Source organism: Bartonella sp. B35(2025) (assembly GCF_053794465.1).
This window is the reverse complement of sequence record NZ_CP200035.1, coordinates 1152501-1267843: the sequence shown is the minus strand read 5'-3', so window position 1 is coordinate 1267843 and position 115343 is coordinate 1152501. Positions and strand designations below refer to the sequence as shown.

General features: G+C 36.6%; 100 protein-coding genes, 2 tRNA genes, 1 other RNA gene and 1 pseudogene (1 of these 104 only partly in view). 65 read left to right on the top strand and 39 right to left on the bottom strand.

Annotated elements, in window-relative coordinates; translation table 11 throughout:
- The 8 genes from V4P56_RS05270 to ispG all read left to right on the top strand — a co-directional run.
- Positions 1-451, top strand: the 3' portion of a protein-coding gene (locus V4P56_RS05270; protein WP_455481863.1) for a F0F1 ATP synthase subunit delta. Its footprint begins 134 nt before the window's first position; the window shows 451 of its 585 coding nt (coding positions 135-585); its start codon lies beyond the left edge, outside the window; it ends in the stop codon at positions 449-451.
- Positions 451-1986, top strand: coding sequence for a F0F1 ATP synthase subunit alpha (gene atpA, locus V4P56_RS05265; RefSeq protein ID WP_455481862.1), 1536 nt, complete (start codon positions 451-453; stop codon positions 1984-1986). The genes V4P56_RS05270 and atpA overlap by 1 nt, the downstream gene beginning before the upstream one ends.
- A gap of 20 nt (positions 1987-2006) precedes the next feature.
- The gene (locus V4P56_RS05260) at positions 2007-2918 is read left to right on the top strand and encodes a F0F1 ATP synthase subunit gamma (protein WP_455481861.1); all 912 of its coding nucleotides are present in this window, start codon (positions 2007-2009) and stop codon (positions 2916-2918) included.
- Between the two features lie 19 nt (positions 2919-2937).
- Positions 2938-4530: a F0F1 ATP synthase subunit beta gene (atpD, locus tag V4P56_RS05255; protein ID WP_455481860.1), complete on the top strand. Its 1593-nt coding sequence runs from the start codon at positions 2938-2940 to the stop codon at positions 4528-4530.
- Between the two features lie 72 nt (positions 4531-4602).
- Positions 4603-5022, top strand: coding sequence for an ATP synthase F1 subunit epsilon (atpC, locus tag V4P56_RS05250; RefSeq protein ID WP_455481859.1), 420 nt, complete (start codon positions 4603-4605; stop codon positions 5020-5022).
- 20 nt (positions 5023-5042) lie between these two features.
- The gene (locus tag V4P56_RS05245) at positions 5043-6692 is read left to right on the top strand and encodes an MFS transporter (RefSeq protein WP_455481858.1); all 1650 of its coding nucleotides are present in this window, start codon (positions 5043-5045) and stop codon (positions 6690-6692) included.
- A 5-nt stretch (positions 6693-6697) separates the two neighbouring features.
- Positions 6698-7711, top strand: coding sequence for an HlyD family secretion protein (locus V4P56_RS05240; RefSeq protein WP_455481857.1), 1014 nt, complete (start codon positions 6698-6700; stop codon positions 7709-7711).
- 737 nt (positions 7712-8448) lie between these two features.
- Positions 8449-9690 carry a flavodoxin-dependent (E)-4-hydroxy-3-methylbut-2-enyl-diphosphate synthase gene (ispG, locus tag V4P56_RS05235; RefSeq protein WP_455481856.1) on the top strand — a complete coding sequence of 414 codons (1242 nt, stop codon included), beginning with the start codon at positions 8449-8451 and terminating at the stop codon, positions 9688-9690.
- A gap of 66 nt (positions 9691-9756) precedes the next feature.
- On the opposite strand, the gene V4P56_RS05230 is transcribed toward ispG, so the two are convergent.
- Positions 9757-10659 carry a polyprenyl synthetase family protein gene (locus V4P56_RS05230; protein WP_455481855.1) on the bottom strand — a complete coding sequence of 301 codons (903 nt, stop codon included), beginning with the start codon at positions 10657-10659 and terminating at the stop codon, positions 9757-9759.
- 302 nt (positions 10660-10961) lie between these two features.
- Between V4P56_RS05230 and rpmF the strand changes: the two genes are divergently transcribed.
- Complete coding sequence (gene rpmF, locus V4P56_RS05225; protein WP_011181291.1) at positions 10962-11141, top strand: 50S ribosomal protein L32; 180 nt, start codon at positions 10962-10964, stop codon at positions 11139-11141.
- Between the two features lie 509 nt (positions 11142-11650).
- Here the strand turns inward: rpmF and V4P56_RS05220 are convergent.
- The 3 genes from V4P56_RS05220 to V4P56_RS05210 form a co-directional block, all read right to left on the bottom strand.
- A complete protein-coding gene (locus V4P56_RS05220) occupies positions 11651-12235 on the bottom strand; it encodes a CarD family transcriptional regulator (protein ID WP_455481854.1) in 585 nt (194 codons plus the stop codon).
- A 313-nt stretch (positions 12236-12548) separates the two neighbouring features.
- Positions 12549-12890 carry a ferredoxin FdxA gene (gene fdxA / locus V4P56_RS05215; protein ID WP_455481853.1) on the bottom strand — a complete coding sequence of 114 codons (342 nt, stop codon included), beginning with the start codon at positions 12888-12890 and terminating at the stop codon, positions 12549-12551.
- 26 nt (positions 12891-12916) lie between these two features.
- Entirely contained in the window at positions 12917-14470 is a 1554-nt protein-coding gene (locus V4P56_RS05210) for a hypothetical protein (RefSeq protein WP_455481852.1), read from the bottom strand.
- A gap of 543 nt (positions 14471-15013) precedes the next feature.
- On the opposite strand from V4P56_RS05210, the gene V4P56_RS05205 reads away from it, so the two are divergent.
- The 4 genes from V4P56_RS05205 (at position 15014) to V4P56_RS05190 (ending at position 20931) form a co-directional block, all read left to right on the top strand.
- The gene (locus V4P56_RS05205; protein WP_455481851.1) at positions 15014-15925 is read left to right on the top strand and encodes an RNA polymerase factor sigma-32; all 912 of its coding nucleotides are present in this window, start codon (positions 15014-15016) and stop codon (positions 15923-15925) included.
- 2047 nt (positions 15926-17972) lie between these two features.
- The gene (locus V4P56_RS05200) at positions 17973-18608 is read left to right on the top strand and encodes a thiamine diphosphokinase (RefSeq protein ID WP_455481850.1); all 636 of its coding nucleotides are present in this window, start codon (positions 17973-17975) and stop codon (positions 18606-18608) included.
- 104 nt (positions 18609-18712) lie between these two features.
- Positions 18713-19099 (top strand): hypothetical protein, encoded by a 387-nt coding sequence (locus V4P56_RS05195; RefSeq protein WP_455481849.1) that lies wholly within the window; start codon positions 18713-18715, stop codon positions 19097-19099.
- 8 nt (positions 19100-19107) lie between these two features.
- On the top strand, positions 19108-20931 hold the full coding sequence (locus V4P56_RS05190; protein WP_455481848.1) for an ABC-F family ATP-binding cassette domain-containing protein: 1824 nt from the start codon (positions 19108-19110) through the stop codon (positions 20929-20931).
- Here the strand turns inward: V4P56_RS05190 and V4P56_RS05185 are convergent.
- Entirely contained in the window at positions 20928-21185 is a 258-nt protein-coding gene (locus V4P56_RS05185) for a DUF2312 domain-containing protein (protein WP_455481847.1), read from the bottom strand. The genes V4P56_RS05190 and V4P56_RS05185 overlap by 4 nt on opposite strands.
- A gap of 245 nt (positions 21186-21430) precedes the next feature.
- Between V4P56_RS05185 and V4P56_RS05180 the strand changes: the two genes are divergently transcribed.
- Positions 21431-21925, top strand: coding sequence for a DUF1036 domain-containing protein (locus tag V4P56_RS05180; protein WP_455481846.1), 495 nt, complete (start codon positions 21431-21433; stop codon positions 21923-21925).
- A pseudogene (gene pyk / locus V4P56_RS05175) lies at positions 21922-23357 on the top strand (pyruvate kinase). The gene V4P56_RS05180 and the pseudogene pyk overlap by 4 nt, the downstream one beginning before the upstream one ends.
- 133 nt (positions 23358-23490) lie before the next feature.
- On the opposite strand, the gene V4P56_RS05170 reads toward pyk, so the two are convergent.
- Positions 23491-23868, bottom strand: coding sequence for a cell division protein ZapA (locus tag V4P56_RS05170; protein ID WP_455481845.1), 378 nt, complete (start codon positions 23866-23868; stop codon positions 23491-23493).
- 12 nt (positions 23869-23880) lie between these two features.
- Positions 23881-24156 carry a DUF4164 domain-containing protein gene (locus tag V4P56_RS05165; protein ID WP_455481844.1) on the bottom strand — a complete coding sequence of 92 codons (276 nt, stop codon included), beginning with the start codon at positions 24154-24156 and terminating at the stop codon, positions 23881-23883.
- Between the two features lie 325 nt (positions 24157-24481).
- On the opposite strand from V4P56_RS05165, the gene tkt reads away from it, so the two are divergent.
- The 4 genes from tkt (at position 24482) to V4P56_RS05145 (ending at position 30057) form a co-directional block, all read left to right on the top strand.
- On the top strand, positions 24482-26488 hold the full coding sequence (gene tkt / locus V4P56_RS05160; protein WP_455481843.1) for a transketolase: 2007 nt from the start codon (positions 24482-24484) through the stop codon (positions 26486-26488).
- The gene (gene gap, locus V4P56_RS05155) at positions 26485-27492 is read left to right on the top strand and encodes a type I glyceraldehyde-3-phosphate dehydrogenase (RefSeq protein WP_455481842.1); all 1008 of its coding nucleotides are present in this window, start codon (positions 26485-26487) and stop codon (positions 27490-27492) included. The genes tkt and gap overlap by 4 nt, the downstream gene beginning before the upstream one ends.
- 253 nt (positions 27493-27745) lie before the next feature.
- Entirely contained in the window at positions 27746-28939 is a 1194-nt protein-coding gene (locus V4P56_RS05150) for a phosphoglycerate kinase (RefSeq protein WP_455481841.1), read from the top strand.
- A gap of 86 nt (positions 28940-29025) precedes the next feature.
- Entirely contained in the window at positions 29026-30057 is a 1032-nt protein-coding gene (locus V4P56_RS05145; protein WP_455481840.1) for a class I fructose-bisphosphate aldolase, read from the top strand.
- Positions 30058-30980: 923 nt separating this feature from the next.
- Here V4P56_RS05145 and rpmE read toward each other — a convergent pair.
- Positions 30981-31202 (bottom strand): 50S ribosomal protein L31, encoded by a 222-nt coding sequence (gene rpmE / locus V4P56_RS05140; protein WP_455481839.1) that lies wholly within the window; start codon positions 31200-31202, stop codon positions 30981-30983.
- 187 nt (positions 31203-31389) lie between these two features.
- On the opposite strand from rpmE, the gene V4P56_RS05135 reads away from it, so the two are divergent.
- Positions 31390-33165 carry an ABC transporter transmembrane domain-containing protein gene (locus V4P56_RS05135; RefSeq protein WP_455481838.1) on the top strand — a complete coding sequence of 592 codons (1776 nt, stop codon included), beginning with the start codon at positions 31390-31392 and terminating at the stop codon, positions 33163-33165.
- A gap of 88 nt (positions 33166-33253) precedes the next feature.
- On the opposite strand, the gene V4P56_RS05130 is transcribed toward V4P56_RS05135, so the two are convergent.
- From V4P56_RS05130 to V4P56_RS05115, 4 genes are all read right to left on the bottom strand, one after another.
- Positions 33254-34045, bottom strand: a complete 792-nt coding sequence (locus tag V4P56_RS05130; RefSeq protein WP_455481837.1) for an inositol monophosphatase family protein — start codon at positions 34043-34045, stop codon at positions 33254-33256.
- A 15-nt stretch (positions 34046-34060) separates the two neighbouring features.
- Positions 34061-34633, bottom strand: a complete 573-nt coding sequence (gene efp, locus V4P56_RS05125) for an elongation factor P (RefSeq protein WP_455481836.1) — start codon at positions 34631-34633, stop codon at positions 34061-34063.
- A 226-nt stretch (positions 34634-34859) separates the two neighbouring features.
- Positions 34860-35903: a tetratricopeptide repeat protein gene (locus V4P56_RS05120; RefSeq protein WP_455481835.1), complete on the bottom strand. Its 1044-nt coding sequence runs from the start codon at positions 35901-35903 to the stop codon at positions 34860-34862.
- Positions 35900-36583, bottom strand: a complete 684-nt coding sequence (locus V4P56_RS05115) for a thiamine phosphate synthase (RefSeq protein WP_455481834.1) — start codon at positions 36581-36583, stop codon at positions 35900-35902. The genes V4P56_RS05120 and V4P56_RS05115 overlap by 4 nt, the downstream gene beginning before the upstream one ends.
- 1003 nt (positions 36584-37586) lie before the next feature.
- Between V4P56_RS05115 and V4P56_RS05110 the strand changes: the two genes are divergently transcribed.
- From V4P56_RS05110 to tolB, 9 genes are all read left to right on the top strand, one after another.
- A complete protein-coding gene (locus tag V4P56_RS05110; RefSeq protein ID WP_455481833.1) occupies positions 37587-38105 on the top strand; it encodes a DUF1465 family protein in 519 nt (172 codons plus the stop codon).
- A gap of 194 nt (positions 38106-38299) precedes the next feature.
- Entirely contained in the window at positions 38300-38809 is a 510-nt protein-coding gene (ruvC, locus tag V4P56_RS05105; protein WP_455481832.1) for a crossover junction endodeoxyribonuclease RuvC, read from the top strand.
- The gene (ruvA, locus tag V4P56_RS05100; protein WP_455481831.1) at positions 38806-39432 is read left to right on the top strand and encodes a Holliday junction branch migration protein RuvA; all 627 of its coding nucleotides are present in this window, start codon (positions 38806-38808) and stop codon (positions 39430-39432) included. Before ruvC ends, ruvA begins: the two co-directional genes overlap by 4 nt.
- 2 nt (positions 39433-39434) lie before the next feature.
- Entirely contained in the window at positions 39435-40529 is a 1095-nt protein-coding gene (gene ruvB / locus V4P56_RS05095; protein WP_455481830.1) for a Holliday junction branch migration DNA helicase RuvB, read from the top strand.
- Positions 40522-40962 (top strand): YbgC/FadM family acyl-CoA thioesterase, encoded by a 441-nt coding sequence (locus V4P56_RS05090; protein ID WP_455481829.1) that lies wholly within the window; start codon positions 40522-40524, stop codon positions 40960-40962. Before ruvB ends, V4P56_RS05090 begins: the two co-directional genes overlap by 8 nt.
- Before the next feature lie 142 nt (positions 40963-41104).
- Positions 41105-41824 (top strand): protein TolQ, encoded by a 720-nt coding sequence (tolQ, locus tag V4P56_RS05085; protein ID WP_455481828.1) that lies wholly within the window; start codon positions 41105-41107, stop codon positions 41822-41824.
- 13 nt (positions 41825-41837) lie between these two features.
- Positions 41838-42290, top strand: coding sequence for a protein TolR (tolR, locus tag V4P56_RS05080; RefSeq protein WP_455481827.1), 453 nt, complete (start codon positions 41838-41840; stop codon positions 42288-42290).
- Positions 42291-42368: 78 nt separating this feature from the next.
- Positions 42369-44042, top strand: a complete 1674-nt coding sequence (locus V4P56_RS05075; RefSeq protein ID WP_455482668.1) for a cell envelope biogenesis protein TolA — start codon at positions 42369-42371, stop codon at positions 44040-44042.
- Positions 44043-44083: 41 nt separating this feature from the next.
- Positions 44084-45400, top strand: a complete 1317-nt coding sequence (tolB, locus tag V4P56_RS05070) for a Tol-Pal system beta propeller repeat protein TolB (protein ID WP_455481826.1) — start codon at positions 44084-44086, stop codon at positions 45398-45400.
- Between the two features lie 431 nt (positions 45401-45831).
- On the opposite strand, the gene V4P56_RS05065 is transcribed toward tolB, so the two are convergent.
- On the bottom strand, positions 45832-46578 hold the full coding sequence (locus V4P56_RS05065) for a YebC/PmpR family DNA-binding transcriptional regulator (RefSeq protein WP_455481825.1): 747 nt from the start codon (positions 46576-46578) through the stop codon (positions 45832-45834).
- Between the two features lie 390 nt (positions 46579-46968).
- Between V4P56_RS05065 and V4P56_RS05060 the strand changes: the two genes are divergently transcribed.
- The 5 genes from V4P56_RS05060 (at position 46969) to glmM (ending at position 54867) form a co-directional block, all read left to right on the top strand.
- The gene (locus tag V4P56_RS05060) at positions 46969-47667 is read left to right on the top strand and encodes a DUF1013 domain-containing protein (protein WP_455481824.1); all 699 of its coding nucleotides are present in this window, start codon (positions 46969-46971) and stop codon (positions 47665-47667) included.
- A gap of 206 nt (positions 47668-47873) precedes the next feature.
- Positions 47874-48395, top strand: a complete 522-nt coding sequence (gene pal, locus V4P56_RS05055; RefSeq protein ID WP_455481823.1) for a peptidoglycan-associated lipoprotein Pal — start codon at positions 47874-47876, stop codon at positions 48393-48395.
- 990 nt (positions 48396-49385) lie between these two features.
- Positions 49386-50816, top strand: a complete 1431-nt coding sequence (gene tilS / locus V4P56_RS05050; RefSeq protein WP_455481822.1) for a tRNA lysidine(34) synthetase TilS — start codon at positions 49386-49388, stop codon at positions 50814-50816.
- A 104-nt stretch (positions 50817-50920) separates the two neighbouring features.
- Positions 50921-53014, top strand: a complete 2094-nt coding sequence (gene ftsH / locus V4P56_RS05045) for an ATP-dependent zinc metalloprotease FtsH (protein ID WP_455481821.1) — start codon at positions 50921-50923, stop codon at positions 53012-53014.
- Between the two features lie 497 nt (positions 53015-53511).
- A complete protein-coding gene (glmM, locus tag V4P56_RS05040; protein ID WP_455481820.1) occupies positions 53512-54867 on the top strand; it encodes a phosphoglucosamine mutase in 1356 nt (451 codons plus the stop codon).
- A gap of 432 nt (positions 54868-55299) precedes the next feature.
- Here the strand turns inward: glmM and V4P56_RS05035 are convergent, their stop codons facing one another.
- The gene (locus tag V4P56_RS05035; protein ID WP_455481819.1) at positions 55300-55737 is read right to left on the bottom strand and encodes a phage holin family protein; all 438 of its coding nucleotides are present in this window, start codon (positions 55735-55737) and stop codon (positions 55300-55302) included.
- 3 nt (positions 55738-55740) lie between these two features.
- On the bottom strand, positions 55741-56067 hold the full coding sequence (locus V4P56_RS05030; RefSeq protein ID WP_455481818.1) for a DUF883 family protein: 327 nt from the start codon (positions 56065-56067) through the stop codon (positions 55741-55743).
- A 433-nt stretch (positions 56068-56500) separates the two neighbouring features.
- Here V4P56_RS05030 and V4P56_RS05025 point away from each other — a divergent pair, with 433 nt between their 5' ends.
- Together V4P56_RS05025 and V4P56_RS05020 are read left to right on the top strand one after the other, a co-directional pair.
- The gene (locus V4P56_RS05025; RefSeq protein ID WP_455481817.1) at positions 56501-57343 is read left to right on the top strand and encodes a MotA/TolQ/ExbB proton channel family protein; all 843 of its coding nucleotides are present in this window, start codon (positions 56501-56503) and stop codon (positions 57341-57343) included.
- Positions 57340-57915, top strand: coding sequence for an ExbD/TolR family protein (locus V4P56_RS05020; RefSeq protein WP_455481816.1), 576 nt, complete (start codon positions 57340-57342; stop codon positions 57913-57915). Before V4P56_RS05025 ends, V4P56_RS05020 begins: the two co-directional genes overlap by 4 nt.
- A 28-nt stretch (positions 57916-57943) precedes the next feature.
- Here the strand turns inward: V4P56_RS05020 and dut are convergent, their stop codons facing one another.
- The 4 genes from dut to V4P56_RS05000 all read right to left on the bottom strand — a co-directional run bounded on the left by dut (position 57944) and on the right by V4P56_RS05000 (position 62057).
- A complete protein-coding gene (gene dut / locus V4P56_RS05015) occupies positions 57944-58504 on the bottom strand; it encodes a dUTP diphosphatase (protein WP_455481815.1) in 561 nt (186 codons plus the stop codon).
- A gap of 124 nt (positions 58505-58628) precedes the next feature.
- The gene (locus V4P56_RS05010) at positions 58629-59450 is read right to left on the bottom strand and encodes a hypothetical protein (protein WP_455481814.1); all 822 of its coding nucleotides are present in this window, start codon (positions 59448-59450) and stop codon (positions 58629-58631) included.
- 1413 nt (positions 59451-60863) lie between these two features.
- Positions 60864-61436 (bottom strand): disulfide bond formation protein B, encoded by a 573-nt coding sequence (locus V4P56_RS05005; protein ID WP_455481813.1) that lies wholly within the window; start codon positions 61434-61436, stop codon positions 60864-60866.
- A 12-nt stretch (positions 61437-61448) separates the two neighbouring features.
- Positions 61449-62057 (bottom strand): YqaA family protein, encoded by a 609-nt coding sequence (locus V4P56_RS05000; protein WP_455481812.1) that lies wholly within the window; start codon positions 62055-62057, stop codon positions 61449-61451.
- A gap of 177 nt (positions 62058-62234) precedes the next feature.
- On the opposite strand from V4P56_RS05000, the gene V4P56_RS04995 reads away from it, so the two are divergent.
- Positions 62235-62319: transfer RNA gene (locus V4P56_RS04995), tRNA-Leu, on the top strand.
- Positions 62320-63406: 1087 nt separating this feature from the next.
- Here the strand turns inward: V4P56_RS04995 and V4P56_RS04990 are convergent.
- The 4 genes from V4P56_RS04990 to V4P56_RS04975 all read right to left on the bottom strand — a co-directional run bounded on the left by V4P56_RS04990 (position 63407) and on the right by V4P56_RS04975 (position 69096).
- A complete protein-coding gene (locus V4P56_RS04990; protein ID WP_455481811.1) occupies positions 63407-63637 on the bottom strand; it encodes a hypothetical protein in 231 nt (76 codons plus the stop codon).
- Positions 63638-64978: 1341 nt separating this feature from the next.
- Positions 64979-65530, bottom strand: coding sequence for a hypothetical protein (locus tag V4P56_RS04985; protein ID WP_455481810.1), 552 nt, complete (start codon positions 65528-65530; stop codon positions 64979-64981).
- A gap of 157 nt (positions 65531-65687) precedes the next feature.
- Positions 65688-67580, bottom strand: a complete 1893-nt coding sequence (locus V4P56_RS04980) for a toprim domain-containing protein (RefSeq protein WP_455481809.1) — start codon at positions 67578-67580, stop codon at positions 65688-65690.
- A gap of 1 nt (position 67581) precedes the next feature.
- Positions 67582-69096, bottom strand: a complete 1515-nt coding sequence (locus tag V4P56_RS04975; protein ID WP_455481808.1) for a DUF1376 domain-containing protein — start codon at positions 69094-69096, stop codon at positions 67582-67584.
- Between the two features lie 459 nt (positions 69097-69555).
- Between V4P56_RS04975 and V4P56_RS04970 the strand changes: the two genes are divergently transcribed.
- From V4P56_RS04970 to V4P56_RS04955, 4 genes are all read left to right on the top strand, one after another.
- Positions 69556-69873 (top strand): XRE family transcriptional regulator, encoded by a 318-nt coding sequence (locus tag V4P56_RS04970; RefSeq protein ID WP_455481807.1) that lies wholly within the window; start codon positions 69556-69558, stop codon positions 69871-69873.
- Between the two features lie 313 nt (positions 69874-70186).
- A complete protein-coding gene (locus V4P56_RS04965) occupies positions 70187-70576 on the top strand; it encodes a hypothetical protein (protein WP_455481806.1) in 390 nt (129 codons plus the stop codon).
- Between the two features lie 6 nt (positions 70577-70582).
- Entirely contained in the window at positions 70583-70780 is a 198-nt protein-coding gene (locus tag V4P56_RS04960) for a hypothetical protein (protein ID WP_455481805.1), read from the top strand.
- A gap of 532 nt (positions 70781-71312) precedes the next feature.
- Positions 71313-72086 carry a YqaJ viral recombinase family protein gene (locus V4P56_RS04955; RefSeq protein WP_455481804.1) on the top strand — a complete coding sequence of 258 codons (774 nt, stop codon included), beginning with the start codon at positions 71313-71315 and terminating at the stop codon, positions 72084-72086.
- Between the two features lie 22 nt (positions 72087-72108).
- Here the strand turns inward: V4P56_RS04955 and V4P56_RS04950 are convergent.
- Positions 72109-72183, bottom strand: a tRNA-Thr gene (locus V4P56_RS04950).
- 163 nt (positions 72184-72346) lie between these two features.
- On the opposite strand from V4P56_RS04950, the gene V4P56_RS04945 reads away from it, so the two are divergent.
- Positions 72347-72499, top strand: a complete 153-nt coding sequence (locus V4P56_RS04945) for a hypothetical protein (protein WP_455481803.1) — start codon at positions 72347-72349, stop codon at positions 72497-72499.
- Positions 72500-72643: 144 nt separating this feature from the next.
- Positions 72644-73939: a UDP-N-acetylglucosamine 1-carboxyvinyltransferase gene (gene murA, locus V4P56_RS04940; protein ID WP_455481802.1), complete on the top strand. Its 1296-nt coding sequence runs from the start codon at positions 72644-72646 to the stop codon at positions 73937-73939.
- Positions 73940-74865: 926 nt separating this feature from the next.
- Here the strand turns inward: murA and V4P56_RS04935 are convergent.
- The 10 genes from V4P56_RS04935 to V4P56_RS04890 all read right to left on the bottom strand — a co-directional run bounded on the left by V4P56_RS04935 (position 74866) and on the right by V4P56_RS04890 (position 83487).
- The gene (locus tag V4P56_RS04935) at positions 74866-75903 is read right to left on the bottom strand and encodes a hypothetical protein (RefSeq protein WP_455481801.1); all 1038 of its coding nucleotides are present in this window, start codon (positions 75901-75903) and stop codon (positions 74866-74868) included.
- Positions 75904-76527: 624 nt separating this feature from the next.
- The gene (locus V4P56_RS04930; RefSeq protein WP_455482667.1) at positions 76528-77349 is read right to left on the bottom strand and encodes a TIGR00282 family metallophosphoesterase; all 822 of its coding nucleotides are present in this window, start codon (positions 77347-77349) and stop codon (positions 76528-76530) included.
- A gap of 216 nt (positions 77350-77565) precedes the next feature.
- Entirely contained in the window at positions 77566-78174 is a 609-nt protein-coding gene (locus tag V4P56_RS04925; protein ID WP_455481800.1) for a 5-formyltetrahydrofolate cyclo-ligase, read from the bottom strand.
- A gap of 141 nt (positions 78175-78315) precedes the next feature.
- Positions 78316-78475: non-coding RNA, 6S RNA (gene ssrS / locus V4P56_RS04920), on the bottom strand.
- A gap of 97 nt (positions 78476-78572) precedes the next feature.
- Positions 78573-79340: a tetratricopeptide repeat protein gene (locus V4P56_RS04915; protein ID WP_455481799.1), complete on the bottom strand. Its 768-nt coding sequence runs from the start codon at positions 79338-79340 to the stop codon at positions 78573-78575.
- Positions 79341-79450: 110 nt separating this feature from the next.
- Positions 79451-79576, bottom strand: coding sequence for a type B 50S ribosomal protein L36 (ykgO, locus tag V4P56_RS04910; protein ID WP_004863016.1), 126 nt, complete (start codon positions 79574-79576; stop codon positions 79451-79453).
- Between the two features lie 512 nt (positions 79577-80088).
- A complete protein-coding gene (locus V4P56_RS04905) occupies positions 80089-81285 on the bottom strand; it encodes a 5-(carboxyamino)imidazole ribonucleotide synthase (RefSeq protein ID WP_455481798.1) in 1197 nt (398 codons plus the stop codon).
- A gap of 1 nt (position 81286) precedes the next feature.
- Positions 81287-81784 (bottom strand): 5-(carboxyamino)imidazole ribonucleotide mutase, encoded by a 498-nt coding sequence (gene purE / locus V4P56_RS04900; protein ID WP_455481797.1) that lies wholly within the window; start codon positions 81782-81784, stop codon positions 81287-81289.
- Between the two features lie 895 nt (positions 81785-82679).
- Positions 82680-82985: a hypothetical protein gene (locus V4P56_RS04895; RefSeq protein ID WP_455481796.1), complete on the bottom strand. Its 306-nt coding sequence runs from the start codon at positions 82983-82985 to the stop codon at positions 82680-82682.
- Positions 82986-82995: 10 nt separating this feature from the next.
- Positions 82996-83487 carry a phage capsid family protein gene (locus tag V4P56_RS04890; RefSeq protein WP_455481795.1) on the bottom strand — a complete coding sequence of 164 codons (492 nt, stop codon included), beginning with the start codon at positions 83485-83487 and terminating at the stop codon, positions 82996-82998.
- 2092 nt (positions 83488-85579) lie between these two features.
- Here V4P56_RS04890 and infA point away from each other — a divergent pair.
- From infA to V4P56_RS04795, 19 genes are all read left to right on the top strand, one after another.
- Positions 85580-85798, top strand: a complete 219-nt coding sequence (gene infA, locus V4P56_RS04885; RefSeq protein WP_010702900.1) for a translation initiation factor IF-1 — start codon at positions 85580-85582, stop codon at positions 85796-85798.
- A gap of 243 nt (positions 85799-86041) precedes the next feature.
- Positions 86042-86725, top strand: coding sequence for a Maf family nucleotide pyrophosphatase (locus V4P56_RS04880; RefSeq protein ID WP_455481794.1), 684 nt, complete (start codon positions 86042-86044; stop codon positions 86723-86725).
- Between the two features lie 25 nt (positions 86726-86750).
- Entirely contained in the window at positions 86751-86990 is a 240-nt protein-coding gene (gene yacG / locus V4P56_RS04875; protein ID WP_455481793.1) for a DNA gyrase inhibitor YacG, read from the top strand.
- A gap of 368 nt (positions 86991-87358) precedes the next feature.
- Positions 87359-89944 carry an ATP-dependent chaperone ClpB gene (gene clpB, locus V4P56_RS04870; RefSeq protein WP_455481792.1) on the top strand — a complete coding sequence of 862 codons (2586 nt, stop codon included), beginning with the start codon at positions 87359-87361 and terminating at the stop codon, positions 89942-89944.
- Between the two features lie 394 nt (positions 89945-90338).
- Complete coding sequence (locus tag V4P56_RS04865) at positions 90339-90656, top strand: hypothetical protein (protein ID WP_455482666.1); 318 nt, start codon at positions 90339-90341, stop codon at positions 90654-90656.
- 321 nt (positions 90657-90977) lie between these two features.
- A complete protein-coding gene (locus tag V4P56_RS04860; RefSeq protein WP_455481791.1) occupies positions 90978-92303 on the top strand; it encodes a phage terminase large subunit in 1326 nt (441 codons plus the stop codon).
- Positions 92303-94084 carry a portal protein gene (locus tag V4P56_RS04855; protein WP_455481790.1) on the top strand — a complete coding sequence of 594 codons (1782 nt, stop codon included), beginning with the start codon at positions 92303-92305 and terminating at the stop codon, positions 94082-94084. Before V4P56_RS04860 ends, V4P56_RS04855 begins: the two co-directional genes overlap by 1 nt.
- A gap of 125 nt (positions 94085-94209) precedes the next feature.
- Complete coding sequence (locus V4P56_RS04850) at positions 94210-95010, top strand: hypothetical protein (protein ID WP_455481789.1); 801 nt, start codon at positions 94210-94212, stop codon at positions 95008-95010.
- A 226-nt stretch (positions 95011-95236) separates the two neighbouring features.
- Positions 95237-96355, top strand: coding sequence for a N4-gp56 family major capsid protein (locus V4P56_RS04845; RefSeq protein ID WP_455481788.1), 1119 nt, complete (start codon positions 95237-95239; stop codon positions 96353-96355).
- A gap of 114 nt (positions 96356-96469) precedes the next feature.
- The gene (locus V4P56_RS04840) at positions 96470-97165 is read left to right on the top strand and encodes a hypothetical protein (protein ID WP_455481787.1); all 696 of its coding nucleotides are present in this window, start codon (positions 96470-96472) and stop codon (positions 97163-97165) included.
- A complete protein-coding gene (locus V4P56_RS04835; RefSeq protein ID WP_455481786.1) occupies positions 97166-98629 on the top strand; it encodes a hypothetical protein in 1464 nt (487 codons plus the stop codon).
- An 83-nt stretch (positions 98630-98712) separates the two neighbouring features.
- Positions 98713-99171, top strand: a complete 459-nt coding sequence (locus tag V4P56_RS04830; RefSeq protein WP_455481785.1) for a hypothetical protein — start codon at positions 98713-98715, stop codon at positions 99169-99171.
- Positions 99168-100292 (top strand): tail fiber domain-containing protein, encoded by a 1125-nt coding sequence (locus tag V4P56_RS04825; RefSeq protein ID WP_455481784.1) that lies wholly within the window; start codon positions 99168-99170, stop codon positions 100290-100292. The genes V4P56_RS04830 and V4P56_RS04825 overlap by 4 nt, the downstream gene beginning before the upstream one ends.
- Positions 100289-101263: a phage tail protein gene (locus tag V4P56_RS04820; protein ID WP_455481783.1), complete on the top strand. Its 975-nt coding sequence runs from the start codon at positions 100289-100291 to the stop codon at positions 101261-101263. Before V4P56_RS04825 ends, V4P56_RS04820 begins: the two co-directional genes overlap by 4 nt.
- Positions 101264-101855: 592 nt before the next feature.
- Positions 101856-102068: a hypothetical protein gene (locus V4P56_RS04815; RefSeq protein ID WP_455481782.1), complete on the top strand. Its 213-nt coding sequence runs from the start codon at positions 101856-101858 to the stop codon at positions 102066-102068.
- Between the two features lie 146 nt (positions 102069-102214).
- Complete coding sequence (locus tag V4P56_RS04810) at positions 102215-102877, top strand: lysozyme (protein ID WP_455481781.1); 663 nt, start codon at positions 102215-102217, stop codon at positions 102875-102877.
- Positions 102874-103125 (top strand): hypothetical protein, encoded by a 252-nt coding sequence (locus tag V4P56_RS04805; protein ID WP_455481780.1) that lies wholly within the window; start codon positions 102874-102876, stop codon positions 103123-103125. Before V4P56_RS04810 ends, V4P56_RS04805 begins: the two co-directional genes overlap by 4 nt.
- Positions 103126-104519: 1394 nt before the next feature.
- Positions 104520-104963: a hypothetical protein gene (locus tag V4P56_RS04800; RefSeq protein WP_455481779.1), complete on the top strand. Its 444-nt coding sequence runs from the start codon at positions 104520-104522 to the stop codon at positions 104961-104963.
- A 1786-nt stretch (positions 104964-106749) separates the two neighbouring features.
- Positions 106750-107502, top strand: coding sequence for a DUF4167 domain-containing protein (locus V4P56_RS04795; protein ID WP_455481778.1), 753 nt, complete (start codon positions 106750-106752; stop codon positions 107500-107502).
- Positions 107503-107540: 38 nt separating this feature from the next.
- On the opposite strand, the gene V4P56_RS04790 is transcribed toward V4P56_RS04795, so the two are convergent.
- From V4P56_RS04790 to V4P56_RS04775, 4 genes are all read right to left on the bottom strand, one after another.
- The gene (locus tag V4P56_RS04790) at positions 107541-108014 is read right to left on the bottom strand and encodes a hypothetical protein (protein ID WP_455481777.1); all 474 of its coding nucleotides are present in this window, start codon (positions 108012-108014) and stop codon (positions 107541-107543) included.
- Positions 108015-108059: 45 nt separating this feature from the next.
- Positions 108060-108425, bottom strand: a complete 366-nt coding sequence (locus V4P56_RS04785) for a hypothetical protein (RefSeq protein ID WP_455481776.1) — start codon at positions 108423-108425, stop codon at positions 108060-108062.
- 184 nt (positions 108426-108609) lie between these two features.
- Positions 108610-109626 carry an HWE histidine kinase domain-containing protein gene (locus tag V4P56_RS04780; protein ID WP_455481775.1) on the bottom strand — a complete coding sequence of 339 codons (1017 nt, stop codon included), beginning with the start codon at positions 109624-109626 and terminating at the stop codon, positions 108610-108612.
- A 19-nt stretch (positions 109627-109645) separates the two neighbouring features.
- The gene (locus V4P56_RS04775) at positions 109646-110440 is read right to left on the bottom strand and encodes a response regulator (RefSeq protein ID WP_455481774.1); all 795 of its coding nucleotides are present in this window, start codon (positions 110438-110440) and stop codon (positions 109646-109648) included.
- 168 nt (positions 110441-110608) lie between these two features.
- Here V4P56_RS04775 and V4P56_RS04770 point away from each other — a divergent pair, with 168 nt between their 5' ends.
- From V4P56_RS04770 to V4P56_RS04760, 3 genes are all read left to right on the top strand, one after another.
- Complete coding sequence (locus V4P56_RS04770; protein WP_455481773.1) at positions 110609-110809, top strand: NepR family anti-sigma factor; 201 nt, start codon at positions 110609-110611, stop codon at positions 110807-110809.
- 6 nt (positions 110810-110815) lie between these two features.
- A complete protein-coding gene (locus V4P56_RS04765) occupies positions 110816-111370 on the top strand; it encodes an RNA polymerase sigma factor (RefSeq protein ID WP_455481772.1) in 555 nt (184 codons plus the stop codon).
- Between the two features lie 237 nt (positions 111371-111607).
- Positions 111608-113038, top strand: coding sequence for a sensor histidine kinase (locus V4P56_RS04760; protein ID WP_455481771.1), 1431 nt, complete (start codon positions 111608-111610; stop codon positions 113036-113038).
- 205 nt (positions 113039-113243) lie between these two features.
- On the opposite strand, the gene V4P56_RS04755 is transcribed toward V4P56_RS04760, so the two are convergent.
- A complete protein-coding gene (locus tag V4P56_RS04755) occupies positions 113244-115250 on the bottom strand; it encodes a M23 family metallopeptidase (protein WP_455481770.1) in 2007 nt (668 codons plus the stop codon).
- Positions 115251-115343 lie beyond the last annotated feature (93 nt).

Below are 115343 nucleotides of genomic sequence, written 5' to 3'. Positions count from 1 at the left end.
GGATCAAAATGAAGATCTAAAGCGCTTTGTGCAGAGCCCATTCTTTTCAGTAAAAGAGCAGGTTAAAGTTATATGTTCTGTTTGTGAGAATATTGGGTTTGTTAATGAAGGTGCTGGTCGGATTATCTATAATTTTTTACGCGTTATTATAGTAAATCGTCGGCTTCGTGCTTTATCTGGTATTTTATATGCTTTTCAGCGTCGTGTTGCTTTATTTCGTGGGGAGGTATCAGCACAGATTGTTTCTGCGCATCCTTTAAATGCTCACCAAGAGCAAGAATTGCGTGTGGCTTTGGAAAGTGTCGTTGGGGGAAAAGTTTTGCTACACATCTCTGTTGATCCAACAATTCTTGGTGGACTAATCGTTCGCTTAGGATCGTCTCAGATTGATACGTCCCTTGTGGCGAAATTATCTTCGCTTAAGCTTGCATTGAAAAAAGAGGTCAGCTGATGGATATTAGACCATCTGAAATTTCAAAAATTCTAAAAGAGCAAATCAGAAACTTTGACCAAAAGGCTGAAGTTTCAGAGATTGGTTGGGTTTTATCTGTGGGTGATGGTATTGCCCGCGTTTATGGCTTGGATCATGTCCAAGCAGGTGAAATGGTTTCTTTTTCAAATGGTGTGTACGGTATGGCACTAAATTTGGAAATCGATAATGTTGGGATCGTGATTTTTGGATCAGATCGTAATATTCGTGAAGGTGATTGGGTTAAACGATTAGGTACTATCGTTGATGTTCCTGTGGGTCCAGCTTTGCTTGGGCGTGTTGTCGATGCACTTGGAAATCCTATAGATGGTAAAGGGCCTATTAATGCAAAGGAACGTCGTCGTATTGATGTTAAAGCTCCAGGGATTATTCCGCGTCAGTCAGTACATGAGCCAATGTCGACAGGATTGAAAGCCATTGATGCCCTTATTCCTATTGGACGTGGGCAGCGTGAATTGGTGATCGGTGATCGTCAAACAGGAAAAACAGCGATTTTACTCGATACATTTTTAAATCAGAAGTCCTTTCATGAAGAAGGTGCTGGGCAAGATCAGGATAAAATATACTGTATTTATGTTGCTATTGGTCAAAAGCGTTCAACGGTTGCGCAATTTGTTAAAATCTTGGAGGAGCGTGGAGCTCTTGATTATTCGATTATTGTAGCGGCTACAGCTTCTGATCCTGCTCCATTGCAATTTATTGCACCTCTTGCTGGTTGTGCGATGGGAGAATATTTTCGAGATAATGGTCAACATGCTTTGATTGGTTATGATGATCTTTCAAAACAGGCTGTTGCTTATCGTCAAATGTCTCTTTTGTTGCGTCGTCCGCCTGGTCGTGAAGCTTATCCTGGGGATGTTTTTTATCTGCATTCACGTCTCTTAGAACGGGCTGCAAAGCTGAATGCTGAGAATGGCTCTGGGTCTTTGACAGCTCTGCCGGTTATTGAAACACAGGCAAATGATGTTTCTGCTTATATTCCGACTAATGTGATTTCGATTACTGATGGGCAAATTTTCCTAGAAACTAATTTATTTTATCAGGGAATTCGACCGGCTGTGAATGTTGGTCTTTCTGTGTCACGTGTTGGTTCTTCTGCACAAATTAAGGCGATGAAACAGGTTGCAGGTTCGATCAAAGGTGAATTAGCTCAATATCGGGAAATGGCAGCTTTTGCGCAATTTGGTTCAGATTTGGATGCATCAACTCAGCATCTTTTGAATCGTGGTGCGCGTTTAACAGAGCTTTTAAAGCAGCCGCAATTTTCTCCACTTAAAACAGAAGAACAGGTTATTGTGATTTTTGCTGGTGTGAATGGCTATCTTGATGTTCTGGCTGTTTCTGATGTTGGTCGGTTTGAGCAGGGTCTTTTGACACTTTTACGCAGTGAGCATCAAGATCTTTTGAAGGCTATTGCTAATCAAAAGCAGATAACGGATGACATTAAGGGTAAGTTGATTGCTATCCTTGATACCTATGCGAAGAATTTTTCGTAATGAATTAATGGAATGCTTATATGGCGTCACTGAAAGATCTTAGAGACCGTATTACCTCGGTTAAGGCAACACAGAAGATTACAAAAGCCATGCAAATGGTTGCAGCAGCAAGGCTGAATCGAGCACAAGAGGCAGCTAAGTCGGCACGTCCTTATGCGCATCGGATGGCTGCTATTTTAACTAATGTTGCTGCTGATGTTGATACAGTTGATGCTCCTCCTTTAATGCGTGGTACTGGTCGAGATGATATTCATCTTTTGGTTGTTTGTACTGCTGAGCGTGGTTTGTGTGGTGCTTTTAATATCCAGATTGTGCGTCGTGTTCGCAAGCAGATTGAGGTACTGCTTTCTGCTGGTAAAATAGTTAAAATTTTAACTGTGGGTAAAAAAGGGGCAGATATTTTGCTGCGTGATTACAAAACGCTGATGATTGATCATATTGATTTGCGTTCTGTAAAGCATATTGGTTTTTCGGAAGCAGCGATGATTAGCCAGCGTATCATTGATCTATTCAATGATGGTGCGTTCGATGTGTGTACATTATTTTATTCCGAATTTATCTCAGTGATCAATCAGCGTCCGACAGCTTTTGGTTTAATTCCTACAATTTCTCCAAAAACGGCTGTTGAAGAAGTGGATGTCACTAAAAAAACAGACAAAAACAGAATCCTACAATCAACTGTTTATGATTATGAGCCTGACGCAATTTCTCTTTTAGATGAGCTGGTACCACGTAATATTACTGTGCAAATATTTTTGGCTTTGCTTGAAAATGTTGCTGGTGAAATGGGTGCAAAAATGAGCGCCATGGACAATGCATCACGGAATGCAGGTGAAATGATTAATAAATTAACAGTGACTTATAATCGTCAGCGTCAAGCACAGATTACTACAGAGTTGATCGAAATTATTGCGGGCGCTGAAGCGCTTTAAATTGAAGAGGTAAGGATTAATGGTAAAAGCAGTAACAGCAAGCAAAGAGGAATCAAAAATTGAGGGAAAGAAATCCGCTGTTCGTTCAGGCGTAAAGAAAAATACCTCGAAATTTCAAGCTAGCGTAAAAGGTTCTTCTGATTCTGTGTGCACTTCTTCTAAAGATATGAGTACAAAAGGTTCGGTTGGTGAGATTAAGCAGGTTATTGGTGCTGTTGTTGATGTGCAATTTGAAGGTGCGTTGCCAAATATTCTGAATGCGTTAGAAACAAAAAATTTAGGTAATCGACTGGTTTTAGAAGTTGCGCAGCATTTGGGTGAAAATACTGTACGTACTATTGCTATGGATACAACAGATGGTCTGATGCGTGGTCAAAAGGTTTTTGATACCGGAACACAAATCAGTGTACCTGTTGGAGAAGCAACACTTGGTCGTATTATGAATGTGATTGGAGAACCAGTTGATAATGTTGGGCCAATCGCTGCGGCTAAGATGCGTTCAATTCACCAAGAAGCTCCTGAATATATTGAGCAATCAACAGTATCAGAGATTCTTGTCACTGGTATTAAAGTTGTTGATTTGTTAGCGCCTTATTCTAAAGGTGGTAAAATTGGTTTGTTTGGGGGAGCTGGTGTTGGCAAAACTGTTTTGATTATGGAGCTTATTAACAATATTGCAAAGGCTCATGGTGGGTATTCAGTATTTGCTGGTGTGGGAGAACGTACACGTGAAGGTAACGATCTTTATTATGAAATGATCGAGAGCCGTGTGAATGTAAATCCGAAAGATAATAATGGTTCAACGAAAGGGTCAAAGTGTGCACTTGTTTATGGACAAATGAATGAGCCACCAGGAGCACGTGCGCGTGTTGCTCTTTCAGGATTGACTATTGCAGAAAGTTTCCGTGATGAAGGACAAGATGTTCTTTTTTTCGTGGATAATATTTTCCGTTTTACACAAGCAGGGGCTGAGGTTTCAGCTCTTTTAGGGCGTATCCCTTCTGCTGTGGGATATCAGCCAACTTTAGCGACAGATATGGGTGCTTTGCAGGAGCGTATTACTAGTACTAAAACGGGATCTATCACTTCTGTTCAGGCTATTTATGTTCCAGCTGATGACTTAACTGATCCAGCGCCTGCGACATCTTTTGCACATTTGGATGCAACAACAGTTCTTTCGCGTTCAATTGCTGAAAAGGGCATCTATCCAGCAGTTGATCCGCTTGATTCTTTTTCACGTATGTTAGATCCATTAATTGTAGGCGAAGAGCATTATACTGTTGCTTGTCAAGTTCAAACTATTTTGCAACGTTATAGGTCATTACAAGATATTATTGCTATTCTTGGAATGGATGAACTTTCTGAAGATGATAAATTACTGGTAGGGCGAGCACGGAAAATTGAACGTTTCCTTTCACAGCCTTTCCATGTAGCTGAAACTTTTACTGGTTCACCTGGAAAATTTGTATCTTTGGAAGACACAATTAAAGGGTTTAAAGGTCTTTGCGCTGGTGATTATGATAATTTACCGGAAGCAGCTTTTTATATGGTCGGTTCAATCAATGAGGCTATTGAGAAAGGCAAGCGTCTCATTGCAGAAGCTTCTTCATAAGCAAAAATCTGTAGCGAGTGTTTGTCGCGGAGATGATAAGAGGTTGCTGTATCGGGTTTTTTGGAGATTGCTGTGGAAAATAGTAAAGTAGAGCATTTTTTGTTTGAACTTATATCGCCTGAAAAACTTGTTTTTTCAGAACAGGTTGTATCGGTTATTCTTCCTTCAGCTTCAGGTACTCTAACAGTTATGGCTAATCATGCTCCTTTATTGGCAAGCATTGTGTTGGGGAGTGTTCGCGTTTTATCTTCTTCAGGTGAAAAGCTGTTTGCTGTTTGTGGAGGTGTTGCTGATATTACTTCTGCAGGGTGCTCTCTTTTAGCAGAGAAAGTTGTTGCTGTTAATCACCTTTCTTTTGACGCACTGGAGAAGCGGATTTTGCAGATTCAGGCAACGTTAGCAGGAGAAGAAAGTGATGAAACAAGTCATAAAATAGAAGATTTTTTTCATCAATTGATAACTCTTAGCGATGCATCAATAGAGGTATCATAAGTTATGCAGGAAAGAGCGACATGAGCAGTAAAAATGATACAGCTATGTCTGCTGAAGAAGTTGGGCCATTTCCCAATCCTGGTGCTATTTTTGCAGGGCCTTTGCCAAAATGTTTTATTTATATTTTTGCCTCTTTTATTTTGCAGTGGGCTTATGGTTTAGGAGCAAATGTTGTTCAGTCTAACATTATTCAGCTTACTGGTGATTTTCATGCGACTCTAACTGAAACTACGTGGTTAATTGCTGCTTATATGGCACCAAATGTAAGTGTTGCGATTATGTTGATTAAGATTCGCTACCAGTTTGGGCTTCGTGCTTTTGCCGAATTATCAATCCTTGGGTTCGTTTTGGTCTGTGTTTTGCAGTTATTTGTTACCGATCTGCATTCCGCACTGATTATCCGTTTTTTTGCTGGTATTGCTGCAGCGCCGTTAGCTTCTTTAGCGCTTCTTTATATGATGGAAGCTTTTGCACCAGCAAAGAAATTTACTATTGGTCTTAGCTTGAATTATATGAATGCAACTTTAGCTGTTCCCTTGTCGCGTTTGATTTCGCCTGGTTTGCTAGAAAACGATGGATTTTCTAGTCTTTCAGCAATGGAGATGGGGTTGGTTCTTATTAGTTTGGGATGTATCTTTTCTCTTCCACTTACTCCTGTAGCGCGTAACAAGGTAATTAGGAAATTAGATTGGGTGAGCTACAGTTTGATTGCACTTGGTCTTGGATTAAATGCAGTGATTATTTCTGTTGGTAGGTTGTATTGGTGGTTTGAGGCGCCATGGATTGGTTGGGGACTTGCACTTACTGTTGTGTTTTTGGTTACTGCAACTATTGTTGAGCTTAATAGAGAAGAACCATTGATTGATTTACGCTGGCTTTTCAGTAAAGAAATGGTACAATCTGTTCTTATTTTATTGTTTTTTCGTGTTCTTTTATTGGAGCAATCAACTCTGGCAGCAGGCTTTTTTAATCTTTTTGGTTTGTTAAACCGCGAGATGATGCCTATGTATCTTGCAGTGACAATTGGTACTTTTTTAGGGGGAGGGGTTTGTATCTTTTTTTTACGGGCTGGTCGTGAAGATTATTTTTATCTTTTATCTTTGAGTTGTTTGGCGTTTGGATCTTATTTAGATAGTCATGTGAGCCAGTTAACGCGCCCAGAGGATATGATGTTAAGTCAAGGATTGATTAGCTTTGGTTATGCACTTTTTCTGCCTCCTGCTCTCTTCAAGGGGTTTGTTATAGCCAATAAACGAGGACCAAGTTATATTTTAAGTTTTATTGCTATTTTTCTACTCACACAAGTAACAGGAGGATTGGTAAGTTCAGCTTTTTTTGGTAGTTTGCAGTTTTTTTTCGCTCATAAACATTTTGAGCGTTTGACACAAAATATTGTTGTCACTGATCCACTTGTTTCAAGTGAAATGAGTGCCTTATTATCGCCTTTTTACGATGTTTCTGTTCCTCATGTCTTTGAGGATGGACAAGGTTTTGCTAAGCTGATTGATAAATTTAAGTTAACAGCAAATATTTTTGCTTATGATGATGTTTTTCGGCTTTATTTTTATATTGCGATAGTTGTATTTGCTATTTTTCTTGCCAAAATATTTTTAAAATCACGCTCTTTAATCGCGTTTGAAAAGCAGAATAATGTCAATAAAGAGGAGTGAAGGAGATGATAACAGCATTGCGATCAAAAGCGACGATTATTGCATTCTTATCGGGGGTTATTGGTGTTTTATTGATTTTATGGGCTTGGAATCTTCCTCCCTTTGTTAGTTCAATTCAAAAAACGGATAATGCTTCAATTAAAGGTGATGTTACTCTTGTGAGTCCGCAGATCTCTGGTGTGGTTGCACGAATTTATGTGCAAGATTATCAAAAAGTTGAACAAGGGATGCTTTTATTTGAGCTTGATGATTCTCTCTTTCAGCAGCAGCTTGCGCAGGCACAAGCGGTTCTTGATTCAAAAAATGCAAAACTTGCGGGTATTTTATTGCAAGCTCAACTTTTGCAGGGAGAAATTAGTATGGCAGAAGCCGAATTAGCACGATCTCAAACATTTGCTCTTTCTGGTAACAAAAAGTCAAGCTTTAGTGAGAGTGCGGGTTCAGTTTCTCGCCCTCTTTCGCAATTATTAGCTGTACTTAAAATAAAACGTCAATTGCAAAAACAACTAGATCTTGAACGACAAAGTTTACAATCAGAAGTTGCAGGAGCAAAGGTCGGTGTTGAATTAGCTAAGCTCAATTTAAAATATACCAAGATTTTAGCTCCTAGAACAGGGTATGTTGGGTTAGTTGGTGCACGGGTAGGACAGTATGTTTTGCCTGGTACAAAATTAGTATCAGTCATTTCTGATGATATTTGGATTATTGCCAATTATAAAGAAACACAGCTTTCTCAAATGCGTGTTGGGCAACCTGTTATTTTTTCGGTTGATGCGTTGAATAACAAGAAATTAACAGGGCGTGTAGTTCGTTTCGCACCTGCAACAGGTTCAGAGTTTTCATTGTTAAAAACAGATACAGCTATTGGTAATTTTATCAAAATTGCGCAACGTATTTCGGTTCGTATTGCTTTAGATCCTGGACAAGCAGGTGCTGAAAAACTTATTCCTGGTATGTCTGTGGTAACATATGTGGATACTTCGCAGCACGTTTCTGAACAATATGCTTCTGGAGGTTAAAATTGTGGGTCTTCTTAGTTTAATTTTTATACCTTTTGCTTACAGTAAGTGGGCGTTTACTTTGGAAGATTTCGTTTGGTTTTCTTTGATGTATATCGTCAATTACTATTTTTGATTTCGAAATCAGCTGTAGCATTTTGTAATGCTTTATAACAGTATAAAATTAATTTTTAAATCAACATGGAAAAAGTTGGTTATGAGGGAGAATTTATCTTCTAGCATGTTTTTTGCATATCAGTAAAAAACTGGCTAAAGCCATTCCTGCTGCGGCCAATGTAAGGGTTGCTTTAGGGTTGTCTTTTACTTTTTTTTTCAATTTTGCAGTATGCTTGTTGAGGTAGGAAAGGGTATGATAGCTTTTTTGTTTCCATGTAGAAAGCATATTAAAAATGTTGTCAAAGATGCTATTATTAGAATATGAGTGATTCACTGGGATGAGTTCATTTTTAAATTGTGCAATATGTTTTTTAATTTTAGCATTCTTAGAATTGTTCGAAAATAGACACATTTTGAGCTCCTTTATATTGTATTACCACCTTATGGTAGCTAGAATTGTGCTTAGGGGTTTGGTATAACGGTTTAAGGATTGGTAAAGTTGCATTATTTTTGCCGTTTATCGAGGAGTGGAGGCATTTTGGATAAAGGGTAATTTTTGTAATATTTTTTTCAAATTGTACTCTTTTAGGTGTTGCCATAATGATGATTGAGAGTACAGATTTCGAAAATTTGAGGGCTTGATGAGTGCAGCATATTATTTATCTAAACCTTTTGAGCGTCGCCACTCTGTCGCTGTGACGGTGGGTGATGTAGTTGTTGGTGGTCATAACCCAATTGTCGTGCAGTCAATGACAAATACAGATACTGCCGATGTTGATGCAACAGTTGAGCAAGTTGCTGCCCTTTGGAGGGCAGGATCGCAGTTAGTTAGGATAACCGTTGATCGCGATGAATCTGCTGATGCTGTACCTAAAATACGGCAAAAATTGGAACAATTGGGGGTTTTTGTACCATTAGTAGGGGATTTCCATTATATCGGCCACAAGCTTTTATCAGAGCATCCCGCATGTGCTGAGGCATTGGCAAAATATCGTATCAATCCTGGAAATGTTGGTTTTGGTATAAAAAAGGATCGTCAATTTGCAGAAATTATCGAGATTGCCTGTCGGTATCGTAAACCTGTTCGAATTGGTGTAAATTGGGGATCCCTTGATAATGCATTGTTAACGCGGCTTATGGATGAAAATGCTAAGCAAGAAAATCCTGCTTCTGTTGAGGTAGTGATGCAAGAGGCTGTTGTTCAGTCAGCTCTTCAGTCAGCTGCTTTTGCTGAAGAATTAGGATTGGGGCGTGATAAAATTATCATTTCTGCTAAAGTGAGTGATGTACAGAATCTTGTTGCTGTTTCTACTTCCTTGGCAGGGCGTTGTGATTATGCGCTTCATTTAGGATTGACAGAAGCAGGCATGGGAACGAAGGGTATTGTTGCCTCTTCTACAGCTTTAGGAATTTTATTACAGCAAGGAATTGGAGATACGATCCGTATTTCATTAACACCTAGACCTGGTGGAGATCGGACACGGGAAGTGAAAGTAGCTCAAGAGCTTTTGCAGGTGATGGGATTTAGGCAATTTTTACCTGTTGTTACTGCTTGTCCTGGGTGTGGTCGTACAACTTCGACAGTTTTCCAACAATTAGCACAAAAAATTGAAGAAAATTTATATAGTAATATGCCAATATGGCGTGAAAAATACCCTGGTGTTGAAGGGCTAAAAGTTGCTGTAATGGGTTGTATTGTTAATGGACCAGGGGAATCAAAGCATGCTGATATTGGGATTTCATTACCTGGGATAGGTGAAAATCCAGCGGCACCTGTTTTTATTGAAGGTAAGAAAGTAAAAATTTTGCGAGGCAATCATATTGCTGAGGAATTTGAAGAGATACTGGGGGACTATATTCACACACGCTTTGGATCTAACTAAAGTAAGGAAAGAATTTTATTTTTTACTCTAGTGTTTGTGTTTTTATATTGGCTAAGAGACAGGCTATTAGTTTTTGCGTGTGGCTATAAAGCGGGCTGCTTGTTGGAGGGGTTTCGCTTTTATACCAAATGGGTGTAGAAGTGCTTCTGCTTTAGAGATAAACTCGTCTCGTTTTTTTTGCGTTTCTTGAATACCACAAAGACGCACAAAAGTGGCTTTGTGTGCTGTTTCATCTTTACCAGCCGTTTTTCCTAGAATTTCAGTACTCATAGTTACATCAAGCAGATCATCGGATAATTGAAAAGCAAGACCGATATATGTACCAAAATCAGCAAGTTTGTGAATTAGTGTTTTGGAGGCATTACCAATAATTGCACCTGCTTGACAAGCAAAGCTTATAAGAGCAGCTGTTTTCATGCGTTGTAGGGTGATAATGTTGTCGATATTTTGTGGCTTTTTTTCAGCTTCAAGGTCGAGTATTTGCCCACCTACCATACCACCAAGCCCTGCTGATTGCGCAAGGGCTGTAATCAAGTTTATTCTGGTCTCAAAGGAGAGTGTACAGGCTTTATGTGCGATGATTTCAAAGGCAAAAGTTAGTAGAGCATCACCTGCAAGGATTGCTGTAGCTTCATCAAATGCTTTGTGAACGGTGGGTTGTCCACGTCGGAGTATATCATTATCCATGGCAGGAAGGTCATCATGAATGAGTGAATAACAATGAACACATTCTAATGCAATACCAACGTCAATAGAATGTTCAGTAGGGATATCAAAAAGTGCAGCACTTTGAATAACAAGGAAGGGGCGCAGACGTTTACCCCCATTTAGCACACCGTGGCGCATGGCTTTTATTAAGATTTCAGGACGAGCAATTTCACCATTTTGGACTTTATCATTTAAAAGCGTGTCGAGTCGCTTTTCAATTATACTGCTATGTTCTGCAAGAAGAGTAGTAAATTTATGCATTCTTGCTTCCTTTATTTTTTACAAATAGAAATTTGGGAATTAAAGGCTAGAAGCTTATGGCTCTTTTTTATTTTAATTAATCTACAAAGGCTCTAATCTTTGTTTATTAAAAAAAATTCTATTTTTGTACTTACACACATTGTATGTGGGAGTTGTGTGAAAGCCAAATAAAAAATTAAATGAACGTCTAGTCAAAAGGCTTTAATCAGTGTATAAGTAGGCAAAATTTTCTAGTATTATTATAAGGGCTGTGTTATTTCGATGCTGCCTGTTCTTTTTTAGTGGATTTGGAGTATCTTTTTATGGCTGTACCTAAACGGAAAACCTCTCCATCAAAGCGGGGTATGCGCCGTTCGGCTGACGCCCTTAAGGCGCCGACTTATATCGAAGATAAAAATTCTGGTGAGTTACGTCGTCCTCATCATATCGACTTAAAAACTGGAATGTATCGCGGGCGTTCAGTTTTACCTGCTAAGGATTAAAATTTTCGTCTGTTTACCAGTGGTAAGTAAGGTAATAGCTTAATTATACAGATAAGTAAGTGTACAGAAAAAAACTTTCGAGGTTATTTTTCTTAAAGGGGGACTGTAGGGGCTTATGGTTGTTGTATAAGATTTGCTTATTGCCTTGCTTGTTTTTGACAGATAACTTGAGTAGTTACGCATATAGTTTGTTTAGAATATTTTATAATTTTGGTATTCTTGATAGGCAATGTTTACCGGTTTCAGTGAAATAAATGTCACAATTAAATTATCTTCCTCAATAGTATTTTAGAGTATATTTAGTATAGGAAATTATAAGGAAGATCGAAGTATCAATAACATGTACAGAATATAAAACTGCGTACCTAATTTTATCAAAGTATATTATTGCGCTGGGAATTTAGTTAATATTATGAAATATTCTTCTGGATATTAAAGTTCATTGATAACAAAAATGAAACTAGCATAAATCTAGTTTCATTTTTGTTATTAAAAAGTTTTGCTTTTTGTTATGCAGCATAAACAGTACTGCTATTTGTATCCGTTTTATCTATCTCAGTTTTAAATTCGTGCTTTGGTTTTCTAGAAAGATGCATTTCTATAAGGTTGACAGCTTCTGTTTCGGAAAGACTGTTGATAACAGCAATTTCACGAGCCATCCGGTCAAGTGCAGCGGCATAGAGTTGGCGTTCCGAATAAGATTGTTCGGGTTGTAAGTTTGATCGAAAAAGATCACGCACTACTTCAGCAATACAAATAAGATCTCCTGAATTAATTTTTGTATCATATTCTTGCGCACGCCGTGACCACATGGTTCTCTTAATTTTTGCTTTTCCTTGTAAGATTTTTAATGCACGTTCAACAGAGTCAATAGCAGATAATTTACGCATTCCGATAGAGATAGCTTTTGCAATTGGTACTTTGATATCCATTCTATCTTTAGCAAAATGAATGACAAAAAGTTTTAATTTATGTCCTGCAACTTCCTGATCTTCAATTGCTATAATCTGTCCTACTCCATGGGTAGGATAGACAATATATTCAGAAGTTGAAAATCCTTTAGCACTAGAAGAGGTGCTGTGTTGGGATGCCATATTTTAGTTCACTCCCTTTTTGTAATAAATAAATACGTTAAAAAGCAGGCTAAAAACCTAAATAGTGGGTATTCTTTAACCAAGTATATTACACTAATTTAATGAGCATAAAAGCTGAGTACTTTTAAATTCAATAAAAAACACTTTGCTTTATAATAAAAAAGAAAAGAAAGAATACTTAGAAAGACATTTGTATTAAAATAACATTAACATCAGAAATCAAAAAAATCAATCATTTCGCTTGGAAAATTTTGCTTTTACATGGAATGATCTAAATTTTTAAAGAATGGTAAGGTATGCTATACAGTTATTATTAACCGCTTCCTGGATTTTCTGAAAAATACTTCTCTAATTTATTAGGAACACCATCCATTTCTTTTGCTTGAGGAAGAGGATCTTTTTTGCTGGTCAAATTAGGCCATTCTGTTGCATAACGTAGATTAAGTTCTAACCATTTTTCTAAATCTTGCACTGGTTCTGTGTCAGGCTTAATAGCTTCTGCTGGGCATTCTGGCACGCAGACACCACAATCGATACACTCATCGGGATGAATAACAAGCATATTTTCACCTTCGTAAAAACAATCAACAGGGCAAACTTCAACACAATCAGTATATTTGCAGTGAATGCAATTATCAGTTACTACATGAGCCAAGATCGGACTCCATTTTCATTGCTGAGTTAATAACCTTTGACAGGGAACATATTTGTATCCTTGTCATTTGTAAGTTGATCGCGTAGTGCAGCTAATTTTGCGAAAGGCGAATCAGGATTAGGATGTTTTTCTATCCGAGACAATTTGTTATTTGAGTGCTTAGTGTGAGAATTCTTAGATTTATTAAAATGCTTTGTGCGTGACGGTGACTTTGGTGATTTTTGAAAGATGTTTTGATTTGTGTTATCCCCCTTTTTAAAAAACTCTCTCTGTTTGCTTCGCCATTTTTGTCCAGATCTATCACGATTTTTGTGAAAATGATGATTGTAGCGCCAGAGTAAGACAACTTTATCCCCTGCTGTAATACGCTTTTGTTTAGCAAAATCACCAACTGGCTCAGCTGAGGGTAAATGATTCATAGCACAAATTTGTTCCTCAGCACAAGAAGAGGATAAAATTCTTTTATCCTCTTCTTGTGCTGTTTTCGATGTGTTCATTATTTGCCACTGATCTCCAACGCATTCTGCTGCAGGAACATTTTGTTTTGTTGGATTCGTATGAGTAGAGATTTTGTTTTGAGGAAGAGTCTGTTCAAGAACATCGCTGCTACAGGGATGCGATTGGTAGCCGAGTCCTTTAAGAATTTCTTCCATATCAGTTCCATTGGCACCAAGAATAGACATCATTGCTGGAGTGACAAAAAAACTTTTTCCATCATATGCCCCATCAGGTTTTGGTTCTACTCCTTGTTTCCAATGCAGTGTAGGGCGAATCAGATTGGCAAGACGTTCTAAAATATCAATACGTACAGCACGCTGACCCAAAACTCGATAACCAGCTAATTGATAAAATTTACGATTATGAGTAGGGTCAACAACTAGAGAAGTTCGTCCAGCAGCCAGAGCTGAAAAAATCTCATTTAAACCAGTTTGATCATGACTCTCATTTTGAAGATTCCATAATAGTGTAATTGCTTGAACTGGAGCTGGTTTAAGCATTGCTGCAATATAAATATGGAAAGCACCAAAGCGTATACCTAGCCGCCTTAGCACTGCTCGCGATTCTTGATCAAGATTTTTAACGATTTCAGCTACTTCTCTACGGGGCAGAATTCCTAAAGAGTTGACAAGCTGTAAAGCAAGATTTCTTGTTGAATCTGTTAAGGTATCGGCATTCCGCAAATCAAATAATGGCTTTAAAGTTGTTTCGAAATGAAAGGTTATAAAACGCTCCAGTCGCTGCACCACATTATCACGGGCTTCTCCTGTTAATTGTGCATCTGCTAAAAGAATGAGCTTGGGGTTTAAAAAATCCTCTGTTGCGGCAAGTTGTCCTACTGGTTGGCCAATCCAGCGTACAATTCCATCAGAACTGAGTGTAAAATCTCCATTGGCGGAAGCACAAAAACGCGCTGCACGTTTAGTAAAGGCAATAACTAAATTTTCATTATCTACTAAATTTTGTGTACCATCTATTTGATTAGCACTGTTCTTGTTATTATAAAAACGAAAACCTTCAAATTTGCCACTTTCATGTTTCTCGATAAAAATATCACTTTGTTGCACAATCTTATTGTTCATGATCGTTTTCTTTCTCAGTGCCGTATGTAGAAAAGTTATTCCTAACAATTCCATAATTATGCCACTCTTTTAGCATGTTTGTTATGTTTGCTTCAATCATTCTTATCGTTTTTTGATGTTTCTTTTTGCTATTTAAATTTTTATCATTTCCTTAAGTATATATAACACCTATTGGTTGTATTAAAAAGCTGAAAGCATAAAATAAATTATTCACTCAAAAAGTAAGTAAGCCAATGATCAAACAAAACAGCCTCTGTTTTGTTGATAGTTTTCTTTTTTTTTAACTGTCTGTATCACAAAGATGTGAAGAGAAAGCTTTCTAGCGTATTTCTTGGTGTGAGAGGCGCACTATATCACCATTTCATCAGCAAATCTGTGACTTAAGATAATAAGTTTTATGATTACAATAAAAAAACAATTGCGATTATAAAAATACACGTTAAAGTAGTATTTATTAAATAACAACTTTTGCGTTCTTTTTGAAAAAGAATAGTGATGTCGTTGTCAAATCAATTTTGAAAATTTTAATCGCAAGGGGTGATTATGGGTAATCTTTCAAGTGCTGTTTATAAAAATAGTAAAAGTTATGGCGATGTAGATAAAAGTTTGGGACGTAATATGATGCGTTCAGCTATGCAGGCGCCTTATCTTGAACGGCAAAAAGAGTATGATTTGGCTCTGCGGTGGAAAGATAAACACGATGACGACGCTATGCATCAAATTGCAGCAGCTCATATGCGTTTGGTAATTGCAATTGCTAATCGTTTTAAGCGTTTTAAAATGCCATTAGGAGATTTGGTACAAGAAGGTTATGTAGGTCTATTAGAGGCTGCTGCACGTTTCGAGCCTGATCGAGAGGTACGTTTTTCGACTTATGCAACATGGTGGATACGTGCTTCTATTCAAGATTATATTTTAAGAAATTGGTCAATTGTTCGAGGAGGAACTAGCTCTTCGCAAAAAGCACTTTTCTTTAATCTTCGGCGTTTGCGGGCTAAATTAGTGCAAGATGATAGCGCGCTAACAAAACAAGATATCTTTCGTACTATTGCTGAAAAACTTGGTGTTTCGGTTCGTGATGTTGAAACGATGGATTTTCGTTTTTCTAGCTCTGATAATTCATTGAGTGTCTCTGTTTCTGAGAACAGCGATAATCCTATTGCTAAAATGGATGTTCTCATCGATGATAACCCTCTACCTGACGCTTTAATTGAGCAGGTGATTGATGGTCAGCGGCGGACACAATGGCTTTATGATGCATTACAAATTCTTAACGAACGCGAACTTGAAATTATTCGTTTCCGTCGCTTAAATGAAGAGGGTGCTACTTTAGAAGTTTTGGGTGAAAAGTTAGGAATCTCGAAGGAGCGAGTACGTCAAATTGAAGCACGAGCTTTACAAAAGCTGCGCTCCGCTTTGCTTACCGCTAATCCAGCAGAAGCTTATGATGTATAAGAATTTTAAGATTCGAGCAGTTTATATGTTTACGTCTTTGTAATAATCCTTAGATTATAGATAGATTTATTAGGATATAAGGTAGTTTGGTTCTGGATGCTTCAATCAATACTCTACATCATTGAGAAGTAGGAAGAAAAATGATTTTTAACTATGTAATTTGAGAAAATTGACGTTATGATCGATTTAAGCTTTTGTTTGATTAAATTATCTTAACATAAAATCAGAGCTTGTACATACATATTGTATCATGATTAAAGAGAAAATTTAAAGCAACAGAATAAGTTATTAGGCTTTATTTTGCAAGCCAAGGTTTCGCTTATGGCTTAATCACTGATCAAGTGTTTGGCATAAATTACATAAAAAAAATAGCCAAAGTATTTTACTAAATGCTTTTATTGAAGATAAGATGGGTTTTTCATTCATTATATGAAATGTTATTTATGCAGCTTTAGTGTGGAAGCAATTTTTGTTAAATAATTGGAAATTGTTGTGCCTAATCAAGGAAAAGAAAGCAATATTGAAGAAGATTTAGCCAGAGCATATGTTGAAAATTACCACTATCTTCAGTATTTATCTTTATAGAAGCTGTTCTAGAAAAAATGAAAATCTGTTGAGAACATTGATCAAGCCATAGAGTATCGCAATGGCTGTTGCCCATAAAATACCTCTTAAATAATAAACAGTGCAGCTATATGAAAGCAATCAAGCTGTGTAGCCTACGTTAATGGTTGGGTATGCTTTTGCTTATCATTGAAGGAATAGCTACAGCAATATGAGGTATGGAAGATAGTTAGTAATTTTTCAAAACTTACTGATTATTTGTTTCATAGATAATTTGATTTTCTTAAACGTGAGTAATTTTTGTAAATAGTGAAAATCATCAATATGTAGGATTATTGACTATATTACCAGAAAATTTAATAAAGTATTTGTATTTTTACAGATTATAAAAAGCACTCTGGTGATTGCAAAAAGTATTATAGGTTTTCGGCAATTGTAAAAATCATGTTTAAACATCTTGGGTAAAAATTTAGAAATCTTGAAAAAATAAGTAAATCAAATTGAAGTACGGGCTTTGCAAAAGTCGCACTATGCTTTGCTTATCGCTAATCCAGCAAAGGCTTAATGGTACAAATGAATCATATCCAGTGTAGTTAAATATTGTAATAGTAATTAAATTTGCTTGTCGCTCCTAATTGCGTAAAATTTTACCAATTGTTGTTTATTGTGCATGGTACTTTGGTATTTATTGCTTGAGTGTGATAACACATGTGTGGAGCTGCAGTTTGTTTATTTCAATTTTGCTGTCTTACAGGTGTAAAATACTTTGGTTAGCCATGATGTGTATTACTTCAGAAACTAAAACTGTGAGAACTTCTGAGCAATGATTGATATGTGTTGATATTTTTCACTGATATCTTCGAGTATGATATAAATGTAGCGATCCAGTAGAGCAAATGCATTCATATCCTCTGAGTTTAAAATGATTTACATAAGTTTGGTCAGCATTTTGTGAAACAGGAGCTATTTGAAATAGGAACTATTTTATGTCTAATTTTTACTAACATGTATTTAAGATTTTGATCATTGTGTGTACGATGACATCCTGTACAGATATCTATATGTTTGCAAAATAGGTATAGGGTTATTGAGTGCTTTAATGTGGTATCAACATTATTTTTGATGATATATTTAATCTTTCCAAGAAAATCCAAAGCAGCACCTATTTCATAAAGTTCTTCTGGGACATTTGAGTAAGGTGAAAAGTATATTTATCTAGTTTATTAACCAAAACAGTACAGGTTAACTTATTGATTACAAAACTATTTAAATTATTCTTCTTGGGAAGAAACATATGCGATAAGCTGATTATTTGCTAACTGTAATTTCTGATAAATTTTATGTATATTTTGGTACATATTTTACAGTTAAGAAGCTTTTTGAAAAGAATTCTTTTAATTTTGATATGATTATTGGTTGTGTCATGGCTATTATTTGTGAAAAAATGCTGCAAAAGGAAGCATTATGAAAGGCGTAATATGTCATGACGACATTTACAATATTATTAAATGGAGATGTTTGTGTCACTGATCGTTTGCGAAGCCAAATTCACAAGAGCCGAGTGATTGCTGCTGATGGTGGAATACGCCATGCTGAAGCACTAAATGTGGTGCCTGAGCTATGGTTAGGCGATTTTGATTCATCTGATCAGGTTTTAATGCAAAAATATAACGATATTCCCCGTGAAATTTTTCCCTCTGATAAAGATAAGACTGACAGTGCATTGGCATGTGAGAAAGCTTTGCAAAATGGTGCTAAGAAATTGATTTTATGTGGTGCTTTTGGAAATGAAAGAAGTGACCATAGCTTTTCTCATATGACTCAAGCACTTGCAATGGTAGAACAGGGTATTTCAGTGCTGTTAACCAGTGGTCGAGAGGAGGGATGGCCGGTTTTACCAAAGCCTTTTTCGTGCGATTTGCCTAATGGTTGTCTCTTTAGTATCATAGGTTTTTCTGATTTACAGGGGTTAACCTTGTCAGGTGTAAAGTGGCCTCTTTATGGCAAAGATGTACCTTTTGGATCTTCTTTGACACTTTCTAACCGTATTTGTGGAACCTTTTTTTGCCATTTATGTTTTGGAAAAGCTATGTTGTTGGCGTCTGTACCTATTTTATAAAGCTCTTCCGGTATATTGGGGGTAAGGCAGAGGGGGGTGTAGAGATCAGAGTTAGCATAAACAATGTACCTTATATTTTTATCTTTAAAAGAAAGGTTTTTTATATGTTACAATCAATTTTAAGAGTGGCAGTTGTTTCAGCCATTGGTATAAGTACAGTGGCTTGTTCTGTCAGTGAACAAAGAGTTGCTGGTTACGGTCTTGGGGGAGCTGCATTAGGTGCTTTAGCAGGAACAGCACTTATTGGAGGTGCTGCTGAAGCAGCGCTTGCTGGCGCAACAGTTGGTGCTATTGCTGGTACAGTGACAGGTGTTGCTGCAAATCAGAAAAAACAGCCTAATATTATAGTTCAGCAGCCACCACTGTGTACGTATCATGGTCGTGGCGGTCAGGTTTATCAAGCTCCTTGTCCTCAAAAAAAACAGGTACCAAAATTATGTACCTACCGTGATGAAAAGGGTGTAATGTATCGGGCACCTTGTCCTAAATAATTGAATTAATGGTGATACCGCTGCTACGACTTGATCGTATTTTCCTAACCTTTGGAACAACTCCCTTGCTCAATCACGCTTGTTTATCGGTAGAGCAGGGAGCGCGTATTGCGCTAGTAGGGCGTAATGGATGTGGGAAATCGACACTATTAAAAATTGCCGCTGGGATGATAGAACCGAGCGGAGGGGAAGTTTTTCGTCACCCTCGGGTGATGATTCGTTATGTATCACAAAGTCCTGAGTGTTCGGGGAGTGGAGATATTTATACCTCTGTGAAAGCCAGTTTAGGTGATACATTAGATATACAATGGATTAACACACTTCTTGCAAATCTTGGTTTTTCAGGAACAGAGAAGTTGGCAACACTTTCTGGTGGAGAAAAACGGCGTGTTTCATTATTGCATGCGATTGCCGCAAAACCAGATATTCTTCTGTTGGATGAACCAACCAATCATCTTGATTTACAAACTATTGAATGGCTTGAGAGTGTTTTGTGTTCTTTGCGTTCAGCAGTTGTCATAATTTCACATGATCGGCGATTTTTAGAAAATGTCACACGTTCAACAATATGGCTTGATCGTGGTATAACCAAAAGGTTGGAAAAACGTTTCTCTGAGTTTGAAAATTGGCGTGATAAGATGCTCGAAGAAGAAAGACAAGAACAACATAAATTGGGTCGGCAGATTGTGCGTGAAGAACAATGGTTGCGCTATGGAGTAACAGCACGGCGTAAGCGTAATGTGCGGCGTTTGGGTGCGTTGAAAGAATTGCGACGTCTTCATAATACTTATAAAAGTCCACTTGGAAGTGTACTTTTGGCAGCTTCTAAAAGTCACGATTCTGGTAAATTGGTACTTGAAGCTAAGCGGATTACAAAATCCTATGGTGATCGTGTTATTGTAAAAGATTTATCTTTACGCATCCAGCGTGGTGATAGGATTGGTTTAGTTGGCTCCAATGGTATAGGAAAAACAACATTGCTTTCTGTTTTGATCGGACAAGAAATGGTCGATAGTGGAACGGTGAAACATGGATATAACTTATCTTTAGCACTGCTCGATCAACAGCGTACTTTGAATGAAAAAGAAACTTTAGTACAATATTTAACAGGTGGTAGGGGCGATAGTCTGCTGATCAATGGGAAAGAGCGGCATGTTATTTCCTATATGAAAGATTTTTTGTTTTTACCCGAACAAGCGCGCACACCAATCAAAGAATTATCAGGTGGAGAAAGAGCTCGTTTAATACTTGCTCGGCTTTTTTCACGTCCGGCAAATTTTTTGGTTCTAGATGAACCAACAAATGATTTGGATATGGAAACGTTAGATTTATTGCAAGAATTTATTTCTGATTTTGCTGGAACAGTGTTGTTAGTCAGCCATGACAGGGATTTTTTGGATCGAACTATGACCCATATATTAGCACCTCAAGGCGATGGGCAGTGGATTTTATACGCTGGTGGTTATAGTGATATGATGGCACAAGGCAATAAAACTTCACTATTACAGCGTATAGAGCCATCAAAGTCTTATGCACGGGAGCCTACAAAACACATCGTATCGCGAGAAAAAACAGCACCAAATAAATTATCTTACAAACAAGTTTATACACTAGAAAAATTGCCTGAACAAATCGCTGTTTTGCAAAACGAAATTAAAAAAATTGAACAAGAACTCTCTAATCCAGCACTGTATTGTTCTGACAAAGATCGTTTTGAGCGTTTATCAACAGTGCTGGAAGAGAAAAAAAAATCTTGTACACAAAAAGAAGAAGAATGGTTAGAGCTTGAACTTTTACGTGAAGAAATAGAAAAGTCAATGCGCCAGCATTAACTCATACCGAGTGCATTTTTATAAAGTTGAATAATTGCTTCTTCTTCAATTCGCTCATGGTCTTCTTTTTTGCGTAACCGTATAATGCTCCGCACGGCTTTGCTATCAAATCCAGATCCTTTAAGCTCGGTATAAACTTCCTTAATATCTTCAGAAATAGTTTTTTTCTCTTCCTCTAACCGTTCAATACGTTCGATAAAAGCACGCAATTGGTTTGCGGATATGGCTTGGGTTTGATCGGTTGCTGTACTCATTGTATTTTTCTCCAGATTTTATGTTTTTAAGATATTTTTTTGATAATAAATTTCTTTGGGGATACTTGAAAAACAGGAAGTGAATCAAGCTGTGTACTTTTTTACAAATTGATATTAAATATTTTGTAAAAGTTAAAACTATGTGCATTGATAAAAGGGCGATTAGAAGCAGAAAAGAGTGAAGATATATTTGCAAACATTAAAAGGTTATTGAAAAAAAGAGCTTACATTATAAGGGTGATTTTGTGGTTACCAAAAAGCAGGAATGGATATTTCAAAAAGCGTCTGGAATTTTTTTCTTGAGTGTTATTTTATTATTTTTGTTTGTTGATTTTGCAAAAGCTGACTTCCGAGTTTGTAATACAACCCAACAGCCTGTTGGTGTTGCCCTTGGCTACCGTACACTTTCGGGCTGGGTGAGTGAAGGATGGTGGGTGGTTCCGATCACAGAGTGTAAAACTTTGATCGAGGGACCTCTTTCTTCACGATTTTATTATTTTTATGCTGAAAGTGCTCAGAAAAAGGGTGGCTGGCCAGGTTCTATAGCTATGTGTGTTCAGGATAGTCAGTTTATTATTCAAGGAGTTCATGATTGTTTTGCTAGGGGGTTTCAAAAGGTCGGATTTAAAGAAATTGATACAGGCAATCAAATTAGTTGGATGGTACAGTTGACCGATATGGATTTGTTTAGTGATTCAGTTTTAAATTCTTCCACTCTTGCAGGAGTTTCTTCACCGTGAAGCGGGCACGTAAAGTAAAAATTATTGCTACTCTTGGTCCTTCTTCTTGTTCAGTTTCGATGATTGAAAAGCTTTTTGCAGCTGGAGCAGATGTTTTTCGTCTAAATATGAGTCACACCAATCGTGAAACAATGTGTGATCTAGTGAAGAAAATACGAGAAACTGAGAAGGCTGTTCGTCGGCCAATCGGTATTTTAGTAGATTTACAGGGACCTAAATTGCGGATTGGCTGTTTTGCAAAAGGTCAAGAAAAGCTTGTTATTGGGCAAAGATTTACATTAGATGACCATGATGTGCTTGGTGATGCAAAGCGTGTTTTTTTCCACATAAAGAAGCTTTAGCAGCTGTTAAACCAGGTGATCGGTTATTGATTAATGATGGCAAGTTAGAATTGCGTGCTGAGGTGTGTGATGACCATTCTCTTCAGTGTTGTGTAATTGCTGGAACTCATATTTCTGATCGGAAAGGAGTCAGCCTTCCTGATACGATTTTACCTTTTGGTTCGATAACACCGAAGGATAAAGTTGATTTTCAAGTTATTTTAGAACAACCGATTGATTGGGTTGCACTTTCTTTTATCCAGCGTCCAGAAGATATTATGGTGGTGCGTCAGTTAACGAAAAACAAAGTATCTTTGATGGCTAAGATCGAAAAACCTCAAGCCTTGGAGCATATGGAAAAGATTATTGATATTTCTGATGGCGTTATGATTGCACGGGGAGATCTTGGTGTAGAAATTCCGTTGGAGAAGGTTCCTGCTATTCAGATGGAGCTCATAAAAGCTTGCCGTTTAGCGGGAAAGCCCGTTGTGGTGGCTATACAAATGCTCGAATCAATGATTACATCATCGGTTCCAACACGAGCAGAAGTTTCTGATGTAGCTACGGCAGTTTATGCTGGAACTGACGCTGTTATGTTGTCTGCTAAATCAGCATCTGGCCTTTATCCTGAAGAGGCAGTACGTATGATGGATCGGATTGCTCAGCAAATCGAACAAGATCGTACTTATGCAGCTATGATTGGTGCACAACATCCTGTTCCAGAGTCAACAGGAACAGATGCAATTTCTCTTGCAGCCCGCCAAATCGCTGAAACGCTTAAAGTGGCAGCTATCGTTGCTTACACCACTTCAGGTAAAACAGGGATACGTACATCTCGTGAGCGTCCAAATAGACCAATTATTGCTTTATCACCAATTGTTGAAACAGCACGACGGTTGGCTTTAGTTTGGGGGCTTCATTGTGTCGTTACAGAAGATGCGAGAGATTTTGAGGATATGGTTGATCGTGCTGCTGTAATTGCTTTTCAAGAAGGTTTTTGCTGTGGGGGAGATCAGTTCATCGTTACAGCTGGAGTTCCACTTAGAACACCTGGTGCTACGAATTTATTGCGAATCGCTTTTGTTTCTCAAGATGGGACAAAAAGCATTTAATGAGAGCACTATGCTTTTTTCTTATTTGGATAATACCTAAGTGTGTCTGCTATTTTTATAATTTATATGATATTTCATCATCGTGCTGAATTTTGATCATCAGATTACCCATTCTTAGAAAATTAGAGCACATTTATGGAATTTTCTTTTCTTGAATATCAATATTATTTTGCTCAAATGTGAGCAGTTGATTGGTGAGCTTTTCAATCCGCTCTGTTGTGTCTTGGATAATTTTACTCATAGTGCGATTTCTTTCATTATATTGTTGTAAAAGAATATTGTAATCTTCTTGCAATTTTTTATTTTCTCGTGTTATTTCCTCCATTTCATCGATAACCATAATACCAGCCATTACAGATAAACGATGATCACCGATTTCACCAAAATTTTTCTTTAGATGCGTAATATATTGATCCAATCGAGCTGCAAGCTCGATAAGATGATTTTCTTGTCCCTTATCGCAAGCCATGCGATAAATTTTACCATCAATTGTGACGGAAACGGTTTCCATGTATTCAGGCCCTTATCTATCAATTATAACACGAATTGTTTCCATCACTTTAACTAATCGCCTAGAAACTTCTTTATTAGCGATTTCTAGCCGCTCGATGTGAGCTTCAGCTTTATCAAGTGCTTGGGCAAGACGGCTACGATCAGTATTCATGCGTTGAATTTCTTCTTCACATTCATTGGTCTTGTCAATAACAGCATTGCGGTTTACAATGGTAATTTCTAAGGTTCTTAGTGCTTTTTCCAGTTGCTCTAGAGCATGCGATGGAACCGTTATTTCTTGGTTCATGATGGTTATATCCTTCGATTAATTATATCCTTATATCAGCTTTTTATGCAAAAACGAATCATTCATCTCATTCTCTTTTCTTGTGTATATTTCATTTTTAAGTATGTAGGATGTATTTAGCAAGCAAAGCAGGTAATACATATTAATTAAAAGCTGGATTTTTTGAAAGTGTTAGCATAAATGGTATGTGCGTAAAGAATACATTTAAAGTGATCAAGAGGTGTACACTGACAATTTAGACAGACTAAATATAGTATTTCTCAAAAAAATTAAGAGAATAAGGAAGCAATAGAAAATAACAAGTTTCAAAAATGGTCTATTATTTATGACAAACACCGAACAACAAAATCAGATGGCGAATGCTATTCGTTTTCTTGCTATTGATGCAATTGAAAAAGCAAATTCTGGTCATCCTGGCTTGCCAATGGGGACAGCTGATATTGCTACTGTTCTTTATACAAAGTTCCTCGCCCATGATCCTAAAAATCCTCGTTGGCCTAATCGTGATCGCTTTGTATTATCAGCTGGACATGGATCTATGCTGCTTTATGCTTTATTGTATCTTTCTGGTTATGAAGACATTTCTCTTGCAGATCTCCAAAATTTTCGTCAAATAGGATCCAAGCTTGCTGGTCATCCAGAATATGGGTATGCCGCAGGAATTGAAACAACAACTGGACCACTTGGGCAGGGGCTGGCTAATGCTGTCGGAATGGCTATTGGTGAGCGTTTACAAAATGCACGCTTTGGTGATTTAATCAACCACTATACTTATGCGCTGGTTGGGGATGGGTGCCTTATGGAAGGCATTTCTCAAGAGGCAATTTCGCTTGCTGGTCATTTAAAATTGAGTAAGCTAATTGTGTTGTGGGATGATAATAATATTTCAATTGATGGAAATATTTCCCTTGTTGATAGTACCGACCAGATAGCTCGTTTTAAGGCGTCTGGTTGGAATACCCTGAAAGTTGATGGGCACAATCAAGCAGCAATTGCACGTGCCATTGAAACTGCACAAATTTCTGATAAACCAACTTTGATTGCGTGTAAAACAACTATTGGATTTGGAGCACCAAATAAAGCAGGAACTGATAAAGCCCATGGAACGCCTTTAGGAGCACAAGAAGTTGCCATAACTCGTCTTGCTTTGGGATGGGATGCAGAGCCTTTCGTTATTCCAGCAGATATCCTTGATAATTGGCGCTTAGCAGGTTTAAATGCCGCTAAAAAACGACAGGAATGGGAAGTAAAATTTGCAGATCTACCTATATCAAAGCAGGTAGAATTTAAAAGATTAATGCGTGGTGATCTCGTTGGGAAAATTGATAGTGTTATCGATTCTTATAAACAAAAATTGGTTGAAGATTGTCCTAACATTGCTACGCGTAAAGCTTCTGAAATGGCTCTTGAAGTTATCAATGAGGTTGTTGTAGAGACTATTGGTGGTTCTGCTGATTTAACTGGATCTAATAATACAAAAAGTAGTCAGATGAAAGCTATCTCTGCTGATGATTTTTCAGGTCGATATTTGCATTATGGAGTTCGCGAACATGTGATGGGAGCAGTCATGAATGGTCTTGCTCTTTATAGTGGTTTTATTCCTTATGGAGGAACCTTTTTATGCTTTTCTGACTATATGCGCCCTGCAATGCGTCTGTCTTCTCTTATGGGCTTGCGGGTTATTTATGTCATGACACATGATTCAATTGGTGTGGGTGAGGATGGTCCTACTCACCAGCCAGTAGAACATTTAGCTACATTGCGTGCACTTCCTAATCATTTTGTTTTCCGACCTGCTGATGCTATAGAAACGGTGGAGTGTTGGCAATTAGCTTTGAAAGCACGCAACACACCTTCTACTTTAGCTTTGAGCCGACAAAATTTACCATTCTTGCGTCAAGACTACACGGAAGAAAATTTATGTGCACTCGGTGCTTATGAGTTATTGACGGCTAGTGATGATGCTAAAGTTACTCTATTTGCTTCTGGTTCAGAATTGCAAATTGCAGTGGAAGCACATGCTTTGTTGGAAAAAAATGATATTCCAACACGCGTTGTTTCTGTACCTTGCTTTGAATTATTTGCTCAACAATCTCTTTTATATCAACGTGCTTTAATTGGAGATGCGCCGATTAAAATTGCTATTGAAGCTGCCGTTCGGCAAGGATGGGATCGTTTTATTGGCAGTGATGGCGTGTTTATCGGTATGGATAAATTTGGTGCAAGTGGGAAGATTGATACGCTTTATGAGCATTTTGGCATTACGTGTGAGAATGTGGTAGCTATTGTTGAAGAAAATCTTAAAAAGCTTAATGAGGAAAATGTGAAATGACTGCTCGCGTCGCAATTAATGGGTTTGGTCGTATTGGGCGCAATATCTTGCGCGCTATTGTGGAAAGTGGACGACAAGATATTAAGGTTGTTGCAGTTAATGATTTAGGATCGGTAGAGGCAAACGCCCACTTGTTGCGCTATGATTCAGTTCATGGACATTTTCCTGGTACTGTTAAGGTTGTTGGTGATACAATTGATGTTGGGTATGGTGCAATAAAAGTGATTGCAGAGCGTGATCCAGCACAGTTGCCTTGGAGGGATTTGGATATTGATGTTGCTTTGGAATGCACGGGCATTTTTACTGCACGTGATAAAGCAAGGGCTCATCTGGATGCAGGTGCAAAACGGGTTCTTGTTTCTGCACCCTCAGAAGGCGCAGATTTCACGGTAGTGTATGGAGTGAATCATCAGTTTTTAAGCAAAGAGCATAAAGTTGTTTCAAATGCTTCTTGCACCACCAATTGTTTGGTGCCTGTCGTGCAAGTGTTGCACAATGCAGTTGGAATTGAAAAAGGCTTTATGACAACAATCCATTCTTATACCGGCGATCAGCCTGTTTTAGATACGATGCATCGTGATCTTTATCGTGCTCGTGCAGCTGCTCTTTCTATGATTCCCACGTCAACGGGAGCAGCAAAAGCTGTAGGATTGGTTCTGCCAGAATTAAAAGGGCTACTCGATGGTGTGTCAATTCGTGTTCCAACTTCTAATGTTTCTGTTATTGATTTGACATTTACAGCTAAGCGTTCCACAACAATTGAAGAAATTAACATGGCTATTGGTGTTGCTGCGCGAGGTCAACTTAAGGGAATTTTAGACTATACGGAAGAAAAGCTTGTAAGTTGTGATTTTAATCATAATCCGCATTCAGCCATTTTCCACAATGATCAAACAAAAGTAATTGATGGTAAATTGTGTCGTGTTTTAGTTTGGTATGATAATGAATGGGGTTTTTCAAATCGTATGAGCGATACTGCTGTGGCTTTTGCCAAGACAGTGTAAAGGAAGAAAGAATTTTCAGGTTCTTTTTTGCGACAAAAAGCTAAGGTATATAAAAAGCAAATGTTAAGCAATGCTATTCGTGAAACCAAAAGATGGTGCGATCTGCAAGAGTGCAAGAGCAAAATTTGAAAAAGTAAGATTTTATTGAGTGAAGGTTGAGAAGACAAAGGCTATAACAGGCTTTGGCTTAGGTAAGTAGTAAGCTAAGCAAGGGTGTTTATTTGAAATAACAGAAAGTGAAGAGAGAGCAGTAATGGGGTTTCGTACACTTGATGATGTTGATGTTGCTGGAAAACGTGTTCTCGTGCGAGTAGATTTTAACGTTCCAATGTCGCAAGGAAAAGTATACGATGAGACACGTCTTAAACGACATAAAGAGACACTTGTTGAACTCCAAAAACGTGGTGCTAAACTTATTCTTCTCTCTCATTGCGGTCGCCCAAAGGGACAGGTAGAGCCAGAATTTTCGCTGCGTCCAGTTGTTGAAGTGCTGGAAAAAATAATAGATCAGCCAGTTGCATTTGTTCAGGATTGTATTGGTGCAGCAGTACAGACAGCGGTTGAGGTGTTACAAAATGGTTCTATCTTGCTGCTTGAAAATGTTCGGTTTCATCTAGGTGAAGAAAAGAATGATTGTTCTTTTACTGAAGCTTTAGCACAGAATGGAGATCTTTATATCAATGATGCTTTTTCAGTCTCTCATCGTGCTCATGCTTCGGTGGAAGGAATAACACATTTGTTACCTTCTTATGCAGGGCGTTCTTTACAGCGTGAATTACAGGCGTTGGAGAAAGGGCTTGAAAATCCAATGCATCCGGTGGTCGCTATTGTTGGAGGTGCAAAGGTTTCGAGTAAGCTTTTCGTACTCAATAATTTGGTTGAAAAGGTTGATCATTTGGTGATTGGTGGTGGTATGGCGAACAGTTTTTTAGCTGCGCAAGGTATCCATGTTGGCAAATCATTATGTGAACATGCTCTGGTCGAAACGATAAAAAAAATCATTAAAAAAGCACAAGAGTGCCAATGCGAGCTTTTGTTACCTGTGGATGCAGTGGTAGGATTTCGTTTTGAAAAAGATACGCCACATCGTCTTTATGATATTGGAGATATTCCTGAAAATGGAATGATTTTAGATATTGGTACACGCTCTATCACTCGTATCAATACAGTGATTGATGAAGCTGCTACTCTTGTGTGGAATGGGCCACTTGGTGTTTTTGAGATGCCTCCCTTTGATCAAGGAACGATTTCGGTTGCACTTCATGCAGCAAAACGTAGCCAAAAAGGACAATTGGTTTCAATTGCTGGAGGAGGAGATACAGCTTTTGCGCTTAATCACGCTGATGTTGCTGGTGATTTTACTTATCTTTCTACTGCTGGAGGAGCTTTTTTGGAATGGATGGAGGGTAAGGTACTTCCTGGTATTTTGGCTCTCCTGCAGGCTTAAAGTATGAGATATTATCATATAGTTGGGTAAAGCATGCTGGAGTGTTACTCACTTTTTGAATCTAAGACAGAAAAAAGGAATTTTTTATGAATGAACGTCTTGAAGATATCGCACTTGCTTTGGTTCGTACAGGTAAAGGTATTTTAGCAGCAGATGAAAGTACTGCTACGATTAGCAAGCGTTTTGAAAGCGTTGGTATAGAATCTAGCGAAAACAATCGCCGTGCTTATCGTGAAATGCTTTTTACAGCAAAAGAAGCTATGGAAAGCGCTATCTCTGGTGTTATCTTATTTGATGAAACTCTTCGTCAAAAAGCGTCTACAGGACAGATGTTGATCGATATTATTCGTGATGCTGGTGCTTTGGTTGGTATTAAAGTTGATACTGGTGCTAAACCATTGGCGGCTTTTCCTCAAGAGATGATTACAGAAGGGTTAGATGGTCTTCGTGAACGTTTAAAAGACTATTATGCTTTGGGAGTACGTTTTGCAAAATGGCGGGCAGTGATTGCAATTGATGCATATACTTTACCAACAAAAGGGGCAATAAGCCAAAATGCGCAAGCTTTAGCACGTTACGCTGCTTTGTGTCAGGAAATAGGTCTTGTACCAATTATTGAGCCGGAAGTACTGATGGATGGACAATCATGTCAGCACTCAATTACCCGCTGTTTTGAGGTTACACAAGCTGTTTTAAATACTGTGTTTAAAGAATTATTTGAGGCACGTATCCTTTTTGAAGGCATGATTTTAAAACCCAATATGGTGATTGATGGGAAAGACGCGCGGATTGCTTGTGTTGAAGAGGTAGCTGAAAAAACAATCCATGTTCTTAAACAGACTGTTCCTGCAGCTGTTCCAGGAATTGCTTTCCTTTCTGGAGGGCAATCTGATGAAGAAGCAACGGCTCATTTATCAGCTATGAATGCTTTAGGGTCATTGCCTTGGAAATTAACCTTTTCTTATGGGCGAGCGTTACAAGCGGCTGCGTTGAAAGCATGGGGAGGAAAACATGAAAATATTGTTGTTGCACAAAAGGCTTTTTGTCATCGTGCACGGATGAATCATCTTGCTGCTTTAGGAAAATGGACAAAAGAACAAGAAAAATCTTGTGTCTGAATAACAACAAGCCTTATCTTCAAATAAACATAGATTTTACATTATGCTCTCTTGTGATAGGGTAATGATAGCATGTTGAGACTAAAAATTTGTCTAAGAAAGCTTTTTCTTAAAGTATTTCATATAAATTAACCAATTGATTTTTGATCATAAATCAATGATTTGATTTTGTATCAAATTATTTAATATTGCAATATTTTTCTGTTTTGTGCACCATTATTTGGTAAGCAAAAATGGGTTGATTGCAGTCCAAAAGGCGAATAAAAAAGTAGATTTAAAAGTGATATTTTCAGGGTAGGTTAAGTATACAGCTTACGAATCATTTGAATGTAAGAGTAATTCTAATAAGTGCAAGAGTAATACAGATAATTGAAAGTTGGTAAATGTAAATGATAATGCTGACCTATAGCTGTTGTGGATGAAGATAATGACGCAATATCATACTATTCATGGTTGGTATCCAAGAGATAGATGAATAGTCTAGCAAAGACATATCTTTGTAGTAAGTGTGCGAATCAGTTGAACGATGGTTATTTTATCTGTCTTATAATTAGCATACCTGATAATCCTTTAGGATATTGTTACCAGCTAATTAATGGTAAAATTATACTTCTTATAACCTTATAAGATGATGAGATAAAAAAGATATAAGAAGCCAAAAGGTATTGTAAAATAAAGGTTTGCTTCTCTACAGCAATATAGACCTATGAACAATTTTTAAAGAATAGACAGCTATTTTACTATAGCATAAAAAGCTACTAGAGTAGCCAAAAGAAGCATGAAACACACTGATAAGATTATGTTATCTATTGAAAAACTATACAAAATAGAAATTTACTCTTAAAGTATATTCTTCTGACTACTTATATGATCTAATTGCTTTTTTTATAATTTGTTGGTTTTTTATCGTAGTAAATAAAATTTTACATACCGATGTTACCAAAACGATTTTTGAATTTAGAAACGCGTCCACCACGATCAACCAATGTTTGAGATCCTCCTGTCCACGCTGGATGTGTTCTTGGATCAATGTCCAAATTAAGAGTATCACCTTCTTTTCCCCAAGTAGAGCGAGTCGTATATTGGGTGCCATCTGTCATAACAACAGTGATTTTATGATAGTTGGGATGAATATTCGCTTTCATGTGGCAAACCTTCTGTTTTTATGCAACGAAATGGCACATACTCTATTTTTTAAGTGCACTTTCTTTGTCTTTTTGATAAATCTATTGAAGTATCATCTTTATAACTGAGCACGTATCAAAAGACAAGTGTTCAAGATACATCATTTCATCAAGAATCATGAACAACCTAATAAGTGAGTAAGATCCTGTGAAGTTATTCAATTATTCAGAAAAATCTACAAGGCCTTCATTTTCTTCACTTTTAAACTTTAGTTCTTATATTGCACGTTATCGTTTACTTATTATCTTTGCTTTTTTGGCTTTGCTTGTTGCTGCTCTTGTTACGCTAGTTTTACCTGTTGCCATTCGTCAAATGCTTGATCATGGTTTTTCTACTTGGAGCCAAGGTAATATCAATTTTTATTTTGGTATTTTGTTTATATTGGCTTTGCTTCTCGCACTTTCTTCAGCCTGCCGTTATTATTGTGTTATTACTTTGGGTGAACGAATTGTTGCAGATTTACGGCGTGATGTTTTTATACATATCACAAAACTTTCACCTGCTTTTTTTGATAATTCTCATTCTGGTGAGATTATTTCGCGGTTATTAACGGATATAACTCAAATAAAATTGGCTGTTGGTTCTACTGCTTCTACTGCTTTGCGTCATTTGATTGTGGTGGTTGGAGCAATTGTCATGATGGTAATTACGAATGCTAAATTATCTTTACTTGTTTTGTTTGCTATACCCTTTGTCGCTATTCCATTGGTTGTTTTTGGACGAAAAGTTCGCGCACGGACACGCATTGCACAAGATCGTTTAGCAGATGCTAATGCCTTGGCAACTGAACAGGTAAGCGCTATTCGTACAATACAAGCTTTTACTGCTGAAAAACATATTATTGCACGTTTTTCAGAGTTGGTTGAATATGCTTTTCAGACTGCACGTGCTTCTGTAATTTTACGCTCCTTTTTTACCGGTTTTGCAATTTTTTGGGTTTTTAGTAGCGTTGTTGCTGTTTTGTGGATTGGATCTCACGATGTTTTGGGTGGTACCATGTCTGGTGGGACATTAGGTCAGTTTGTGCTTTACGCAGTTTTTGGAGCTTCAACTTTTGCACAATTATCAGAAATTGGTGCAGAATTAATGCAGGCAGCAGGTGCTGCTGAACGGTTATCTGAATTATTGCAAGAACAGCCTACTATTTCAGTTCCAAAAATTCCTTCACCATTAGTAAAGCCTGTTCAAGGAGCAATCGTTTTTAATCAGGTTGATTTTAGTTATCCTTCTAGACCACAAGACAAGATTTTACACTCTCTTTCTTTTTCTGTTAAAGCGGGTGAAACTGTTGCTTTTGTTGGTGCTTCAGGTACAGGAAAAAGTACTATTTTTTCTTTAATTCTTCGTTTTTATGATCCAATAAGTGGTCAAATTCTGCTTGATGGTGAAAAAATCAACCACCTTTCTCTCTATGATCTACGCAGCTCAATTTCTTATGTTCCACAAGATGTTGCAATTTTTGATGGTACATTACGTGATAATATTGCTTTTGGTGTCGAAAATATTAATGAAGAGAAAATTATTGCTGCAGCGAAAACAGCCAATGCACTCGAATTTATTGAAACTTTACCAGAGGGTTTTAATACAAGAGTAGGAGAACGTGGTATTATGCTTTCTGGTGGGCAAAAACAACGTATTAGTATTGCCCGAGCAATTTTAAGAAACGCTCCTTTATTGCTGCTTGATGAAGCAACATCAGCTTTAGATGCAAGCAGTGAAAAGCTGGTACAAGAAGCTTTAGAAGGATTGATGCAAAACCGAACAACACTGATAATCGCACACCGTTTAGCAACAATTTTAAAAGCAGATCGTATTCTTGTGATGGATAAAGGGACTCTTGTTGAAGAAGGAACGCATACGGAACTTGTTGCACAAAACGGAGTTTACGCACGTCTGGCTAAATTGCAATTCTCACTTGAATAAATTATCAATATCATCATAGATTTATTACTGTTAATGAAAAGACATGGTTTCAAGTATTATTCGTTCTATTGAACATTGTTTTGAAGATTCAAATGCCTTTTTTGAGAATTTTCTCTAACTTGGTACGAATAAATTCATTACCAGCGATGATATTTTTTTTAAAAAATACATTGCTACCGCCTTCCTTATCGGTAACAAATCCACCGGCTTCACGAACCATCAATATTCCGGCAGCCATATCCCAAATTTGAAGATTATCTTCCCAAAATCCATCTGTTCTTCCAGCAGCGACATAAGCTAAATCAAGAGCAGCAGCTCCAAAACGGCGAATACCAGCAACTTCAGCCATTACATTACGCAATTCTACAAGATATGTTCCATGATTAGAACGCCCTAAATGAGGCATTCCTGTTGCAATAACACAATCTTCCAGTTTTCGCCGTGTAGAAACGCGACAGCGCCTGTCATTAAAGAAAGCACCACCACCACGTTCGGCAGTAAACAGCTCGTCACTAGCAGGATTATAGATTACGCTAGCAACGATACGCCCTTGACTTTCTAAAGCAATGGAAACAGCAAAAAAAGGAATACCGTGTAAAAAATTTGTTGTCCCATCCAAGGGATCCACAATAAAACGATGCTGAGAATCTTCTCCAATAATTTCTTCAGATTCTTCCATTAAAAAACCAAATTTTGGTCGTGCTTTATTTAATTCATTAAAAATAATTTTTTCAGCTTTGCGGTCTGCTTGACTCACATAATCTGCGGGTCCTTTTAATGATACTTGTAAATTTTGGACTTCACCATAATCGCGTACCAAAGAGCGCCCAGCTTTCATTGCGGCTTGCACCATGACATTCATGATTGCAGAATGAGCCATATTTTATCCCTTTATTTATCCTTTATCATTTGCACGTCGCAAATAAATTAATTCATTGGTATCAACAATAATACGCTCACCAGCGTTAATAAAAGGTGGTACGAGAATACGAATACCGTTTTCAAGAATTGCAGGCTTATAAGAAGATGTAACTGTTTGCCCTTTGATTGCTGGGTCGGCTTCAGCAATTGTTACGGTAACTTGATCAGGGAGTGATATGCCAATTGGTTTTTCTTTGTAGAGTTCAACAGTTACGATCATCCCATCTTGTAAAAAAGCAGCACGCTCACCAACAAAATCTTTTTGTAATTCAAGCTGTTCATAAGATTGTGAATCCATAAAAACTAAAGCATCACCTTGTTGATAAAGGAAAGTAAAATCTTTTTGTTCAAGACGTACTTTTTCAACAGTTTCGGCTGCACGAAACCGTTCATTGAGCTTTGTACCATCGACTACATTTTTCATTTCAACTTGATTAAATGCGCCGCCTTTTCCTGGTTTTACGGCATTACATTTAACAGCTACCCACAAGCTTCCTTGATGTTCGATCACATTACCTGGGCGAATTTCATTGCCGTTAATTTTCATTGTTTATATCCAATTCCATCCTTACAAAAAGAGTTATCTCAATTATTCTTTTAGAAAAATCGCTCATTAGCTTTGCAGAAAGAAAAAATAACCTTTTTGTGCCTTATCTTCTACTTTTTGCAAGACCATAAAAAAAGCTCAGACGCAAGTCTTTAAAAGATTTTCTAAATTTTTTTTGTGGGAATATTTATATAAAAAAAAGAACATCATTTCTGTTAAGCGTGCATTAAAGAACAGGGAGGAGCTCTATCGCTTTTTTACGCGCGGTTTCTAATTGTGCATCATCCATACCTTGGAGCATAATTTCAAGATCAGGTTCTTGTATTTTTGCTTGCTTTGCAACCATATACCATGCAGCAGCCATAATAGTGTCACCTTTTGTACCTATCCCATCTCGATAAAGCCTTGCCAAATTGACCTGTGCTGGTAGAATCATATTAACAGCATTGGTAAAAAGTAAACGAAAAGCACGTTGAAAATCAGATTTGCCACCACGGCCTTGTACAAGCCATTGTGCTAAAAGAATTTGTGCCATGGAATGTTTATTTTGGGCAGCAATTTCCATCAACTTTCGTGCATTATAGTCATTTTTTGGTCGTGTTAAAGTTCCTGAAGCAAGAATTTTTGCTGCAGCAAAAGCAGCCTCAGGATCACCAAGTGCAGCGCCTTTTAAAAACCATTTTAATGCTTGTTCTGTTGCTTCATTTTCACGGTTTTGTAATAAGACACCTGCCAGAGCCTGCTGTTCGTATGAGGCTTTATAAAGAAGCAATTGTCCATAATAAAAATAAGCTTCTTTCACATCAGCTTCTGCTGATTTTCGAATAAATTGTTCACCAAGTTCTTGATTTTGTGCAATAAAATTACCATTAAACAACATAAGTCCATAGCGTAGTTGTGCCTGTGGTTCACCTTGTTTTGCTGCACGTCCAAACCATAAAGCAGCACGTGCTCCATCAGCAGAAACGGCGTATCCTTCCATATAAATTCGAGCAACTAAGGTTTGGGCAATTGGATCATTTTGTTCAGCACGTCTTAGCGCTTCACGGAAGGCTTTTAAGTAGTATCCTTGAATATAATAGTTATAGGCTTGATCATACTGCCCAGCTTTTAAGGGATGGAAAGGTTCTTTAGTATTTGAGCTTTTTTGAATGGTATTAAAAGTCCGTTCAAAATTTGAAAATTCCTCAATATTTTCAGAAGCATGCGCAACAGTGACTGTAAACCACATTGCTGCTAAGATGAGAAGCCCAATATCTCTTTTTATCATAGATATCTTTTCTCCACCAATAAGGGAAAATTTTTACATTTTTCTTTTATCATATCAAGCATGATAAAAGGATTATCATGAGAAAAAATTATTTCTTCAATAGCGATAAATTCGCATGCAGTTTTCAAAGCTTCGTCAAGAGCTGGAAAATCGCTTCCAGCTTGGATAATGGCTGGAATTTCCATAATCTCTGCCCACCATTGTGCTAATTGGATATTACGAGGGTGGGGGTGTGGTTTTTTATCGGCACCTAATTTTCCAAATAGCAAATAATCGATGCCAGATTCTGCAACAATCATAGCAGAATGACGATTTCGTAAATTTCCAAAGCCTATTATTTTTTGTTCTTTTTTTTGATTCTTTAAGTATTCAAGAGTGCTAGGATTGCTCTCTAGATGCAAACCATCAGCCTTTATTCGTCCAGAAACTTGGCTAGCTTCAGCAATAAGAAGAGCAGCACCATGATTTTGAATATCATTGGCATAGATTTTCGCTTGTTTTTGTAGAAACGACTCATCATGCTGAACACCTTGAGAATCATAAAGAATCACACACGAAAAAGATTCTGTTTGCATGATTTGACGTAAAAAAGCAGGATTTAAGATCCGTCGAACATCTAATGTCAAAACTAATTGAGGAAAAAGATAAGGCTCAATCAGTTTGCTCTGTTGTTTTGTCATATAAAATCCTTAACTTATTAAAAATAAATTTGGCTCTTAAAAAATAAAGATTTACCTTCATTGCCTTAGATTAATATACTTTTGATGTCGATGAACATTTGCCCCACTTTAAGCATTCTTTTTAATTGGGCATAGGGCATAGCTAAATAAGCGTAGAACATCGCTCAAAGTAGATTATCGCTTATGATTTACAGAAAGCTATTGATGGCATACCATAATGCTTTTAATCATGATCTGTACTCTTTTTATATGTGTAAATATTTTTTATTCTTTAACTTTGTTGATCATTTGCATCAACTATATTCCCAGAATTTTGTATAAATGTATAACACATAAAAACTTTGACTTTTTTGGTCTAACAGCAATATTTATTTTGCTTTCAGATGTTTTTTAGTTGAGTTTTAATGCTCATTTACCTTAAGAATCTTGTGTTTTTATTATAAAAAATTTTGGTAAAAATTTTTTAGCTTTATGAGATATATCCTTACAATTTTAAGTCTTTTTTAGAGGATTTTTTATTGTAGTGTGTGGAGCAATTTTTATTGATGAATAATAAGAGCTTATTGCTAACATAACCCTTTTATTACATTTTTTAAACATCTTAAGCTTTGGATGCTTAACAATTTTAGGTAAATAAAGTTTATCAGTTGTTATGGTTAGCGCCGTTGTTATGATATTTGGGCAAATTTTAAAAATAGTGATGACGAGAATATTTTTTTCCGATAGCGTATTGATTCTAAGTGGTATTGCGATACAATTTGGAATTGCTTATTATTCTCATGAAAAATATTAACTTCATCATTGGTTTTTTTCAAGTAAGCTAATCAGTTTGTAGTGTCATTTTATGACACATTAACCTTAGTGTGAGAAGCACATTGCATAAGAATTTTAAAAGAGATACTTAATTTTAAAAAAGGGGTGTTCTGCGCAGCGAGGAAAGAAACTTTTTAATCCTCTGTTCGTTGAGTGTCATAATTTTATGCTGATCTTGGAGTGTAAAGGCATGAGCGCACATAAATACACATATGATAAACCCATTATCATGATTGAGCATCATGCTTTTGGAAGTGCTTTTAATCGTCTTTATGAAGAAACAATGGCTCTGATTGAAGAAACAGCGGCTTATATCAGTACAGAAGGAAAATTAGCTGCACGTTCTCTTTCTACGGAAACTTCTGCAATTTATGCAAAGGAAGCAATGTATTTAAGTACACGGCTTATGCAAATAGCTTCTCAACTTCTTCTTCTTCGCGCAGAGCGTGAAGGAGAAATGCCGCCAGAACAAATACAAAAGGAGATTGCAAAAGTATCGCTACATACACCGACATTAAAATTAGAAAGCACATCTTGGCAAGAATTACCGGAAGTTTTTCGCCACTTTGTAATTCGTTCATTGCGTCTGGAAGAACGAATGCAGTATATGAATTACAGTAGAGAACGCGTATCTTCTCACACCTTGGAAGGTGATAATCAAGTAGGTAAACAAATTGAATTACTTAAAACCGCTTTCCAGCGTTCTTAAATTATTTTGAATTTTTGTGTCTTTCTTTTTGGCTTTTTTCTCCATTTTTGCTGATATATCTATCTTTTTAGGTAAAGCGACTTTACTAAATTTCTTTCATGTTTTATCTGTTTTAGTATTCCGTATTTGGGGTTTATTTTATTCGCCTAGCAAATATCTGTTCAAATGAAGAAAAATAGCATAAACTCATTTTTATGGCAGAGGTGATTCGTATTATAGGTATTGATCCTGGACTACGTCGAACAGGATGGGGCGTTATTGATCTCTCCGGTAATCACCTTCAATTTATTGCAGCAGGCACGATTTCTTCTGATGCACGGTGTGATCTTGCTTCTAGACTGTGCCAGCTTTATAAGGGTCTTTCAGATATTTTACATCAATTTATGCCTCATGAAGCTGCCGTGGAGCATGTATTTGTTAACAAAGATGCTACAGCGACTTTAAAACTTGGTCAAGCGCGTGCTGTTGCACTTCTTGTTCCAGCACAAGCAAATCTTCCAGTTTTTGAATACGCCCCAAACAAAGTTAAAAAATCAGTTATTGGTGTTGGGCATGGAGCTAAGGAACAAATTCATATGATGGTAAAAGTTCTTCTTCCACGCGCTGAATTTGATAGTAGTGATGCAGCGGATGCACTTGCGCTTGCTCTTTGTCACAGTAACCATCGCATTAGTATATCTCATCGTTCAAGGATCATGGCATGATCGGTAAATTAAAGGGTATCCTTGAACATATTTTTGATGATCATATCATTTTGAATGTTCATGATGTAGGCTATATTGTTTTTATATCAAACCGGCTTCGTTTTTCTTTACCAGCTCTTGGTGAGAGTTTAAGCTTGTTTATTGAGACGCATGTACGTGAAGATGTTATTCGCCTTTTTGGTTTTTCCGCAAAAGTTGAACAAGAGTGGTTTTGTCTTTTACAAAATGTGCCAGGTGTTGGAGCAAAGGTAGCTTTAGCGATTTTGGGCATTTTATCACCAGATGAATTGGCACAAGCGATTGCATTAAATGATGTTGCAATGATTAGTCGTGCTCCAGGAGTGGGGAAAAAAGTCAGTGAAAGAATTGTGGGTGAACTTAAAAGCAAAGCACCATCATTTAATGATAATATATCCCGATCTGTTCCGTCTCCTCAGCTAAATACAATCAATCAACCAGTTAATGATGCGCTTTCGGCTTTGATTAAACTCGGTTTTGAACGTGATCAAGCAGCCAGTGCTCTTGCTTCAGCAATGAATATTCTTGAAGGGGAAACTGTTTCTTCTGAATTACTCATTCGTCATAGTCTTAAATTACTTTCTCTCCCGCTTAGTACAAGGTAAAAATGCGTAAAGATGAAGATCAACGCCTTCTCAGTAGTGGCTCCCTTCCCAACGATCCAGATCGCTCTTTAAGACCGCAAGCACTTGATGATTTTATTGGTCAAGAAGCAGCACGTGCAAATTTAAAAATATTCATTGAAGCAGCAAAAGTACGCCAAGAAGCACTGGATCATGTTTTATTTGTAGGACCACCTGGCTTAGGAAAAACAACCCTTTCACAAATTATGGCAAAAGAACTAGGGGTTAATTTTCGTTCTACTTCAGGTCCAGTTATTGCTAAAGCAGGAGATTTAGCAGCTCTTTTAACCAATTTAGAAGAACGTGATGTTCTTTTTATTGATGAAATCCATCGTTTAAGTCCAGCAATTGAAGAAATTCTTTATCCAGCTATGGAAGATTATCAGCTTGATCTTATTATTGGTGAGGGGCCTGCAGCACGTTCGGTTAAAATTGATTTAGCAAAATTTACTTTAGTTGCGGCAACTACGCGTTTAGGGCTTTTAACTACACCCTTACGAGATCGTTTTGGTATTCCAATTCGGTTAAATTTTTATACTATAGAGGAATTGGAATATATCGTTCAGCGTAATGCTAGCCTTTTTTCGATACGAATCAGTGATGATGGTGCTCATGAAATTGCAAGACGTGCCCGTGGTACTCCACGAATTGCAGGACGGCTTTTACGTCGGGTTTGTGATTTTGCTTTGGTCAAACGTGTAGAAAAAATTGATCGCAGAATTGCTGATGAAGCTCTTTCTCGTCTTGAAGTTGATCATCTGGGTCTTGATTTACTTGACCGGCGCTATTTGTTGCTGATTGCAGAAAATTTTTTAGGTGGTCCTGTAGGCATTGAAACTATGGCTGCAGCTTTATCAGAGCCACGTGATGCTATTGAAGATATTATTGAGCCTTATCTTTTACAACAAGGTTTTATTCAGCGAACTGCTCGTGGGCGAATTCTCACAGAAAAAGCTTGGAGCCATGTAGGACTTTGTGCTCCAGCTTCCACGATTTTAACACAAAAACACGCTCAACTATCTGGTGCACAAGATAATTCATCAATACAAGAAACTTTATGGGATGGAGTAGATGACTGAAACACACCCTTTTAAAGGTAATCATAAAAATACTTTCCGTGATCTTCAGGCGCGGGTTTATGTTGCTGATACAGATTTTTCTGGTGTGGTTTATCATGCGCGCTATCTAGAATTTTTTGAACGAGGTCGTGCAGAGTTTTTACGGGATACAGGTTTTGATAATAGTTTGTTTGCATCTGGTAAACAGGGTGAAAAAGTGTTTTTTGTTGTGTGTCATATGGACATTAATTTTTCTAAGCCAGCACAGATCGACAATCTTTTAACAATTAAAACGCGGATCGATCGTGTTCAAGGGGCGCGTTTTTTTATGGATCAGTATATTCTATGTAACGATACAATTTTGGTAACAGCAAAAGTTGCAATTGCCCTTATTAATAAGGAAGGTAAACCACGACGTTTACCAAAAGGTCTTTTTTCGACAATTCTTCCTTAAAAGTATGTTCCATTTAAAAAGTGGTTTTGGGCGGTTGTTTTATAGACGGACTAAAATTTATTTTCTTAAATTTAGAAACTGTAAAACAATCTGTTTTATTGAATTTTAATAAATGAATCTTTCATTTAGAGGGATAGAAATTATGCCACATATAGAACTGATGAATCCGGAGACAATTGGAGTGCTAAACCTGTTTATGCAAGCCAGTTGGGTTGTAAAAACTGTCATGATTGGGTTGTTATTGGCTTCCGTATGGAGCTGGGCCATTATTTTTGATAAAATATTCACTTATCGGAAAATACGGCGTGAAATAAAGCAGTTTGAACATGTATTTTGGTCAGGAAAACCTTTAGAAGATCTTTATGAAGCATGTAAAAATCAGCATACCACTAGCATATCAGCGGTTTTTATGGCAGCGATGGTCGAATGGAAAAAATCTCTTGCAAAAGGAATCCATACGTCGATAAGCTTACAGAGTAGAATTGATAAAGCCATGGATCTTACTTTAGGGCGTGAAAGTGAAAAAATAGAATCAAAATTAAACTTTTTAGCTACACTTGGATCAGCAGGTCCTTTTATTGGACTTTTTGGAACAGTTGTTGGTATTATGGGGTCGTTTCTTTCTATTTCAGCATCTCAAAATACTTCACTGGCGATTGTAGCACCAGGTATTGCAGAGGCACTTTTGGCGACTGCTATTGGTTTGTTTGCAGCAATTCCAGCGGTTATTGCTTACAATAAATTGGTTCATGAAAGTGCTCAAATAATAGCACAAATAGAAAATTTTACTGATGAATTTTCAACAATTGTGTCACGACGCATTGATGAAACATTAACATCAACATCTCAGTCACCATTATAAAGGAGAGCTATCGATGGGAGTTTTTATTGCTTCTTCTTCTCAAAGAAATACATACAGGCGTCGCCGTTTGCGAAATCAATTCATAAGTGAGATTAATGTCACACCTTTTGTTGATGTGATATTGGTCTTGTTGATTATTTTCATGGTTTCTGCTCCGCTTTTGGTAAACGGTGTTCCTCTCGATTTACCTCGTAGTCAAGCTGGGCCTGTGCGAATGAATAGCTCTCCACTCACCGTTTCTCTTGATGCACAAGGGCGCTTAGCTATTAATCAAGATTATTATGATACACCGGAAGCTCTGATTGCACAACTTAAAGCTCAACTAATGACTGATCCTACACAAAAGGATCAACGTATTTTTGTGCGTGCTGCTAAAAATGTTGAATATCAACGGGTATTACAACTGCTCGCAAGTATTCAAAAAGCGGGATTTTCACAAGTTGCTTTGGCTAGTTTAGTACAATAAAATTATAATAGACTATTTTGCGCTATATATAAAAAGGCAACAAGTAGTGATTAAAAATAAAATACACAAGGTATGATGATGAACAAAGACTCTTATCATAGTATGAAACGAGGCTTGGCTTTATCCCTTGCAGTACACATAATTTTGTTTGGTTTTGGCATTATTCATCTCACCACTCCTGTCCACTTATCGCAACAACAACTAGAAGCTATTCCGATCACTCTTGCTTCTCTTGATCAAGAATTATCTTCTCAACAAGGTGCATTCGATGCTCCTGTACATGAAATTCCTTCAGTAAAATCAACCAGCAAACCACAAGAAATAGAAAAAGCACAGCATGTTGGAGATGGACAGGTAGATAGCGCTATACGCTTTAAACCGAAAGAAAAACTATGGCACGTTGAGACAACACAGCCAATATCAGGAGAAAAGAGTATATTAGAGAAATCTTCATCACTGCTCAAAGCAGAAAAATTGCTAGAAACAAAAGCAGAGGAAATTACAAAAACACTACAAGAAGATGCGGCAAAGGTTATGTCAGCGGTACCTGCAGCAGCTCCGCAAGAAGATACGGCAAAGGCTATATCAGAGGTACCTGCAGCAGCTCCGCAAGAAGATACGGCAAAGGTTATTCCAGAGATGCTTGAAGCATTTTCACAAGAAGATGTGGCAAAGGCTATATCAGAGGTACCTGCATCAGCTCCGCAAGAAGATACGGCAAAGGTTATTCCAGAGATGCTTGAAGCATTTTCACAAGAAGATGTGGCAAAGGCTATATCAGAGGTACCTGCAGCAGCTCCGCAAGAAGATGCGGCAAAGGTTATGTCAGCGGTACCTGCATCAGCTCCGCAAGAAGATACGGCAAAGGTTATGTCAGCGGTACCTGCAGCAGCTCCGCAAGAAGATGTGGCAAAGGCTATATCAGAGGTACCTGCAGCAGCTCCGCAAGAAGATGTGGCAAAGGCTATATCAGAGGTACCTGCAGCAGCTCCGCAAGAAGATGCGGCAAAGGCTATGCCAGCGGTACCTGCAGCAGCTCCGCAAGAAGATACAGCAAAGGCTATGCCAGCGGCACCAGCAGCAGCTCCGCAAGAAGATACAGCAAAGGCTATGCCAGCGGCACCAGCAGCATCTTCTTCAACAATACAAAAAATGTCTACAGAGCAACCGTCAGCAAGCCAACAAGCCACAATTGTACTACCAGATAAATCTCCTCTTCCACAGTTTAAACCAAAATCTGCTAAACAATCTACGATGCAAAATATGCAAACTATGAAAAAACAAAATCCACAAATGACCGAAATGACAATTGAACATATTTTGGCAAGAGAGGAAAAAAATCTACTCAATCGTGCACGTACTCAAGGAGGTGGAGCGAAACGTTCCAGCAAACCAGAAGCATTAGGAGCACGAAAAGATATTGGGAATACTGCAAAAATGGCACAAACATTGGTCAGTATTGCTGGTGGGTGTATTCAAAAAAAACTTAAACTTGTTGCTCTTGGTGGAGATTTAAAGAATCGTCCAGTTGTACGTTTACAATTTCGCCTAAATCATCAAGGTATGGTTATAGGAGATCCTGTTATTGATCCACTAAGTGGTGCAGAGAGTCAGCAAGCCATTATGATAAGGCAAGTGTATGCTGCTGTTTTTTCGTGCCAACCTTATGAAGATCTCCCACGAGATCAGTATAATTTATGGGGACAAGGTTTTGATTTTAATGTTGATCCTTTTCAAGAGATAACGCAATGAGATGCAGATATATTTCCCCTTTTAATGAAAGGAAACACTTTATGACTAGGCACATATTTTTCTCTTGTTTTTTTGTCATGGTAGGTTTGTGGTTTTTGGGTTTTTCGTCTGCTCATGCACAGCTAAAAGGTACCATTTCCAGTGCTGATTTTAATCCTATTCCAATCGCAATAACAGATTTTATGTCCAACGATTCGATAGGAGGGAAGATAACTGCTGTCCTAACTGCGGATCTTGAGAGATCGGGACTTTTTTTACCACTTGATAAGGTATCTTTTTTCGAACAATTCCCTAATCCCAATAGCCAACCATCTTTTTCCAATTGGCAAAAAATAAATGCGCAAGGTTTGGTCACTGGACAGGTTATAAGAGAAATTGATGGACGGTTGAGAGTGGATTTTCGTTTATGGGATGTCTTTGGACAACGGCAACTCAAAGGACGGCGTTTTTATACAGCGACAGAGCGCTGGCGGCGTGTTGCACATATGATTGCAGATGAGATCTACAGTACGATGACAGGAGAAAGCGGTTATTTTGACACGAAGGTTGTTTTCATCGATGAAACAGGACCTTACAATGCACGTGTTAAACGTTTAGCAATTATGGATCAAGATGGAGCAAATTTGATTTATATTTCTGATGGTAGTGAATTAGTGTTGACACCGCGTTTTTCACCTAAGCGACAAGAAATTACATATATGGCTTATGAGTATAATAAAACGCCTCATGTTTATCTTCAACAAATTGAAATAGGGCAAAGGGAATTAATCGGAACCTTTGATAATATGACAATTGCTCCACGATTTTCTCCTGATGGACAAAAGGTCATTATGAGTTTGTTGCAAAAAAATGGTAGTGCAAATCTTTACACCATGGATTTACGTACACGTACGATGACGCGGTTAACAGCAACTTCGGCTATTGACACATCAGCTTCTTATTCACCAGATGGGACAAAAATTGTCTTTTCATCAGATCGCAATGGGAAGCCGCAAATCTATACGATGAATGCAGATGGGAGCAATCTCAAACGTATTTCTTCAAATGAGGGCAGCTATTCTACGCCTATTTGGTCGCCACGTGGTGATTACATTGCTTTTACAAAACAATCTGAGGGACAATTTTCTATCGGTGTGATGTATCCTGATGGACAAGGAGAACGGATTTTAACAACAGGTTTTCATAATGAAGGGCCAACTTGGGCTCCCAATGGTCGTGTATTAATGTTCTTTCGTAAAAATCCGGGTATGGGACCCAAAATTTATACGATTGATATTACTGGACGCAATGAACGCTTACTGCCTACACCCAACGATGCTTCTGATCCAGCATGGTCGCCATTACTCAGTATGCAATAAAAGATCTGCTCAATAAAGATAAACAGTATACAAGATAAGAGGTGCAATAAGCTTTACCTTTATGCTTATCTCTTGTCTTAAGAGCGATGATTTATTATTTTTATAATCATCTTATATGAATTGTTATTAAGTTTTACTCCGCATCGGGTTGTTGTTGTAGATGATGAAAATTTCTATGAAAAAAAATTCTGTGGGGAGGGAAAATAGAGGGAATTTTTAAGGTTTTATACCGGAATTTTTGGTTGAAAGTATTTGAGAGTACAAACAAGATAGTCTGCTTTTAAGCAGTTTTTTATATGCTTAGGCAAAAATAAAGGTCGATTATATTTGTGTAAACACAATAATTATACAAAAGTTTTACAGAAGAAGAATCTGCAAAAGAGAGAATCTACCTGATGGTTGCTTAGAGAAGATAATTACATTGAAATGAATTATGCAGACAACTTTACCAAAATCTCATCACTGACATCAAAATTGGCATAAACATTTTGCACATCATCATCTTCTTCTAATGTTGTGATAAGCCGTAAAATTGACAAAGCTTTTTCTTCATCGACTGGTGCAAGAGTGGTGGCTTTCCAAACAGTTTTGATTGATTCTGCTTCACCAAGTTTTGCTTCGAGTATTTTAGAAACTTCACCAATATTTTCAAATGTACAGGTAATATGATGACCGGTCTCTTCTGATTGTACATCTTCAGCACCTGCCTCAATCGCTGCATCCATGATGTACTCGGCGGTGCCTGCTTCAGGCTTATAGATTATTTCACCAATCCTATTAAACATGAAGCTTACAGAACCCGTTTCTCCTAGTGCACCACCTGATTTGGTAAAGGCAGCACGCACGTTTGAAGCGGTGCGGTTTCGGTTATCTGTTAAGGCTTCGACAATGAGTGCAACACCTCCAGGACCATATCCTTCATAGCGCACTTCATCATAATGTTCGACATCATTGCTGGAAGCTTTCTTAATTGCTCGCTCAATATTGTCTTTTGGCATCGATTGTGCCTTAGCATTTTGTACAGCAAGCCTTAAACGCGGGTTCATTGCTGGATTGGGAGTACCTTGTTTGGCTGCGACTGTAATTTCGCGTGCAAGTTTAGAAAATATTTTTGAACGCATTGCATCTTGACGTCCTTTACGGTGCATAATATTTTTAAATTGTGAATGGCCTGCCATGGCTTCCCTTTCAGTTTGAAGGAGGTTTCCTTCAATTTAGGCATTCAAATACCTGTTCCAACAAAATAAATATTTCTGACAAATTCATTGCAGCATAGTATGAATAAATCGAATAAACTCTTTATAAAAAAATTTACTTTAAAGGTAAAGATATTCTCTTGATGATCATCACAAGATAGGTGTCTTGTCGTCGATAAAAAATCACGCTATAAATAGGGTGTAATTTCATGGCAAAAATGGTTTATTCCATATCTTGCTTTATTAAAGCGAGTAAATATAGCCTTATTGTATTAAAGGGGAACACCTTAGTATGTTATAGAGGGAATACCCTAGAGCTCCAGAGTGGGCGATAACCTGCCTTAAAAAGGCGCATAAAAGGATATTATAGAGATGGCAATGCAACTTTTGATGCCCAAAGCTACAGCTGTATGGCTGGTTGATAACACAGCACTTTCTTTTGATCAAATTGCAGAATTTTGTAAATTGCATGTATTGGAAGTGAAGGCTATTGCAGATGGTGAAGCTGCTCATGGTATTAGAGGCCTAGATCCGATTAGTTCTGGGCAGTTAACGCGCAGTGAAATTGCACGTGTGGAGGCTGATAAAAATGCACGCTTGAAAATTTCAGAGTCGAGAGTTCGTATTCCTGAAAAAAAACGCAAAGGTGCTCGTTATATTCCTCTTTCTCGGCGTCAAGATCGCCCAAATGGTATCTTATGGTTGGTGATCAATCATCCTGAATTAAAAGACGCCCAGATTGCACGGTTGATCGGAACAACAAAAGCAACCATTGAGCAAATTCGCCACAGAACCCATTGGAATAGCGCTAATTTAGTTCCCCTAGATCCTGTAGGGCTTGGTTTATGCCTGCAAATTGATTTGGATTTCGAACTCCAGAGAATCGCAAAAAGTCGTCCTGTATCTGCTGAAGGAGATAGGTCTTTACTTCCTGCGTCAGTTACAGAAAATATTGTTCTTAATGAAGATCAAGATGAACAGAATCTCGATAAAAATTTCGATGCTGATAAAGTTTTTGCAAAATTGAATGCACTTCAGAAAAATCGTCAAGATGATATACAAACAGAATAGTATGATATCAAAATATAGGGTACTGACTGCTTACGTGAGCTCTTCAGGTTGTGGATAAAGAAAATTGATACAAGTTCAAAGATAGCAGCAAATACAACAAGTAAGAAGGTTTTTATTTTCACTAGAAGTTAATAATCATTCTTGAAAAATTATTAAAAATGATGTGTCTTTTCAGCTTTGATGCTTACAATAAGGAGAACCAGTCCATGAGCTTTATTAGAAATATTATCTTTTATCCATTAGCGGTGGTTCTTTTTTTCTCGCTATTTTTGGGTGGTTGTGGCAAAAAAAATATCAATGCTACTAATGGTATGAATGGCTCTTATTTCAATGGTACTGGTTTTAATCAATCGTTAGCAGATTCAAGGCAAGATTTTACCATTAATGTTGGAGACCGCGTTTTTTTTAGTCTTAATTCTTCTTCTATTGAGCTTGATGCTCAACGTATTTTAATGCGCCAAGCTGAATGGTTGCTTCGTTATCCTTTTTATGCCATTACGATTGAAGGTCATGCTGATGAACGTGGTACACGTGAATATAATTTAGCGCTCGGGCAGCGTCGTGCTGTAGCTGTACGCGATTATTTAATTTCTCTTGGAGTATCTGCCCAACGAATACAAACAATTTCTTACGGAAAAGAAAGACCTGTAGCTGTGTGTGATGATATCTCTTGTTGGAATCAAAATCGGCGTGCTGTGACTACGATCAATCATGCATCTAGTGATTAAAAAAGTGAATATCAATGGTTTGTTTAGACCATTGGATTAGTTTTTTAGGGGGAGGGAGAAACGGTATATGCACGCATTAAGAAACGGAATTGGGAAGCTATCTTTTTTGTTAATTCTTATGGTATATTTTAATTCTGTTTGTTCAAAGTGCGTCACGAAAAATTGTACAATTTTTTTCCTGTAATACAGCATCCTTTACTCAAAGCTTAGCACTTTTTGCTCAAGGTACTGTTAGGGTCAAGAATTAATTTTGGAAAATCAAAGAGTCTTTTCTTGAAGACAGTGATTTGGATGTACTCCTAGTATAGGATATAAATGGTGCTTGCATATAGTGGTTCAGAAGATCCTAAAAAGCAATTTTATTGGTTTTTTAATCAGTAAGACTCTACATTCTGACAATCTTTATTTGGATAAAAATTTCAGGCTATAAATATTAATAAGTCAGGGAAATTTTGCGAAAAATAATTAAAATAATGTTGCTGGTGTGGAGAGCCATTAACACGAAAATTACTTAAAGGAAACGCATAATTATTTGGGTAGAACGCATAAAAAGAATAATCATGTCGAATCGTACCAAAATGAAGATTTACTTCTTTTTTCTTCCAAAATTTTATATAAAGATGCACCTACAAATTATTTAAAAGATTACGATTTTATTCTTTTTACTAACTATATTGAAGCTGAAAAAGTATTTTTCACTTTTCAAAACTTTTATCAGGGAAACTCTTTGAGTGGTGATGCTTTGTTTTGATTAGCAGAAGCTTTGTTGAGACAAGAATGCTATATTATGAAGCTGTTAAGTTTACTTCACTGTATGGTATAAAGACAGGAGGATTCTCTATAGTTCTAAGATTTTATTAAAATTTCGGTATGGTTGAATTTGTTTATAATTGAAGAAGTTTGTGCACTTTTTACGATGATAAAAAAACACTATAAAATACTAGGGTACACCTTTTATAAGCGCTTTAAAGAGGAGCGGAGTCGTTTGCAGTGCTTATTCGATTAGCAGAAAATCTCTTTAAAACATCAGATTTTATACAATGTCAGAAGCTGATTCTTGCTGTTTCGGGGGGAAGTGATTCGCTTGCTTTGCTGTTTTTGGTTAGAGATTATTTAAAAACTCTATCTGCTCCTCCAGAGGCGATTGTTGTTACTGTTGATCACCAATTACGAAAAGAATCAGCTCATGAAGCGGAGAATGTTGCAGAAATTTGTCGTTATCATCAAATGAAGCATATTATTGTGCGATGGGAAGGACAAAAGCCAAAGACGCATGTCGCTGAAAAAGCACGTATTGCAAGGTATGATCTCCTATTTAAAGAAGCACAAAAACAGGGTGCAACACTTATTATGACAGGGCATACACTCAATGATCAGGTTGAAACTTATCAGATGCGCAGTCAACGTGTTTTAAAAAGTGTTGGTGCTTTGCAACAAGAAATTTCTGAGGGTATATCTGATCGAGTTTGTACCACAGCCATTGCAACAGATATTTTAGAAAAGAGCTGGGGATTGATGTATGCGCGTGGTTTGTCTTGTATTCCACGTGAAGCATTGTTGCGTCGTACAGTGCGTTTAATTCGCCCACTCCTTGGTGTCAAGCGCAAAACATTGCGTGCTTATTTGCGTTTGCAGGGAAAAACATGGATTGATGATCCAACGAATGAGGATCTGAATTTTGAACGTGTGCGTATCCGACAATCGCTTCATCAGAAAAAGCTTACCGATATTGCTAAAAAAATTAATGAAGCTACTCTTAAACGTCGTCAACAAGCACAAAATCTTGCTGATTTAATCTTGGCACTGGATATTATTGTTGAACATGGGCGCTGTTTTATTGGAAAACCTGCGCCATTTTTACAGCGTCATCCAGGTTTTTTCTTTATTGTGGGTCTCTTTGCAGTATTGATGGGAGGGGGATTTTATTTGCTTCCCTATAAAAAATTGATTGCACTTGATAAAAAATTATGTCTAAATTCTCCTGGGAAGCAACGTTTCACTTTGGCTGGATCTGTTATTGAATGTAGCCAAAAGGGAGTTGCTTTTTGGCGTGAGTCTCGAAATATTAGAGAGGTGGCTGTTGATCCAGGAAAAACTATTTTATGGGATGGGCGCTATCAGATTACCAATTATGGATCTGACACTATAAAGATTAGGGCAGCTAATTTGGAATATTTGAAATTCTTATTCAAAAATGGTATTTGTGATCCTGAGCATCCTCATTTCCCCTCTCTGCAGTCGTTATTGATGATCTCAAATAACAAAGGTACTGATATCCCAGAGCTAACTTATCAAGCTATCTTTCAACAAAATGTTGTTATAAAGCGGATTATGGCTCCATTCGAATGGCTTTTGTCACGTGAAGATGCTGCTCTTGTCAATGTTATTGAACCTTTTTTTAATATTGATGTGAAAAGATAAAGAAAATTACTTTAAAAGATGGTAAATACCTTATCATATCTTGGCAAGTAGCAGACAAGGTTATATGTTAAGGATAATTCTTTATTTGATTAAGTGGACCTAATATGAATTCCAATTACCGCTCTCTCCTTATTTGGGGAGTTATTGCCTTAGTTTTGATTGTGTCATTTTCTTTCTTTAATGGAGAGAGCCAGCGTTCTGGAGGCGGAGAGATTTCCTATTCTGAATTCTTGCGGAAAGCTGAGAATAATGAGCTTAAAGCTGTGACCATTCAAGGTCAAAAATTAACAGGACAAACCGTTGATAATAGAGTTATTTCAACTTATGCTCCACGTGATCCAAGTTTAATACAAAAATTAGAAAGCAAAAATGTTAATGTTAAAGCTGTTCCTGAAAGTTCTGGGAATGGTATTTTCCTCAACCTTTTATTTTCGCTTTTGCCTGTCATTATTATCGTTGGGGCATGGATCTTTTTTATGCGACAAATGCAAAGTGGATCGCGTGGTGCGATGGGATTTGGGAAATCAAAAGCAAAATTGCTGAATGAAGCTCAAGGACGAGTTACCTTTCAGGATGTTGCTGGCGTTGAAGAAGCAAAGCAAGATTTGCAGGAAATTGTCGAATTTTTACGTGAACCACAAAAATTTCAACGTTTAGGAGGGCGTATCCCACGGGGTGTTTTGCTTGTTGGTCCTCCAGGAACTGGTAAAACTTTGCTTGCACGCTCTGTTGCTGGGGAAGCTAATGTACCGTTTTTTACAATTTCAGGATCAGATTTTGTTGAAATGTTTGTTGGTGTTGGTGCAAGCCGTGTTCGGGATATGTTCGAGCAGGCTAAAAAAAATGCACCTTGTATTATTTTTATCGATGAAATTGATGCTGTCGGACGCCATCGTGGTGCGGGATTAGGAGGAGGAAATGATGAACGTGAGCAGACTTTAAACCAGTTGCTTGTTGAAATGGATGGATTTGAACCCAATGAAAGTATCATTCTTATTGCTGCAACAAACCGTCCTGATGTGCTCGATCCTGCTTTATTAAGACCTGGGCGTTTTGATCGGCAAGTTGTTGTACCAAATCCCGATATTGCTGGGCGTGAACAAATTTTGAAAGTTCATGTACGTAACGTGCCTTTAGCACCTAATGTTGATTTGAAAATCTTGGCAAGAGGAACTCCAGGATTTTCAGGGGCTGATCTGATGAATCTTGTCAATGAAGCTGCTCTTATGGCTGCTAGCCGCAATAAAAGAGTTGTGACTATGCAAGAGTTTGAAGATGCAAAAGATAAGGTAATGATGGGTGCAGAACGCCGTTCAACTGCTATGACACAAGAAGAAAAGGAATTGACTGCATACCATGAAGCCGGACATGCTATCGTAGCACTCAATGTGCCTGTCGCTGATCCTGTTCACAAAGCAACAATTGTACCAAGAGGAAGGGCTTTGGGTATGGTCATGCAATTGCCTGAAGGTGATCGCTATTCCATGAGCTATCGATGGATGATTTCTCGTCTTGCTATTATGATGGGTGGAAGAGTAGCAGAAGAATTGAAATTTGGAAAAGAAAATATCACATCTGGTGCTTCATCTGATATCGAACAAGCCACAAAATTGGCACGAGCAATGATTACACGATGGGGTTTTTCTGATCTCCTTGGTAATGTCGCTTATGGTGATAATCAAGATGAAGTCTTTTTAGGTCATTCTGTTACACGAACACAAAATATTTCTGAGGAAACAGCACGTATGATCGATGCTGAAGTGCGCAAACTCATTGATGATGCCTATACAAATGCTACAAAAATTTTGAAAACAAAAAAGAAAGAATGGTTTGCTCTTGCTCAAGGCTTATTGGAATATGAAACTTTAACTGGAGCTGAAATTAACGAAGTTATTGCAGGAAAGCCTCCTTCACGAACACAGATAAGTGAGAATGATTCTCCACGAATCTCATCTGTACCTAAGACTGGGACAAGTAAAGTTGCAGAAAGTAAAGCAGGAAAAATAGTTGAAGAAGAAACAACAAAATCCGATGATACCGAGTTAAAAGAAGAAAAATCTAGTGAGGTTGAGAAAAAAGCACGAAGTACAAAGAATACTACCAAAGCAGCGAATCTTTCTAAAAGCAGTACAAGCAGTGAAAAAAAGTTAAATGCTGTTGAACGTAAAGAAAAATCAACACCGTCTAATGATGCTTGATAGGCAGTATTTTAAAAATTCCAAGAAAAATTCATTAAAAGAGGCGCAAGCGAGCTTGCGCCTTTGAAGTAATGTCTGGAAGAGTGCCTGAAAAGATAAAATAAGATTTCCTGTATTTAAAAAAATTTATTAGAAAAGGTGTACACTGCTTTGGGTTTTTAAGAGCAGGTGAAAAAGGGAATGAAAGATTCTTATAAGAGTATTTAAAAGGCTGTACTTTGGAAAAAGTTGTGAGATTGTTTTTTAATTATGTTTAAATGGGGGCATATGTTTAAAGTTTTCATCAGAAAAAATACTGGTTGGTGTGTAAGTTATAGCAGCATACCGATAGCATGATTTTATTGTTTATAAGATCAGAAAATTTGTTCTAGGTAGGGTTTATGATAGGTATCTTAAGTGTCTTAAAAGGATGATGAAATGCAGATAGTCCCACTGCATTGGGAAGAAATCACTATGTTAGAATTGCAAGAAAAAAAGTGCGTATAAAGGAAATAGGGATGGCACAAAAATATTTTGGTACAGATGGAATTCGGGGTAAAGCCAATGTTTTTCCTATGACACCAGATTTTGCTATGAAAGTAGGGATGGCAGTGGGAATTTTGTTCCGACCACAAAGTCAGTCGCGTCGTGTGGTGATTGGTAAGGATACCCGTCTATCCGGTTATATGTTGGAGAATGCTTTGGTTTCAGGATTTACTGCTGCTGGGATGGAAGCTTTTTTATTGGGGCCTGTGCCAACGCCTGCTGTTGCTATGCTTTGCCGTTCATTGCGTGCTGATATTGGGGTAATGATTTCTGCTTCTCATAATCCTTTTTATGATAATGGTATTAAACTTTTTGGTCCTGATGGTTTTAAGCTTTCAGATGATGTAGAAGCAAAAATAGAACAATTGATCGATACAGATCTTTCAAAATCTTTAGCAAGTTATGAAGAAATTGGCCACGCAAAGCGGGTTGAGGGTGATATTTATCGTTATATAGAATATGCCAAACGGACTTTGCCACGTGATGTTCGTTTGGATACTTTGCGCATCGTAGTGGATTGTGCGAATGGTGCTGCTTATAAGGCAGCACCGCGTGCTTTATGGGAATTGGGTGCTGAGGTTTTTGCTATTAATGATGTACCAAATGGCCTTAATATTAATAAAAAATGTGGATCAACCGATTTAACTTCTTTAAAACAAAAAGTTCATGAAGTGCGTGCTGATGTTGGAATTGCGCTTGATGGAGATGGAGATCGTGTTTTAATTGTTGACGAAAAAGCCCAAACTATTGATGGGGATCAGCTGATTGCTGTAATTGCTGAACATTGGCATAAAACAGGACGATTGCAATGTAATGGTGTTGTTACAACTATTATGTCAAATCTTGGGCTCGAACGTTTCTTGTGTAGTAGAGGGTTGAAGCTTGTCCGGACAAATGTTGGGGATCGCTATGTTGTCGATGCGATGCGTCAGCAGGGATATAATGTTGGGGGTGAGGCTTCTGGGCATATTGTGTTGAGTGATTTTGGAACTACTGGTGATGGGTTGGTGGCTGCTTTACAGATTTTGGCTTGTATGCAAGAAAAACAAATCTCTATGAGCCAATTGTGTAAGCGGTTTGAGCCTGTACCACAAGTTTTGAAAAATGTAACAATTAAAAATAAAAATGTATTGAAAAAGAGTGCGGTTAAAACTGTAATCAATCAAGCAATGCAGCGTTTGGGAAAGGATGCACGGCTGGTGATTCGTGCATCAGGAACTGAACCAGTTATCCGTATTATGGCTGAAGGTGATGATCAAGAAGCTTTTGACACGATTGTAGCAGAGGTGATTGATGTTATTACACATCATGATGTTGATTCAAAATAGGATAATTTTGATTAAGAGATCATAAATACTTTTATTAAAATTCATTAATCTCAACCAGCAAAGTGCGATCACTTTCTTATCGAGCTTAGAAATTGATGGTTGTTATCGCTATTGAGAAATTATCTGATAAGTGGAATAAAGTACTATCAAATAACCTTTCGTACTTACTATCTTTATTATTTTATGGCACATACAATAGTGAAAGTGATGTGCTGAAGGTTTGTATTTAGCTTTCAAAGATTGATGTTTCTTTAACGATAATGGATACGAAAGAATTTATATTGCCTCAACATTGATAGGTGATAGGGGGCATTGAAATTGGTAGGTGATAGAGGGTACTAAAATTGATAAGTGGTGAAGGAACTTTAAAAAGGTACTTTCTCTTTATGGATAGAAAAAATACCTTTAAAGAATAAAGTAATAAAATATTTTTTAAAAGCGCTCTTTTTTGTCTTTTTTCCATAAAAAATAAGTTGCAAGCCCAAGGATTGGAACACTTAATTTAGTAAAAGGCAGATGTTTGCTTAGCAGTGAAATACTTGAAAGCGTTGCTTCTGTCATAAGCTTATTGCGTTGTTCTTCCAACTTTTTTCGTTGAGTGTAACGTTGAGTAGCTTTGAGAATTTTACTTGATAAAATACCTAGCCCTGTAATAAAAAGCCAAATAAACAACATTATGCTGGCTGCTGCAAGAGGCTTCATGGTTGAACATAACGCAATAAAGCCAATGATACATAAAAATATCAAAGATATGAGCAGTGAAATTCCAATAATTCCACAAAAAATTGCTTGAAGATACGCCTGCTTGACGGTACTCTTGAGTTCTTCACCGACAAGATGGTTTAAAAGTGGAGCAATAAACGTATACATTGATTAACGACGTAATAATTGAGCGAGAACAAAGCCAAGTCCTGCTGCAAACAAGACACTTTTACTAGGGTTTTTGCGGACACATTGGTTTAGAGCTTGTTCGAAGTTGCTTATTTTGTCTTTTGCTTGAGACATGATTTCTTCACTATTTCCCTTGGCTGAGCTATATAATTTTTCAGCTTTATCTTTGGTTATATTTAATTTATTTGCACCAAGATTTGTTAGTGTCGAGGTTATGCCAGAAATTTCATTACGTAACTTTTCTAGTTGTGTGTGCAGGTTTTTTTCTATTACCATTTTGTTATTTTCTTCTGTTTTGTTGTTTGCCATGATAATGTGTCCCTCTCTTGATTCATTATTGTATGTTTATTGTAATCATTTGTATTGGAGTAAAAAAAATTACACTGCTTGGATAACGTTAAAAAATTTTCTTTGTTCCATTTTTTTATTTAATTGAGCAATATTTTTAATAAAATTAATTTTATTGTTAAATTTTAGTTGGATAAGAGGAAAAAAATTGTAAGGATTTTTCTGCGTATTTCTGTTTAAGATATTTTTTGGGGAAAAGATATTTTCTGAGTGGGCTCTTCTTTTGAAGAGAGATCCTTTAAAGCAAAACTGTACTTGATTTATCAAGTTTTATTACTTAAATTAAATACGAAATGACATTACAGGGAAGTGGTGCTGTAAAAGAGTAGTGTTACGAAAAAAGTGATACAACTTTAAAATCAGCAATGTTAAGACCAAAATGGTATGAGATAAAATGGAATCTGAGACAATACCTTTAGAGAGTATGCCTGCTGCGTTTTCTATGCATAATCTTTCCCCTTTTTCGATGTTTATGGCAGCCGATTGGGTTGTGAAGGCTGTTATTATTACTTTATTATTGGCTTCTGTAGTGTCTTGGACAATTGCTTTTGCTAAAATTGTTGAAATTACTTTAGCAAAACGAAGAGCACGTCATGAACTTCAATTGGCTCTTAACGCTCAAACTCTTACACGTTTAGCTGCTAGCTTGAAAGAGAGCAAAGGAGCTGGTATGGTTTTTTTAAGAGAAACACTGAAAGAGGTTTATTTTTCCACAAAACAGGTCAGTTTTATTGGGACTGAAGATTCTACTGAAAAGCAATATGAGCAAGATACTTCCTATGAAGATACCGTTTCTTATGAGGAAATGACTCGATATGGAAAGATTACTCATGATATTAATGAGGGAGTAAAGGAACGAGTACATTCACTTCTGTCACGTTGTTTGTTGGCTACTACACGGCGCGTAGCATGTGGAAGCGCTGTTCTTGCAACTATTGGCGCTATTGCTCCCTTTGTTGGTCTATTTGCAACTGTTTGGGGGATCATGAATTCCTTTATTGGAATTGCTGAATCTCAGACAACACGACTTGATGTGGTTGCTCCTGGAATCGCTGAGGCTTTGCTTGCAACAGCTATCGGGCTTTTTGTAGCTATCCCTGCTGTTGTTATGTATAATAGTCTCATGCATGCTCTTAGTGGTTATCGCAATGATTTAGGAGATATCGCTGCTGCTATTGAAAGGCTTTTGAGCCGTGAACTTGATAGATACAGGCAGCAGAAAAGTCATAAACAATGAAATTAAATTTTACTGATGATTATGGAGATATATTTGAAAGTGGGTTACATGATGAGATCAATGTAACACCGTTCATTGATGTTGTTTTGGTATTGCTTATTGTATTTATGGTGGCTGCACCTTTAGCGACATCTGTTATTCCCGTTCAGTTGCCTTCTATAACTCAAACTTCTTCTGCGGTTCAGTCTAATGATCCTCTTTATGTAACTTTACAAAAAGATAGTTCTCTTTATGTTGGTGATAATCTTGTTAGTCAGACAGGATTTGTTGAAGCTTTGTTTAAGGAAACAAAGCGAAATTTAGATACAAAAATTTTGATCAAAGCTGATAGCGCAATCAATTATGGCATTGTTATTGATTTATTGAATCAAATACAAACTGCTGGTTATACTAAAGTTGGTTTGATAGGATTACAAAAGTCTTCGAATATTTCTGTAAAAGATACAGCAAGTGATACGATAGGTAGTGCGGTAGTAGAGGCAGTGGATGATGCAGCAATGCATACAATGACTCGTATGACAAATGGCATGGTTGATAGCCTCAAGGTAGAAACTGTTGCTCCTCTCCAGTAACAGAGAAATTTCTTCCTTTATTATTACTTTAGTCGTGTCCTGTTGAGCCAAAGCCGCCTGCACCACGAATTTTTTCTTTGTCTAGTGTTGGGTCACAGTTTTGTTGAGTTAACTCTATTGCACAAACATTAACTTGAATAACTGGTGCAATGACCATTTGTGCAATACGCATTCCACGCTGAATGGAAAAATCCTCTTGTCCTAAATTGATCAGCAAAACTTTGACTTCACCGCGGTAATCGCTGTCAATCGTTCCAGGTGTATTCAAGCATGTAACACCGTGCTGCAAGGCTAAGCCAGAGCGTGGACGTATTTGAGCTTCATAACCAAGCGAGAGATGAAAGATAAGACCTGTTGGAATAAGAATACGCTGCCCAGGGGCGAGGATAATCGTTTCTCCTTCAGCAAGGGCTGCTCGTAAATCAAGACCAGAAGAACCAACTGTGGCATATTGAGGAAGCTCTAACCCTTGTCCATGTTTAAGATACTGAACTGATAAGATTATTTGTTTTGATAAGTGGGAGGGGGGCTGAGATAAAGAAGGATTCTGTTGGCTGCTTGGGTGTATATTCGTTTGCGTGTAAGGCATAGTTGAAGTATTTCCAAAATATAAAAAACAGCGCTATTTTAGCAAAAATACTTTTACAAAACAAGCTAGTAAAAATCTGTAAATTATGTGTGATTTTCAGTTCTTGTTTTGTACAGTTTTTGTTTCAGATATTACCAATAAAAATACCTGTAGCGAAAACCAAAGCTCCACCAATAATGACTTGTAAAGATGCACGCCAAAAGGGTGTTGACATAAATTTATTTTGGATCCAGACAATAGCCCATAGCTCAAGAAATACAATGATAAATGCAATAATCGTTGCGATATAAAAAGAGTTGATTAAATAAGGAAGAGTGTGACCCAATCCTCCTAGCGCTGTCATAACACCGCTAGCTATGCCTCTTTTAAGTGGAGAGCCACGGCCTGATAACTTACCGTCATCATGGGCTGCTTCTGTAAAACCCATTGAAAGACCCGCTCCAATTGAAGCAGATAATCCTATCAAAAAGGTTTGATACGTATCACCTGTTGCAAAAGCTGCTGCAAAGATTGGTGCAAGGGTGGAAACAGATCCATCCATTAATCCAGCAAGACCAGGCTGAATCCATGTTAAAATTGTTTGTTTGTGTGTTTTTGATGTTTTTTTTGTAGCTTGATTTGTCGCCTCCGTTGTTTTCATTGTATGAAAATTTTTACAAATGTGGTTTCCTCTTATAAAAGGAAGTTGAGCACACAATGTATCTGCAGTTCTTTCATAATTATTACAAGAAAGACAAAGAAGCTGTTTATAATTTTGAAGTTCTTGGAGACCCATCGCAGTAAAAATAGCGGCTTGTTTAGAGGAATAAGGCTCTAAAGCTTTTGCATATCTTAAGTAGAGAGTTGCATGTTGTTCTTTTAATTTGAGAGCGCGAATCATTATCCTTTGTGTTGAACGAAAGGGTAGTGCTTTGCGTTGTACAAATGAAAGAAAGGATTTTAACATTTGCTATACCCTAATAATTTAGAACAGTTCTAAAGATATAGGAAAAGAAAAATAAAAGTCAATTCGAAATTTAAACATTTACAAAAGATACCAACAAAGAAAGAGGGCGTATCAGTTGGAAAAAACAGAAAGAAAAAAGTTAAAAAATGATGTACAAAAAAACTGAGCGTATGCAGAAATATGGTCAATTATTCTGCAAGAATCATATCACATGATTATGCTGAGATATCAGCAGAGACAAATTTTCTTGCTCCAAGAAGAGATCCATGAAGAGGGAAATTAACAACTTCAATAGGTCTTTATAAATGTTAACAAAGGATGATTTTTGTTTAGTTTAACTATAGGGTAATCTCAGTGCTAAGAATTTTATTGGCTTGCTAGCGTAAATATTGCTCTTTGTTCATTTTTGCAAATATTTTAAAGCAAAAGCAACGAAAAATAAGCACTGAAGGTATGGTAGAGAAGGTTTTAAAAAATATATAAAGGGATTTTTCAAAAAAATATCCAAAACAACAAAAAGAATATCTATTTGCTTTTTTGCTGCTATCTTTCTTCGTGGGAAAACTGATACCATTTTTGATATCTGTAAATAGGGTATAGATGCGTTTAATTTTATAAATAAACTAAAATAAAAAATAAATAAAATCAATAATATATCATAGAAAATATTTAAGTATTTGGAGTCGTTATTTTATCAAACTCTTTCTTTAGTAATCTTGAAATAGGAATTGAGCAGCTTATGAAAACTATTATAATATAACCGCATATCATCCATATTTTTTATGTTTTAAAAGCAGCTAAACAGCTAGACTATTAGATTATGATTTTGTTTAAGTTATAATATTTCTGTAAATTTATGCATCTTCAAGAAATATTAAAACAGGTTGTTTTTCTAAAGTTTAGGGTGTGTCATATTACGAGGAAAATTGTACCAAAAGATTCCTCCGATGCTTGGTGCCGGTTTGATTTATAAGTTTATATAGAGTAGCTTTTGGTAGAGAGTATTTAGATTTCACTCTCTATGTTTTTCCACGCATTAATCTTATTCCATCATGTCATGTGGTTTTTCAAGTTGGCTTATATCTGGAAAAGCGACAATGGAGATAAAAAGATAATGTTGTGTTTTTATTTTTGGGTATGAAAAATCAGTTATATTTATGACACCTCTAGTATACAGCTTACTAATATCGATTTTCAGCACAATATTGCAAATAAGCATAGAGAGATAAAATAACTAAATGCATATTTTTCTTATTTTTGCTGTTTTAGCAAAAATGGAGGATAAGGGTGTGAACAAAGAGAGGATATGGGGAAGTATTTAAAAGGGAGGATAAGGAAAGCTATGGCAGAATATTGATGAGTGCTTTAGCTAGAGAGTGATGATGTATGATGTAGTTTTGTTTTAATTTGTGGTTACAACTTTTTACTGCCTGAAAGGATCCCTTTTGAAGCGATATAGAGGCTAATAAGTGTGTAAAATAAGCTAGCAATGGCATTCCAACCAGCAAACGAAAGAAAGAGAAAGTGCCCTGATGCTCCAGAACAGGAAGGAGGATATAGATTATTCAATTGATTGAGTAGTTTGTTAGCATCTATTATGAGTCTTTCTTTATTTAAGCTACAACTTGGAGGAGCTGGCCAAAAGCCATATTCAATACCGACATGATATATTGCTAATACAAGACTGATTGCCATTAATACAAAAACGCATAAAAATAAAAGCCGTACCCAAGAAGATACATGGAAAAACCATGCTCCTAAACCTGCTAAAATTAAAAATGGTATAGCGCTATAGTAAGGAAAGCGCTCAATTATACATAAATCGCAAGGAAGATATCCTCCAATATGTTCAAAACCAAGTGCTAGACCTAATGTGGTGGATAAACAAAAAGCCAGAAAAAAAGCCCATAAACTTTGTTCTTTGCTACTTGGTTCTATATAAAGGTGCTTGTTCAATGTGTGTTGAGAAGATAGAATGCAAATCATTAAACATTTTCCTTAAAATAAAGGATTATTGTGAAAAAAAGCTATAAAAATTCCATAAATTAATAAGAAAACAATACAGCTGATCAGGATAATCCGTTTTAAATGACGGGAAAGGAAGTTTATTGCTTGAGATCCAAAACGCTGAATCAACCATGCCAGAAGATAAAAACGAGCCCCCCGTGCAAGAATACAAGTTATAATAAAAAGTCCGAGGTGTATACTCATGACACCTGCTAAAATCGTAACAAGCTTGATGGGGGGAATATGCAAAAAACCTGAAGTAATCAGTAAAATTATTAAAAAATTCAGTGTAACACTATTTTGTAGTGATTGAAAATATTCAATTTTATCATAAAATTCTAGGATCGGCTTGGCTATACTGTCATAAGCAAAATAACCAATAAACCAACCAAGAATACCTCCCAAAACAGAACTTACAGTAGCAATAAAAGCATAGAGATAAGCTTGTTTGGGACGGATAAGTGCCATTGGAATATACAAAACATCTGCTGGAATTGGAAAAACAGAACTTTCAATAAAGGTAATAAACCCAAGCCAATGTGGTGCTGTGTGTCGATTTGCTAAAGAAATTGTCCAAAGTTTTAATTTATTCAATATCATGCAGAGCTCTATAAGCTTAATTAAGTAAAGACTATTAAAATTATACTAAATAAACCAAACAGGGTAAAAATAATATGAATTCCTTAAAAAAGAGAAGTCTGGTGTTGACGAATCTATACTTCTTCATATAGTGCGAAAGGATGATAGGCAAATCTGTCTGTTTTTTATAGTAGTGTTGCGGGTGTGGTGGAACTGGTAGACGCGCCAGACTCAAAATCTGGTTCCGAAAGGAGTGTCGGTTCGAGTCCGACCACCCGCACCATTTTATGTAAGTTTTCCCTCATTTCATGCAATTTTATCAGAAATCATGAAAATAAATATATTGAATGAGCAATAGATTCTCAATGTATTAGTTATTTTTTTGCTCTGCTTAACGAATTTAGCTTTTTTCAAGTATCTGTGTTTTACAAGTAACGTACAGTTTTACGTTGATTTATATGATTGAATTTTGCCGTTATGCTCTCCAAGAGCATTCATAGATTTGTAAATTTATGTAGAGTAAAATTAATTTTATTTTTGATTTATACTATTTATTACTGTGAATCTTAAAAGCTGTTTTAAAAATAAGAATTAGCTTTGTAGAAAGCATAAAAATATCCATCTTGAATGTGTCGTGATTTTTATCATATTTGAATTTTGGCTAAAGAAGAAACAACAGCTAAGCAATATAGTTATGCTTTAATAATTTAATCAGTTGCAGCAAATTTCTTAGCTGAAGGATGCTGGTTGGTTATCAATACATAAAAGCCAAAAGTTCAAAATTTTATCATCACAAAGTATAAAAAGAAGAGAGAGAATAAATAACACAAGCATATTGTGTGTAATTAGAGACGTTATGCTTAAAGCTAAAGAGGAGGAGAAACTTTGTCTCAATATTCCCTACATAAAGGATGAAAAATTATGAATATAAAAATTAGTTAGTTTGCAATGATCAATCAAGCGTATCTTCATACACATAAAGAACATCTAAAAAATTTTATAGAAAATAAAAAGAAGATACAAAGTAACTGTAATTTTTATTTAAAAATAAAATTAAAAACTAACTGAATAAGGAAATTAAATTTTTAATTCACTATTACTTAGTCTTCAAAAAAATATACACTTACATAGATAAAATATATGATAAATTTCATAATAATATAAAAAGAAATATAGTTAACACAAAGATTTTAAAAAATACAATATATCTTAAATATTTTCATTTATAATACATCATAATGTGTCAATTAATGACTTTATAAATTATTATGTACAGCAATGATAAAATCATCAAAGTACTTTTTTATAAATAATTATGATAAAAATCATAAATTTTATCATCATATAAAGTAAATTTTTATTTCTTTGTATTACTGTTCTATCATATCTTTTATTGTTTCATTATTATTTTTAAATTCTTGTGTATTTAATGAATCAAATTGATCATTTGTATGTTTAGGAAGATGTAAATTTGTTTCAGGAATAGTAAAAGGTAAGATAAAAGGATATTGTTGATGAGTAACTGCATGTTCAGATGCTCCAAGTGCAAAAGATAAACCACTTGTAATTGCACCTGCTATAAAAAAATATCTAATATTCATAGTTTTATCCTATATTTATTATTACAAATGAATATCCAAAATGGATTATATGTAAGTTTATTTTAAATTACTTATAGTAAAAAAGCAATAGACATAAAAAAGAATAGAATTTATCTATAATTTGACAAAATAAATCCTTTATTGCCTAAATTAATTCTTTAAAATTCTGTTTTATTAATACGTAAAGTAAAGTTAAAAGATTCATATATAAAATTATACAAGAGTAAGTGTTCACAACTTTTCTTTTTGTATTATGGTGAAGGAAATCATAAGTGCTAAACACTCATAAAAGTTAGGTGAATCTTTTGTAGGTAAAGGAGATTCTTGGGGGTGAAGTAAATTTAGTCAATGGAGATGAATTGAGTAAAAAGTTGAGATATCTAGAAAGATTTATAGTTTTTATATCTCATACTGCTTGGGTTATTATATCTGTTATGGATATTTTGGAGCTTCAGTATACAAGATGATTATCTGTGAAGATATGATTATCTGTGAAAGTGAATGAAGAAACCAAGCTATGTAAGAGTGGAAGAAGTTGAAAAATCTACAGTAGCTGGAAGAATTTGTTACTATAGATAATACTATTATCGTGGTTATCAATTTTTAATATTGCTTTTGTACTTGTATTTAAACAATTCATGAATGTATGCTTAGTTTATTCTAAAATTATGTTTTCAATGTATACACCAATCTTTTTGATTGATTGTTGAATGGTTTTTTATGGTTTATAATTAAGAGCTTTTAAAATAACAAAATATAACAAGATTAAGTGGTTTTATTTACTGTTTGTAACGCTGACCGATATCAAAGACTAAGGCATTGATATTAATTTATAATTTATTAATTTTGTTCCATTTGTAAAAAAATTATAAATGATATGCTTATGCAATATTTATATTGCGTAGGATAAAAGTAATGAAAAAGTATATATCATGGAAATAGTTTAATACTTTTTATTTTATTCTAAGTTTATTTATAAATATATTATTTTTTTTATTTTCTATAATAATTCTTAAAATGTTATGGATAATATACTCTTGTTGTGAAAAATATTTTTTCAATGCAGGTGATTTCTAGTGTAACTCATTCTTAAATAAAATTGGTTTTTAAGAAGGATAAGTTTTAATAGAATTTGATGTACGTGAAATTGTGTGAAGTCCATACACTAAGGTAAATTATTAGCTTCCTAGTATTTTCTGTTATTCTTCAAATTCAGTTTTTGGATGCTATTTTGTGCCATCTACAGATAATGTTTTGTTTCGTTCAATATTTTTTTGTTACTATGGTTGGTTGGTTGTGTGATATTTAAATTTGACGTGCTTCTGTTTTCAGGTGGATAGATCATTCAAAATCCTTATGGCTTGCATATCCCCAATGAGATGCCAATAGATTTAAACAATCGCGTAAATGATCAGCAAATGAATTTTGTTTGCGTTTTAAGGGGCTTAAGTCTTTAATTGCTTGACCGTAACCAACGACCTGCTCAACAAGTGAATAGCCAAGAACACCAAGTAGAACCTTGATTTTTTGTAAATGGTTTGTTGCTTCTATTTGATATTCAATGGGGTGTGCATAACTTTTGCTGCTGTCAACTTTTTGGCATGTGTAATCAGGACTCATATGGAGATCAGATTGGCTTTGACGCCAGTAAACATAAAAACGTTCTGCTGCTTTATATTGTGCTTTGCTGATATGTCCTTTTACATATAAAAGTCCGATGGGATGGCTATGGACATTGGTGATGGAAATAATAGTACGTGGGTTTCTAGAGCTTTCTGGGTGGGATGGTTGAAAATAAGGATTGCTTATTTCAATGGGCACTTCTTGTGTTTTTAAATGGCCAATGCACTGTTTTTCTTTATTTTTGTTTTTTCTCTTATCTTGATAATTCATGTTATTTCCTCAAAAATTGTAGTTATAGGTTCAAAGGAGTTGAGTGCTGTTTGACAATGCTCAAAGAGAGGAAGTTTTTGTATTCTTTTGAGTAGGTGAGATATTTTTAGAGAGTAGTGTTTTGCTTTGTTGTTGGGGTAGACATTGGTGCATGTTCTTAGGGTTGTTTGTTTGTGCGTTCAAGATAATACCGTGAATATGGAGTGCATTTAGAAGAACAACGATAACGATAAGTTTGCGGATCAAACCAAAGACCAATTTTGCCTTCAAAATCACCTGAACGTTGTTTGGCGATATTCATAATCACGCCTGGACGTTTAGCTAAATCGTCTTTTTCTTCTGCCAGAGATGCTGCACAAATCTTGTCTTCTAATGATCGATTACGCCAGATTGTGATGATATTAAATGCATTGGCTCCAATTTCTGAAGCACCTTTAATATCTTCAGCACCAGGAACATCCTTATCCAAGCTACCTTTACGCGTATGGGTGACAAGATGAATATGCACAGCATTTAAAACCGCCCAGTCAACCATTTTATAAATTGCTTGTTCTTGTTCTGCATAATTATCCGATGCGATACCTAGTCGCATTAAGCTGTCAATGATAAATTGATCGCAGCCATAGCGTGCACGGCAATAATCAAACACATCGAGTAATGTGTCGATGTTTGATTTACCAACATGCTCATAAAGAATAAGACCATTATCTAAAAAATGCAAAATTTGTTCAATTATATCTCTTGTTGGCTGCTCTAGACCTCCTGTTTGTTTTGTTAAACGGCGCAGGGATTGCTCTCCTTTCATTTCCAGTGAAGCTAAGCAAAGACGGCTTTTTTGTGCAATCCAATGGGGAATACAGTCTGATAACATCTGACTCTTTCCTGCACCACTTGCCCCGCTCCAGAGTGTTAATTCTGCTGGGCGAAAATAAAGTTTTCCGTTTAGTTTAGGGTAGGGAACTGTATAGCCAATATGCTGCTCGGGTATTGGCCAAAATAATTTTATTACTTGATCTTTATACTCTGAGGCATGCCGTAATCCTTCTGGTGCAAAATTTTTTGCTGCTGAAAAGGCTGCTGCCATGGTAGCAGCATCAATACCAGCAGTTAAACAGTCATTCGCATCCTTATGAGGCAAGTGTACACGGTAACAACGATGACGACCAAGTCGATTAGCAATCTCATGTGCTGCTTCTTCTCCAGTCTTGTCCATATCGGTGGCTAAAAAAATAGTCTCAAAGGGTTCTAAATGATCAAATTCATTTTCAATCCAATTTTGTTTACCCTTAGCACCTCCTCCAAATGGTACTGAAACTGCTGGATATCCGTAGGCAGCTAATGAAAGTGCATCAATTTCTCCTTCAGTAATAACAATTGTACGATTTGCAAAGACAGGAGCTTGATCTGTGAAGACAGGTGCTTGACCTGTAGAGACAGGTGCTTGACCTGTAGAGACAGGAGCTTGATCTGTGGAGACAAGAGCCTGCCAGCCAAATAAAATTGGTTCACAATGTGACATCGTTGGTTTTGCTTTTGCATTTTTTTGAGCTAGTCGTTCTTTCACCAAAGCAAGTGTACCATCGGGCTTATAAAATGGAAAAATGATCTTTTCACCAATTTCTCCTATGCGGTAACGCTTTAAAATATCAAGAGGGATACAGCGCTCTTTGTGTAGGTAAGTTTTTGCCAAATTTTGTGGTGTACTCCCTGTGGGAAGTAGTGGGCGCCGATATGAACGATTGGGTGCCATAAAGGGTTTGGGATGTGTAAGATTGAGATAGTTTCGTGCTTCTTCTAATGCTTGAGAAAGGTTGATTCCCTTTACTGCACACCAAAGATCTAAAAGGTCACCACCACTACCTTCTGCAAAATCATACCAAAGACCTGCTTTATTGCCGCTCAAGCACACCGATAAACTTTGACCAACTTCACCTCGAGTATTGCCTACAATCCAATTATTGCTACATCTATGCCCTTGCGGAAGAAGCATTTTTACAATTGATTCTACTTGAAATGAAAGTTTTTGTTTGATCTGAAAAATTGTACTCATGTTAATTCGTGCGGTAGTTAATAAGACTTCGGTAAAGCATATCATCGTTACTGTAGTGCGGTGTTAGGATGGGGCGAGAGGGCGCAATAGCAAGTCTTTCCTGGTTTTCTTTTATCCGCTCAATTTCACGGCGAAACCAGTTGCGCCACGTGGCTTGCCAATCCACTTTAAGTGCTTCTTTACCGCTCTTTGCACGCCAATAATCACGAAATTTCTTTTCTTGCCAACGTGCTTGCTCCTCGTTTAAACCTTCTGAAATTGCTGCACCAATATCTGCTGTCCAATCAACAGGAAGACGTGTTCCTTTGGGAAAAGTTGCTCGTTTTCTGTCCTTTCTAGTGTAGCAGGAAGAGCTCTCTGCGCTGCTAATGGATTGGGAAGAGCTCTCTGCGCTGCCAATGGATTGGGAAGAGCTCTCTGCGCTGCCAATGGATTGGGAAGAGCTCTCTGCGCTGCCAATGGATTGGGAAGAGCTCTCTGCGCTGCCAATGGATTGGGAAGAGCTCTCTGCGCTGCCAATGGATTGGGAAGAGCTCTCTGCGCTGCCAATGGATTGGGAAGAGCTCTCTGCGCTGCTAATGGATTGGGAAGAGCTCTTTGCGCTGCCAATGGATTGGGAAGAGCTCTCTGCGCTGCCAATGGATTGGGAAGAGCTCTCTGCGCTGCTAATGGATTGGGAAGAGCTCTCTGTGCTGCCAATGGATTGGGAAGAGCTCTCTGTGCTGCCAATGGATTGGGAAGAGCTCTCTGCGCTGCCAATGGATTGGGAAGAGCTCTCTGCGCTGCTAATGGATTGGGAAGAGCTCTCTGTGCTGCCAATGGATTGGGAAGAGCTCTCTGCGCTGCTAATGGATTGGGAAGAGCTCTCTGTGCTGCCAATGGATTGGGAAGAGCTCTCTGTGCTGCCAATGGATTGGGAAGAGCTCTCTGTTGTATTTTGTTTAGTGGGTGTGGGAGGAGAAGAAAGATGTGTAAATATCTCTCTTTGTACTCTCTCTTTTCTTGTCGTAGAAGAAAGAAAAAATTGCTTTTCTGAAACACCGTAAGGTGTTTCCTTTTCTTCTTCTTTCTGAGCTTCTAAATTATGTTCATCATCTCTTGTACTTTCGTTGAGCAGTTGTTGCACTTTTGCATTGATTTTCTTTCTTTTTTGTGCTGAAGAATGACCCGCAAGTGATTTCTTTTCAAGCAATTTTGTGCGCTCGTGAAATACATTTTCACAGCGTTTATTCCACAAACCATGCGCCAAATTTAAAATTTTTCCCTCTCTTAGAAGCATTTCTAAAACATTCACAAAAGTTCGCTTGTCACAGCCGCAAAGACGCGCTAAACGTTCTACCGATAACTTTAAAGGGCGGCCACGTGCATACATTTCGTTGAGTAAAATTGTATAAATGCCAATTTCGTGTGCACGCATGCCACGAACTCCCCCCAAAAAGTCATTTTGATACCAACATACATAAGGAAGAGTTGATGATTCGTAGTAAGGAGTTTCTTGTTGATTGGTGTGTTTCATACTTTAATCTACTTTCTTCTTTATCTTATATATTTTCGTTCACAACAAAACCGGAAACAATGTTTTTGTGTATTCATTGGCATTCAATTAAAGCTTAAGTTTTAGTAAAATGTTTTAGTTTTGTTGTGGTTTGTTCTGTTAGATAGTAGCTCTTTCGCTATTTCTTGATAAAATCTAACAGCTGATTGTACATGCTTGGATATATGCAACCTTACAGTTTGAGAGCACGTAAATGGTAAAGAATAAATAGTACAATATTCTGGATGCATGGGCTTGCGGAGGTGCCTTTTTGCATCCGTTGGGGTGGTAAATTGTCTTTATAACCCGAAAATAAGCTTTTGTTCCTCCCCCCCGAAAAGTAAAATTTATTTTCTTAATTTTATCCTCTTTGGAGGATAATGCAAGTCTATTTTGCAAAAGGACGTGTCTTTTTTTTTAAGACACGCTATATGGTGAGATATGAATATCAATGGTTGGCGTCAAAGATTGAACGCAGCACTTGAAAAAAGTGGACGGTCAAAAAGATCTATTTCTCTCGCAGCCGGAAAGGGAGCAGGGTATCTTCATTCTATTCTTTCTGAAGGAAAAGACCCAACGATTGAGTCACTTGCTCGTATTTGTCATGAAATTAATGTCAGTATAAACTACATTCTTGGTGGAGATGGCGCTAATTTTGAAGATAAAGAATTCATTGATCTTATTTTAAATCTTTCTTTGGAGGAGCGCCGGGCAATCCTGACTCTTTTGCGGCGATCAACCGGCGGAGTTGAAGAATAATATCTTGCTGTGTTTTTTTGTCAAGAGTACACCAATATTGTATTAATTCTAAATCACTCATTTTAGCTCTCCTGCCTGTTGGTGGTTGCATTGAGTAAGAACAAATAGAGAACAATACGAGAACAAAAAGTGAATAAAGTATGACAAGTTTTTATTCACATATGCCGTTTGAATATTGTAAAGATTAAAAATATATCTTTTATCGAGGATAAAATCATTGACATATCTCCCATAGAGGATATAAGACTAACGCTATATTTGATCATGTCAAGATAAAGCATTGCTTTATTAACTATCTAAAGGGAGAAAAATCATGAAAAATATTTCATTCGTTAAAGAGGATGAAATTATCATCATTCTTTGCGATGATGAAAATAGTGATACTTATGAGGGACCTATTGATCAAGCCGAAGAAGTTCTTGAGCTTATTGAAGAGCGCGACACTGTACATAGAATTTTGCGTCTTGATCTTGCAACACTTCATGCTGACGATATTAGTGAACAACTTGCCGGCATATACGTTGAAAATAACGAAATTGACGCACAAGATAGACAACTCCAGCCATTTATTTTCAATAGCGATGCTTATCATACCTTTTTAGATAAAAAAGCTGCACGAAATTATGAAGATAGTCTCTATGGTTCGTATGAAAAACAACACCGTTTACGTCCATGTGATGTGCTGAATGATTATTGGTGGTAATAAATCATGGCAAGCTATCTTAAAACTGTTTATCAGGGAATCCCGCTGTACTATGCTGGAAACATCAAAAATACAATCAGACTTGAGCCACAAAAACATAAAGCGATTCTCTTTATATCACAAAAAGTTGCAGAATGTGTCGCAGAAAATTTGGCTAAAGAATATCTTCGAAATGATTTTCTCGTTATTCAACAACATGATTGAGGATTTTTTTTATTTTAGTCAACGAATGTAAGAACACCTAGCGTGATAATTTTTGTAATTTGGTCGACAGCTCTCTAAAAACAAGATACGAAATGCTCAAGAAGATGCTTTAAGAAAAGGGGAGGCATTATTGCTTTATGGAAGCAAAAAGGCATACAGAGATTTGTAGGAAGTGTGTTTAGAAAACACACTCAGGGAAAAAATCTTCAAGAGATCAGTGTCCATATGAGGAAATTTATTTCCTAAAGCTTGTGAGCATTTTGCTCACAAAAGTAGCGGATAGATCTCTGTAAAAAATATGTGAAAAGGAAGGGGATTTTCTAATGTATGGTGGTACACAAAGAACTGTTACGAAATCAGGAAGAAAAAATTAGCTGCTCTAAAGCAAGCAAAAAATGCTTTCAATAAGCTGCAAAAAAATCAATCTTAAGATTGATTAGTTGCAAAGTATTTTGAATACGGGAGTGCATTTCAAAAAAGAGGAATGTGCAAAGATGGGAGGAAGACAAAATATGAGAGAGGGTAAAATATTATGCCAATCATTATCGATTGTGTTCAGGGAACTTCTGAGTGGTATCAAGCACGCAATGGCTTAATTACTGCTTCCTTGTTTGAAATGGTTATTGCAAGAAAAAAACAAGGACAAAAAACTCAAAAGTATTATTCCATCATGATGAAACTTGCTGGGGAAAGAATTACTGGAAAAATTATAGAAGAAGGGACAACACTTTCTATGCGGCGTGGGACAGAATTAGAACCAAGTGCACGGCAGCTCTATGGTACACTTACTCACACAGAACCTGAATGTGTTGGGTTTGTCTTGGCTGATGATCGTATGAAAGGTTTTTCTCCTGATGCTTTTATTGGAGTAAATGGACTGTTGGAAATTAAAACTAAGAAACCTGAAATTCTGATTCCTTATTTTTATCAAAAGGGCTTTCCCGACGAGCATAAGGCACAGTGTCAGGGTGGTTTATGGATTGCTCAACGTGAATGGGTAGATTTGATGCTCTATTGGCCTGATATGCCACCTTTGATTAAGCGTGCTTATCGAGATGAAGCTTATATTCGTAAGCTAGAAAGTGAAATTAACTGTTTTAATGAAGCTTTGGAAATGATGGTGCATTATATTAAGCATGCCGATATAAGGGATGAAAAAAGAGTAGGAACATTTTTGGAAGTGGAAACCAAATTTGCTAAAAGCCCGAGTCAGGAGAGCATAAAAAGAGAAGGAACTACGCTTGCAAAGAGAACACAAATAAGGCTTGTGAGGAAAACTAGAAGAAGAAAAGCAGAATCATGCTGAAGGCGCACAAATACATCTAAAATGGTGCTGCGAGAGAGGATTGAACTCTCGACCTCTCCCTTACCAAGGGAGTGCTCTACCACTGAGCTACCGCAGCATTTTTCAATCTCTGCGCTGCCTTGTGCCATATTGTAGGAAAATAGGCAAGAGAGCATTTGTCTATACTTGCAAGAAAACTATTCTTGTGTCATGACAGAATTTCCTTACATCACTGAAATGCGTGGTTTGAAAAAGTTCAACACTGCCCAAAAGGCTGCACAATGATACTAATGCATCAAGATACAAAAGAAGAAAAAATTAACCACCAAGGCGAAAAAACAAAACAGCGCCAAAAAAGACTAGCTCAGCAATTGCGCGAAAATCTGAGACGCCGAAAAGAGCAAAATCGAAAAAGATTACAAAAAGAATCCTAAAAGGACTTCTAATTTTGTTCTTTTTTCGGCATCTTTGCAACCAAATTTCTCAAAGATTCGTTCTAAGACTATGGCAAAAGAATAACTTCTCAAGAAGCCACAGTCTTTGGAAGGGGAAACTCAAAGGGAAAGAGTGAAAGCACTATGGATTCTATTCAAGTTGTTGGTGGAAAAAGCCTCAAAGGTACAATTCCTATCTCAGGGGCAAAAAATGCTGCATTGCCTCTCATGATTGCTGCTTTACTTACAGAAGATACACTTATTTTAGACAATATTCCTCATCTTGCAGATGTTGAACTGTTAATTCGTATCTTGAATAATCACGGTGTTGGATATGCTGTCGAAGGGCAAAAAGCACACCGAGATTGTATAGATTCAAGAACAATTCATTTTACTGCAAAAAAAATAACGACAACACATGCACCTTACGAACTCGTTAAAAAAATGCGTGCAAGCTTTTGGGTCATTGGACCTCTGCTTGCACGATGTGCAGAAGCCTATATTTCATTGCCTGGAGGATGTACCATCGGAACTAGGCCGGTTGATTTTATTCTCGATGGACTCAAAACTTTAGGCGCTCGTATCACTATTGAAAATGGATATGTACATGCTAAAGCTCCAAAAGGATTGAAAGGTGCGAAGTATCGTTTCCCTAAAGTTACTGTAGGTGGAACACATGTTATGCTTATGGCAGCTGCAACCGCAAACGGAAAAACCATTCTTGATAATGCGGCTTGTGAGCCAGAAGTAACAAATCTTATCCAAGCTCTTAATGCAATGGGTGCAAAAATAACTGGTGAGGGAACAGCAACTCTCATAATTGAGGGTGTTAAAAAACTCAATGGGGCAAGAATACGTGTTATTGCTGACCGAATCGAAGCTGGAACTTACGCAATGGCTGTTGCCATGACCGGTGGAAATGTATTACTTAAAAATGCAAATCCTAACCATCTTACCCAAGTACTTAAGGTTCTCCAGAAAACTGGACTCGATATTGAAATAAAGCCTGCAGGAATTCATGTTAAACGAAACCAGAGGAAAACAAAAATAATACCTGTTGATATTAAAACAGGACCTTATCCTGCGTTTCCAACTGATCTGCAGGCTCAATTTATGGCTCTGATGACACGTGCTTGGGGTATTGCACATATTACTGAAACTATTTTTGAAAATCGCTTCATGCATGTTCAGGAACTCACACGCTTAGGTGCTCAGATAAAGCTCAATGGACAGACAGCAACCGTCTACGGAACCGAGAATTTGCAAGGTGCTCCAGTAATGGCGACTGATTTACGTGCTTCTGTTTCTCTTGTTATTGCTGCGCTAGCTGCAAAGGGAGAAACTGTTGTCAATCGTGTATATCATCTTGATCGTGGGTTTGAGCGGTTGGAAGAAAAATTAGCTCAGTGTGGTGCTACAATTCAACGTATAACAGTTTAGTTATCTTTGAAGGGGGGAGTTCAGCATCTTCTCTCAGGGGTAATTTCTTTTAAAAATCTTCCCTAGGAATTATTTTTTTATCGATTCTTCTTTTGGGTAGTATTTCTTAAGGAATAATCTTTTCAAAAAAGGTTTCTTTCAAAAAGTATTTGTTTCAAGTTAAAGAAAAGTTTTTGAGATAAAGCTTCTGTAAAAGATAATTTCTTAAAGAGTAATCTTTTTAGTGAGTAATTTTTTTAAAGAAATACTTTCTTTACCGTTATGTTCAGTATTTTTTTATGATATTTTTAAACGTGTTTAGGGTTCTGTATCGTTAATAAATTTTTACAGTTTGAACAAAAATGTGTTTTTTGAGATAATTATTTCTTTAGGTTTATACTCTAATTTATAAGAGTCTCTCTTTTTTCTATTAACACAAGCTTGTCAGGCATTAATACAGCTTATAGGACTGTTGCTTTACGCAACAAACTTCAAAAAAGTATTTATCTCTTTAAACTATGATGAAAATCGATAATTATTGAGATTCAATGACTTTATCACAGGGTGTATTATTGGATTACGAATCTTAGTTATCCAACGGTGGTTGCAGAAGATATTCTTTTACTTTCAGCTATTTTTTTTCATAGGTTATTGTTTTATATTTTCTTATCACCTGTACCTTCTAGGTAGGTCTTATTTTTTTGCTTCGTAGCCAATATCTTCAGGGCATTTTTTTGGTTATTTTTTATAGATTATCAAATTTATAAGATTTAGAGATACTCTGGTCATTAAGCTGATTTGTCGAGAATACATCTATAGACGGTAAATTTACTTATAGCTTGTGAAAAATAGATGCTGTTAGAAATATATTTTGTAACAAAGAAGTTATATTTTTTCACTCTCTATGCTAAAAGATATATTGAGCTAGAATAATACTTTTTAAAAAATTAGTTTTCTTTTTTGCTATAAACTATAATCCAGTAGATTATTATAATAATAATAATTGCAAAAAAGCTAAGAGCGATCGGATCCCTATAAGTGTGCAAAAAAATGTCTGTTTTTGTAGAAAGCTGGGTATCGCTGGAAATTTTGATATTATCAGAGATTTTAGCATTACCGAAAATCTTAGCATTACCAGAAATTTTTGCATCACTAGAAATTTGAGCATTGTCGTAAATTTTGGCATTACCAGAAATTTGCGCATTACCAGAAATTTTTGCATCACTAGAAATTTGAGCATTGTCGTAAATTTTGGCATTACCAGAAATTTGCGCATTACCAGAAATTTTTGCATTGCCAAAAACAGTGGCATTTTCTCCAATCCAAGCATAATCATAGATATTGGTATTCCCAGAAATTTTTGCATTGCTGAAAATAAAGGCATTGCCTGAAATCTTGGTACTGCCAAAAACAGTAGCATTTTCTCCAACCCAAGAATCACCAGAAATTTGAGCATTGTCGTAAATTTTAGCATTGCCTGAAATCTTGGTATTGCCGGAAACAGTAGCATCACCGGAAATTTTGGCATTACCAAAAACTCTAGCGTATCCAGAGACAGTAGCATCACCAGAAATTTTAGAAGAGCCATAAATCTTGGCGTTGTTGGAAATAAGAGCATAGCCAGAGATTTTGGCATTACCATAGATCTTAGCATCACCAAAAACTTTTGCATAATCATAAACATGAGTATTACCAGAAATATTGGCATTGCTTAAAATAAAAGCATTACCATAAATACTGGCATTGCCAAAAACAGTAGCATTTTCTCCAATCCAAGCATTACCATAAACTTTAGCATTGCCATAAACTTTGGCATCATGGTAAATCCAAGCATTACCATTATGGCTCAGGTTACTGCTTTTTTCTATCCAGCCGCCTATATCTCCTTTTCGAATATCTCCAAAATTTCTAGAAGCTTTAATCTGGTATAGCGTAAGATCATAGTAATTTATTTTTATACCCGTAAATTCGTATTTCTTTTGCACAGCAATAACTCTTAAATCTTTACCAAAACCAATATTATATTTCTTTAGGGTATAATGTCTTTTATTCTTATTATTCTAACCATTACAACCTTTCGATTTAACTATAAAAGTGGTTTACAATTTTGTATTTTACCAAACTGAAAGTAATAATCTGTAACAATAGTTTCAGTGGTTAGCGAATATCGTACATGAGTTTAATTTATGATGGTCACCTCATATCCTCATAAGGAAATATATTAACAATCATATTACATATATTGATGATTATTTAAATCAAAATTATCAATGAAGTTATATTCATTTATTTTAAAATATTTGATATTCTTACAAATATTTTTTAAGAAAGTATTCTTTTTTAAGAATATTGTTAAAAGCTTATCTTTCTTTAAAAGAGGGAATTTTTAAGTATTATAGAGAAGAAAAATTCTGATGAAATAGGGGAAATATTATCAATAATTTATTTTTAATATAATAATTTTGAAGAGAAAAATCATTTGATAGAATCACTATCTTTAGAGTGAAGTTTTTTAGGATAACTTTTTTAGATAGTATTTCCAAAAAGTAACCATCCCTGAAGGGGTGCTGAAGAAGGTGTTTCCTGAGAAGAATTTTTTTTTGAGAAAGCTACCAAAAATCTGGAATTTCAGGCTTTAAATGTGGTCCAAGACGAACCGCAGAGATTTTTTTTGCTAAACCTGTACGATCTGAAAGTTCAACTGCTAAGCCACAAAGTGTTGCAGGACCACGGGCAGGTTCATAACGATTTTGCTTCTTTTTATAAAGAAAGCGGTGTAAAGGCTCCTCTTTATCCATTCCAAGAGATGAATTATAATCACCACACATCCCTGCATCCGATAAATAGGCACTACCACCCTCTAAAATCTGTGCATCAGCTGTGGGAGTATGCGTGTGGGTTCCTACAATAACACTTACACGGCCATCAAGAAAATGACCAAAGCACTGTTTTTCACTGGTGGTTTCTGCGTGAAAATCAAAAATAATTGCGTCAACTTGTTCAGTCAAAGAACAGGCTAACAAAATTTTTTCGGCTGTTTCAAATGGATCATCTACCTTACATGGCATAAAAACAGTTCCCAAAACATTCGCGACAAGAACACGAGCACCATTTTTAGCTGTAAAAATATCTGAACCTCTCCCAGGGGTACCTTGAGCAAAATTAGCTGGACGTAAAAAACGATCATTTTCACGTGCATATTGTAATGCTTCTCTGCATCCAAACGCGTGATTGCCTGTTGTTACAACATCAGCTCCCGCTGCTAAAAGGTCTTGATAAGTTTCTTGTGTAATACCAAAACCACCAGATGCATTTTCACCATTTACTACAACAAAATCAAGTTGCCATTTTTTAATTAGCTGTGGAAGCTGTTCAAAAACAGCCTTGCATCCCGTTATTCCTACAATATCACCTAAAAATAAAAATCGCATAAAAAATTCAATCACACCTGAGCGCTTTAAAAAACCTTTTTCTGTAATGATTCCCTGCATAATCAGATCATGCTCTGCATGAGAGATGCAATCAACTTCTTGACATATGTTGCCATTTTTCAATTAGCTGTGGAATCTGTTCAAAAATAGTCTTGCATTCCGTTATTCCTACAATGTTACTGAAAATAAAAATCGTATAGAAAATTCGACCACACTTCAGTACTCTAAAAAACCTTTTTCTGTAATGATTCCCTGCATAACCAGATCATGCTCTGCATGAGGGATGCAATCAACTTCTTGACATGAAAAGCCTAAACCCAATAAATGAACTTGATGCCCTTGTTTTTTAAGAACCTCAACAGCACGATCATAATATCCCCCTCCATAACCAAGACGATGACACTGACTATCAAATGCTGCAAGTGGCACAATAATAATGTTTGGTACAACAATCGCATTTTCTGCTCCAGGCCCTAATGTGCCAAAGCGCATAGGTTCTAATACGGTGCTAAGTGAGTATGAACGAAAAACCATAGTGGTTGAATCAAGCACTGCTGGTAATGCTAAATTACCACCATGCAGTGCTACTGTATCGAATAGAGGACGGGGATCTATTTCTGATTTGATTGGCCAATAACCTGCCAAAGTCATGTGTGAAAACCCCTTTCCTCTTCGTTCAAGGTAATGTATTAAGTGAGCACAAGCATGGTGTGAAAAAACATCACGTTCTTGTGCTGAAAGGGCGTCGCGTTGTGACAAGCCTAACTGGCGTAAATGTGACCGAATAGGGAAAATAAATTGCGGATATTGTTTTTTTTGTACCATTAGTTAGTTAATTATTCCATAGATTACTGTAAATTATCATAAATTACTAAAAAAATCCCACAAATCTCTTAAAAAAAGAGCATACTAATTTGCTTATGCAAAGAAAAATCATAATGATTTGCTTAATGTAGACAAAAAAAATGGTGATCCACAACAGCCGATGGAAAAGGTCGATCCCGGGAACCTACGCAGTAGGTGGGCGCCATATGAAAAAGCCCACGGGCCTTTTCAGGGACAGCTCCCTTGGAAATCAATAAGGTCTCAGGAATATGTTGTTTCCTGTCGAGAAGCGCAGAACACCATCACTCATTATAAAGCAGTTTAAAATTTTCAGCTAGATATAAAATAATCTCAATGTAATTTCTTTATCTTGATATTCTTTATCTTGAACATAGACTTTAAAGTGTTTGTGGTGATTGTTTGTCCAAAAGAACTTCAATACGCTTTTGGATTTTTCGCATTTGTGGATAATAATGGAGTGCCATTTCATAAGCTTTAATGGCAAGTTTTAGGCGATTAGTGGCTTCCATAGTAACTCCAAGCTCAAAAAAAGCTATATAATTGCGTGGCTCAATTTTTAGAGCATGGCTGAGGTCAAGCATAGCTAGTTTGAAGTCGCTTAGCTGAATATGAATCCAAGCACGTCTAATCCAAGCTTCAGCATAAGTGGGAAACAGAGCAAGAACGTTATCAATATAATCAAGAGCAAGACCATAATTATCGGCATTAATCGCATTTTCAGCCCACAGCATTAAAAGATCAATGGTTTCGCTGCCTGATTGTGACCATAAATGTTGAAGTTGCTGACTGATAATTTTCGCTTCATTGACATTGGAACAAAATTTCAATTCTTTCAGTAAACGCGAAACTTCCGCTTCTTTATGTTGTTCTGCTCTGTGAGTATTTGGGTGATGTGCTTTATTAAAATTTTCAAGAAGAGGCACTGCTGAATCAGGTGTAGTAGGTGTTGAAGGTAGATGATTTGGCATTAGATCATCTAAGGATAAAAGCAATTGTGGGGAGGGATCTTCAAGAGATAATGAAGGAGGATTTTGACTGTATCCAGGAGAAAGCAAATAAAAAATACTCGCAAAAGTAATTAAACTTTGCCGGAGAATAAGAAAACTCTGCAATCGTAGAATCTTTAAGAAGATAAAAAGCCTCATAAAAACAAGTCCCAAAAAGATAAAGTATCAAAAATCGATCTTTGTATCTAAAAATAAATCTTCACGAGACTAAAAAGACTTAATACCCACAAAAATAGATATAAAAATGATCAACCTTGACGTGCTCTAAAACGTGGATTAGTTTTATTCAGGATGTAAACACGACCTTTACGACGCACCAAACGGTTATTACGATGGCGTTCTTTTAGTGCTTTAAGCGAATTTTTAATTTTCATCATACTCACCGTTTATACATATTTACGTGACTCAATGTATAACTCCACTGTCACAATTACAACACCACAACTTCGATATTACAACTCCAGTATCACAAAATCTACTGCAATATACATGTTATATCATAATATTACGATTGGGACATAACATCATGTTATATACTTTATTCACTATGATCATAAAAAAATACACTTTTAAAGAAAAAGTACATACTAACAAAACAAATAAATGAAAAACGCACGGAGGATGTAACAAGAATTCCTATTTTTGTCAAGTAATCATTACCTATAAGCTTCAATAAAACTAAAGAAAGATTAAAAGTAAAAACTAGAAATGAATCCTTATTTCCTCAATCAAAAGGGGAGTTATTGTCCTTTAAGTAACGATTTTTGAAGAGTATAAAACTTGAAAGTGGTGTTTTGGGAGAATTTATTTTTTGGGCAGTTCTTTCAAAAAATGTTTTGTTTTATTTCTCTCGTTGTTTGTTGAAATATATTGTTTTTCAGATACGTTATTGTCTAGGTCTGGTGGCTAACCCCGTTAAGTGGATGATATGCCCCATTTTGCGTGTCGGTTGAACAGATTTTTTACCATATAAATGCACTGATGTGCGTTCTTGTGTCAGAAAATATTTAAAATCATTGAGATTTTTACCAAGAAGATTAATCATTTCACAATCGCTATGGCGGTATGTGCTACCTAAAGGAAGCCCACAAATTGCACGGATATGCTGTTCAAATTGTGAAGTCACACACGCTTTTTGTGTCCAATGGCCAGAATTATGTACGCGAGGTGCCAATTCATTTACCAAAAGATTGCCATCTGTTAATACAAAAAATTCAATGCAAAGAACACCGACATATTGAAGAGCATCCATTACTGCTACGCTTATTTCTTGTGCCGCTTTTTGCACGGAAAGTGGAACACGAGAGGGCACAAATGTTTTATAAAGTATGCCACTTTTGTGTTGATTTTCAGGGCAGTCATAAAAAGTATGCTCTCCTTGTTGTGTGCGTGCTGAAATGATTGAAATCTCTGATAAAAAGGGTACAATTTCTTCCAAAATTGAAGGTTGTTCTTGAAAAGCTGTTAAGGCTGCATCAATAGTTGATTCACTTGGACGATCCAATATTATCTGATTTTTTCCATCATAGCCAAAACGCCGTGTTTTCAAAAGACCGCGTCCACCAAACGCTGAAAGTCCTGAAATCAAAGATAAACGGTCATCAACAACATACCATGATGTTGTACGAATGCCTTGTGCATTTAAAAATTGTTTCTCAAAAAGCCGATCTTGTGCGATCTCTAGTGCTTTGGAGGAGGGACAAACACGCTTAATTTGCTCTATATATTGAACCATTTGAAGCGAAAGATTTTCAAATTCATAGGTCACAATATCGCATAGGGAAATAAAATGATCTATTGCTAAATAATCGTCGTAGGAAGCAACAATATGCTCATTAGCTGTTTGTGCTGCTGAGCAATCTGTTTCAGGGCAAAAAACAACCGTTCGAAATCCCAATTCTGCAGCTGCTATTGCCAACATGCGTGCTAATTGCCCTCCCCCTATTAAACCAATTGTGCTTCTCGAAGTTGACATGTTGGATGAAGGCGATGTGTCAGATGCGGGTGATGTATCAGATACGGGCGATGTATCAGATACGGGCGATGTGTCAGATGTGGGTGATGTGTTTGAAAGTTGTATCATTTTAAACCTCAGTTGTAGGGGTTTGTGCGACACTGGCTGTTTGTTGTTGGCGCCAGTCTTGTAAACGCTGTGCTAAATTATCATCGTAAACCGCCATAACCGCTGCTGCTAAAAGCGCTGCATTAATAGCACCTGCTTTGCCAATTGCTAATGTACCAACTGGTATTCCTGCTGGCATTTGTACAATTGAAAGCAACGAATCTTGACCAAATAAAGACTGTGATTGCACTGGAACTCCAAAAACAGGAAGTGGGGTGAGGGATGCTAACATTCCAGGAAGATGTGCTGCACCCCCAGCTCCGGCGATCAATACTTTAAAGCCTGCAGCTTTTGCACCTTTTGCAAATTGGTAAAGTCGATCAGGAGTTCGGTGTGCAGAGATAATATGTGAAATATGAGAAATACCAAGACAAGTTAAAATATCTGCGCTATGGCGCATCGTTTGCCAATCTGACTGACTACCCATTAAAATCGCTACATCACATGATTTTTTCGTCATCCTATATCCTTTTCAAGTGTTCAAGGCGATTCCTTCCTCTTATTCTTTAAAAGTCTTATGCTCTCTTTGCAAAGTTAATTGATATAGAATAACAATTTTTTCAATTTAGTTTTAAATAGGATCACAGATTTTAAGTACAAAATAAGGGATAAGAAGTTCTCTTTGTTTACAAAAGATAATAAAATTGCCCAGCCAAATGTGGAGTTAATTTGAATTATGTTGTTATTTTGATTAATACGTGAGTATCAGGGTAAACGAATATATAGGTTGTTTTTGTGAATCTAAGAAGTAGGATAAGAGTATATTTGTTAAGTAACATTCTTAGATAGCAAAGCTTTATAGTTATCAGAATAGTAAAGTTTGGATCTGATAGTAAAACAAGGTATATACCTTAAAATAATTGCTTTTTTACATCAATTCCTTAAGGAATTTAATAGCTTAATTTGCTAAATGGGAAGATGAGGGAGGAAGATTAGCTGAAAAAATGAAGTGAGAAGTTAGCTAGAGAGGTAAGGTCAACTCTTTTTTTTACTTTATGTATCGCTCTCTTTATCTCATTATAGACTTTTACAGGATAATCCCGTACAGCTGAGGCGTGATGTATGAAAAAGTGGTTGAGATGATGAAGTATAAATGTTAAGGGTATGTGCGGTGCAGTATTGGTGGTATGTGCAAGTAATGGAGCTGTACAAATTAAGGTAATGAAACAGGTTATAAGCTCAATGAAAGGTAAATTATCTCAATATCGGACAATAGTAGCTTTCACATCATTTTGTTTAGTCTAAATATATCAATCCAGTATTACTGTGAAGAATGCTTTCAGTTGAGTTTGTTGCTAATCACGATCTTAGGTAATGGAGATTATTAATCATAGCCTCTTCTAATAGGTATCTTATCATCTTGCACAGGTTGAAATGACAAAAATGCTATAATCTTGCACTTCTTTATTCTTTAAATTTGGATCATAATTTAGAGATCTAAATTGATTTTTCTTCATTCCAATCATTGTAGAACAAGTACAACGAGATGTATCCTCAGCATTATCAGAAGTTTCTTTTAGTTGATAACGAATACCGTTGCTGTATTCACTATAAGCAGGAAAAGCACTTTGTGTACTCAAAAAAACAGCACAATGAATATAGGGTAATATGTTGCTGTCAGCAGAATGGACGCCCGGTGTTATAAATCCACGCTCACGCAAAATAATGCCATTATATAAGTCCTAAAGATCCATTATAAATAAAGTGTTTTTGATAAGTTGTATTATATACTAAATTTTGAATCTCTAACCATTGAGTGCGATCCGTATTTTCGTGCAATAATATAGTCTGTAAAGGGTGCATGTATAATACATATGCTTTATCATTACCAACACGAAGAGGTTTTATTTTAGGAAAAGCAGACTTTGCTTGCATAACTGCTTTATTAATTAAATTTAAGTTAAAATCATGCTTATCCAATTCAGTGAGATCTTCATCTTTTATTTTTTTATCTGGTCTAATAATTCTCTTAGAAGTTGGGGCTTTATGTTCATTAAACCCATAGTGAATATTACTAATATCAAGGGTATAATTTTCAAACATAAGAGTTTTAGCAGTATAACCACATATCTGAATAAAAAACATCAGGCTTAAACGATCAGCAAAAAAATCAGCAAGAGAATCCCTAAAATTCTTATATTCTTTTAAGAATAGTAGTTTCATCCTGTGAATCGGTCATATAGGCCAGAAGAAATTTCTTAATTGTTACATGGTTAAAATAGATACAAATTAGAGTGTCTTTCTCAGTTGTCGTTAAGCGAGAAAAAGACTGAAATTCTATATCATCAAAATTACATCCTATCCAGTTATATAATTTAATCCGTGCTTGAATAACATTGCGACCATCAGTTCTTATCAAACTCTGAATGTCTGACTTCTTAATTATCTCCTGAATAGTTTTTCAGAAAATTTTTTTGCCATTCTTTATTATCAAGCGACAAATTTTTGTTTATTTCTATGACAGATCGCTCTTTTTTTTTCGGTTATTAAAACTTACTGATGTAATTTTTTAGATAAAGTATTATTGATTGTAATATTTGTGATTTTAGATTTTATTTATGACAAATATTGCTCCAATAAATATCTACGAAATCTTTAATACGATTTCTGTATATTACCAACATGTTATTAACATATAATAATATTAATTTAATACGCATTTAAATTATGCAATATAAAGGTGACATGAATAGACTATAGAATGTTGCGTATGTTTTTAAGTTCAAGAAAGAATTGTTTCTTTAAAAAATATCGAAGAATATTCATTTCATATTTTGTGTGGAAGAGTCAGCGGGTAGGGGTCTTTTGCTGTAAAACACCATCCTGAGAGGGCAATATTGCTTTCTTTACGGGGATACTGTCTTACATGCCTGTAGGGAAGATTTTTAATTAATAGACTTAAAAACTTATTATCGTTTTTTCTTTTATACTCTTTTCTGTATTTCTGTAAAACTGTTTTTTAATTGAAGGGGCTAGGTGGATTTTTGTATGCTAGCTTTCTTTATTGATTGATGAGGTAAAAAATATTGTTATTGGCGTGATAAAGTTTTTAAGAATGATACTTTTGATAGATGAATAGATTTAAAACAATGGTATCCTAAAATATGTATTGCGTATGTAAAAATATAGGGAAGCGCATAACAATCTAAAAGCTAAAGCAAATATTTTTTCGTATTTTTATTGAACTGCTCGAATAGTTATCAAGATATCAATATTACAAAAACATAAAACTTTGATAGCAACAGTAAATTTATCAAATTCCTCTAAAAAATGGGCTGTAGGATTTAAAGGTAGTTTTTTATAAGACATTGTTTTGTGTGGTGATAAAATGTTGTCGGATTAAGTGTCATTATAAAGGTTTTTTGCTTGCCTTATTTCTGTGTAATCGTAAAAATTTGAAAATGTAAATAATGAAATGTGAAAATGTAAATAATAATCTAAAAAAGAGAAAAATAAAAAGATTGGATGTTATAAACGCATCTACAATAGCTGTGATAACAATGTAGAAAATACAATATAAGAATATAATATATAGAGATGGGTTGAAGAATGGGAAAGAGTCAGGTGGAGGGAGAATAAAAAGTACAATGAAGAGTAGAGTGATAAAGTGAGAATGATAGGTGAGGTGATAGGGTAAGACAAAAAGTAAATGAAGGTCGGCGTGAAGAAAAGAGTGAAATAAGGAATAATGTGAAGAATGGCTGAGAAAGTAAGGTGATAAGATAGAGTGATAAATGTGTTAATGGGTGAATTAAAGAGTAGTGAGATGGTGTATTTGCGTATAGTGTATGGTCATATCTTTGCAGTATCGATAAAAACCGGAAAAGCTTTCCATAAAAAACTTCTGATAAAATATCTGTAATAAAAAATATATTAAAGCTTTTTGAGGTTGTTAGGCTATTTTAGATTATTAAAGCAAACAATAAATGTGATACGAGAAATGTGATACGAGCAGCCATAAAAAGAAAATGCCTTATATTAATGTATAAATTATAAAAAATATTCTTTATCAAAAGAATGAAGTCTTTGTTCAAAGAAGAAGTTTTGAATTTTTTTCTATGTTGTGTTGCTATGGTATTTTACGTAAAATTAGAAAATGACTCTGAAATTATCACTCATATAGTTTTTTCCTATTGAATTTTTGTTCACAAACTTAAGAAAATAGGGTATGAACGCTAAAAAATAATCCGCAGCACAAAAGTAGATGCGTAAATTATAAAGATTAATGTACAAGTTATAAAGGAAATCATTGTTTATGTCCAAGGAAGAAGTTTTGGAGTTTTCTGGTGTCGTAACTGAGCTCCTCCCTAATGCGATGTTTCGCGTGAAATTGGAAAATGATCATGAGATTATTGCTCATACTGCTGGGAGAATGCGCAAAAATCGTATTCGTGTATTGGCAGGTGATAAAATTATGGTTGAAATGACTCCTTATGATTTAACAAAAGGACGGATTACATACCGTTATAAATAGATCAATTATAGTAGGTTTTTGCTTTCTGTGAAAATTGTAATGCTTTTCTAAAAATGTTTGTATATTTTCCCAAAGATTGAAATAGTTTTAAATAAGGCAAAAAAAAATCAAAATGATCAAGTAAATATGTAAAATCGAATGTGCAGAGCCTGTTCGTAAAGATATGAGTGTATTACAAAAAGATCTTAGGTGAGGTGAGAATGAATTGATTGATGGTTTAAAATCATTTTGAGGGGGTTGGGAATGGGAATCATAGAGAAAAGCTACTTAAAGAAACCCCGTTTGGGGGAAATCAAATTGGTCCTTGCTTCTGCTTCGCCACGTCGCTTGGCTCTTTTAGGGCAAATTGGTGTTGATCCTCATCAAGTTTATGCAACCAATATTGATGAAACACCAAAATTAAGAGAACATCCTGCATATCTTGCAAAGCGCTTAGCAAAAGCAAAGGCATTTAAAGCACAAGAAACTTTACTATGGTATAATCAAAATAGTGAAGAAGATGTATCAGTGCAGAAAACTATAATCTTAGCTGCGGATACTGTAGTTGCTGTTGGGCGTGTTGTTCTTCCTAAACCAGAGGGAGAAGATGAGGCTTATGAATGTTTGCGTTTCCTATCAGGACGGTCTCATAAAGTGTATGGCGCCATTTGTGCGCTGAATGAACGTGGAAAAACAACTGTAAAATTGGTTGAAAGCCGTGTCCGTTTTAAGCGGTTGACCTCTCCCATGATGAAGGCTTATCTTACTTCTGGAGAATGGGAAGGAAAAGCTGGTGGTTATGCTATCCAAGGAAAAGCCGGTGCTTTTGTTGTTGATATTGCTGGCTCTTATTCCAATGTAGTTGGGTTGCCATTGGCTGAAACAATGGATCTCCTGACAATGTATCACTATCCAGTTCTTACCAATTGGTCTGAAGCAACACATTAGAGAAATTCATTGATAGGTAAAGTTGATGAAATACCTCAAACAGAAAAAAAAGGGGGAAGGGCTATCAGAGAAATTTGCAAAGCTGTGCGAACAATCGACAAAAACACTCCGCCCTCCGCATCCTTGTCCAGTCTGTGGTAAAATGTCGCAACAAAATACTTATCCCTTCTGTTCAACACAATGCCGAGCGATCGATTTAAATCGTTGGCTTTCTGGTGCTTATATCTTGCCACCACCATTGCAAAAAACTGACGAAGAAGAATAAAAGATTTAGGCGTATTGAGATTGGCAATATTCGGCATTGAGTGAAAGGCTATGCATTTAAAGCAGGCTGTTTTGACAGGGCGTGTTGCCACTAATCTTGTAAATCATGCTTTCTTTTCCCTTTTTTGCTAGGATTTTTTCCATTATGTTTATTGGTTATAGTTCTTTTTGTAGTAAGTTTTATTTGCTATTGTCCTTTTTTACTACGGTATTTTTTCCTTGCACTCATTCTTGTGAGAACCCATATTTATTTTAGCACTACGGTTATTTTTCATGCTATGTCGCTTACAGTGTTTTGTGTGGCGTGGTCGGTTTTTACAAAATATCTTGGAGAGTTGAAGTGCAGCAGTAGTCACGAAAGGAAAAAAGATGAACTTAGAGAAATATAGTGAACGGCTTCAAGGTTTTTTACAAACAGCACAAAACAACGCTCTTTCTTCTGATAATCAACAATTTATGCCTGAGCATCTCCTCAAAGTATTGTTAGATGATTCTCAAGGGTTAGCGGCTTCCTTAATTCAAAAAATTGGGGGTGATTTATCTCTTATTCAAAATGCTCTCAAAGAAGCGCTTGATGCTTTGCCAAAAGTACAAGGCGGGAATGGACAGCTTTATCTTTCACAACCGTTGGCTAAAGTTTTTGCTATGGCGGAAGATCTTGCACATAAAGCTGGTGATCAATTCGTAACTGTGGAACGTGTGTTACAAGCTTTGACCGCAGAAAAAACCGCCAAAACAGCTGATATTTTAACAAAGGCAGGCGTAACTCCACAAGCTCTTAATCAGGCCATTAATGCTTTGCGTAAGGGTAAAACAGCAACAAGCCCACATGCTGAAAGTCAATATGAAGCCTTAAAAAAATATGCACGGGATCTTACTAAAGATGCACGTGAAGGAAAACTTGACCCTGTTATTGGGCGTGAAGAAGAGATCCGCCGGACTATCCAGGTTCTTTCACGACGTACCAAAAATAATCCTGTTCTAATTGGGGAGCCAGGTGTGGGAAAAACCGCAATCGTTGAGGGTTTGGCACTACGTATTGTCAATGGTGATGTGCCTGAAACTTTACGTGATAAGCAACTCTATGCACTGGATATGGGGGCACTTATTGCTGGAGCAAAATATCGCGGTGAATTTGAAGAACGCTTAAAGGCTGTACTTGCAGAAGTGCAAGCCGAAAGTGGTAAAATCATTTTGTTTATTGATGAATTACACAACCTTGTCGGAGCTGGAAAATCTGATGGTCCTATGGATGCTTCCAACCTACTAAAACCAGCTCTTGCACGCGGAGAACTTCATTGTGTAGGAGCTACAACACTTGATGAATACCGCAAATATGTTGAAAAAGATGCTGCCTTGGCTCGTCGTTTTCAGCCCGTCTTTGTACCTGAGCCAACACTTGATGATACAATTTCTATTTTGCGTGGCATAAAAGAAAAATATGAACAACATCATAAAGTGCGCCTTGCAGACAGTGCTTTAATTGCTGCGGCTCGTTTATCTAATCGTTATATTACTGATCGTTTCTTACCAGATAAAGCTATTGATCTTATCGATGAAGCTGCTGCACGGTTACGTATGCAAGTTGATTCAAAACCGGAAGAACTTGATGCTATTGATCGCAGAATCTTACAGTTAAAAATCGAACGAGAAGCTTTAAAAACAGAAATTGATCCAACAGCAAAAGAGCGTTTACAAATTGTACAAGCTGAACTCGAAACGTTGGAACAGCAATCTACCGAGATGACAAGTGCTTGGCAGGCTGAAAAACAAAAATTAGGATATGCTGCTGATTTGAAAAAACAGCTTGAGGATGCACGAAATGCTTTGGCTATCGCACAGCGTAATGGACTCTTTCAAAGAGCTGGTGAACTCGCTTATAGTGTTATTCCTGAGCTTGAAAAACAATTGATTATTGCTGAAAATGATGATCAAAAAAATAATCTTGTTGAAGAAATTGTAACTGCTGAACATATCGCACGGATTGTTTCACGGTGGACGGGAATTCCCGTCGATCGTATGCTTGAAGCAGAGCGAGAAGCATTATTGCGTATGGAAGATGAAATTAGTACACGTGTTGTTGGACAAGATGAAGCTGTTCAAGCTGTAGCTCGAGCTGTGCGTCGTGCGCGTGCTGGCCTGCAAGATCCTAATCGTCCCATTGGCTCCTTCATGTTTTTAGGGCCTACAGGTGTTGGAAAAACCGAATTAACTAAAGCGCTTGCTGCTTTTCTCTTTCAAGATCCTAGTGCAATTTTACGGATCGATATGTCGGAATATATGGAAAAGCATGCCGGTGCACGTTTGATTGGGGCGCCACCTGGATATGTCGGATATGAGGAAGGGGGAGTGCTTACCGAAGCGGTTCGCAGAAGACCCTATCAGGTTATTCTTTTTGATGAAATTGAAAAAGCACATCCTGATATTTTTAATCTCTTGCTGCAAGTGCTTGATGAAGGGCGCTTAACCGATAGTCAAGGACGAACCGTCGATTTTCGCAATACTTTGCTTATTATGACCTCAAATCTGGGGGCTGAGTTTTTAACTGCTCTGCCTGAAGGACAAACGACGGATCATGCAAAAAATGATGTTATGAATGTGGTAAAAGCAGCTTTTCGTCCTGAATTTCTTAACCGTATTGATGAGATTATTCTTTTTCAGAGATTACAACGTCACGATATGGAAGCGATTGTTGATATTCAGATACAACAATTACAAAATTTGCTCAATGAACGAAAAATAACTTTGCGTATCGAAAAAGAAGTACGACAATTCCTTGCTCATAAAGGATATGATCCTCTCTATGGAGCACGTCCTCTTAAACGCATCATCCAAAAAGAAATTCAAGATCCTCTTGCAGAAAGCATCTTATTTGGAAAAGTTCATGATGACACAACTGTGACAATTACAAAACAAGGTGATCGATTGGTTTTTGTGCCTGAACATGAAAAATAGTCAATAATGTCTCAAAATAGCATAATAAGAACATAATGGTTGACAAGGTAAATCTAAACGGCTATGATAATGTCACAATCGGAATTGTATGTTTTAGTCAGAAAAATGAAATAGTATTGACAAAGCAGAAAGAACGGAACGGAACGGAACAAAATAGAACAATATTGGGTCATTTATATTTTTCTAGATACTTAAGTTCCTGAATCTCCTTTTTATAAATTTACTCATTTTCTAAGTTTTATTGTGTAATCGATAAGAGATGTTTTCGAGAAGATGTTCTTCTTGGGAAGTAGGTACCGCAGGTTTACATTAAGGAGACCATTTAGTGGGGTTGTTCTTAGAATTTTATTGCTGGTTTTCATATCATAAGATTTTATCTGTTTGAAGGAGCATGATGGTGACAGGTGAACGCTGCCTTCCTTTGCGCCGTAAAGGGCGGTCAAAAGGTTCGTTGAATAAAACAACAAGACGATTCAATGAAGCTCTTCTTACAGCTGCTGAGCAAGCTGGATATCACTATGGGGAGGATGGGCTAGTGTCTTATCTTCAATATCATGCACTTAACAATCCTATACCTTTTTTTTCGCTTCTTGCAAAGGTTTTGCCTTTACAAATTACTGAAGAAACTGGGAGTGATGTCAAAACAATTTCGCGTATAGAGATTGTACCAGTAGTCTCAAAGAATGCTATGCCTGAGGAATACGATACCTGAGATTGTAATATTTGGGGGCCGAGATATACCTGAGGATGTGATGCTTGAGGGGAACAATGATATTTTTTCATGATTTTGATGCTCTTAGCAACACAAATCAAGTTTCATGCAAAATTTAAAAGTCTTCTGTGATATATAAGGACACATGCTGTGCGGCAATGTGTTGCTACACCATTCAAAAAAGTAAAATTAGTACAGTATTTCAGATAGCAGCGTGATCAAAAAAGAAAATCAAGTAGATTTTCTCTAAATAGTTTTTGAGTGAGTACACAAAAATACAAAATAAAAAATAATACCATTTCTCAAGCATGAGATTTTACAATGACTATTGCTCAAGTTTCTCTCATTCCAAAATTGATCCCTATTTTTTCTGGAAAAGCTGATGTGCGTGCCACTTGGGGAGGACGTGGATCTGGCAAAACGCGTTCCTTTGCTTTGATGTCTGCAGTGATCGGTTATCAACATGGAAAAGCAGGAAAAAGAGGCATTATCCTGTGTGCAAGACAATTTCAAAATTCACTCAATGAGAGTTCATTAGAAGAAATTAAACGTGCTATTGAATCCTATTCTTTTCTACAAGATTATTACGAAATTGGTGATAAATATGTAAGGTCAAAAGATGGGCGTATCGCTTATGTTTTTGCAGGTCTTGATCGTAATATCTCAAGTATTAAATCGATGGGAAGGGTGTTTCTTTGCTGGGTTGATGAAGCTGAACCTGTCACTGAGATGGCTTGGCAAACTCTCATTCCAACACTGCGTGAAGAAGGGAAAGATTGGAATGCTGAATTATGGGTAACATGGAATCCTCTCCGTGAAAATGCACCCGTTGAAAAACGTTTCCGCAATGTAAATGATCCAAATATAAAAGGTGCTGAAATCAATTGGCGTGATAATCCCCAATTTCCTGAAAAACTTAACCGTGATCGTAAGATGGATTTAAAACAAAGACCTGAACAATATAACCATATCTGGGAAGGTGAATATATTCAATCTGTTCAAGGTTCTTATTACCAAAAAGCACTTCTTGAAGCTGAGCAGGAAGGACGTATTACTACTATTCCACGTGATCCATTGATACAGATCAAAATCTTTTGGGATATTGGAGGAACAGGAGCAAAGGCTGATGCTACTGCTTTGTGGGTTGCACAGTTTGTTGGACATGAAATTCGTGTCCTTGATTATTATGAAGCACAAGGACAACCTCTTTCAGAGCATATCGGGTGGGTGCTCCAAAGAGGATATGACAAGGCTTTAATGGTCTTGCCCCATGATGGGGCAACCAAAGATCGCGTTTATAATGTGAGTTTTGAAAGCGCTCTCCAACAAGCTGGGTTTCAAACTAAAGTTATTCCCAATCAAGGAGCGGGAGCTGTCAAAATGCGTATCGAAGCCGTAAGGAGATTGTTTCCTGCTATATGGTTTAATCGTGCAACAACACAAGCTGGACGAAAAGCACTTGCGTGGTATCATGAAAAACGCGATGAACAGCGCAATATCGGATTAGGTGCTGAGCATGATTGGGCAAGTCATGGTGCCGATAGTTTCGGACTCATGTGTGTGGCTTATGAACAGCCAAAAATCCGACCACAAAAAAATCTTTATCGTTCTTATCACCATTCTCAAACTTCATGGATGGCTTTTTAATGTATAGTTCTACAGCTTCTTTTGATTTACTTGATACACTGGAATATCAAAATCTTTTTAAAAAACTCGTTAATTGGTATCGAGAAGATATTGTTCATGTCGAACAATGGCGAAAAAATGCCCAAGAAGATTATGATTTCTATAATGGACGGCAATGGAATGAGCAAGATCTCGCCGTGTTGCAAGAACAAAACAGACCTATTATGACTTTTAATCGTATTGCTCCTTTAGTGAATGCGGTGATTGGCGCAGAGCGCAATAATAAACGACAAGTACAATTCATTCCACGACAAGAAGGTGCTGCCTTTGCTAATGAGATTCTCACCGGAGCTGCTGAGTGGTTTCGTGATGAAGCTGATGGTGAATATGAAGATTCTGATGCTTTTCAAGATGCAATCATTTGTGGTATGGGCTGGACAGATACACGATTAGATTATGAAGAAAATCCGCAAGGAAAACCAGTGATTGCACGCCTGGATCCAATGAAAATGGTTTGGGATTCCAGTGCGGTGAAACCGAATCTTATTGATGCACAGCGCGTGTGGTATATTGATGAAAAACCTTTAGCACTCGCTCAGGAAATGTTTCCTAATGTTCATTGGAGTGATCTTAATGCTGATTGGGTTCAACATCATACATTTTTGTACTCAGCAAATAATGGCGATACCCAAAGCTACGGAGATGCTTATAGTGGTGAAAGTTTTCAAAAACCTAAAATGGTTACTTTGGCTGAATGTAGATGGTTTGAACGCGAAGTTGTTTATAAAATTCTTGATTCACAGACTGGAAAATTTACCGATTATTCTGAGCAGGAATTCCAGAATTTAAAAAAATATTTTCCTTCTGTTCAAGCAACAAGATTAACAAGAAAAATTGTTAAACGCGCTTTTTTGGGAAAAAAATTATTAGAAGTACCCGATAAACCCTTGGTACCTCCTAATCAGTTGGGGTGGGAGTGTATTACCGGATATTTTGATAAGCTGAGCCGACAATTTTATGGAATTGTGAAACCAACAAAAGATCCACAACGGTGGGCTAATAAATATTTTAGTCAAGTTATGCATCTTCTCAATAGCCAATCAAAAGGTGGAGTTATGGCTGAACGCGATGCTTTTGATGATGATCGCCAAGCCGTAGAAAGTTGGGCTAGAGCTGATAGCATTACTTGGCTTAAAAGTGGAGCTGTTTCTGGTGGAAGAATCCAGCCTAAACCTGTTGCACAATTCCCTCAAGGATTTTTTCAGCTGTTTAATGAAGCAAAAAGTGCAATTACACAGGTGACAGGATTATCTGCTGAATTCATTGGAACACGTGCAGTTAACCAACCAGGAATTCTTGAAGAACAACGCCGTCAATCGTCGCTCAATCTATTGGCTTCTTTCTTTGATGGTTTGCGGCGATATCGGCAACGACAGGGAAAAATTATTCTTTATCTTATTCAAAATTATCTCTCTGATGGACGATTGGTGCGTATCGCTGGTGATGAAAATGCTCAATATGTTCCATTAACACGGGAAATGATTACTAGTTTAGAATATGATATCGTTGTCGATGATGCACCGACAAGCCTTAATGAAAAAGAGCGGACGTTTTCTGTTATCATGCAGCTGCTTCCATTGATGCAAAATTTCACAACTGCAGATATTATGCTCGATCTCTTACGTTATTCACCTTTGCCAGCATCACTCATTCACAAAATTGCTATAAAAGCGCAAAAGCAGGGATCTCTCAAAGAGGATCAATACGTTGTATCACCATATAGTGGTGATGTTGGAGCCTAAAATATCAGTGATATCGGTGTTGCGCAAATATTGCTGCCTGTTTTACGGATGGCGAGCACATAAAAATAAGCAGCTTTATTTGAGAAAATCATATTTTATTATCTGAAGGAGAGAAGGCTAGTATAATGAATCCAGAACACTTAATATCGGCAAAAAAAAATCAATTGACACAGGATTTCCTTCCAGAAACACAACAGGAAAAAGATTCTGAAATTGGAGGAGAAGAGAAAGTAAAAACTCCTGAAGGAAATTTTGAAGGGCATAAAGAAAGATATTTACAACAGCAAGCTCAGAAGGGTAGTGTACAACCACAAAATATTCAAGGGGAAGAGACAGTAGAGGCACCACCAGACCCACAAAAAGATTTCATTGGTTATATGCAATGGTTGGGAAAAACACTTCACCAACAGGGATTGTTGCAGGCTAAACAACAGTCTATTTCTTCTAATTCTGAAGCAGAACAACTGCATTCTTTCTTTCAGCAATCTGTCGCTTCTGTTAAACAAAAATACTACGACTTTGATCAGGCTGCTGATTTCATTTATGATGCGCGTGCTAAGCAATTAGCTGCTTGTGCTGCGCTTTATCCTGAAATGGCTGATCCAAAAGTCATTGATACCATGATTGGCAATGAATTAAAGCAGATTCTGCATGATTGTGTGAAAAAAAATCAAAATCCTGCTGAAGTAATTTACGATATTGCGCAAAAAATTGGCTATACAAATGACAAAAGCAATACTGTTGAAGATTTGCAAGAAAGGCATAATTCTGCACGTACACTTGCTGCCTATAACGGTATGACTCCTAGAGGCCTCATTTCTTTAGATATGCTTGATAAAATGTCAGAGGTAGAATTTAGTACTTGGATTGCTGATCCAAAAAACAAAGCTGCTTTTAACTGCTTAATGGGAGGAGGAGATCTCTGAAGAGAGAGATTTTTAAGAAAACTCTTAAAGGTAAAGATTACGCAGAGAAGCCTTAAAGGAGTAATGGGTAGAGAAAACCTCTAAAAAGGGGGAAGGCAAAAGCTATCAATAAATATCATCCAAAACACATAATAACTGATCTACTCATCTAGAAAATGAGAAATGTAGATAATTAATACCCGGCGCTTTGCCGGTTTTTTTATGTCAATAATTTTAAGAGGATAAAATGACTGCAACTTATATCGGACTTAATGATCCAATGGCTGTGCGCACATGGTCTAAATTGCTTAATCAAGAAGTTTCAAAAGCAATTCCAATTGCTCCATTAATTGGAAATGACTCTAATAGCATCGTACAATTAAAAGATGAAGTCAATAAAGCAAGTGGTGATGCAATTAGCTTTGGTTTACGTGTGCAATTGCTTGGTGATGGGGTGAGTGAAGGACAGGCGCTTGAAGGCAATGAAGAAGCCTTACAGTTTCTCAATGATCGCTTAGTAATTAATGAACTTGTTCACGCTGTGCGTGTTAAAAATGAGGGTACTATTGATCAGCAACGTATTCTCCATGATTTGCGTACCGAAGCCAAAAATGGTTTGGTCGATTGGTATGCAGATCGTTTAAGTATGATGTTCTTTATTCAAGTCTGTGGCTATACTGCAAAATCTATTAACTTTGAAGGGCGTACCATTACGCTTAAACCCGTTCATTATGGATTTAATAAACCAACTGCACCAACTGATAAACGCATTGTACGCCCCAATGAAAAAACAAAAGATGAAGATTTAAAAGCAGGCGATATCTTTGATCTTAAGCTAATTGATAAAGCCGTCGAACGTGCTAAGCTTGCAAATCCTAAAATTAGACCAGTGCGTGTTGAGGGAGAAAATGTTTATGTGCTTTATCTTCATCCAACACAGGTAACACAATTGCGAACTAATACAGACACTGGGCAGTGGCTCGACATTACCAAAGCTATCTATAATGGAAGCCGCATCAAAAATCCTCTCTATGATGGGTCACTTGGTATGTATAATGGTGTTGTTTTGCGTGAAGCTGAACACGTTACAGAAGGTGTGGAATCGGGCACAACAAATAAGGCTGTGACAAATGTACGTCGAGCTGTTTTGCTGGGAGCACAGAGTGCTGTTATTGCTTTTGGAAAAGATCGTGGGGCTACACGTTATAAATTAGTAGAAGAGCTTTTCGACTATGAACGCGAGTTTGGTGTGGCAGCAAAAACGATTATCGGTATGAAAAAGACATGCTTCAAATTACCAGAAAGTGCACAAGGTGCTCAAGATTTCGGTACAATCGTAATCCCAACTTATAGCGTACCCACTTAAAGATTATTTAAAAATTTATAAAACTTTTCTCCCAGCAAACACTTTATTTGGGAGAAAAATATTTAAAAAATGCAATATTTTAAATACCTTATCTCAAAAGGATTATAATTGCTTATGATTATTTCATCTGCCTATCCCAAGCATCGTGATTTCAGATATTCGAGAAATTCTAATGCTTTTTGCCGTATGATTGAAATCATTCAAGATGAAATTGATGATACAACATCTGAATATTCCGTTCAAATTCGAGATTCAATTTTTACTGCTTTGCACTTGTGTAAGCGAGAATCTTTTTTCTTCAATGAAAAAAAAATAATAACATTTAAAACGCAAAGAGGAAAAACATGGTATGGGAAGCAAGAAGGTCTCTTTATTGAACCAGATATGGTATTTGATTCTGTGTTTTTAGGAACACATGCTTCAAGGCAAACCCAATTAGTGTATAAATCTATCGAAGTATTGCAAAAACAATACGGATATCAGCCATCTCAGGGAATTCCTATCTTTTATACCTGTAAGAATCAGCAAATAGGACTCTTTCCAACACCTCAAGATATTGATGATGTGCATCTTTTTTATGAGATTGGGCATTTTAGTGAGGAAAATGTAATACCGGATGATAATCCTTGGATGATCTACGCATTTGATCTTATTAAAGCCCGCGCAAAATACGAACTCTACAAAAATATCCTTAAAGATCATGAATATGCTTCTGTTGCTTTCAATGATTTTCAAGAACAACTTAAAGCTTTGCGCACAGAAACATCCTGCCGAAAAGGTGTTTCAAACATTCTTTCGACGAGGTTTTAAATGGCTTTTTTCCCAATCGCTGATTATCGCCCTGATGTTGCTGACATCAATGGTATTTTTACCGATGAGCTTGTTAATGTATTACCAGCAGATGGATCTTATATTCCTATGCCAAGCTTTGTTCCTTGGACAGAGCCTTGTCCTGATCCCATTTTAAGCGCTATCGCTGTTAAAACAAAATCTGGTGTGTCTATTATTGCTGGAACAGAACAAAAAATCTACCTTCTTAACAACACAACAATGCAGTGGAAGAATATTAGCCGAAAAAGAATACCCTATCTTGCTAATGTTGATGCTCCATGGTCCTTTGCTTTGTTTGGTGATTATGTCATTGCTGTCAATGCAAATGATAAACCACAGGTAATCAATATTGAGTATGATGAAAGATTTAGAAACTTAGGTGGAAATCCACCACAAGCTGGAATCGTCCGTGTGTGGGGTGATTTCGTTTGTTTGATGAAATTGACGGAGTATCCACGACGTATCCATTGGTCAGGATTAAATGATGCTGAATTTTGGACTGTTGGAAAAAAAAGCTGTGATTACCAAGATTTTCCAGATGGGGGATCTGTACAAGGCGCAACAGAAACAACAAATCCTATCATTTTTATGCGTTCTGCGATTTACGCTGGATCTTTTATTCCAGGATCTAAGATTATCTTCAGTTTTCAAAAAATACACGATAAACGTGGTGCAAAAAACTCTGACTCTATCGTTTGTCGAGGAGATTTTGCTTTTTTTGCTGATGAAGGGGGATTTTATCAAATAACCAATGAGGGACAGATCACACCAATTGGCTTTGAAAAAGTTGACCGAACCATGATGGCAAAAGTTGGCTATAATAATTTATCAACTCTGTCTGCTGCTATTGATGGCGTGTATAATCGTGTTTACTGGATGATCGATGTCGGTGAAGCAACCCAAGAACGCATCTTACTCATTTATGATTGGAGATTACAAAAATGGACTAAAGCTGTTGTAAATGTCAAAATGATTTTACCCATTTTCTTAGCAGGAACTACTTTAGAAGGTCTTGATAAGGTTTCAGAAAGTATTGATGATTTACCTTTTTCTCTCGACAGTAAAGTTTGGCAAAATGAATCTTCGATTCTTGGGGCGTTTGATTATCAAGGGAAGCTTGGATCATTTTCTGGTCAACCTATGGCTTGTGTTGTGACTTCACAAGAAATGGGGCAGACAAATGGAATGATAACTCGGATCAAAAATATTATGCCTCAAGTAAATAGTGGAGAGTTTTATTTGTCTGTGGGAGTACGTTTACGACAATCTCTTGAAGAGGAAATTATTTGGCTCTCAGAAAAACAGCCTTCTTATCATACTGGGCAAATTCATTTTCGTGCAAGAGCGCGGTTTTATCGCTTTAGATTGCGGATTCCTGAGGGAATTAATTGGTCACATGTTAGGGGGTTTGATGTTGAGTTAAAGCCTGCTGGCATGCGTTAGCATATCTTGTCTAAAGTAGCGATGCGTTAATATATTTCATTAGTCATATGATTAGTTGTAATAAGGCTGAAAGAGCTTAAATCATGACATGGCAACAAGAGAGCCAAAATCTTTATTCTATTCATCTTACTAATCAATGGTCGTGGGAAAAAATAGCACATTATAAAGAAGGCATTAATGCTGCTATGAAAAAGTACGCCAAGCGATTTCCAGATGATGTGTGTTTGGCAACAATTGCTCGAGAAATCGCTACAGGGCAAACGCAATTATGGCTGATCTTAAAAAATGAGTCAAGATTTAGTGCTTGTGGGATTACCAAAATTGAAATGACTCATACAGGAAAAAAACGTGTTGTTATTTTAGATCTTACCGGAGAAGGAGGACTGAAATTGGTTAAATTGATCGATAAGGTTGAAGAATGGGCACGTACAATCAATGCTGATGAAATGCTGACACTTGGAAGGTCTGGATGGGCTAAAATGCTGGCCCATCATGGATATTCACTTAATCTTATTCATTATAGAAAGGTTCTGATCCCATGAGAAGACGAATAACACCCCAAGTTCAAACAATAACTCAAACAAATGCACCGCCTGTGTGGGTAAAAAATATCCTTGAAAAAGCAAGTACTGAAGCACTCGATCTTTACAATAAAGGGAGCGGTAGAAATATTTATCAGGGTGAGCGTGTTGCTGGTTTGAGCGATATGACAAAAAATGCTCTTACAAATTTAGAAAAGGTTGCTGGTCTTTATAATAACCCTGCTCTTACCCATTGGTTTAATGCACCAACTACAAGTGCGACTAACCTCCATAATATGGCAAAAGGAGACTGGATTGGAAGCAATAATAAATTTAATGCTGCGCTAAAGAATGCACTTAGTAGAACTTCTGACGCTGTTAATCAATCTATGGCTGGAGTTGGACGCTATGGATCTGGTGCACATACTGGAGTGCTCGCAGATGAATTAGGAGCATTAGCAACAAATGCTATTGCACACCAATATAACCAAGATATCAACAATATGATAAATGCCAACCAGACGATTGATCATTCATTGCGTGATCAGGTTAATGCTGCCAATGCTTATTATCAAGGACAAAGCAATGCACAAGGTAATGCTTTGAAAGGTGGGATGATTCAAGATGTAAATCGCCAAAATATTTTAAATGCTGAGCACCAAAAATGGATTGAACAAGATAATAAAGAATGGAACCAGTTGGAGCGGTTGTTACAAATGGGAATACAAGCTGCTGGAAATTATGGCACTAAATTAGGCAAGTCAACAACAATGCCTTCAGTTACAAAAGATTCATTACACGATATGCATAAATTGATCGGATTGGCGAGTGGATTTTGGGGGCTTTCTGATGTAAGAGCCAAAGAAAATATTGTACTTGTAGGGGAGAAAAATGGCTATCCACTTTATACCTTTAATTATAAAGGAGATCCTCAACGCTATCGTGGTGTTCTTGCTCAAGAAGTGCTGCATTTGAATCCTAGTGCTGTTTATCTGAATGCAAAAACAAAATTATTGCATGTCGATTATAATAAAATTGGCTTTCAAATAGAAAAAATAACAGTTCCTAAAAATAAAATCTCTTCTTTCTTTTCTTCTCTTTTTACATATTTTCGTTTTCTACAAAAAGGATATATTCTATGAGTTCTATTTATGATTGGTCTCTTGTAGCACCCGAAAATGCTCGCGCAGATGACATCATAAACTGGGCAGAGGGACAACTTCCAAGTACAGTTAATGATAGTGCTCGTGCAATGATGCAGCGCATCAGAGAATATTTAGCTGATAATGGTGGAGATATCACGGCAAAGCTCACCATTAATCATAATGAAAATCATACATTGATTAATTTGAGCACTAAGTCTGATTTTTCAATGTATACAAATGGTATTGTTATCCGTTTTAAGTCGCCGGCAGTTAATGTAGGTGCAACATTTGTTATGTTGAATCAACTGCAGTCTCAGCCCATTTATAAGATAACATACGATGGTGTCAAGCCTTTGTATGGTGGAGAAATTCAAGAAAAAGGAATTTACGAACTTGTCTACTATTTTGATATTGCTGGCAAGAATTTAGATGGTTGGTGTTTGACTAATCCAACACCTCCTATTGTTCAAGATTTTCCGCCAGGTTGTATCACTGCTTTTGCCATGAGAAATATTCCTAAAGGTTGGCTTATGTGTGATGGTCAAGAATATGGACGAAAGGAATATGCACGTCTCTTTTTAGCTATTGGTGAAATATGGGGAAAAGGGGATTCACGAAATACATTCAATGTTCCTGATTTACGTGGAATGTTTTTGTGTGGACTTGATTGTGGTAAAAAGATCGATGGAAGTCGCGTATTAAGAAGTAGGAAAGAAGGTTCCTTTAAAGCCCATACTCATGAAGGAAAGGTAGATTTGTCGGGTGAATATCAGCATGAGGTTGATCGTGTCGACGACGTTGATGTTTGTACTTCAAAAACAAGGTGTATAAAACATGGTAAAAAAAGTGCGAAAGTTCACGAAACTGTTGCAGAGAAGAGTAAAAACAAACTCCATTTAGACAAAATAAGGGGTAAAAAAGAAGTACATCCTGTTAATATGGCTGTTACTTATGCCATTAAAACGTGAGAACTGAATTTCTTGCATATGTAAAAAATTGACTTAAACAAAAAATGACTTAAACATTGTTTATCGTGGTAGGTTAAGTACAAAGGATTTCGCTGATATATTTCAATACAGAAAAGAGTGAAAATATTTTTGATGGCTTTGTGTTACACCAATGTGGTCTCATCTTCTATCTTTCAAGAAGTTAAAAAGGATTAAATAGGGTAGAGAACTTTTATTTCTCTGCAGCATGATAACTGCTACCCATGACAAAAAAGGAGACACTGTGTGACGGTAGTGTGTTTACTTGCTGATATAAAAGTTATGAAAAACTTATATCAGCCTGTTCATTGTTATCTGTAACAATTCTTAAGTCAAACAGAAAAAGTGATCGTGGGTGATGATAAGTTCACTTTGTTTTGGATTTGATTGTTTGATCATAGCGTTCTTATATGGTGTAAACCAAGTATAATTTTGAGAGCAGAGATCTTGTTTTATTTAAGAGCAGCAGTTTTAGCTTAGCTGACATATGGATAGTATAAATATACTAGTGTCAATGCACTAGGATATCATCAATATAGCTGTTTTATAGTTTATCAAAAGGAGAAGGAATATAATGGCACTTTTTTCTATCGCTGATATTGATGATCCTGAACATATTCGTGTAGTTCTTTATGCTAATGGAAGGATGGGGCATGCTCCTTTAAACGCATTATTGAGCAAAATGCGTCAAGATATTGGGTATTTTGATAAAAAACAAACTCAAAATATTGCGCAGCTCGTACAGCGTGTTGATGCCTTAGAACAACAATTAAAAACAATTCCGTAGAATCTTAAGGATGTTAGACACCAATAGGATGTAAAAGAGGTAATGAAAACAGTGAAGTAGTGAATAAAAAGGGCAAAGCAGGTCATCAGCTTAGTCTATTCTTCAATTTTTTTCTATACCGTAAATAGCCTGAGAAAGTTAAAAAAATGAGAAAAATCTCAAAAGAAGGACTTACTCTCATTAAACAATGGGAGGGTCTTCGCTTGCAAGCTTATCAAGATGCCAATGGTGTTTGGACAATTGGTTATGGTCATACTGCACAAGCAGGTGAACCTCTTGTTCAGAGAGGGATACAGATTACTGAAAGTCAAGCAGAAATTCTTTTACAAAAAGATTTATTACAATTTGAACAAACTGTTGAACAAATGGTTGAACAGCCTTTAACTGATGAGCAGTTTGCTGCTCTCGTATCTTTTTGTTATAACGTGGGAACAGCAGCCTTTTGCAATTCTACGCTCTTAAAAAAACTCAATCGAGGTAATTATGAAGCTGTGCCGGTTGAATTACAAAAATGGACCAAAGTAGGAGGAAAATGCTTAAAGGGTCTTGTATATCGTCGAGCTGCTGAGGCAGGTTTGTGGGCTAAAGGGGCTTATGTTTCTTCTAATTATCAAACAGTAGAAGCACCAAAAAGGACTTTTTGGCAAAATGCTGAAATTTTAGTACCAATCATTAGTTCATTTTCAGGATTAACAGGGATTTTAACTGGACAAGGCCCTATACAATGGGCTTTGGCTGTTGTTATCATTTTGGCTACAGTAATGGGTATTGGGATATTTTTCTATCAAATGAGGGATGAATATCGGTGATTTTTTTGTCTCGTTGGCATTTGATTGCAGCTTTGATAACGATTGCTGTATTGAGTGGCTTTTTTTATGGACGCTCTTTTGAGCGCAACAGAACTTTGATCCAAGCTGTTTCAGCTTTTAAAAATCGTGAGAAAATCAATGATGAAATTTTTTCTCTTTCTTCTTTTCATATCTGTCTTGCTCTTGGCGGGGTGCCAGACGAATGTGCCACTGTCTTGCGTGGGATGGACAAAACCCCCGATCATTAATCAACCAGCCTCTTTAGTAAAAACTGAGCCGTTATTATCACGTTGGATCGTGGCAACAAACCGCTTTGGTCAAAAGCAAAATTGTTGGAAGCCATGATATTAACAAGAAGTTTCATATTGGGCTAGATTTTTGATCAGATTCGTAATCTGTTACCATTACTCTATGATACTAAACCAGTTTTTAATAATGTAGTAGGTATGTGTTTATTGTAACAAAATACAGATCTTTGTTTATTAAAAAATGGCTAATAAGTAATTTTTGTGACTGCTTATACAAAAGAAACAATTAGGGCTGATTTTTTAGTTAGATTTTATTTTAAATGAAATCAAAAAAAGAATAATAATTTACTCTAGAATGGGCATTTATTGTAATTGGTGGGGAAGATATTTATGATGATTTGGGAGTAATTTTGGTATCTCTTCTCTTTATTGTACTTGTTGATTTTGTATTGTACGTTCAATGACTATGGCTGACAGTAGTTTTCTATAATAGAAGTGAAAATTAAGTCGATGATACCCATGGGCTACATGGTAAAAATGAGTGGCAGTAGATTTATTTTCACAAAATCAATATGCTCAACAAGAGACTTTACACTCCAAGGGAATTATATTTTTTGTTTTAAAATTCTTAATGCCAATTTACCCTTTTGTATCCACAAATAAATCCAAATCTTTTCAATGTTAATAACTATAGTTTTTTACAAGCTTATTGTGATGATGGTAAGGATCTCATTATAGTGATGGCATCATCATTTTGATAAAGCTATGTTTAAGAATATTTATCCTCTAATAACCATATCGGTAAGTATTTATTTGGTTGTGATCTGAAATATTTTCATAATCTGTTTCATAAAAGTACAAATATTCTGTTAAAGGTGTTTCGTATCAAATAGATTTATTGTTGCACTTTTATCGGAATTTTCATCAAAAGTAGAAAAAAGGAAAATGGTTTGTTCCTATTTTGTTGGATTGCCTTATTTTGTTTAGGTTAGTATGTGGTGCAAATAAAAACTTTCTGCAATAATTATTGCAAAAAATGATCGTTTTTATTTCAATGATATGATGCGTGTTTATACTGATTAAGAAATTAGTTACATTTTTGTACAAGATTTTACATAAAGAAAGTCTTGTGGTAAAGCTCTCATGCTCTTTTTATCGAGTGGAGATAAAAAGTTTCCAATAATTATTTTTAATAATGAAAAAAATAAAAAAGTTACTGGTAAAAATAGTTTTGGAAAAGAAGAGTGCTCCTTTGCTGAAACATGAGAATTAATTTTTGATACAATAAGGCTAAAAATACTGTTTGTTTATTGTGTATTTTGGTGGAGTGTCATGCTTGTATTATCTCTTGTTGCAAAATAGCTTATGCTAATACATTAGAGGATGTGGTATTTATGGAAAGAAGAATCCACGCAATGAGAAAGCTGTATCGTAGGAAATTATATTATGTAACCTTTCGTGGTTGTGTGGTTATTCTTTGTGTTGCAGTGTGTGGTTTTGTAGGGCAACGGACTATCAATTATTTTTTCCCCAAAAAAGAATCCGTTCAACAAAATTTTGTCTCCCTAGATATTCCGGCATTTGATTTGCGTATTTATTGCAAGGAAATTGCTGCTTCAGTTTTACCTGATATGCAGCAAGAAGCTTATTATCGCTGTGTTAATTCAGAAAGTGAAGCTTATTTTGCTATTCGCGAAATGTGGGATGATCTTTCCGATAATGTAAAGGGAAAGTGTATGAAAATGGTGCGACCGGGGGATGGAAACTATTTTCTCTTAAGGGATTGTTTTATCAATGAAAAAGAGAGTGAACAACCAAAAGTACGTAATTATTTCTAAATTTTTTATATAATTTAAGATTAAAGGTGAAGCTGGATTATTGAATATTTGTTAAATTTTTGTTTTTAATTATTTTATGATCCTGTATAGAACAGTGCGTAAAATTTTGTTCAAAGAGTGCAAAAACTGAGCTACTAGAGAATTTTTGGTGGTCTCTTATACCTTTAAAATTCGTGATCATTGCCTAATAAAAATTTCTCTTTCTTTTTCAGTTAAACGGTATCATAAAGCATTATAAAGATTAAGATACAAATGCTGAATGTTGCTCTTAGTTTTTGTGGGTATTATTGAGAAAGATGTAAGAAAATGTGTGCAAAAGCATGCTTTTGTGGTTTTTGATTCAGTAAGTAAAAAGCCCCTTAAATTTCTCATGGGTAATTTCTTTTTTATAATAAAGATTGCTTATTTCTAATCTGAAAAACTCTTCTATACATATCATAAAACTGCCGTATTATTATTGACAATGGAAATAGCTCTAACATTCGTTGGTGTTTTGAGTTAGGTGTCGAGAGAGTTGCCATATTTACTACATCTCCCTGTGGTGAAATCTATGGTTTGTAGCCACCGCCCCATAAATTTCCGGTAGCTGCTAATCGTAGTTGCCGGGAGTGGGGTTTTAGAAAAAATCTCAAAGTAGCATGGGGTAAAGGTAATCATTGATCATCGTTGAATTTTGTTAAAAAGGAATTAGAATTCCTGTGTTTAAGATTAAAGGGAGGTTTACAGTAGGAAACGCGGTGGGGGTGATGCTGATGCTGTTGGCGAGAGCATGGAGGGTATTGTTTTTGTGTTAATTATTTATTTGTAGCAACATACACTGGTATAAGAGGCTTTAGAGAGAATGCTTTGGTGAGTGGGGTGGAGAATTGTTATGTTGTTTTGTGAAAAATATATTGGGCACATAGATAGCGCTGTGTGCCTATGAAATACTGTAATAGAAGCAAGAATAAATCCATAAGATTTTACACGATTCGTGGTTAATAGTAATGATGAGAGATGTTATTGCTATAGGTGTAGTAAAGGTTATTTTGTCGTGGGATTAAGCTTTAAGCATTAAGTTGAAGCAATTAAGGAATAAGCGTAGTAGGGATCAGCAATTTCCAATGTATTGATTTCGGTTGTGTGATTAATGGTTTGATAGATCATCTTTTAGAGATGCTTATATCACAAGAGGTTTTTATATCACATGTGAAGTTATCTATAGTGGTGAGTGGTTTTGTGTAGTGTTCATTAAGAGGGTACTTATGAAAGGGTTGCTTTGGTACAAAAATGTGGTTATATTTGCACACTAAGTACGTTCTTTAGAAGTATGTGAAGATATAAATCTTATAAGCCAGATGTGAAGGGAGAGGGAGTATTGGCGTTCTTTAGGAACGGTTACTTAAAAAGTAAAAGAGAGACACCTGTATATTTATTAACATAAGTTGCTAATTTATTTGCCGGAGCCGTTATATGTGTGTTCTGGAGTGTTGCTTTTTTTCCACAAGATAGTGTTTTTTAGTAAAATATGGTTTATTTTTAAAAAAAACACTTGGCATTTTATGTGAACATCACTAGTTTTTTATTGATTAACAGAGAAATAGGGAATTTTGAGTTTACGTTTTCCCTGCTGTTTTTGTGATTTTCAAAAAATATATACTTTTATCAAAGTAATCAGTAGGTATCATTTAAGTTAAGTGAAACGTGGATAGCCTGATGACCATATTTCAACCAGCATTATCAAAAGACAATGCAATAAAGAAGATTCAATGAAGATACACACACAAACACTCCAAAAGGGATGAATATGAGGCCACAACAAAATAGACGGGTACGCGGTCGCAATAATAATAGTAACAACAACAATAATCGTCGCGGTCCTAATCCGTTGTCTCGAAATTATGAAAGTAGCGGTCCAGATGTTAAGATTCGTGGTAATGCACAGCAAATTGCTGATAAATACATAAGTCTTGCGCGTGATGCACAAGGTGCTGGTGATCGTGTTATGTCTGAGAATTACTTACAACACGCGGAGCACTATTTGCGTATTATTCTGGCAGCTGTTGGACAAATGTCTCATCGGCGTGATGAAAATAATGATCAAGATTGTGATGAATTAAACGTTGAAGGGACAAAAAGAGACGATGCTAATTGCGATAATTCTGTGTCGCAAACACAGCAACGAAAAAATAGCAATGACCAACAAACTAAAGTACAAAATGGCTATATAAGTGATGGATTGGTTACGAATTGCTTATTAGATGAAAACGCTAATCAACAGCAGTGTATTCCTGAAGAACGTACTGAAATCGTTAAAAAGCCACGTCGTGCTCCACGTCAACGTGTTGCGCGTATTCAAGAAGAATCATCTCGCGAACTTTCGCAGGTGATGCCGGATGTTTCTGAAAATGGTGATGCATTACAAGAGGGTATATCCACAAAAAAAACAACTTCTCTTGCATTATCAGATGAAACTTCTTCCACTTTATTAGGTGAAGAGGTTCAGAAGAAACCTCGTCGGCGTCGGGTAGCAACATCTTCAGCAGAAGGGAATGTTTAAGCGAAAGGGAGATGTTTAAAAATTTTTTGAATGTGATGCTATTTGGAAGATATGAATCCTTCTGAATGGGGGGGAGTTACAGGTATCTCTTTCGTTGTTGCAATTGAAAGAACGGCAATAAGTGCACCAGTATAATAATTATAAATCATAAATTTTGTTTGTCCTTCTGATGTTAAAACCTTTAGTGCAATATTGTGTTCAGAAAGACTTTGCGATAAAATTTGTGTTCCTTCTGGTAAAGAGAGAGTGTGCTGGATAATTTCTGAATTTTTGCCGTGAGAGGAAAAAGTATTTCCTTGCGTTGAGGCTAATCCAGTTGTCATAATTTTGTATATAACTCCAAACAGTACAGCGAGAATAAGAATAAGCGTTATTGCAATAGAAACGATCATTAAACGCATAAGCTTCTTTCTGATATGTTCTACTGCAGGATCTAAAGGGGCATCTTGAGGTAGAGCACATTGTGTTGTTTTATGGTTTCCTGAAGTATGAATCTGCTTATTATTTACCATGCTTCACTCTTTCGTTATTTTTTAGAGTGTGATTGGTTTATGCTTTTAATGATTTTTGTGCAAGGGGGCTGTAGATGGTATGTGCAGAAGAGGAGATGATGTGGTAGAAATATCTATTTTGTGATCTATATGAAGGTTATTGTCTGTGGTTTCGCTTTTAAGCAGGAAATTTCCTCGGTTTGTCACGTACCAGATGAGATCTACTTCTTGATGGTATAAATTTGTGTGTATGCTTGTACATTGGGCAAAGATTTGTTGTCCATGAAGTGCAAATTCTTTAGTGGATGGTACCATGGCTTGCTCACATGCTTGGGCTGTTGGATAGATTTTTACCATTGTATTATTAGAATAACAGCTGTTAAAATCGTCTGTACATGAAACTAGTAAGAGGATAAAAACAAGGGGATTCATAAAATATTTTCCGGATAATTAGTTGACAATATGGAATTCGATTCGTGAGTATAAAATACTCTTGTCACTACTAAATGTTTTCAAAAATACTTAGTTCCCTGGGTTAGTTCTAAATATCTTCATGCTGATAGAGAGGGAGGATATTGAGAATTACTTTTTTATTTTGCGGTGTTTGCACTGCTTTTTAAAAAAAGGTATCAAAATAAGTGTCAGGTACATACAGGCAATAAAAAATTCCTTCTTTCGTCAATTTTAAAGAAGCTGAGCCGTTCACAGAAGCTGGGACAATTTTTTCTAGGACAGCACTACCAAAACAAGCTTTATTATCGCTTGATAAAAGAGTTCCATCAGTTTCAAAATTTTCATTCCAAGTAATGAGAAGTTGCGTTTTTTCATTCACTTTTGTGCAGATTTCGCAGTGCACACATACATTTCCCCCTTCTTGTGATAAAGCACCAAAAGAGAGAGAATTGATGATGAGTTCATGAAAAGCCAAGCCAATATGTAAAGCTGCATTTGGAAAAAGATAGGGATCGACTCCTTCAATAGAAAACCGCTTTGTTTCTTTCACTAGATAGCCTAAAGCTTGTGAATGAACCAATTCGCGAAATTGAGCACCGCGCCAATCAGAATCAGTAATCAGATCTTGAGAATGGGAGAGAGAATGAATCCGTCCTTGGAATTTGCGCAAGAAAACTTGAAGCGATTCAGTATAGCGTGCAGTTTGGCTGGCAATACTTTGGATAATAGCTAAAAGATTTTTAGAACGGTGGCTGACTTCTCGGAGTAGTATTTTTAGTACTTGTTCACGCCGACGTAGTCCTGAAATATCAACACCTGTAGTAATAATACCGATAATTTCTCCATTATCATTGCGGTGGCAATCAATAGAAAATTTATACCAAATAGCTTGTTTGGCCATATCCTCGAATCGTGCTTCAATGGTTTGCATCTTGCCAGTGGCTAAAACTTGCAATTTGATTGTTTCCATATTATCTGCAAGATCGAGTGAAAAAAAATCACTATCGCGACATCCTACTTGCCATTTATTGTGTAAATGTTTCGGCAAGTTTTCAGCCCATAAATAAACCAGACCTGTTGTTTGATATAAAACACAAATATCAGCACCACGAATTGCTTGCATCAAAGCACTAAGATGTGATTTATCTATTGGTAGCTTTGGAACAGGGGTAACGATCATGACCAAATGTTATCTTGTATTAGGCAGCTTTGGAAGCATTCTCTTGAAAAAATAAAGCTTGGGAGATAAGCGCCTTTACCATATCGGGATTAAAGGGTTTGGTCACTAAAAAAGTTGGTTCTGGACGCTCTCCGGTCAATAATCTTTCAGGAAACGCAGTGATAAAGATTACAGGTATACAGTCATTTTTTAAAATATCATTGACCGCATCAATGCCAGAACTGTTATCAGCCAATTGAATATCTGCTAAAATCATTCGTGGTTTTTTTTGATTATATATAACTACAGCTTCATCGTGGGTGCGTGCAATTCCTACGACTTGGTGGCCAAGGCTTTCCACCATTTGCTCAATATCCATGGCAATAAGAGGCTCATCTTCAATAATCATAATTTGTGTAGCAATTTGTTGAGAAATATCAATCGATGCTTGATTGAGAAGTTTACGGAATTCTTCTACGTCAAGATTCATAATCTCACCCGCTTCTCTTTCATTAAATCCTTCAACTGCAATCAGCAAAAATGCTTGTCGTGCACGTGGTGTGAGATACGATAATTTTGCACTGGCTTTTTGTTCAAGACCAAATTGTGGCAATGGCTCTGGGATATTGGGTGTAGTCTGGTCAAAAAGGCAGCAAAAAAGTTGATAGGTGCCGATACGGTCACTTGATGCTTTTGGAAAAATAGAAATATCAGCAATGAGTGCTTCTAACATCGCTGATACATAAGCGTCACCAGATGATTGGTTGCCTGTGACAGATCGAGCAAAACGTCGAAGATAGGGAAGATGTGGTGCTATACGCGTTGATAATGACATAATTTATAACTCCTTTGGCCTTTGAAGCACTTTGCCGATTGAAACCTTTTATAGATGAAAAAGTTCCCACGCTCATATGGAACTTTTTATACAAAATCATATTTACAATCATAGGGAGAAAATCTCTTCTCAGTGCTACTTACGATATATGGATTAGGGGGATAAAAAATGAACGATCATGATGAAAAAAATCTCACCAACTTTGTATTGGGAGATGATCTTCTCGGATCCAATAGCGAAATAGCACGAAAGTTGCGTCAGTTTTATTTAGAAATTCAAGAAGAGGCACTGCCTATACGTTTGCTAGAGCTTTTAGATAAATTGGATCAGGCAGAGCAGTTCGGCTTAAATAATGTGGAAAAGGTTTAACCCTTTATGACGATGGGTATGAAAAACTTTAAACAGGAATTACTTTTGATTTTACCAGCTTTACGGGCTTTTGCTATTTCATTAAGTGGCAAGCATGATAAAGCTGAAGATTTGGTTCAAGATACTATTATGAAAGCATGGGCTAAGCAAGATAGCTTTGAAATGGGCACCAATCTTAAAGCTTGGCTTTTTACTATTTTGCGGAATGAATTTTACAGTCAAATGCGCAAAAAAGGAAGAGAAGTCCAAGACAGTGATGGTATATTTACCCAAAATGTGGCTATTCATCCTGCTCAATATGGATCTCTTGATTTGCAAGATTTTAAAAAGGCCTTAAATACGCTATCTGCTGATCAAAGAGAGGCCATTATTCTCATTGGTGCATCTGGTTTTTCTTATGAAGATGCTGCGGCTATTTGTGGTTGTGCTGTTGGAACAATTAAAAGCCGTGTTAGCAGAGCACGTAATCGCTTACAAGCACTTCTTAAGGTAGATGGTGAATCTGATTATGGTCCGGATACTTATTCTGCTGGAAGCACATTGTGTTCATTTAGCGGCTAAAAACGTATAATAAGCATAATAATTGTGATTGATAGCCTTGTTTTTTTTATTCCCGTTATAGCTATTAAAGTAAAGTCAGCATTCTTAAGAGATTCAGAGTGTTTGGCGTGTGTATCCTTGGGAAAATAAGGGAAGCCCATATGAAAGTATCAATCAGGCGTTTTGCACTATGATCCATAAGGCAATCCTCTTTTGTACTGAAAAATGACGATTTTCAGGTTCGCCGATGGAAATTATATGACAACAAAGACGAATTTTCTGCCTAAAATACCCAATTCTGATTCAACAATATCGCGCTGGCGTTGGACGGCGATTATTGTTTCTCTTATTATGGCTTTTTTAGCATCAACGTTTATTATGCTGCTTTCAAATGCAGTTGATCGAGAAATTGCACAGTTGAATACAAGTTCAGAGTTGCGTGAACAGGTTGATTTGGTACTCATTCATCTAATTGATATGGCTGTTGCTGATCGGAGTTATGCTAAAAGCCGCAAAGCAGAAGATAAAGATCGTTTTGAAAGTGCAGTTCGTGATCTTAACGATACCCTTGATTATGCGGAGCTGATTGTTTATGCACATCCACAATGGTATGAATGGTTTGATGCTTTTAAAAAGGAAGTTGAAGCACGCAAAGCTTTTATGAATGCTCGTATGTTTGCTCTTGATGCGCTCACAGATCAATCTTCTCAACTTTCTACTTTTCCGGAGATTCAGAAGATTCAAGTTGCACGTTTAGCGCAGTTGATGACAAATTTTATTAATGGAGATGATATTATCCGGCAAAGACAGCGTGAGGGTATCGCACTTATGCGTGCTGCTTTAACATTGGCAGCAATTGTTTCTGTGGTTAGTACTTTTATTTCTGCTTATTTTGTCATTAATCGTTTTCACCGTGATGTACGCTCCTTAAAATTGTATCAATTGTTGCTGCATAGTGAAAATACTGCCCTTGAAGCTCGTGTGAAAGAGCGTACGCAAGAATTGGAAAAAGCACGCAATCATGCCGAAAAAGAACGACAGCGTGTTGAAATGTTATTACAAGATGCAAGCCATCGTATTGGCAATTCTCTTGGTACAGTATCTTCTTTACTTGGTTTGCAATTAAATCGTAGCAAAAATGAAGAAGTGCGTTCTGTTCTTGGTGCTGCCCGTGATCGTATTCAGACAATATCTACTGCACATCGACGTTTACGTTTGAGTGATGATATGGAAACAACTTTATTGGCAGAGTTTTTAAGCTCGGTTGTTCATGATGTTGAATTAGCAGTGCCTTTTGAATTGCGTGAAAATATTACCATTCATACTTCTTTCAAAGATTGTCGATTATCTTCTAGAGATGCGACAACGCTTGGGATTATTCTCGGTGAATTATTAACAAATTCTTTAAAACATGCTTTCCCTAATCAACGTTCTGGAAATATTTATATTTTTTGTGATTATCAGGAACAGGGTCAAATGGTGCTGATCGTTGAAGATGATGGTATCGGTATAAATGGTCAAAATCTAGATCAGAAAACAGGACTTGGTCGCTTGATTATTGAACAGTTGTGTATGCAGTTTGGTGAGAAATCACTTTTTGAAACATCTGATTTTGGTGGGACAAAGGTTACAATTCCTTTGCCAAAAGTGAAAACAAACAACTCTAATAATACACAGTTTGCTTTTTAAAAGAGGGATTTAAACTTTTCTTTGTTTATCAAAAATTGAAAGAGAAAAGTTTCTTTATAAATTACTATAAAGCATTAAGAAAATTGTATTCGCATTTACTTTTTGTGTATAAATTTATAAAAGGTAATTGCCATATTTTTATCATTAGTGTGCTTATTTAAGAATAGGCATGTACTTTGCAAGAAATTCTATTTTGAAAAGTAACTTAAGAAGTATCTTCTGAGGGTGTTATTGGGCTGTTTATCAAGGAATCAATATTATTTTTTTCTCGCAAAAATGCTTGTAGATCTTGATTAGTTAAAGCTTTGCTATCAGGTAGACGGATGCGCATTGGGTCAACCTTTGTGCCATTGACAATGATTTCAAAATGGCAATGTGGTCCGGTTGCCAGTCCTGTTGATCCAACATAACCGATGACTTGTCCTTGTCGTACTTTAACACCTGGCTTGATGTCTGGTGCATACCTACTTTGGTGTGCATAACTGCTGACATATCCATTAGCATGTCGAATTGCTGTATGGTTTCCATAGCCACTTGTTGTCCCCACTTTTATTACAACACCATCTCCAACAGCAATAATAGGAGATCCTTTTGGCGCAACCCAATCCACTCCTGTATGCATTCGCACATATCCCAAAATAGGATGTTTGCGTGGTCCAAAGGGAGAACCAAAAATACCATTTGGAATGGGTTTACGAAGTAAAAAAGGCTTTGAACTTTTTCCCTCTGAATCATAATAATCGATGCTACCATCTTTTGCTTGATAACGATAATATTTATAGGTTGTATTGCCAAAAGTGGCACTGATATAGCGAATTTCGGGATCTGTGGTTGTGGTAGGCTCTCTCGCTTTTATGTTTTTTTCGTCATTTTTGCTTTGTGTATTGTTTTTGTTTGTATCGCTTTGTTGTGGTACAGCATAAAATATTTCGAGCTGATCGGTTGGTGTTATCCGGCTTTTCATATCAATATTGGTTGCAAGCAGATGAATAAGATGTTGAGAGAGAGATTTTGACATATTATGGCTGAGGATAGCATTATAGATAGCATCATAAACTGTTGGTAATTGTGCTGGGTTGATAAAGGAATGAGGAATACCATTTTGAAAGGCAGTTTTAAGTGTGTGTGACATTTCTGGTTCTGCACTTTCAACGAATTGGTTATTATCATTGAGAGCAATTGTGAGAACATGATGCATTCCTGTATATATGCTTGCTCGTACGAGATGATCTTCCTCTCCAGGTTGTGTGACGATTCCAATGCGTAAAAGATCTCCCTCTTTGAGTGTATCGGAATGGTTAAATATGGCCAAAGTCTTTACAACTTGTTCAATTTGTTTTTTTGCATAGCTAGTTTTTTGAAGAGCATCGATTATTTTTTGTTTTTTATGAATAGGAATAATATCTTCAGCATAATTTTTGGTGAGATCAATTCGATGATTTTGAGGAGAAACAGTAACATTTTCTTGAATGATGCGCACCTCTGGGGCATCTATAAATTTTGAAGTAGAGGATAAATTGTCTAATTTTAAGGGATCAATTAAGGTTAGGATTGAGAGATGTTCATTGGTTTTATCCAAAGAAAATCCAGCTTTTTGTAATTCTTGTTGTGCTTCATCTGAAGTAATGATATCTGCGCCATCGAAATCTACTTGATCAATAATAAGATTATAGCTGCGTAGAATCATTTTTGTTTCTACTTTTGCTCCATAAATTTGCCCAGAATCTTGTAATTTGGTGGCTTGATTTCTTGAGTCATAAGTAACAATACTTAAGGCATCAAATTTAGGGTAGACATATTGATGTGGGCGCTCTTCAGCTAAAGACATTCTAATCCACTCGAATTTTTGAGTCTGAATGACGTTTTCATCACCTTTTCTTTGCAAAATTGATAACTCAAATTGGCGCTTACTGTCGAAACTTTGTCGTGCATGCGTGGGAGAAATACGATCACCTTTATGTCTATTGGTATCAGTATTTTGTGCTTTTGATAAATTTGCTTGCGTAAACCATTGTGGAGGAGTTACTAATCGTTGTTGTCCATCTAAAGCAACAAAAAACGCAATACCCATAAGAATACTGGAGGTTATTCCAGTGAGAATCGTGCCTGTAAGCCAACGTACAGAAACCTGTCTACGAGCAGGAAGAAAACGTTGCACCACAAGAGCAGGGTCTTGTCCAGGATCAGTTTTCTGATGTTGATTATCCCACATAGATTTTTATCATACTCTTTGTTGAAAATATCAGATGCAAGAAGTTAGCATAGCTTAGAATGTTTCGACAAGAATTTGATTGTTTTTACAGAA

What these genes read in the sequence shown, in the direction of transcription:
- atpA (WP_455481862.1), top strand. Translation starts at nt 451, where the DNA reads ATGGATATTAGACCATCTGAAATTTCAAAAATTCTAAAAGAGCAAATC.
- V4P56_RS05260 (WP_455481861.1), top strand. Translation starts at nt 2,007, where the DNA reads ATGGCGTCACTGAAAGATCTTAGAGACCGTATTACCTCGGTTAAGGCA.
- atpD (WP_455481860.1), top strand. Translation starts at nt 2,938, where the DNA reads ATGGTAAAAGCAGTAACAGCAAGCAAAGAGGAATCAAAAATTGAGGGA.
- V4P56_RS05245 (WP_455481858.1), top strand. Translation starts at nt 5,043, where the DNA reads ATGAGCAGTAAAAATGATACAGCTATGTCTGCTGAAGAAGTTGGGCCA.
- V4P56_RS05240 (WP_455481857.1), top strand. Translation starts at nt 6,698, where the DNA reads ATGATAACAGCATTGCGATCAAAAGCGACGATTATTGCATTCTTATCG.
- ispG (WP_455481856.1), top strand. Translation starts at nt 8,449, where the DNA reads ATGAGTGCAGCATATTATTTATCTAAACCTTTTGAGCGTCGCCACTCT.
- V4P56_RS05230 (WP_455481855.1), bottom strand. Translation starts at nt 10,659, where the DNA reads ATGCATAAATTTACTACTCTTCTTGCAGAACATAGCAGTATAATTGAA.
- rpmF (WP_011181291.1), top strand. Translation starts at nt 10,962, where the DNA reads ATGGCTGTACCTAAACGGAAAACCTCTCCATCAAAGCGGGGTATGCGC.
- V4P56_RS05220 (WP_455481854.1), bottom strand. Translation starts at nt 12,235, where the DNA reads ATGGCATCCCAACACAGCACCTCTTCTAGTGCTAAAGGATTTTCAACT.
- V4P56_RS05210 (WP_455481852.1), bottom strand. Translation starts at nt 14,470, where the DNA reads ATGAACAATAAGATTGTGCAACAAAGTGATATTTTTATCGAGAAACAT.
- V4P56_RS05205 (WP_455481851.1), top strand. Translation starts at nt 15,014, where the DNA reads ATGGGTAATCTTTCAAGTGCTGTTTATAAAAATAGTAAAAGTTATGGC.
- V4P56_RS05200 (WP_455481850.1), top strand. Translation starts at nt 17,973, where the DNA reads ATGACGACATTTACAATATTATTAAATGGAGATGTTTGTGTCACTGAT.
- V4P56_RS05195 (WP_455481849.1), top strand. Translation starts at nt 18,713, where the DNA reads ATGTTACAATCAATTTTAAGAGTGGCAGTTGTTTCAGCCATTGGTATA.
- V4P56_RS05190 (WP_455481848.1), top strand. Translation starts at nt 19,108, where the DNA reads ATGGTGATACCGCTGCTACGACTTGATCGTATTTTCCTAACCTTTGGA.
- V4P56_RS05185 (WP_455481847.1), bottom strand. Translation starts at nt 21,185, where the DNA reads ATGAGTACAGCAACCGATCAAACCCAAGCCATATCCGCAAACCAATTG.
- V4P56_RS05170 (WP_455481845.1), bottom strand. Translation starts at nt 23,868, where the DNA reads ATGGAAACCGTTTCCGTCACAATTGATGGTAAAATTTATCGCATGGCT.
- V4P56_RS05165 (WP_455481844.1), bottom strand. Translation starts at nt 24,156, where the DNA reads ATGAACCAAGAAATAACGGTTCCATCGCATGCTCTAGAGCAACTGGAA.
- tkt (WP_455481843.1), top strand. Translation starts at nt 24,482, where the DNA reads ATGACAAACACCGAACAACAAAATCAGATGGCGAATGCTATTCGTTTT.
- gap (WP_455481842.1), top strand. Translation starts at nt 26,485, where the DNA reads ATGACTGCTCGCGTCGCAATTAATGGGTTTGGTCGTATTGGGCGCAAT.
- V4P56_RS05150 (WP_455481841.1), top strand. Translation starts at nt 27,746, where the DNA reads ATGGGGTTTCGTACACTTGATGATGTTGATGTTGCTGGAAAACGTGTT.
- V4P56_RS05145 (WP_455481840.1), top strand. Translation starts at nt 29,026, where the DNA reads ATGAATGAACGTCTTGAAGATATCGCACTTGCTTTGGTTCGTACAGGT.
- rpmE (WP_455481839.1), bottom strand. Translation starts at nt 31,202, where the DNA reads ATGAAAGCGAATATTCATCCCAACTATCATAAAATCACTGTTGTTATG.
- V4P56_RS05130 (WP_455481837.1), bottom strand. Translation starts at nt 34,045, where the DNA reads ATGGCTCATTCTGCAATCATGAATGTCATGGTGCAAGCCGCAATGAAA.
- efp (WP_455481836.1), bottom strand. Translation starts at nt 34,633, where the DNA reads ATGAAAATTAACGGCAATGAAATTCGCCCAGGTAATGTGATCGAACAT.
- V4P56_RS05120 (WP_455481835.1), bottom strand. Translation starts at nt 35,903, where the DNA reads ATGATAAAAAGAGATATTGGGCTTCTCATCTTAGCAGCAATGTGGTTT.
- V4P56_RS05115 (WP_455481834.1), bottom strand. Translation starts at nt 36,583, where the DNA reads ATGACAAAACAACAGAGCAAACTGATTGAGCCTTATCTTTTTCCTCAA.
- V4P56_RS05110 (WP_455481833.1), top strand. Translation starts at nt 37,587, where the DNA reads ATGAGCGCACATAAATACACATATGATAAACCCATTATCATGATTGAG.
- ruvC (WP_455481832.1), top strand. Translation starts at nt 38,300, where the DNA reads ATGGCAGAGGTGATTCGTATTATAGGTATTGATCCTGGACTACGTCGA.
- ruvA (WP_455481831.1), top strand. Translation starts at nt 38,806, where the DNA reads ATGATCGGTAAATTAAAGGGTATCCTTGAACATATTTTTGATGATCAT.
- ruvB (WP_455481830.1), top strand. Translation starts at nt 39,435, where the DNA reads ATGCGTAAAGATGAAGATCAACGCCTTCTCAGTAGTGGCTCCCTTCCC.
- V4P56_RS05090 (WP_455481829.1), top strand. Translation starts at nt 40,522, where the DNA reads ATGACTGAAACACACCCTTTTAAAGGTAATCATAAAAATACTTTCCGT.
- tolQ (WP_455481828.1), top strand. Translation starts at nt 41,105, where the DNA reads ATGCCACATATAGAACTGATGAATCCGGAGACAATTGGAGTGCTAAAC.
- tolR (WP_455481827.1), top strand. Translation starts at nt 41,838, where the DNA reads ATGGGAGTTTTTATTGCTTCTTCTTCTCAAAGAAATACATACAGGCGT.
- V4P56_RS05075 (WP_455482668.1), top strand. Translation starts at nt 42,369, where the DNA reads ATGAACAAAGACTCTTATCATAGTATGAAACGAGGCTTGGCTTTATCC.
- tolB (WP_455481826.1), top strand. Translation starts at nt 44,084, where the DNA reads ATGACTAGGCACATATTTTTCTCTTGTTTTTTTGTCATGGTAGGTTTG.
- V4P56_RS05065 (WP_455481825.1), bottom strand. Translation starts at nt 46,578, where the DNA reads ATGGCAGGCCATTCACAATTTAAAAATATTATGCACCGTAAAGGACGT.
- V4P56_RS05060 (WP_455481824.1), top strand. Translation starts at nt 46,969, where the DNA reads ATGGCAATGCAACTTTTGATGCCCAAAGCTACAGCTGTATGGCTGGTT.
- pal (WP_455481823.1), top strand. Translation starts at nt 47,874, where the DNA reads ATGAGCTTTATTAGAAATATTATCTTTTATCCATTAGCGGTGGTTCTT.
- ftsH (WP_455481821.1), top strand. Translation starts at nt 50,921, where the DNA reads ATGAATTCCAATTACCGCTCTCTCCTTATTTGGGGAGTTATTGCCTTA.
- glmM (WP_455481820.1), top strand. Translation starts at nt 53,512, where the DNA reads ATGGCACAAAAATATTTTGGTACAGATGGAATTCGGGGTAAAGCCAAT.
- V4P56_RS05035 (WP_455481819.1), bottom strand. Translation starts at nt 55,737, where the DNA reads ATGTATACGTTTATTGCTCCACTTTTAAACCATCTTGTCGGTGAAGAA.
- V4P56_RS05030 (WP_455481818.1), bottom strand. Translation starts at nt 56,067, where the DNA reads ATGGCAAACAACAAAACAGAAGAAAATAACAAAATGGTAATAGAAAAA.
- V4P56_RS05025 (WP_455481817.1), top strand. Translation starts at nt 56,501, where the DNA reads ATGGAATCTGAGACAATACCTTTAGAGAGTATGCCTGCTGCGTTTTCT.
- V4P56_RS05020 (WP_455481816.1), top strand. Translation starts at nt 57,340, where the DNA reads ATGAAATTAAATTTTACTGATGATTATGGAGATATATTTGAAAGTGGG.
- dut (WP_455481815.1), bottom strand. Translation starts at nt 58,504, where the DNA reads ATGCCTTACACGCAAACGAATATACACCCAAGCAGCCAACAGAATCCT.
- V4P56_RS05010 (WP_455481814.1), bottom strand. Translation starts at nt 59,450, where the DNA reads ATGTTAAAATCCTTTCTTTCATTTGTACAACGCAAAGCACTACCCTTT.
- V4P56_RS05005 (WP_455481813.1), bottom strand. Translation starts at nt 61,436, where the DNA reads ATGATTTGCATTCTATCTTCTCAACACACATTGAACAAGCACCTTTAT.
- V4P56_RS05000 (WP_455481812.1), bottom strand. Translation starts at nt 62,057, where the DNA reads ATGATATTGAATAAATTAAAACTTTGGACAATTTCTTTAGCAAATCGA.
- V4P56_RS04990 (WP_455481811.1), bottom strand. Translation starts at nt 63,637, where the DNA reads ATGAATATTAGATATTTTTTTATAGCAGGTGCAATTACAAGTGGTTTA.
- V4P56_RS04985 (WP_455481810.1), bottom strand. Translation starts at nt 65,530, where the DNA reads ATGAATTATCAAGATAAGAGAAAAAACAAAAATAAAGAAAAACAGTGC.
- V4P56_RS04980 (WP_455481809.1), bottom strand. Translation starts at nt 67,580, where the DNA reads ATGAGTACAATTTTTCAGATCAAACAAAAACTTTCATTTCAAGTAGAA.
- V4P56_RS04975 (WP_455481808.1), bottom strand. Translation starts at nt 69,096, where the DNA reads ATGAAACACACCAATCAACAAGAAACTCCTTACTACGAATCATCAACT.
- V4P56_RS04970 (WP_455481807.1), top strand. Translation starts at nt 69,556, where the DNA reads ATGAATATCAATGGTTGGCGTCAAAGATTGAACGCAGCACTTGAAAAA.
- V4P56_RS04965 (WP_455481806.1), top strand. Translation starts at nt 70,187, where the DNA reads ATGAAAAATATTTCATTCGTTAAAGAGGATGAAATTATCATCATTCTT.
- V4P56_RS04960 (WP_455481805.1), top strand. Translation starts at nt 70,583, where the DNA reads ATGGCAAGCTATCTTAAAACTGTTTATCAGGGAATCCCGCTGTACTAT.
- V4P56_RS04955 (WP_455481804.1), top strand. Translation starts at nt 71,313, where the DNA reads ATGCCAATCATTATCGATTGTGTTCAGGGAACTTCTGAGTGGTATCAA.
- V4P56_RS04945 (WP_455481803.1), top strand. Translation starts at nt 72,347, where the DNA reads ATGATACTAATGCATCAAGATACAAAAGAAGAAAAAATTAACCACCAA.
- murA (WP_455481802.1), top strand. Translation starts at nt 72,644, where the DNA reads ATGGATTCTATTCAAGTTGTTGGTGGAAAAAGCCTCAAAGGTACAATT.
- V4P56_RS04930 (WP_455482667.1), bottom strand. Translation starts at nt 77,349, where the DNA reads ATGCGATTTTTATTTTTAGGTGATATTGTAGGAATAACGGGATGCAAG.
- V4P56_RS04925 (WP_455481800.1), bottom strand. Translation starts at nt 78,174, where the DNA reads ATGGTACAAAAAAAACAATATCCGCAATTTATTTTCCCTATTCGGTCA.
- V4P56_RS04915 (WP_455481799.1), bottom strand. Translation starts at nt 79,340, where the DNA reads ATGAGGCTTTTTATCTTCTTAAAGATTCTACGATTGCAGAGTTTTCTT.
- ykgO (WP_004863016.1), bottom strand. Translation starts at nt 79,576, where the DNA reads ATGAAAATTAAAAATTCGCTTAAAGCACTAAAAGAACGCCATCGTAAT.
- V4P56_RS04905 (WP_455481798.1), bottom strand. Translation starts at nt 81,285, where the DNA reads ATGATACAACTTTCAAACACATCACCCACATCTGACACATCGCCCGTA.
- purE (WP_455481797.1), bottom strand. Translation starts at nt 81,784, where the DNA reads ATGACGAAAAAATCATGTGATGTAGCGATTTTAATGGGTAGTCAGTCA.
- V4P56_RS04890 (WP_455481795.1), bottom strand. Translation starts at nt 83,487, where the DNA reads ATGAAACTACTATTCTTAAAAGAATATAAGAATTTTAGGGATTCTCTT.
- infA (WP_010702900.1), top strand. Translation starts at nt 85,580, where the DNA reads ATGTCCAAGGAAGAAGTTTTGGAGTTTTCTGGTGTCGTAACTGAGCTC.
- V4P56_RS04880 (WP_455481794.1), top strand. Translation starts at nt 86,042, where the DNA reads ATGGGAATCATAGAGAAAAGCTACTTAAAGAAACCCCGTTTGGGGGAA.
- yacG (WP_455481793.1), top strand. Translation starts at nt 86,751, where the DNA reads ATGAAATACCTCAAACAGAAAAAAAAGGGGGAAGGGCTATCAGAGAAA.
- clpB (WP_455481792.1), top strand. Translation starts at nt 87,359, where the DNA reads ATGAACTTAGAGAAATATAGTGAACGGCTTCAAGGTTTTTTACAAACA.
- V4P56_RS04865 (WP_455482666.1), top strand. Translation starts at nt 90,339, where the DNA reads ATGGTGACAGGTGAACGCTGCCTTCCTTTGCGCCGTAAAGGGCGGTCA.
- V4P56_RS04860 (WP_455481791.1), top strand. Translation starts at nt 90,978, where the DNA reads ATGACTATTGCTCAAGTTTCTCTCATTCCAAAATTGATCCCTATTTTT.
- V4P56_RS04855 (WP_455481790.1), top strand. Translation starts at nt 92,303, where the DNA reads ATGTATAGTTCTACAGCTTCTTTTGATTTACTTGATACACTGGAATAT.
- V4P56_RS04850 (WP_455481789.1), top strand. Translation starts at nt 94,210, where the DNA reads ATGAATCCAGAACACTTAATATCGGCAAAAAAAAATCAATTGACACAG.
- V4P56_RS04845 (WP_455481788.1), top strand. Translation starts at nt 95,237, where the DNA reads ATGACTGCAACTTATATCGGACTTAATGATCCAATGGCTGTGCGCACA.
- V4P56_RS04840 (WP_455481787.1), top strand. Translation starts at nt 96,470, where the DNA reads ATGATTATTTCATCTGCCTATCCCAAGCATCGTGATTTCAGATATTCG.
- V4P56_RS04835 (WP_455481786.1), top strand. Translation starts at nt 97,166, where the DNA reads ATGGCTTTTTTCCCAATCGCTGATTATCGCCCTGATGTTGCTGACATC.
- V4P56_RS04830 (WP_455481785.1), top strand. Translation starts at nt 98,713, where the DNA reads ATGACATGGCAACAAGAGAGCCAAAATCTTTATTCTATTCATCTTACT.
- V4P56_RS04825 (WP_455481784.1), top strand. Translation starts at nt 99,168, where the DNA reads ATGAGAAGACGAATAACACCCCAAGTTCAAACAATAACTCAAACAAAT.
- V4P56_RS04820 (WP_455481783.1), top strand. Translation starts at nt 100,289, where the DNA reads ATGAGTTCTATTTATGATTGGTCTCTTGTAGCACCCGAAAATGCTCGC.
- V4P56_RS04815 (WP_455481782.1), top strand. Translation starts at nt 101,856, where the DNA reads ATGGCACTTTTTTCTATCGCTGATATTGATGATCCTGAACATATTCGT.
- V4P56_RS04810 (WP_455481781.1), top strand. Translation starts at nt 102,215, where the DNA reads ATGAGAAAAATCTCAAAAGAAGGACTTACTCTCATTAAACAATGGGAG.
- V4P56_RS04800 (WP_455481779.1), top strand. Translation starts at nt 104,520, where the DNA reads ATGGAAAGAAGAATCCACGCAATGAGAAAGCTGTATCGTAGGAAATTA.
- V4P56_RS04795 (WP_455481778.1), top strand. Translation starts at nt 106,750, where the DNA reads ATGAGGCCACAACAAAATAGACGGGTACGCGGTCGCAATAATAATAGT.
- V4P56_RS04790 (WP_455481777.1), bottom strand. Translation starts at nt 108,014, where the DNA reads ATGGTAAATAATAAGCAGATTCATACTTCAGGAAACCATAAAACAACA.
- V4P56_RS04785 (WP_455481776.1), bottom strand. Translation starts at nt 108,425, where the DNA reads ATGAATCCCCTTGTTTTTATCCTCTTACTAGTTTCATGTACAGACGAT.
- V4P56_RS04780 (WP_455481775.1), bottom strand. Translation starts at nt 109,626, where the DNA reads ATGATCGTTACCCCTGTTCCAAAGCTACCAATAGATAAATCACATCTT.
- V4P56_RS04775 (WP_455481774.1), bottom strand. Translation starts at nt 110,440, where the DNA reads ATGTCATTATCAACGCGTATAGCACCACATCTTCCCTATCTTCGACGT.
- V4P56_RS04770 (WP_455481773.1), top strand. Translation starts at nt 110,609, where the DNA reads ATGAACGATCATGATGAAAAAAATCTCACCAACTTTGTATTGGGAGAT.
- V4P56_RS04765 (WP_455481772.1), top strand. Translation starts at nt 110,816, where the DNA reads ATGACGATGGGTATGAAAAACTTTAAACAGGAATTACTTTTGATTTTA.
- V4P56_RS04760 (WP_455481771.1), top strand. Translation starts at nt 111,608, where the DNA reads ATGACAACAAAGACGAATTTTCTGCCTAAAATACCCAATTCTGATTCA.
- V4P56_RS04755 (WP_455481770.1), bottom strand. Translation starts at nt 115,250, where the DNA reads ATGTGGGATAATCAACATCAGAAAACTGATCCTGGACAAGACCCTGCT.